Here is a 112,426-nt window from a genome sequence, read left to right as displayed (position 1 = left end):
GTCACCCCTTCGGTGGCGAGTCCGCGTCGGCCGTCGTGGAACCGTCGCCGGCTTGTCCGGGTGTTGTCACGTCTGCCGCCCGGGTCTTGGCGACGACTTCCCGGCGGGCGCACCGTCTGTACATGCGACGGTCCCGAGGACGGGACGGTCTCCCGACGTGGAGGTGCGCCATGTGTACCCACCGGTCTTCCTGCCCCGCGGCCGACTCCCCCGAGGCGCGCGTCGTCACCGCGCGCCTCGCCACCGCGCACGTCGTCGCCGCCCACCCGGAGCAGGGGTGGAACCTGCTGTGCGACGGCACGATCGTCTTCGACGACACCGGCGAGCTGCTCCCCGACGGCCGTGTGGTCGCCCCGTGCCGGGTGCCCGCCGGGAGTCTGGTGATGGCCGCCTGAAACCGTCCGGTACCGACTCAGTTCTTCTCGGCGACGAACTCCCGCAGCAGGGAGGCGAGCAGCTCCGGCTGGTCCTCGGGGATCAGCGTCCGGGTGTCCTCGACCTCCACCAGCCGCCCCCGCGGGAGGAGTTCGGCCAGGCGTCGGCCGTGGGCGCGGGGCATCATCAGGTCCTCGGTGGCCCAGACGACGAGGGCGGGCCGGTCGAACCTCCGCAGGCCCTGGGCGGCTTCGAGCAGTTCGTCGCGGCGGACGTGCGTGCCGTAGTGGCGGAAGTCGCGCCGGATCGCCGGGTCGGTGCGCAGCGGGCGCAGCCAGCCGTCGACGACCGCGTCCGGCACGGGCCGCTTGGTGAGGGCGCCGATGCCGACCGGGAGGCGGCGCAGCGGCTTGAGGCCGAGGGTGCGCACCAGCAGGGACACGCCGCCGGGGGCCCGGCAGGCGATGCCGATCAGCTTCCCGGGCAGACCCGGCGGGTAGTTGTCGAACGCCTCGCACGCGACGAGCGCGAGCCGCGCGAGCCGCTCCGGGTGCCGGGCGGCCACCGTCTGGGCCCGTCCGCAGTCGTTCTCGACGAGGGTGACGTCGGTCAGGTCGAGGCGGTCGAGGAACTCGGCGATCAGCTCGTTGACCAGGTCGGGGGTGGGTGGCCGGCGCATCGGGCGGCGGTGGGCGCCGTAGGGCAGGGTCGGCGCGATCACCCGGTGGTCGGTGCGGAGGTCGGCGAGGACCCCGCGCCAGACGGTGGAGTCGTGGACGAGGCCGTGGAGGAGGACGACGACCGGGCCGTCGCCGCCGGTGTCCTCGTACTCGATGGTTCCCGCGCTCAGTTCGATGTCCGGCATGCCGGAATGGTAGGGGCCGCGGGCGGCTTACGGCAGTACGGCGAACCCGTCCAGTTCCACCAACGCCCTTTCGTCCCAGAGCCGTACGACCTCCACGACCGCCATCGCCGGGTAGTCGCGGCCGGCCAGCTCGCGCCAGGTGCGGCCGAGTTCGGCGGCGTGGGCGCGGTAGGCGGCGACGTCGGTGGCGTAGACGGTGACGCGGGCGAGGTCGGCGGGCGTGCCCCCGGCCGCGCGCAGGGCGGTGAGGAGGTTGGTGAGGGCCTGCTCGAACTGGGCGGGGAGGGTGTCGCCGGTGACCTTGCCGCCGGGGTCGAGGGCGGTCTGCCCGGCCAGGAACACGACGCGGGTGCCGGTGGCGACGACGGCGTGGGAGAAACCGGTGGGCGGGGAGAGTTCGGGCGGGTTGACCCGTTCGGCGGTCATGCTCCGGCCTCCTTCGTCGTCGCGTCCGGCGTGCGGTACAGCTCCTTGGCGATGATGCCGCGCTGCACCTCGCTCGCGCCCTCGTAGATGCGCGGGGCGCGCACCTCGCGGTAGAGGTGTTCGAGGAGGTGGCCGCGGCGCAGGGCGCGGGCGCCGTGCAGTTGGACGGCCTTGTCGACGACGTACTGGGCGGTCTCGGTGGCGAGGAGTTTCGCCATGGCGGCGCGCCGGGGGACGTCCGGCGCGCCCGCGTCGTACGCCGTCGCCGCCGCGTACACCATCAGCCGGGCCGCCTCGGTGCGCAGGGCCATCTCGGCGACCTGGTGGGAGACGGCCTGGAGGTCGCGCAGCTTGCCGCCGAAGGCGTCGCGGGCGGTGGTGTGCGCGAGGGTCGCGTCCAGGGCGGCCTGTGCCATGCCGACGGCGAAGGCGCCGACGCTGGGGCGGAACAGGTTGAGGGTGTCCATGGCGACGCGGAAACCGCGGTCCGGTTCGCCGAGCACGTCGTCCGCGGTGACGGGCACGGCGTCGAGGGCGAGGGCGCCGATGGGGTGCGGCGAGAGCATGTCGAGCGGGGTGCCGCTGAGGCCGGGGCGGTCGGCGGGCACGAGGAAGGCGGTGACGCCCCGGGCTCCGGCGCCGGGGGTGGTGCGGGCGAAGACGGTGTAGAAGTCGGCCTCGGGGGCGTTGGAGATCCAGCACTTCTCGCCGGTCAGCCGCCAGGCGGAGGGCCCGTCGGCGTCGGCGGCCAGGGCTGCGGGGACCGCCGCGGCCCGCCCCGCGTCGGCGCGGCCCGCTTCCGGTGCGGAGGCCCCGCCCCCGGCACCTCGCCCGGCGTCGCGCGCCCCGGCAGCTCCGGCGGACGGCCCGCCGTGGCGGGCGGCGGCAGCTCCGGCGTCCGGTGCCGCGCCGTCCGGGCGGTGGGACTGGCGGGCGTTGGACCACCCGGCGTCCCGGGCCCCGGCCTCCCCGGCGGAGGCGCGCTCGCGGCCGCGGTCCCCGGGCCGCGCGGCGGCGGGTCGTAGGCCGTCGTCGGCTGCGGCCCGGCCGTCGGCCGGCCGCGCGGTGTCACGGGCGCCGGACCGCTGGGCACCGTTCCGCCCGTCGTCGCGGAGGTCGGTCCGCCCGGCGTCCGGGGCCGCTCCGGCCTCCGGTTCCGCCCGCAGGGAGAGTGCCGCCGCGTCCGAGCCCGCGTCGGGCTCGCTGAGGGCGAAGGCGGCCACCGCGGTGCCTTCGCTCACGCGGGGGAGCCAGCGGGCGCGCTGGGCCTCGGTGCCGTGGGCGTGCACGGGGTGGGCGCCCAGGCCCTGGAGGGCGAGGGCGGTCTCGGCCTCCGTGCAGGCGTGGGCGAGGGACTCGCGCATCAGGCACAGGTCGAGCGCGCCCGAGGTGAACAGGCGGGGCAGCAGGCCGAGGGCGCCCAGTTCGGCGACCAGGGCGCGGTTGACGCGGCCCGGTTCGCCCTTCTCCGCGAGCGGGCGCAGCCGTTCGGCGGCGAGGGCGCGCAGCTCGTCGCACCAGGTGAGTTGTGCCGGTTCGAGCGAGAATGCGGTCATCGCCGATCCCTTCCCCCGACTGCCGCCGGGCCACGATCGAGGTTATCGCGCCCCGTTGACTGCCGTCACCAACACGATACGCTCGTTGCGCGAGCCCACCACGACAAAGGGGGCGAACCGCCATGGCCGATGCGCGCCGCGCGGACCCGCACCGCTCCGCCCACGTCGACACCTTCGCGCGCGACCACCTGCCGCCCCCCGAGCAGTGGCCCGAGCTCCTCTTCGACCTGCCCGGGCTGCGCTACCCGGCGCGGCTGAACTGCGCGGCCGAGCTGCTCACCGGCCCGCCCGACGACCGCCCGGTCTTCCGCACCGCGTCCGGGGAGACCTGGACGTACGGCGACCTGCGGGACCGCGTCGACCGGATCGCCCATGTGCTCACCGGGGACCTCGGTGTCGTCCCGGGCAACCGGGTGCTGCTGCGCGGCCCCACCACCCCGTGGCTGGCGGCCTGCTGGCTGGCGGTGCTGAAGGCGGGCGCGGTGGCGGTCACGGTGCTGGCCCAGCAGCGTCCGCACGAACTGCGGGCGATCTGCGAGATCGCGCGGGTGCGGCACGCCCTGTGCGACGTCCGGGCCGTCGACGACCTCGCCAAGGCGGAGATCGCCGGTCTGGCCGTCACCACGTACGGCGGGGACTCGCCGGACGACCTGGGACCCCGTACGACGTCCGGCGGGGCGCCCGGTACGCCGTACCGGGCCGTCGACACCGCCGCGGACGACGTGGCGCTGATCGCGTTCACCTCCGGCACCACCGGGCGGCCCAAGGGCTGCATGCACTTCCACCGCGATGTGCTGGCGATCGCCGACACCTTCTCCGAGCACGTGCTCGGGCCGCGCCCGGACGACCTCTTCGCGGGCAGCCCGCCGCTCGGCTTCACCTTCGGGCTCGGCGGCCTCGTGGTCTTCCCGATGCGGGCCGGGGCGAGCGCCCTGCTGCTGGAACAGGCGGGCCCCGGGCAGCTGTTGCCGGCCGTCGCCGAACACCGGGTGTCGGTGCTGTTCACCGCGCCGACGGCGTACCGCGCGATGCTCGACGAGCTGGACGGGTACGACGTGAGCAGCCTCCGCCGCTGCGTCTCGGCGGGCGAGAACCTGCCCGCGGCCACCTGGCGGGCCTGGCACGAGCGCACCGGGCTGCGGATCATCAACGGCATCGGCGCCACCGAGCTGCTGCACATCTTCGTGTCCGCGGCGGACGGCGACATCAGGCCCGGTACGACGGGCGTCCCGGTGCCGGGGTGGCACGCGCGCGTGCAGGACGAGAACGGCGCGCCCGTCCCCGACGGGGAGCCCGGGCTGCTGGCGGTGCGCGGGCCGGTGGGCTGCCGGTACCTGGCCGATCCGCGCCAGCGGGAGTACGTGCGCGACGGCTGGAACATCACCGGGGACACCTACGTCCGCGAGCCCGACGGGTACTTCCGTTACGTGGCACGCGCCGACGACATGATCATCTCCGCCGGGTACAACATCGCCGGTCCCGAGGTGGAGGACGCGCTGCTGCGGCATCCGGACGTGGTGGAGGCGGCGGTGGTGGGCCGTCCCGACCCGCGCCGGGGGCAGGTCGTGGTGGCGCACGCGGTGCTGCGGGAGGGTGCCGTGCGGGACGCGGACGCGCTGCGCGCGTTCCTGCGGTCGGAGCTGGCGCCGTACAAGTGCCCGCGGGAGATCGTCTTCCTGGACGCGCTGCCGCGCACGGCGACCGGCAAGCTCCAGCGCTACCGCCTCCTCGACCCGTCCGGACCGCGCTCCGCCGCCGGTCCCGGTGCTCGTCCGGATCCCCTGGGCGGCCGGGCCTGACGCCGAAGACATAAGATGATCAACGTGTCCGACCAGCACGTACAGCACGCACCGAGGTCCCTCATCGTCACGCTCTACGGCGCGTACGGCCGTTTCGCGCCGGGCCCGGTGCCCGTCGCCGAGCTGATCCGGCTGCTGGCGGCCGTCGGTGTGGACGCGCCCTCCGTGCGCTCGTCGGTGTCCCGGCTGAAGCGGCGCGGGCTGCTGCGGCCGGCCCGTACGACCGAGGGCGCGGCCGGTTACGAACTCTCCGCCGAGGCCCGTCAGTTGCTGGACGACGGAGACCGGCGCGTCTACGCCACCGCACCCCACGGCGACGAGGGCTGGGTGCTCGCCGTGTTCTCCGTGCCCGAGTCGGAGCGCCAGAAGCGGCACGTCCTGCGCTCGCGCCTGGCCGGTCTCGGCTTCGGCACCGCGGCCCCCGGCGTGTGGATCGCCCCGGCCCGCCTGTACGCGGAGACCCGGCACACCCTGGGCCGCCTCGGCCTGGACACCTACGTGGACTTCTTCCGCGGTGAGCACCTGGGCTTCGCCCCGACCGCCGAGGCGGTGACCCGCTGGTGGGACCTGGCCGCGATCGCCAAGGAGCACGAGGCGTTCCTCGACCGCCACGCGCGCGTGCTGCACGACTGGGAGCGCCGCACGGACACGCCGCCCGAGGAGGCCTACCGCGACTACCTCCTCGCCCTGGACTCCTGGCGCCACCTGCCCTACACGGACCCCGGGCTGCCCGCCCGGCTGCTGCCCGACGGCTGGCCCGGCACGCGCTCGGCGGCCGTCTTCCTGGCGCTGCACGAGCGGCTGCGGGACGCGGGCGCGCAGTTCGCGGCGATGGGACCGGTCACACCCACTGGAAAGTGAGTCACGCCACACTCCGGCGGGATCAGTGAACCCTCAGGCTCCTCAGACCCTCTTCTCAGGTTTCCCACCTACCGTGCGGACGCATGAGTCTCGCACGCAACTTGAACCGGGCCCTCACCGTGACCACCGGCCTCCAGGTACGCAGAGCACCCCAGGCGGCGAAGGGGAGTCCGAAGGGGAAGCCGGGGAAGAGGTCCGCCGCCGTGCGGCCCGCGGCGCGGCAGGCGGCCGCGTACCGATGTCCGCCGGCCGAGGAGCTGCCGACCGAACGGCTGCTGCGACGGCCCGTCTTCATCATCTCGTCCATCCGGTCCGGCTCCACCCTGCTGCGCATGATGCTGGGCGCCCACCCGCGGCTGCACGCCCCGCACGAGCTGCACATCGGCCGGCTGGAGGTCACCTGCGCCAACTGGTTCTCCGAGCGCGCGATGGACGCCCTCGGCCTGCGCCGCGGCGACCTGGAGCACCTGCTGTGGGACCGCGTCCTGCACCGCGAACTCACCAGGTCCGGCAAGGACTTCGTGGTCGAGAAGACACCGGCCAACGTGTACATGTACCAGCGCCTCAAGGACTGCTGGCCCGACGCGCGCTTCGTCTTCCTGCTGCGCCATCCCGTGTCGACAGCCCGCTCCTGGCACGAGACCGACCCCGTCAGGCGGCCGCTCGGCACGGCCGTCACGGACGTGCTGCGCTATCTGACGGCCGTCGAGGAGGCCCGGACGGCGGACGCCGACGGCTTCACCGTGCGCTACGAGGACATCACCGACGACCCCGGGCGCGAGATGCGCCGGCTGTGCGCGTACCTCGACGTCGACTACGCGCCGGACATGCTGAACTACGGCCGGAAGAGCGACGCCGAGCTGGTCCGGGGGCTGGGCGACTGGCGCGAGAACATCCGCACCGGCACCGTGCAGCCGGGACGCGCGCTGCCCGGTCGGGACGAGATCCCCGAGCGACTGCGGCCGATGTGCGCGGCCTGGGGCTACACGTCCTGACGCGGACCGTGCAGCGTGAGCCTCGGCTTGGGGGCGTCGGTGCGCCCGGTGCGCGGTGGGCGGCTGCCCGCCCGGTACGGCGCGGGCCAGCGGGCGCCCGGCCCGTCGTACCCCTGCTCGGCGGCGGCGTGCAGGGTCCAGTGCGGGTCGTAGAGGTGGGGGCGGGCGAGGGCGCACAGGTCGGTGCGTCCGGCCAGGATCAGCGAGTTGACGTCGTCCCAGGAGGAGATCGCGCCGACCGCGATCACCGGGACGCCCGCCTCGTGCCGGATGCGGTCCGCGTACGGCGTCTGGTACGACCGCCCGAACTCCGGCCGTTCACCGGCGACGACCTGGCCCGTGGACACGTCGATGGCGTCGGCGCCGTGCGCGGCGAAGGCACGGGCGATCTCCACCGCCTCCTCGGCGCTCGTGCCGCCCTCGGCCCAGTCGGTGGCGGAGATCCGTACGGTCATGGGCCGCTCACTGGGCCACACCTCGCGTACGGCGTCGAAGACCTCCAGCGGGAAGCGCAGCCGCCGCTCCGGTGAGCCGCCGTAGGCGTCGGTGCGGCGGTTGGTGAGCGGGGAGAGGAAGCCGGAGAGCAGGTAGCCGTGGGCGCAGTGCAGTTCGAGCAGGTCGAACCCGGCCCCGGCGGCCCTGACGGCGGCGGACCTGAACTGCTCGCGTACGTCCGTCAGTTGCGCCCGGGACAGCTCGCGCGGGACCTGGCCGCCGGGCCGGTACGGCAGCGGGGACGGCGCCACGAGGGGCCAGTTGCCGTCGGGCAGCGGTTCGTCCATGCCCTCCCACATCAGCCGGGTCGAGCCCTTGCGGCCGCTGTGGCCCAACTGCACGCCGATCGCGGTGCCGGGCGCGCTGTCGTGCACGAAGTCGGTGATCCGCCGCCACGCCTCACCCTGGCGGCCGGTGTAGAGGCCCGCGCAGCCGGGGGTGATGCGGCCCTCCGCGCTGACGCACACCATCTCGGTCATCACCAGGGCTGCGCCGCCCAGGGCCCGGGCGCCGAGGTGGACCAGGTGGAAGTCGCCGGGGACGCCGTCGGCGGCGGAGTACATGTCCATCGGGGAGACGACGACGCGGTTGCGCAAGGTCAGCCCGCGCAGCCGGAACGGGGTGAACATCGGGGGCGTGCCGGGCGGGCAGCCGAACTCGCGCTCCACCGCGCCGGTGAAGTCCCCGTCGCGCAGCCGCAGGTTCTCGTGGGTGACCCGGCGGCTGCGGGTGAGCAGGTTGAAGGCGAACTGGCGGGGCGGTTGGTCGAGGTACCGGTCCAGGTCCTCGAACCATTCCAGGCTGGCCCTGGCCGCCCGCTGGGTGGAGGCGACGACGGGACGCCGCTCTTCCTCGTAGGCGCCGAGCGCCGCCTGGAGGGTGGGCTGCTCCTCCAGGCAGGCGGCGAGCGCGAGGGCGTCCTCGACGGCGAGCTTGGTGCCGGAGCCGATGGAGAAGTGGGCGGTGTGGGCGGCGTCGCCGAGGAGGACGACGTTGCCGTGCGACCAGCGTTCGTTGACGACCGTGCGGAAGGTGATCCACGCCGACTTGTTGGAGCGCAGCGGCCGGCCGCCGAGCGCGTCGGCGAAGATCTTGGCGCAGCGGGCGGTGGACTCCTTCTCGTCGAGTTCGTCGAAACCGGCCGCTCGCCAGACCTCCTCGCGCATCTCGACGATGACGGTGGACGCGTCCGGCGCGTAGGGGTAGCCGTGCAGTTGCATCACGCCGTGCTCGGTCTCGGCGATCTCGAAGCGGAACGCGTCGAAGGCGAAGTCGGCGGCGAGCCAGATGTAACGGCAGCGGTGCGGGGTGAGGCGCGGCCGGAAGGCGTCGCGGTACGCCTCGCGGGTGGTGCTGTGCACTCCGTCGGCGGCGACGACGAGGTCGTGGGTCCGCGCGAGCCGGTCCGGGGGTGGTGCCTCGGTGCGGAAGCGGAGGTCCACGCCGAGGTCGCGGCAGCGCTCGTGCAGGATTTCCAGGAGGCGGCGGCGGCCGAGGGCGGCGAAGCGGTGTCCTCCGGAGGTGTGGCGGGTGCCTCGGTGGACGATGTCGATGTCGTCCCAGCGGACGAAGTGCGTTTTGAGGGCCTCGTAGACGAGCGGGTCGGCGTGTTCGATGCCGCCGAGGGTTTCGTCGGAGAGGACTACGCCGAAGCCGAAGGTGTCGTCGGGGGCGGCTCGTTCGTAGACGGTGATGTCGCGGGTGGGGGCGAGGCGTTTGAGGAGGGCGGCGGTGTAGAGGCCGCCGGGGCCTCCGCCGAGGATCGCTACGCGGTGGGGGCGGTCCGGGTTGTCGCGCGACTGCGGGTGCGTCGTGGCTGGTCGCGCAGTTCCCCGCGCCCCTGGGTCGGCTGCACTTCCCCGGGACTGAAACATCCCGCTACCTCCCTTGCCACTTCGGGGGGCGCTTCTCCGTGAAGGATGCGTGGAATTCGGCGTAGTCCTCGCCGGTCATCAGCAGGGCCTGGGTCGAGGCGTCCAGTTCCACCGCTGCGGCGAGCGGCATGTCCAGTTCGGCGGTGAGGAGGGCCTTGGTCTGGGCGTACGCCAGGGCAGGTCCGTCGGCCAGGTGGTGGGCCAGGGTGTGGGCGGCCTCGTCGGCGCGGCCCTCCTCGGTCAGTTCGCTGATCAGGCCGATGCGCTCGGCCTCGGGCGCCCGGACCGCGTCGCCCAGCATCAGGAGGCGGGTCGCGTGGCCGAGGCCGACGACGCGGGGCAGCAGGTAGGCGGCGCCCATGTCGCCGCCGGAGAGGCCGACGCGGGTGAAGAGGAAGGCGAAGCGGGCGGACGGGTCGGCGACGCGGAAGTCGGCGGCCAGGGCGAGGACCGCGCCCGCCCCGGCGGCGACCCCGTGCAGCGCGGCGATGACCGGGAACGGGCACTCCCGTACCGCCCGCACCACCTGGCCCGTCATCCGGTTGAAGTCGAGCAGCCGGGCGGTGTCCATGGACAGGGTGGCGCCGATGATCTCGTCCACGTCGCCGCCGGAGCAGAAGCCGCGCCCCTCGCCGGCCAGCACCAGGGCCCGTACGGACCGCGTGCGGGACAGTTCGGCGAGCAGGTCGCGCAGGTCGGCGTAGGCCTCGAAGGTGAGCGCGTTGAGCTTGTCGGGGCGGGCGAGGGTGACGGTGGCGACGCCGTCGGTGATCTCGACCCGCAGGTGCCGCCAGTCGGGGGTGGGGGCGGCGGAGCCGGTGAAGGGACTCATGACACTCGAAGTTATCACCCATCTGTGACTGTCGTCACGGGTGCGCGATAAGACGCGACGAGCGGGGGCCGAAGGTCCCGGGGGCGCCCGTCGAAGGGCTCTGCCGGGCGGCGCCGTACCATTCATAAGGTTGAAAGCAGGACAGGACGCCCCTGCTCCACGAAACGGACCCGCCGTGCACGATCACTCCCCCGCTCCCGCCTCCTGGCGCATCGCACTGCCGCACTCCGCCGCGGCCGTGCCGGTGGCGCGTGCCCTGGTGCGCAACGCCCTGGCCGAGCTGGAGCACACGGCCGACTGCGACACCGCGGAGCTGCTCACGGCCGAGCTGGTCGCCAACGCGGTGGAGCACACGCCGGTCGGCCCGACGCCGATCGAGCTGGTGGTGGAGCTGCGGCCGACCGGCTGCCAGGTGGAGGTGCATGACCCGGACCCGTCGCCGCCTGCCGACCTCACCCGGCCGGACGTGGAGCCGCCCGACCCGTGGCGCGAGGACGGGCGCGGCCTGCTCCTGATCCGCGCCCTCAGCTCGTCCTGCGGTCACCGGCCCACCGGGGCGGGCAAGGCGGTCTGGTTCAGGCTTCCTCCTGCGGTACCCGCTCAGCGTCGTCCCGCGGAGTGACGGGGGCGCCCCCGGCCCCGGCCAGGCGGGAGTGCCGGCGCCCGTAGGCGGTGTAGACCAGCAGGCCCACCGCGAGGAACACCGCGAACTGGAGCCAGGTGGCGCCGCCCGTCTCGTACATCAGGTAGAGGCAGAAGCCGACCCCGAGCAGGGGTGTCGCCGGGTACAGCGGGACGCGGAAGGTGCGGGCGAGGCCCGGTTCGCGGCGGCGCAGGGCGATCACCGAGATGTTGACGGCGGCCATCGTGGCGAGGGTGCCGATGGTGCACAGGTTGACCACCGCGTCCAGCGGGGCGAAGGCGGCCGGGAGGGCGAAGACCACGCCGACGATCAGGGTGCCGGCGACGGGGGTGGCGGTGCGCGGGGAGACCTTCTCGAAGACCCGGGGGATCAGTCCGTCCCGGGACATCGACATCAGGATACGGGTCTGGCCGTACATCACGGCGAGCACCACCGAGGCGATGGCGACGACCGCGCCGAAGGCGACCACGCCGCCGCCGATCGCGGAGCCGGTGACCTCGTCGACGACGTAGGAGAGCGCGGCGGGCCGGTCGCCGACCTGGTCGCCGCCGACGGCGCCGATCGCGGCGACGGCGACCGCGCAGTACAGCAGGGTGACCAGGCCGATGCAGACCAGGATCGCGACGGGGATGTCCCGGCGCGGGTTCTTGGCCTCCTCGCCTGCCGTGGTGATGGCGTCGAAGCCGATGTAGGAGAAGAAGGCGGCGGTGGTGCCGGCGCCGATGCCGCCGAGACCGGCCGGGGAGAACGGGGTGAGGTTGCCGTCCTGGAAGGCGTAGAAGCCGATGGCGCAGAAGGCGAGCAGGACGGCCAGCTTGAGGACGGCCATGGCGGCCGTGGCGCGGGCGCTCTCCCGCACCCCGCGCACCAGCAGGACGCAGGCCAGGGCGATGACGATGACCGCGGGCAGGTTGACGGCGCCGCCGTCGCCGGGGCCCGCGGACAGGGCGTGCGGGAGCTGGACGCCCAGGACGCTGTCGAGCAGTTCGTTGACGTACTGGCTCCAGCCGACCGCGACCGCGGAGACCGACACGCCGTACTCCAGGAGCAGGCACCAGCCGACGAGGAACGCGGTCCGCTCCCCGAGCCCGGCGTAGGCGAAGGAGTACGAGGAGCCGGAGACCGGGATCGCGCCGCCCAGCTCGGCGAAGGCGAACGCGGTGAACACGCAGGTGATCGCGGCGAGGACGAAGGAGACGACGACGGCCGGACCGGCCTCGGCGACGGAGTCGGACAGGCCGACGAAGATGCCGGTGCCGACGATCGCGCCGACGCCGAAGCAGACGAGCTGGAACAGCCCCATCGTGCGCTTCAGGCCGTGGCCTTCGCGGTCGGCGCCGGATTCGGCGACCAGGAGGTGGGGGGATTTGACGCGGGAAGCGGGCATTGCGGGTGGTGCTCGTTTCTGGTGGTGCGGGGCGCGGGGGTGGTCGCGCGGGCGGCGCCGGAAGGGGTGGGCCCGTAGCCGCCGGTCAGGATAACGGCCCTGCTCAGGCCAGCGTGGCCACGAGGACGGCCTTGATGGTGTGCAGGCGGTTCTCCGCCTCGTCGAAGACGACCGAGTGCTCCGACTCGAAGACCTCGTCCGTGACCTCCAGGGAGTCGAGCCCGTGGGCCTCGAAGATCTCCTGGCCGACCTTGGTGCCCAGGTCGTGGAAGGCGGGCAGGCAGTGCAGGAACTTGACGTCCGGGTTGCCGGTGGCGCGCAGCACGTCCATGGTCACGGCGTACGGCGCGAGGGCCTTGATCCGCTCGGCCCAGACCTCCTTGGGCTCGCCCATGGAAACCCAGACGTCGGTGACGACGAACCCGGCGCCGCGCACCCCCTCGGCCACGTCCTCGGTGAGGGTGATGCGCGCCCCGCTGGCCTCGGCGAGCCGGTGCGCCCGGTCGACGACCTCCTGGGCGGGCCAGTAGGCCTTCGGCGCGACGATGCGCACGTCCATGCCGAGGAGGGCGCCGGTGACCAGGTAGGAGTTGCCCATGTTGAAGCGGGCGTCGCCGAGGTAGGCGAAGCCGATCTCCCGCAGGGGGCGGTCGCTGTGCTCGGTCATGGTGAGCACGTCGGCGAGCATCTGGGTGGGGTGCCAGTCGTCGGTCAGACCGTTGTAGACGGGGACTTTGGCGAAGGCCGCCAGCTCCTCGACCTTGGTCTGGCTGTCGCCGCGGTACTCGATGCCGTCGAACATCCGGCCGAGCACCCGCGCGGTGTCCTTGACGGACTCCTTGTGCCCGATCTGGGAGCCGGCCGGGTCGAGGTACGTGGTAGAGGCGCCCTGGTCGGCGGCGGCGACCTCGAACGCGCAGCGGGTGCGCGTCGAGGTCTTCTCGAAGATCAGCGCGATGTTCTTGCCGGTGAGGTACCGCGTCTCGGTCCCGGCCCGCTTGGCGGCCTTCAGCTCGGCGGCCAGCTCGACCAGGCCGCGGAACTCCTCCTCGGTGAAATCCAGCTCCTTGAGGAAGTGGCGGCCGGCGAGGGCGGTCGGGACTGTCGCCATGAGGGCGCTCCAGAGGTACGGGACGGGAACGGGGACTTCTGGAACTATATACGAGATCCCGAATTCTTATACGGCAGCGCGTTCGACCGGGCAGCTCATGCAGCGCGGCCCTCCCCTGCCCCGGCCAAGTTCGCTGCCCGGGATCTCGATCACCTCGATGCCCTGTTTGCGCAGATGGGTGTTGGTGGTGGCGTTGCGTTCGTAGGCGACGACGACGCCCGGTTCGACGGCCAGGACGTTGCAGCCGTCGTCCCACTGCTCGCGCTCGGCCGCGTGCACGTCCTGGGTGGCGGTCAGGACCCGGATCTCGCCGAGGCCGAGGGCGGCGGCCATCGCGCGGTGCATGTGCTCCGGCGGGTGGTCGGTGACCTTCAGGTCCTTCTCCCCGGCGCCCGGCTCGATCGTGTAGGAGCGGAGCATGCCGAGCCCGGCGTACTGGGTGAAGGTGTCGCCGTCGACCATCGTCATCACCGTGTCCAGGTGCATGAAGGCGCGTCGCTTCGGCATGTCGAGGGCCACGATGGTCCGGGCGGACCCGGCGGCGAACAGCTTGTGGGCGAGCATCTCGACGGCCTGGGGCGTGGTGCGCTCGCTCATGCCGATGAGCACGGCGCCGTTGCCGATGACCAGGACGTCGCCCCCCTCGATGGTGGAGGGGTAGTCGGCCTGCCCCTCGGACCAGAGGCGGAAGGTCTCGTCGCGGAACAGCGGGTGGTGCCGGTAGATCGCCTCGAAGTGGACCGTCTCGCGCTGCCGGGCGGGCCAGCGCATGGCGTTGATGGAGACGCCGTCGTAGATCCAGGCCGAGGTGTCCCGGGTGAAGAGGTGGTTGGGCAGCGGGCCGAGCAGGAAGTCGTCCAGCTCCATGGCGTGGAAGCGCACGGAGGTCGGCTCCGGGTGCGCCTGAAGGAACTCCCGCTTGGTCATGCCGCCGACCAGCCACTCGGCCAGCTCGTGGGCGGGCAGGGTCTCGAAGGCGGCCCGGAGGTGGTCCGTGGCCAGCACTCCGTACTCCTTCTCGTCGAAGACCCGGTCCAGGACGAGCCGCCGGGCGGCCGGGACGTCCAGGGTCTCGGTGAGCAGGTCGCCGAAGAGGTGCACCGCCACCCCGCGGTCGCGGAGCACGTCGGCGAACCCGTCGTGCTCGGCGCGCGCCCGGCGCACCCACAGCACGTCGTCGAAGAGGAGGGCGTCCTTGTTGCTGGGGGTGAGCCTTTTGAGCTCGAGATCCGGCCGGTGCAGGATGACGCGGGTGAGCCGCCCGGCTTCGGAGTCGACTTGGAATCCCATGCCTCCATCCTGACCACTCGGGCGCCCGTTCACCCCCCGCTTTCGCGGACCCGTGCGCTCCGGGCCCCTACGCGCCGACCGGGGCGCGCCCCTCGGGCGCAGCGAGGCCCCACGGCGCGGGCGCCGGTGCGCCGGACGCGGACGACCGCCCTGCGTGCTTCCCGTGCTCCGGACGGGGCCGGTGTACGACCTGCGATGCGACGCCGGAGCACGCCCATCCTGTGGTGGTTGGCAGTGCCGGCCGACTCCGGACGAGGCCGGCATCGGACACCGGAGCGTGCGGAGACACCTTGAGTTCTGACGCGTTGATCGCCCACCTGGTGGGCGCATCGGCTCTGATCCTGGTCGCCGCGCATGCGGGCGGCGGGCTGGCCCGGCGGCTCGGGCAGCCCTACATCGTGGGACAGCTGGCGGCGGGCATCGCCCTCGGCCCCTCCCTCCTCGGCAGCCTCGCCCCCGACGCGTACGACGCCCTCTTCCCGGCGGCCATCGGTCCGGCGCTGACCGGGTTCTCCCAGTTCTCCCTGGTGGTGTTCCTGTTCGCGGTGGGGTACGAGCTGGACCTGAAGATCCTCGGCGACCGGGCGCGCGTCTCGGTGACCGTGGCGCTGGCCGCGTTCGTGGTGCCGATGGCGGTGGGGTGCGGCGCCGCGCTGCTGTTCCGGGACACCTTGCGCGACCTCGGCGGCGGGCGGGAGCTGTCGCCCGCCGCGGTGGTGTTCGCGGGGATCGCCCTGTCGATAACGGCGGTGCCCGTGCTGACCGCGATCGTGCGGGAGAACGGCCTCACCCGCACCGTGCCCGGGGTGGTGGCGGTCTCGGCGGCCGGGGTGCTCGACGCGGTGTGCTGGACGGTGCTGGCGGGCGCGATGCTCGACAGCGGGGCGGGCGAGGCGGCGCTGGACTGGCCGTGGCGTGCGGCGCTCGCCGTCGGCTTCGTCACCGTGATGGCGCTGGCGGCCCGGCCGGTGCTGCGCACACTGCTGTGGCGGACGCGCCTGGAGCCGTCGCTGCGGCTGGCGCTGCTCATCGGCTTCGCCCTCGGGTCGGCCTGGGTGACGCACTGGCTGGGGCTGCACGTGATCTTCGGGGCGCTGCTCGCCGGTCTGGTGACACCCCGGGAGGAGGACGGCACGCTCGACCCGGATCTGCTGCGGCCGCTGCACGAGATCAGTTCCCTGCTGCTGCCGTTCTTCTTCGTGCTCTCGGGGCAGTCCGTGGCCCTGAACAGCATGACCGGCACCGGCTGGACGGTGCTGCTGGTGGTGACGGTGCTGGCGGTCACCACGAAGGTCGGCAGCGGGCTGGCAGCGGCCCGGCTCGGCGGTCTCGACCGGCACGACGCCCGCACCGTCGGGGTGCTGCTCAGCGCCCGGGGCCTGACCGAGCTGATCGCGCTCAACGCCGGCCTGGAGGCGGGGCTGGTCAGTGCGCCGCTCTACACGGTCCTGGTGTTCATGGCGCTCGCCACGACCCTGCTGACCCAGCCGCTCCTCGTGCTGACCCGCCACCTGGCGGCACGCGACCGCCCCGCACCACCGGCCCCCGGCACCACCTCCGTGCAGCCGTACGCGACGGCCGAGGGGGGTGCCGAGGGACCGGGACGAGGCGAGTGAGGGTCACAGCCGCGGGTCCACCGGCTCCGACTCCAGGGCCAGCACCCCGAACACCGCCTCGTGCACGCGCCACAGCGGCTCGCCGTCGGCGAGGCGGTCCAGGGCCTCCAGGCCGAGGGCGTACTCGCGGAGCGCCAGGGACCGCTTGTGGTTCAGGAACCGGTGCCTGAGCCGGGCGAGGTGGTCGGGGCGGGTGTACTCGGGGCCGTAGATGATCCGCAGGTACTCCCGGCCCCGGCACTTGATGCCGGGCTGGACCAGACGGCCCTTCTCGTCGCGGACCAGGGCGCCGACCGGCTTGACCACCATGCCCTCGCCGCCGCGGCCGGTCATCTCCAGCCACCAGTCGGTCCCGGCCGCCACCGACTCGGGGTCGCCGGTGTCGACGTACAGGCGGCGGGTGGTCTGCAGCAGGCCGCTGCCGTCGTGTTCGACGAGCCGGTCGATGAGGGCGAGCTGCTCGTCGTGCGGCAGCGCGGCCAGGCTGCGGCCCTGGACGGCGAGGATCTGGAACGGGGCCAGGCGGACGCCGTCCAGGCCGTCGGTGGGCCAGCAGTAGCGGCGGTAGGCGTCGGTGAAGGCGGCCGCGTCGGCGGACCGGTCGCGCTGGCGGTCGAGCAGGTCCCGCACCTCGACGCCGCGCGCCGCGGCGCCCTCCAGTGCGGCCAGGGCGCCCGGGAACACCGCGCGGGAGGCGGCGCCCACGGCGGCGTACTGGGAGCGCAGCAGGCCGGTGGCCTTGAGGGACCAGGGCATCAGCTCGGTGTCCAGGAGCAGCCAGTCGGTGGCCAGTTCGTCCCACAGGCCGGCCTCGCCGATCGCCGTGCGCAGCCGGTCGAGGATCTCCTCGGTGAGCGACGCGTCGTCGAGGAAGGGGCGGCCGGTGCGGGTGTAGAGGGAGCCGGTGGGGCCCTCCACACCGAAGCGGGCGCGGGCCGCCACCGCGTCGCGGCAGACCAGGACCACCGCCCGCGAGCCCATGTGCTTCTCCTCGCACACCACCCGCGCGACGCCGTCCGCCGCGTACTGCGCGAAGGCCTCCTTCGGGTGCTCCAGGTATCCGTCCACCCCGGAGGTGGCGGTCGGTGCCATGGTCGGCGGGAGGTACGGCAGCAGGCGCGGGTCGGTGGCGAAGCGGCTCATGACCTCCAGAGCCGCCGCCCCGTTCTCCTCCCGCACGGTGATCCGCCCGGCGTGCCGGGTCTCCACCGTCCGGCGGCCCTGGACGTCGGCCAGGTCCAGCGGGCGGCCGTCGTGTCCGCCGGGCGCCTCGGTCCGCAGCGGCCTGGCCGGCTCGTACCAGACCCGCTCGGCGGGTACGTCGACCAGCTCGCGCTCCGGCCAGCGCAGCGCGGTGAGCTTGCCGCCGAAGACGGCGCCGGTGTCCAGGCAGATGGTGTTGTTCAGCCAGGTGGCCTCCGGGACGGGGGTGTGGCCGTAGACCACCGCCGCGCGGCCCCGGTAGTCCTCGGCCCACGGGTAGCGCACCGGCAGGCCGAACTCGTCGGTCTCGCCGGTGGTGTCGCCGTACAGGGCGTGCGAGCGGACCCGGCCGGAGGTGCGGCCGTGGTACTTCTCGGGCAGACCGGCGTGGCAGACCACGAGCCTGCCGCCGTCGAGGACGTAGTGGCTGACCAGGCCGTCGATGAACTCCCGTACCTCGGCGCGGAACTCCTCGCTCTCGCCGTCCATCTGCTCGATCGTCTCGGCGAGTCCGTGGGTGTGCTGGACCTTGCGGCCCTTGAGGAAGCGGCCGTACTTGTTCTCGTGGTTGCCCGGCACGCACAGCGCGTTGCCCGACGTGACCATGGACATCACACGGCGCAGCACGCCGGGGCTGTCCGGGCCGCGGTCGACCAGGTCGCCGACGAAGACGGCGGTGCGGCCCTCGGGGTGGACGCCGTCGGTGTAGCCGAGCTTGCCGAGCAGGGCCTCCAGTTCGGCGGCGCAGCCGTGGATGTCGCCGACGATGTCGAAGGGGCCGGTGAGGTGGGTGAGGTCGTTGAAGCGCTTCTCGGTGACGACGGTGGCGTGCTCGGCCTCCTCGGCGCCGCGCAGCACGTGCACCTTGCGGAAGCCCTCGCGCTCCAGGTGGCGCAGGGAGCGGCGGAGTTCGCGGGTGTGGCGCTGGATGACCCGGCGGGGCAGGTCGGCGCGGTCGGCGCGGGTGGCGTTGCGCTCGGCGCAGACCTGCTCGGGCACGTCGAGGACGATGGCGATGGGCAGCACGTCGTGCTTCCTGGCCAGGTCGATCAGCTGGCGCCGGGCGTCCTGCTGCACGTTGGTCGCGTCGACGACGGTGCGGCGGCCCGCGGCGAGCCGCTTGCCCGCGATGTAGTGCAGGACGTCGAAGGCGTCGCGGCTGGCGCTCTGGTCGTTCTCGTCGTCGGCGACCAGGCCCCGGCAGAAGTCGGAGGAGATGACCTCGGTCGGCTTGAAGTGGCGCCGGGCGAAGGTGGACTTGCCGGAGCCGGAGGCGCCGATCAGCACGACGAGGGAGAGGTCGGTGACGGGCAGGGCGCGGGCCCGCACGGTGGTGTCGGTGGTGCTCATGCGGCCTTCGCCTCCTTCTCGGTCGGGGCCTCGGTCCTGCCGAGGGTGAACAGGGCCAGCTGGGTGGGCGGGCCCACCTCGGGGTCGTCGGGGCCGACGGGGCGGAACTCCACGGCGTAGCCGTGCCGTTCGGCGACCGCCCGGGCCCAGGTACGGAACTCCTCGCGGGTCCACTCGAAGCGGTGGTCGCGGTGGCGGACGTGACCGGCGGGCAGGGTCTCCCAGCGCACGTTGTACTCGACGTTGGGGGTGGTGACGACGACGGTGCGGGGGCGGGCCGAGCCGAAGACGGCGTACTCCAGGGCGGGCAGCCGCGGCAGGTCGAGGTGCTCGATCACCTCGCTGAGCACGGCGGCGTCGTAGCCCCCCAGCCGCTTGTCGGTGTAGGCGAGCGAGCCCTGCAGGAGCTGGACGCGCGCGGCCTGCCGCTCGCCCATGCGGTCCAGTTTGAGCCGCCGGGAGGCGATGGTGAGCGCGCGCACCGACACGTCCACGCCGACGATCTCGGTGAAGCGCGGCTCCTTGAGCAGCTCGCGCACCAGGTGCCCCTCGCCGCAGCCGAGGTCGAGGACGCGGGCGGCGGCGTGGTCGCGCAGGGCGGTGAGGATCGCCTCGCGGCGGTGCACGGCGAGCGGGGTGGGCCTGGCCTCCTGCTCGGCGTCCGCCTCGACCGCGTTGTCGATCTCCTCGACCTCGCTGTCGTCGGTCTCGGCCAGCCGGATCAGCTCCAGCCGGTCCATCGCCTCGCGGGTCAGGGACCAGCGGCGGGACAGATAGCGGCTGGTGATCAGCTTCTGCTCCGGGTGGCCGGACAGCCAGCCCTCACCGGCCCGCATCAGCTTGTCGACCTCGTCCGGGGAGACCCAGTAGTGCTTGGCGTCGTCGAGCACCGGGAGCAGGACGTACAGGTGGCGCAGGGCGTTCGAGAGGGTGAGGGTCTCGGACTCCAGCACCAGCCGGACGTAGCGCGAGTCGCCCCACTCGGGGAACTCGGTGTCCAGCGGCACGGCCTCGACGGCGGCCGTCCAGCCGAGCGGCTCGAACAGGCGCCGTACCAGGTCGGGGCCGCCGCGGGCGGGCAGCGCCGGGATCTCGACGCGCAGCGGCAGCGACCGGGCGGCACGCTCGGGACGGGCCTTGCACACGCCGCGCATCGCGCTGGAGAAGACGTTGCTCAGCGCGACGGCGAGGAGGGACGAGGCCGCGTACGGACGGTCGTTGACGTACTGCGCGAGGGCCGCGTCGGGGGCGCCGCCGCGGCCCTTGCCCTTGCCCCGCCTGACCAGCGCCACCGCGTCGACCTCCAGCAGCAGCGCCGCCGTGCAGCGCTGCTCCGCCGCCTCCGGGTAGAGCACGTGGGCCGTGCCGAAGGAGGTGGAGAACGCCTGCGCCTTGTCCGGATGCTTGTGCAGCAGGAAACCGAGGTCGGTCGCGGGGTGCTCGGGGGTACCGGTGGTGGTGATGGTCAGGAACATGGGCCTCTCCGGCCGGGTCGGCGGTGCAACGGACGACTGCGTGGGTGCCGCGCGCACGAGAGCCCCCGGGGGGGGGGTGATCCCCGGGGGCTCCGGCAGGACGACCGTCACACCATCGCACAGGGCGGGTGACCGGCGCCTTCGGTTATCCGGCCGTGCGAGGGGCGGGCGGTCTCAGGCCAGTTGCGACTGGACCTGGGAGGAGATCAGCTCCAGGTGGTCCAGGTCGTCGAGGTCGAGGATCTGGAGGTAGATCCGCTGGGCGCCGGCCTCGGCGTAGCGGCCGATCTTCTCGACGACCTCGGCCGGGGAGCCCGCGAGGCCGTTGGCCTTCAGCTCCTCGACCTCGCGGCCGATGACGGCGGCGCGCCGGGCGACCTCGGCGTCGTCCTTGCCGACGCAGGCGACGAGGGCGTTGGAGTAGGTGAGGGCGTCCGCCGGGCGGCCGGCCGCCTCGGCGGCGGCCCGCACCCGGCCGAACTGGCGCTGGGTGTCCTCGATCGAGGCGAACGGCATGTTGAACTCGTCGGCGTACTGACCGGCCAGCCGCGGGGTGCGGGTGGCGCCGTGGCCGCCGATGAGCACGGGCACCTTGGCCTGCGCGGGCTTGGGCAGCGCGGGCGAGTCGGTGAGGTCGTAGAACCTGCCGTGGAAGTCGAAGGTCTTGCCGGTCTCGGTGGCCCACAGGCCGGTGACGATCGCCAGCTGCTCCTCCAGGCGGCCGATCTTCTCCTTCGGGAAGGGGATGCCGTACGCCTTGTGCTCCTCCTCGAACCAGCCGGCGCCCAGGCCCAGCTCGATGCGGCCGCCCGACATCTGGTCGACCTGGGCGACCTGGATGGCGAGGACGCCGGGCAGCCGGAAGGTGCCCGCGGTCATGAGGGTGCCGAGCCGGATGCGCTTCGTCTCCCGGGCGAGACCGGCCAGGGTGATCCAGGCGTCGGTGGGGCCGGGGAGGCCGTCCGAGGCGCCCATGCGGAGGTAGTGGTCGCTGCGGAAGAAGGCGTCGAAGCCGAGGTCCTCGGTGGCCTTGGCCACGGTGAGCAAGGTGTCGTAGGTGGCCCCCTGCTGGGGCTCGGTGAAGATACGGAGATCCATGTCTCCCATCCTGCCTGCTCGGCACGGGTGTCCGGCACAGGCGCCGTCGCGGCGCGCGGGAAGCGGGTCCTAGCCCGCCTCCCGCGCCGGTAAGTGCGCGTCGCGGTCCGCCAGTTTGCGCAGCATCTCCAGGACCCGGTCCCGTGACTCGTCGGCCGCGTCGATGGCCTCCATGCACTGCCAGTACGTCGCCTCGTCGTCCGCGGCGCAGGCCGCGCCCACCAGCGCGATGCCGGTCTCGCCGAGCAGGGTGCCCAGGCGCATCAGGGCCTGCCGGGCGTCGCCCAGTTCGGTGAGCTGGGCGGCGCGCAGCTCACCCGGGGCCAGCTCCGGGGTGCGCAGCACTCCGCAGCCGCGGCCCGCCAGCTCGGTCAAGCCGATGGCCTCGCCGCGCAGTTCGGGCGGGCCGTGGACCGCCAGCCGGCTGCCGATCGCCTGGGCCAGGGCCTGCACCTGCCACACCTCCGTCAGGATCTTGGGCACCTCGCCACCGGCGGCCAGGGCACGCCCACTCGTCACGATGAGCCGCACAGCGTCCATGCGCTGCCCCCGTCTGTTCCGACGCGCTCGCGGCGCGTCCGCCCGAACTCCGTTGTTCACTACCCAGAGTGAAGGTGTGTGGGGCGAAAAGCCAGAGGAAGGCGGAAATCTTCGGACACGATATTGATTTCTGGCCGGATTTTGACTGCGGAGAGTGATAACGGAGCGGTTGGCTCCCCCGGGTTCAGTCTTCCGGCGCGCCCGCCACGGGGAACCGGGACTCGTTGCGCTCGATCTTCGCCTCCAGCGCGGCCAGCGGGTCGACGCCGAGCACCTCGCAGAACTGGAGGAGGTACGCCAGCACGTCGGCGACCTCGTCCCGCACCCGGTGCGCGGTGTCCGGGTCGGTCATGACGCGGGCCGACTGCTCGGGCGTCAGCCACTGGAAGATCTCAAGGAGTTCGGAAGCCTCGACGCTCAGCGCGGCGGCCAGGTTCTTGGGGGTGTGGTACGGCTGCCAGTCGCGCGCGGCGGCGAACTCGGCCAGCCTGCGCCGCAGTGCCGCGAGGTCGCGGGGATGATCGGTCACGGGTTCAGGTGTACCACCGTGACGCCGCCCGCCCCGTCGGCCCCCGCCTCCCCGGCCGCCCCCGCCACCCACGACGCGTCGGCGACCGCGCCGACGAAGCGGATGTGCCCCCGGTCGCACATCCGCGCCGCCAGCCGGAGCAGTTCGGCGCGCTGGCGCACGTCCAGGCCGCGGTCGAAGCCGTCGGCGAGGACGGTGAGGGTCTGCAGCGCGGCGGGCACCTCTCCGGCCGGGTCGACCTCCAGCACCCCGGGCCCGGTGAACAGCACGAGGGCCAGGGCGAGATAGCGCAGCTCGCCGTAGCCCAGGCGGGCGAGGCCGGTGCGCAGGCCGTCGCCCCGGTCGAGGAGCGCGCGGACCACGCCGCCGACGACCGGTTCGGCCAGGACGTCCTCGACGGGGCCCGGGCATCCGGCGCGTACCGCGGCGACGAACTGCGCGTGCCGCCGGCCGCACTCGGCGCGGGTGCGCCACAGCACGTCGGCGAGGTTGTCGCAGCCGCCGAGGAGGCGTCCGGAGCCGGTGGGCACGGGCTCCCGCATCCGGCCCGGCCGCGGATCGCAGGCGAAGACGGAGCGCAGGGCGACCACCATCTGCTCGGCCGCCGCGAGCACCCTGCGCTGCCCGTCCGTCTTGCCGGCCACCCGCAGCGGCAGCAGCGGGGTGCCGAGCCGGTCGTCCGGCAGCGGGGCGCGGGTCACGGGTGCCGACCCGGCCGTGTGCCAGGCCGCCTGCACGGCGCGGCGGCCGGGGTCGCGCAGCGCCGTCTCCAGGAGCACCACGCCGTCCGCCGTCAGCCGCTCCCCCACGATGCGCAGCTCCGGCTCGGCCTGCACGGCGACGTCCAGGTGCACCGGCCCCTCGGCCCCGTCGGCCGTGCAGCCGATGCGGAAGCCCCGGCGGCGCTGCGCGTCGGGCCGGGCCCGTTCGGGCACGCAGGCGGCCGGGTCCGGGAACACCGCGCCGAGTACCGCGCCGCCGCCGAGCCGGGCCAGGGCGTCGTAGGCCCTCAGCGCACTGGTCTTGCCGCTGCCGCTGGGCCCGGCGAGCACGGTGAGCGGCCCGAGCCGCAGCACGGCGCGCCGGTGCCCGGCGAAGGCGGACAGCCGCAGCTGGGTGACGCGGGGGCGGCCGGGGAGCGGCGGGACGGACTCCGGTGACGCCGGTGACGCGGATGACGCTGCCATATGCGGACCGTAGGACCGCGCCGGACGGCGAACCGTTTTGCCCGGACGGCTTTCCTACGATCGGGGGACCGCGCGGCCGGGGCCGCCTCCGTCACACTCCCGGGACCCCCACCGCGCTCTCCATCAGCCCGTTCACCTCGGTGCCCGCCGGGGTCAGCAGGAAGACGTTGCGGTCCACCCGGTGCATCCCGCTGGCCAGACCGAAGACGACGCCGGTGCTGAAGTCCAGGACCCGCTTGGCGACATCGCCCTCCGCACTGGTGAGGTCCAGGAGCACCGGGATCCCCGCCATCAGCGTCTCGGCGACCTCGCGGGCGTCCGCGAACACATTGACCCGGAGGACGACGAAACGCCGACGGCGCTCCGTCTCCGCCTCGGGCATCGCCCGGTGGCCGACCGCCGACGGCCAGGCGTCGCGCCCGCGCAACGGCACGACCTGGGCGAGCCCTTCCCACTGTTCATCGGTGACGTCGTGGCTGTTCACCGGCTCCCCCGTTCCACTCGCCTTCATTGCCTGCACCAGCCAATTCTTACGCCAAGTCACCCGTTCGGCCCAACAGCGACACGGTTGGCGACGCTCCGTGTCCGTGATTGTCGGGCACCGGGCCGGGTACTCAGCGACGGCCGTCGCGCCCGCGCGGGACGCCGCTGTCGCGCCGACGGACGTACGCCGACCCACGAAGGAGTGCCCATGGGTGTGCTGGATCTGCCCGAACCCGTCACGCGCGTGGGGGCACCGCCGCCGGTCGACACCGCCGCGCTCCGGGCGGCACTGCGCGAGCGGGTAGACGGCGAGGTCCGCTTCGACGCCGGGAGCCGGGCCGCCTACTCCACGGACGCGTCGAACTTCCGCCGGACACCCCTCGGCGTGGTCGTCCCGCGCACCCCGGAGGCCGGGGCCGAGGCGGTGGCCGTGGCGCGGGAGTTCGGTGCGCCCGTGCTGTCGCGCGGCGGCGGGACGAGTCTGGCCGGGCAGTGCACCAACGCGGGCGTGGTCCTCGACTGGTCGAAGTACTGCACCCGGATCGAGTCGGTGGACCCCGGCGCCCGCACCTGCGTCGTCCAGCCCGGGATCGTGCTCGACGACCTGAACCGGCAACTCGCGCCGCACGGGCTGCGCTACGGTCCCGAGCCCGCCACCCACGCCAACTGCACCCTCGGCGGCATGATCGGCAACAACTCCTGCGGTGCCACCGCGCAGGCGCACGGCAAGGTCGTCGACAACATCGCCCGGCTGGAGGTGCTGCTCTACGACGGCACCCGCTTCTGGTGCGGGAAGACGGACGACGAGGAGTACGCCGAGATCGAGCGGCAGGGCGATCTGCGGGCTACCGTCTACCGGCGGCTGCGGGCGCTGCGCGACACCTACGGGGACGAGATCCGCCGCCGGTTCCCGGACGTTCCGCGCCGCGTCTCCGGCTACAACCTGGACTCCCTGCTGCCGGAGCACGGTTTCGACGTGGCCGGTCTGCTGGTCGGCAGCGAGTCGACGCTGGTCACGGTGGTGCGGGCGGAGCTGGAACTGGTACCGGTGGTGAAGGAACGCTCCCTGCTGGTCCTGGGGTTCGACACCATCGACCAGGCCGCCGACGCCGTGCCCGACATCCTGCCGCACGACCCGATCGCGCTGGAGGGCGTCGACGCCCGGCTGGTCCGCGACGAGCGGATCAAGCACCTGAACCCGAAGGCGCTGGCCCAAATGCCGGAGGGCGACGCCTATCTGATGGTGCAGTTCGGCGGCGACACGGTCGAGGAGGCCGGCGCGCGGGCGCACCGGATGCTGGAGGCCGTGCACCGCTCCGCGCACGACGCCGACTGCGCGTTCCTGGACGACCCCTCGCACGAGGAGGCCCTGTGGCAGGTGCGCGAGGCCGGGCTGGGCGCCACCGCGCACATCCCGGGCAGGCCCGACACCTTCGAGGGCTGGGAGGACTCGGCGGTCTCGCCGGAGAAACTGGGCGACTACCTGCGTCGGCTGCGCGCGCTGTTCGAGGAGTTCGGGTACCTGAGCGACACCGGCCCGAGCCTGTACGGCCACTTCGGGCAGGGGTGCGTGCACACCCGGATCCCGTTCGACCTGTACACCGCGGACGGGGTGGCGGCGTACCGGAGGTTCATGGAGCGGGCGGCCGACCTCGTCGTCGAGTTCGGCGGCTCGCTCTCCGGCGAGCACGGGGACGGGCAGAGCCGGGGCGAGTTGCTGTCCCGGATGTTCGGGGACCGGCTCGTCGAGGCGTTCGGGCGGCTGAAGGCCGTCTTCGACCCGCTGGACCGGATGAACCCGGGGAAGGTCGTCGCGCCGTACGGACTGGACGAGAACCTGCGGCTCGGCGGTGACTGGGCCCCGTTCGAGCCGCGCGACCTGCACTTCCGCTTCCCGCACGACGGGGGTTCGTTCTCCCAGGCCGCCAACCGCTGCGTCGGGGTCGGCAAGTGCCGGCAGCACACCAGCGACGGCACGGTGATGTGCCCGTCGTACCAGGTGACGCGGGAGGAGGAGCACTCGACGCGGGGCCGGGCCCGGCTGTTGTTCGAGATGCTCGACGGGCACGGGGACGGCGCGATCCGGGACGGCTGGCGCTCGGCGGAGGTCAAGGACGCCCTCGATCTGTGCCTGGCCTGCAAGGGCTGCAAGAAGGACTGTCCGGCGGACGTGGACATGGCCACGTACAAGGCGGAGTTCCTCTCCCACCACTACGCGGGCCGGCCGTGGCGCAGGCCGCGCTCGGACTGGTCGATGGGCTGGCTGCCCGCGCTCGCGCGGGTGGTGGGCCGCACCCGGCTGGGGCCGGTCGTCAACGCGCTCACGCACGCGCCGCTGCTGTCGAAGGCCGCGGTGCTGGTGGCGGGGGTGGCGGACCGGGAGGTGCCGCTGTTCGCGGAGCGGACCTTCGCGCAGTGGTTCGCGGACCACGAGCCGGAGGGCGACGGGCACCGCGGGTCCGTGCTGCTGTGGCCGGACACCTTCACCAACCACTTCCACCCGCACGTCGGACGGGCGGCGGTACGGGTCCTGGAGCACGCCGGGTGGCGGGTGGAGCTGCCGCACGAGCCGCTGTGCTGCGGGCTGACCTGGATCTCCACCGGGCAGCTGGGCACGGCCGAGAAGGTCCTCACCCGCACCGTGCGCGCCCTGGCCCCCCAGGTGCGGTCGGGCGGCCTCGTCGTGGCGCTGGAGCCGAGCTGTGCGGCCGTCTTCCGGGCCGACGCGGCGGAGCTGTTCCCCGGCGACCAGGACGTGCGGCGGCTGGCCGAGCAGACGGTGACGCTGTCGGAGCTGCTCACCGAGCACTCCCCCGGTTACCGGCCGCCGCGGGTGCCCGACCGGTCGGCGCGTGCGCTGGCCCAGGTGCACTGCCACCAGCACGCGGTGCTCGGCTGGGAGGCCGACCGGGAGCTGCTGCGCCGGGCCGGGGTGGACGCGGAGCGACTGGACTCCGGCTGCTGCGGGCTGGCCGGCAACTTCGGCTTCGAGCGCGGTCACCTGGACGTCAGCGAGGCGTGCGCGGAGCGGGTGCTGCTGCCGCGGCTGCGGGAGGAGGACGAGTCGACCGTCGTCCTCGCGGACGGGTTCAGCTGCCGCACCCAGATCCACGAGTTCGACAGCGGCGGCCACGAGGGCGTGCACCTGGCGGAACTGCTGGCCTCGGCCCTGCCACCCGGCCCCGCGACCGGTCCGGGTACTCCGGGCAGCGCCTACGGCACCGCGCCGGGCGCCCGTCCGGCCGCTCCCGGCCCCCGGGCGAGGGCCCTGGCCCTCGCGGTCACGGCGGCGGCCGCCGTGGGCACCGCTGCGGCGGCGACGGCACTGGCCCGGGGCCTGCGCCGCCGCTGAGCACGCCCACGAAGGACGGTCACCCCCCCCGCGCGGGGGGGTGACCGTCCTTCGTGGGCGTGGAGTCTCAGGCTCGGGACGGGGCGTCCTGGCGGCTGGCCAGGGCCCAGATCACGAACACGTCGATCGCCATCATGATCACGGACCAGACGGGCGCGTACGGCAGGAACAGGAACTGGGCGATCAGGCTCAGCGAGGCGATGACGATGCCCGCCACCCGCGCCCACGCCATGTCCTTGAGCAGTCCGTACCCGGTGACGAGCACGAGGGCGCCCAGGATGACGTGGACGATGCCCCAGCCGGTCAGGCTCATCTCGTAGACGTAGGTGCCGATACGGGCGTACACGTCGTCCTCGGCGATGGCCGCGATGCCCTGGAGGACGGCGAGCGCGCCGTTCAGCAGCAGCAGTACGCCCGCGAAGACGACACCGCCCGTCACCCAGCCGCTGGTGCGGTCGCCCGGGCGCTGGGCCCAGGAGGCGTCACCGCCGCGCGGCTGCCTGCCGGGAGTGGGTTCGGCGTGCTGGCTCATGAGCGGAGTCCTTTCTGTGTCCCCCGTACGGGGCAGCTGCCCACCGGCACCGACGGCACCGACAGGTCGTTTCGAGCCTGCGGGCGGCCGTGCTCCGCGGCCACGCGGGTCCGCCGTACGGGTGAACCGCGGGCCGGGCGTGCGCGTGCGGGCGGCGGCGGCCTCGCGTTAACTGAGCGGCACCGCGGCCCCCGGTGACCGACGGACCGCGGGGCGCGAGAAGGAGGGCGTGTGACGAGTCGGCCGCTGCCCCGGCGAGAACCGCTGTTCCGGTGCGGACCGCTGCCCCGGCGGGAACCGCGCGGACGGCTTCCGTGACCGCGCCGGCGAACGCCGCCCCGGCCCGGGCCGAGGAGTCCTTGCGGCAGACCCTGCTCAGCCCGGGCTACCGGCGGCTGTTGCTGCTGTGCGTGCTGCTCGGCGTGCCCATCGCGCTGGCCTGCTTCTTCTTCGTCGGCCTCCAGCACGAGGCGCAGCACTGGGTGTGGACCACGCTGCCCGAGGCGGCCGGTTACGCCACCCCGCCCTGGTGGTGGCCGCTGCCCGCGCTGCTGCTCGCCGGGCTGCTCCTGGCGCCGATCGTGACCCGGATGCCGGGCGGCGGCGGCCACCTCCCGGTGAACGGCCTGGGCGGAGCGCCCGTCGGCCCGCGCGCCCTGCCCGGCGCGGTGCTGGCCGCGCTGGCCACCCTGCCGCTCGGCGTGGTGCTGGGTCCCGAGGCCCCGCTCATGGCCGTCGGCAGCGGGCTCGCCCTGCTGGCGGTGCGGCGGGCGGGCGCGGGCGGAGACCAGCGGGCCGGCGCGATCCTCGCCACGGCCGGTTCCACCGCCGCGATCTCCACCATCCTCGGCGGTCCGGTCGCTGCGGCGGTCCTGCTCATCGAGGGGGCGGGGCTGGCCGGCGCCCGGCTGGTCGCGCTGCTGCTGCCCTGTCTGCTGGCCAGCGCGACGGGTGCCCTGGTCTTCACCGGCTTCGGTCGGTGGACGGGGCTCGAGATCGGCGCGCTGGCCCTGCCCGACCTGCCGCCCCAGGCCGGTCCGGACGCGGGCGACTTCCTGTGGGGCCTGCCCGTCGCCGCCCTGATCGCCGTACTCGTCACGCTGGGCCGCGAACTGGGCCGCCGCACCGTCACCTGGACGCGGCGTCACACGGCCGCGCGCACCGTCGCCTGCGCCACGGCGGTCGGCGTCTGTGTCGCCGCCTACGCGCTGATCACCGGCCGCTCCCCGGCGGAGGCGGCGCTGTCCGGCCAGGCCACCCTCGCCCAGCTCGCCGCGCACCCGCACGCCTGGTCGGTGGGGGCGCTGGTGGCGCTGGTCGCGTGCAAGGGGCTGGCCTGGGGCATCGCGCTGGGCGCGCTGCGCGGCGGCCCGATCTTCCCGGCCGTCCTGCTGGGCGCGGCGACGGCGCTGGCCTGCTCCGGGCTGCCCGGCTTCGGCGCGACCCCGGCCCTCGCCCTCGGCATCGCCGCCGCGGCGGCCGCGGTGACCGGGTTGCCGCTGGCCAGCTCGGTCCTGGCGGTGCTGCTGATGGGCCGCGACGCCCACGACCAGACGCCGCTGATCGTCATGGCGTCGGTCGTCGCGTTCGTCGTCGCCCAGCTGGTGCGGCGCACGGAGCCGGGGGAGGACCGGGCGTCCGGCGGGGCGCCGACAACGGGAGCGGCACGGTGAGGGACCGCCGGACCGCGCCCTCGGGCCCGCGCCCCCGCGTCGGCTGGGACGCCGTACGGCCCTGGCTCGTGCGGGCCGGGATCGCGGCCGCCGTGGTCGTGGCCTACTTCCTGCTCCCCCTCGACCACCTGGGGCCGCAGCGGCCGGCACTGAGCTGGACGCTGTTCGCGGCACTGCTGACCGTCGTGGCCGTGCTGCTGCTGCGGCAGATCCGGCACGTCCTCCTCGACCACCCGGACAGCCGGCCCGGGGTGGTCATCTCCCTGCTGATCGTCCTGTCCGTGCACGTCTTCTCCGCCACGTACTACGCGCTGGCCAAGTCGCCGGGCGAGTTCCACGGCCTGCACACCAGGATCGACGCGCTGTACTTCACCGTGGTGACGCTCGCCACCGTCGGGTACGGGGACATCACCCCGCGGGGCCAGGCCGCGCGGGTGGTGACCGTCCTGCAGATCACGTACAGCTTCGTCTTCCTCACCGCCGCCGCCACCGCGCTGACCACCCGGATGCGGGACAGGGTGGTCCGGGGGCCCCAGCGGGGCCGCTCGCGCTGACGGCGGTGCGGCCCCCGCACCCGGCACCGGGCGTTTCCGCAGTACCGAGGCCCGCTTGTGCCCGCCCCCGTGGGAGCACTACTGTCGCCACGCCTTGGTGAACGGGAAATCCGGTGTGATGCCGGTGCGGCCCTCGCCACTGTGAATCGGGAAGTCCGGCTCCGGCCCTCGCGGGCAGCCACTGGATCGCTTGCGATCCGGGAAGGCGGAGCACGGGCGGTGGTACCCGTAAGCCAGGAGACCGGCCAAGGCGCGTCGTCCATCCACGAGGTGCTGGAGAGGGTCTGCTGAGCCATGCACATAGCCGAGGGCTTTCTGCCACCGGCGCACGCGATCGCCTGGGGTGTCGCGTCCGCGCCGTTCGTCGTCCACGGAGTCCGGTCACTCACCCGTGAGGTCAGGGAGCATCCGGAGAGCACGCTGCTCCTCGGCGCCTCCGGCGCCTTCACGTTCGTTCTCTCGGCCCTGAAACTGCCGTCCGTCACCGGAAGTTGCTCGCACCCGACCGGCACCGGCCTGGGTGCCATCCTGTTCCGGCCGCCGATCATGGCGGTCCTGGGCACCATCACCCTGCTCTTCCAGGCGCTGCTGCTCGCCCACGGCGGGCTGACCACGCTCGGCGCCAACGTCTTCTCGATGGCGATCGCCGGCCCCTGGGCCGGGTACGGCGTCTACCGGCTGCTGCGCCGCTTCGACGTGCCGCTGATGGTCACCGTGTTCTTCGGGGCGTTCGTCGCCGACCTGTCCACGTACTGCGTGACCAGCGTGCAGCTGGCGCTGGCCTTCCCGGACCCGAGCAGCGGATTCACGGGCGCGCTCGGCAAGTTCGGGTCCATCTTCGCGGTGACCCAGATCCCGCTCGCGGTGAGCGAGGGCCTGCTCACGGTGATCGTGATGCGGCTGCTGGTGCAGTCCAGCAAGGGCGAACTGACCCGGCTGGGCGTGCTGCTGACCCGGACCGGCGAGCGGAAGCGGGAGGCGGTGGCCCGATGAGCCGCAACGCGAGGATCAACGCCCTGCTGCTGCTCGCCGTGGCCGCGCTGGCGGTGCTGCCGCTGGTGCTGGGGCTCGGCGACCACAAGGAGGAGCCGTTCGCCGGGGCCGACGCGGAGGCGGAGACGGCGATCACCGAGATCGAACCGGACTACGAGCCGTGGTTCTCCCCGCTGTACGAACCGCCGTCCGGGGAGGTCGAGTCGGCGCTGTTCGCCCTGCAGGCCGCGCTCGGCGCGGGCGTGCTGGCGTACTACTTCGGGCTGCGCCGGGGACGGCGGCAGGGCGAGGAGCGGGCGTCGGCGGCTTCCAGGGCCACGGCGGTACCGCGGGACATCCCCGAAGGGGACTGAGTGCTGCCGATCGACGCGGCGGCGCACGCCAGTCGCTGGCGGCGCCGCCATCCCGTGGACAAGGCCGTGCTCGGTCTCGGCCTCACCGGGCTCGCGATCTCGCTGCCGCCCTGGCCGGGTGCGGCGCTGGTGCTGGTGGCGGCGCTCACGGTGCTGCTCGGCCCGGCGGGTGTGCCTGGGCGCCGGCTGTGGCGGGCGTACCGGGTGCCGCTGGGCTTCTGTGTGACGGGGGCGCTGCCGCTGCTCGTGCAGGTCGGCGGCCCGGACGGGTTCCTGTCGGCGGCCGACGGCGGTGCGGCGCGCGCGGGCGGGCTGCTGCTGCGCACCTCGGCGGCCTCGCTGGGGGTGCTGCTGTTCGCGTTCACCACGCCGATGTCCGACCTGTTGCCGCGCCTGGTGCGGGCCGGGGTGCCCGCGCCGGTCGTGGACGTGGCACTGGTGACGTACCGGATGAGTTTCCTGCTGCTGGACTCGGTGCGCCGCGTCCGGGAGGCGCAGGCCGCGCGGCTCGGGCACACCAGCCGGGCGGCGGCCTGGCGTTCCCTCGGCGGGCTCGGCGCCACCGCGTTCGTGCGGGCCTTCGACCGGGCGGCGCGGCTCCAGTCGGGGCTCGCCGGGCGCGGTTACGACGGCACCCTGCGCGTGCTGGTGCCCGAGGCCCGCGTCTCGCTGCCGTTCACGGCGGCGAGCCTTGCCCTGCTGGCGGGGCTGACCGGCCTCACCCTCGTACTGGAAGGACCCCTGTCGTGAACGGACCGGTGCGGTCGGCGGAACCGGCCCTGGTGGCCCTGCGGGGCGCGTCGTTCGGGTACGAGGAGGGCCCGGACGTGCTGACGGGCCTGGACTTCGCGGTGTGCGAGGGGCGGGCGCTGGCGCTGCTCGGCCGCAACGGCAGCGGCAAGACGACGCTGATGCGGCTGCTCAGCGGCGGACTGCGGCCGCGTGCGGGCACGTTGACGCTCGGCGGGGAGCCGGTGACGTACGACCGCAAGGGGCTGACCCGGCTGCGGACCACGGTGCAGTTGGTGGTGCAGGACCCGGACGACCAGCTCTTCGCGGCCTCGGTCGGCCAGGACGTGTCCTTCGGTCCGCTGAACCTGGGGCTGTCCGACGCGGAGGTCAGGTCGCGGGTCGGGGAGGCGCTCGCCGCACTGGACATCGCGGCGCTGGCCGACCGGCCCACGCACCTGCTGTCGTACGGGCAGCGCAAGCGCACCGCGATCGCCGGGGCGGTCGCGATGCGGCCCCGGGTGCTGATCCTCGACGAACCGACCGCCGGTCTCGACCCGGACGGGCAGGAACGGCTGCTCGCCACCCTGGACGGACTGCGTGCGGGCGGCACCACCGTGGTGATGGCCACCCACGACGTCGACCTCGCCCTGCGCTGGTCCGACGACGCCGCCCTGCTCACCCCGGACGGTGTGCGCACCGGCCCGACCGCCCCGACGCTGGCCCGCACCGACCTGCTGCGGCAGGCCGGGCTGCGGCTCCCCTGGGGCGTCGCGGCGGCCGGACTCCTGCGGGCACGGGGGCTGTTGCCCGACTCCGCCGCCGGTCCGCGTACGGCGGAGGAGCTGGCGGCGCTGGCCGCGCCGACCGAGTGACGGGGCGGCTCAGCCCTGGGAGCGGCTCAGCTCGGCCTCCCGGTCCTGAGCCGCGCTCTCCGTCGCCTCCTCCTCGGCCTTCCGGCGGGCGCGACGGCCGGGCAGGACGGCGAGCACGATCAGGGTGCCGGCCGCCATGATGATGCCGCCGACGAGGCTGGTCGTCGAGACGCCGTGGGCGAAGGCCTTGTTCACGGCGTCGGCGAGGGCCTGCGCCTGCTGGGGTCCGGCGGCCGGGTCGGTGGCGAGCCGCTCGGCGACGGCCAGTCCGCCGCCCACCGAGTCCTGGGCGGTGTCCAGCGCGGCGGCCGGGAGCCGGTCGCCCACCAGGCCGGAGAGTTCGTCCCGGTAGGAGGTGCCGAGCAGGGAGCCCAGGACGGCGATGCCGAGGGAGCCGCCGAGTTCCAGCGCGGTGTCGTTGGCGCCGCCGCCGACGCCCAGTTCGTTCTCCGGGAAGGAGCCCATGATGGTGTCGGTGGCCGGGGAGACGCTGAGGCCGATGGCGAGGCCGAGCAGCAGCATGGGGGCGAGGAAGTCGGCGTAGGTGGAGCCCTGGTCGATCAGGACCAGCAGGAAGACGCCGACGGTGCCGATGGCCATGCCGGAGCCGACCATGGCCCGCACGCCGAGCTGCGGGGTGAGCCGCCCGGTCACCGCGGCGCCTACGAACACGGCGCCGGCCAGCGGCAGCAGCCGTACGCCGGTCTCCAGCGCGCCGTAGCCGAGCACGAACTGCAGGAACTGGGTGGCGTAGTAGATGGCGCCGTAGGTGCCGAAGAAGAAGAACAGCACCGCGAGCATCGAGCCGCTGAAGGGCCGCAGCAGGAACCTGCGCACGTCCAGCATGGGATGCGGGTGGCGCAGCTCCCAGGCCACGAAGGCGATCAGGCCGACCCCGGCGACGACGGCCGCGGCGACCGGTCCCGCGCCCCAGCCGAAGTGCGGGCCCTCGATGGTCGCGTAGACCAGGCTGCCGACGGAGACGATGGAGAGCAGCCCGCCGACGTAGTCGATGCGGCCCATGCCGGCCGCCCTGGACGGCGGTACGAGGACCAGCGCGCCGACGACGGCGAGGACCGCGACGGGGACGTTGACCAGGAAGGTCGAGCCCCAGGCGTGGTCCTCCAGGAGCCAGCCGGCGACCAGCGGCCCGACCGCGATGGCGAGTCCGGAGGTGGCGGTCCAGGCCGTGATGGCGCGGGCCCGCTCCCCCTTCGGGAAGACCGCGACCAGCAGGGACAGCGTGGCCGGCATGACGACGGCGGCGCCGACGCCCATGACCGCCCGGGCCGCGATGACCAGCCCCGTCTCGTGGACCAGGCTGCCCATCACCGAACCGCCCGCGAAGATCACCAGTCCGGTGACCAGGGCGCCGCGACGGCTGTACTTGTCGCCGATCGCGCCGAGCACCAGCATCAGCGCGGCGTACGGGACGGTGTAGCCGTCGATGACCCACTGCAGGTCGCTGCTGCTCAGGCCGAGGTCGGTGGTCATGTCCGGGGCGGCCACGATCAGGGACGTGTTGGCCATGACGACGATCAGCAGGCTCAGGCAGAGCACCAGGAGAGCCCACCAGCGCCGGGGGTAGGGCCCGGGCATCTTCTCGACGGGGGTGGTGGCCAGTAGGGGCATGGGGAGGCTCCCGGAGACAAGCGACGGCAAGTTAATTGCCCATAGATGAGCAGACAAGAGCAGAGTAGTTTGTTGCACACGGGCGTGCAAATAAGGCGCCCGCCAAATGGGGGGCGCCTGCTGAATCCGGGGGAGTGACTACTCGGCTGAACCGGGGGGTGGCTACTCGACTGAACGGAGGGGGGTGGCTACTCGGCCGGGACGGACGTCGCGAGCGCCGCCGGACCCACGCTCTCGACCACGGTCCGCGCGGGCCGCTCCGGCACCCCGGCCGCGATGAGGATGGCTGCGGCGGCCCGGGTGCCGTCGTCCTCCAGGGCACCGGTGTTGACCTGCTCGAGCAGCGCCACGACCATCGCCTCGAGTCCCGCGCTCAGCACGGCGGGGGGCAGGTGGGCGGGGAAGACCCCGTCCCGCTGGCCGCGCTCCAGGATGGCGGCGACCTCGGCGCGGGCCGGGGCCAGGATCTGGGCCACGCGCTCCATGCCCAGATCGTGCCGGGCCAGCGCCAGCAGCATGCGGTAGCGGTCGCCCACGGGCCACATCAGCAGCGTGAAGTGCGCGAGCGCCCGGTCGGCCGGTTCGCCCGGCCCGGCCGCGTCGGCCATCGCGGCCCGCAGTACCTCGGACGCCTCCTCGGCGAGGGCCTCCAGGAGCGCCGCGCGCCCCGGGAAGTGGCCGAAGAGGGTACGCCGTACGACACCGGCGGCACGGGCCAGCTCCTCCAGGGTGGTGTCCGGGTTCCGCCCCAGCTCCCGCCGGGCGGTGGCCAGGATGCGCGCCCGGTTCGACCGCGCGTTGCGGCGCTGCGGCTCACGGGCGACGGACTTGGTCACGGGAACCTCGGGCGGGACGATGCGGGGGGGTTGAGCGTGGTCGTCCATTCTGGCACGGGGCGCGACGAGGAGGGCACCGAGAAGGTCTAGCCCCGCCCGGCCGGGTCCGCGGCCCTGTTCCGCCGTACGGCCGCGACCGCGGCCAGGACCATCCCGACGGCCACGATCAGCAGGCCGCGCAGCCACACCTCGGCCTCGATCTGCGTGGCGAGCGCGACGCAGGACGCGATGCCCAGGACGGGGAGCACGGTCGGGGCGCGGAAGTGGTCCGCCTCGCCCGCGTCGCGACGCAGGACGAGTACGGCCGTGTTGACCATGAGGAAGACGACGAGCAGCAGCAGGACCAAGGTGGACGCCAGGGTGGCGACACTGCCGGTGAGCGCGAGGAGCATCGCCAGCAGGGTCGTGGCGGCGATCGCGACCCACGGGGTACGGCGGCCGGGCAGCACCCTGCTCAGCGCGGCGGGCAGCAGCCCGTCCCGGGCCATCCCGTAGGCCAGGCGGGAGGACATGATGCCGGTGAGCAGCGCCCCGTTGGCCACGGCGACGAGGGCGATCGCGCTGAACAGCCGGGTCGGAACGCCACCGGCCTCCTCGACGACCTCGAGCAGCGGGCCGCTCGACTCCGCCAGCCGGGCCGTCGGCACCGCGGCGGACGCGGCGAGGCCCACCAGCACGTACACGGCGCCCGCGGTGGCGAGGGCCCCGAACAGGGCACGCGGGTAGGAGCGCCGCGGGTCGCGGGTCTCCTCGGCGACGTTCACCGACGTCTCGAAGCCGACGAAGGAGTAGTACGCCAGTACGGAGCCGCTCAGCACGGCCGCCGCCGCACCCTTCTCCGGCGTGCCGAGCTGCCCGAGCCGGCCCACGTCGCCGTCACCGCGCAGCAGCAGCCAGGCGCCGAGGACGACGATGACGAGGAGGCCGCCGACCTCCACGACGGTGGCGACGACGTTGGCACGGGTGGACTCCTTGATACCGCGGGCGTTGACCAGGGCGAGCAGCGCGAGGAACAGCACGGCGACGAGCCCGACCGGCAGCGTCACGAAGGCGGACAGGTAGTCGCCCCCGAAGCCGCGGGCCAGCGCGGCCACCGAGACGATGCCGGCGGCAAGCATGCAGAAACCGGCGACGAACCCGGCGAACGGTCCGAAGGCGCGGGTGGCGTAGTGGGAGGCGCCGCCCGCCCGCGGGTACTTCGTGGCCAGCTCGGCGTAGGAGGCGGCGGTCAGCATCGCCAGCAGCAGCGCGACGGCCAGCGGCACCCACACCGCTCCCCCGGCGTCGGCGGCCACTTGGCCGACCAGCACGTAGACGCCCGCGCCGAGCACGTCGCCCAGGATGAAGAAGTACAGCAGCGGGGTGGTCAGGGCCCGCTTGAGCGCCGGGGTGTCCGCCGACTGTGGTGTTCCGAGTCTCGCCATGCCGCCTCAGGTTTCCCGCCAGGCGGAAATCACGCCCTGACCTTGATCTCCGCGCGCACGGGGGACTCGTCGGTCACCCCGCCGCCCACACGCCCGCGCGCGCGGCGGTGCCCACCGCGCGTGCCGCCCGGTCGGCGTCGGCCTCGGTGAGGGGCCGACCGGTGTTGAGCAGCGCGTAGTAGAGCGGGGCGGAGACGGCCGCCACGACGCCGTGCGGATCGGTGCCGTCCGGGACTTCGCCCCGCGCGACGGCGTCGCGCACGCAGCCGGCCCATTCGTCGACGCGTACGGCGTAGAAGCGGTGCAGGGCCTCGGCGGCCTGCTCGTTGCAGAGGGAGGCCGCGATCAGGGCCTTGAAGAGGCGCCCTTGCCGCGGGTCGGTGAGCGTCTTGACGACGAGGCGCGCGTTGGCCCGGAGGTCCTCCTCCAGCGTGCCGGTGTCGGCACGGGGCAGCGACTGGTCCGCCATGTCGGCCAGGAGGTCGGCGGCGAGGCCCCCGGGACTCCCCCAGCGGCGGTAGACCGTCGTCTTGCCGACACCCGCGCGGCGCGCGATCTCCCCGAGGTCCAGCGCCTCGAAGCCGTCGGCGGCGAGCGTGTCGCCCGCCGCGCGGAGGACGGCCTCGCGGATACGGGCGGTGCGGCCTCCGGGGCGCTGGGTCCCGGGGGCGGCTGTGTCCGGCATGACGGCTCCCTCTTGTCGGTCGCGACAACGGAGACCCACCTTATCGGAACCGTAGTTCCCTTACCGCCTTCACCGTGCTACCTTCCGAGCCGTAACGGAACCACAGACCCATTAACGATTCCGAGAGGAACGCCATGTCCATCGCCGAAGACGCGCCGCGGTCGACCGCACGTCCGGGCCCGGCCTCCGGGCCGCCCACCGCCGGGACCGGTCCGCAGCGGCTGACCGGCCGTTCGAAACTGGTCCTCACGGTCCTGCTGGTCGCCCAGTTCATGCTGGCCGTCGACTTCTCGATCTTGAACGTCGCGCTGCCCGCGATCGGCGACGGACTCGGTTTCTCCCTCGCCGACCTGCAATGGGTGGCCACCTCGTTCGCCCTGTCGGCCGCGGGCTTCACCCTCTTCTTCGGCCGCATCGGCGACCTGATCGGCCGCAAGAGGATCTTCATCGGCAGTCTCGCCCTGCTGGGCCTGGCCTCCCTGCTCGGCGGCCTCGCCACCAGCCCCGAGGTCCTGCTCGCCGCCCGGGTCGCCCAGGGCCTGGCCACCGCCGCCGCCACCCCGGCGGGTCTGTCCCTGCTGACGACCTCGTTCCCCGAAGGCCCGCTGCGGCAGAAGGCGCTCGGCATCAACGGTGCGCTGATGTCGGCCGGTTTCACGACCGGCGCGATCCTCGGCGGCGTCCTGGCCGACCTGCTCTCCTGGCGCTGGGCGTTCTTCGTCAACGTGCCCGTCGCGCTCGCCGTCGTGCTCGTCGGCCCGGCCGTCATCAAGGAGTCCCGGCCCGCCACCCGCCCCCGCCTCGACCTGCCCGGCGCGCTCACCGTCACCCTCGGTCTGCTCGGTCTCGTCTACGGCATGACCCAGGCCGGGGAGCACGGCTGGACCCACCCGCACGCACTGGGCGGGCTGGCCGCAGGCGTGCTCCTCCTGACCGCGTTCGTCCTGATCGAGCGGACAGTGGCCGCTCCGCTGGTCCCGCTCGCCACGCTCCGACGCCGCAACGTGGCCTGGGGCAACCTGCTGGGCCTGCTCGCCTTCCTCACCGAGACCTCGCTGGTCTATCTGCTCACCCTGTACCTCCAGAAGACCCTGGGCTTCTCCCCCCTGGCGGCGGGCGTCTCCTTCGGCGTCCTCGGCGCGGGCACGGTCGTCGGCGGCCTGCTCGCCCCCCGCCTGCTCGCCAGGACGTCCACCGCGACCGTGCTCGTCGGGGGCGGTCTCGTCCAGGCGGCCTTCACCGCGGCGCTGCTCTTCCTCGGCACGACCACCGGGGCGTCCCTCGCCCTGCTGCTGCCCGCCACCTTCATCGGCGGGGTCGGCAACATGCTCGTCATCGTCGGCTTCATGGTCACGGCCACCAGCGGGCTGCCGGACGCGGAACAGGGACTGGCCACCGGCCTGGCCTCGATGTCCCAGCAGGTCGGCATCACCATGGGAACGCCCGTCATGTCCGCCGTGGTCACCGCCGGCACCGCGGGCGCCACCACGGCCGGCGCCGTCCACCACGGGGTCACGACGGCCATCGCGGTCAACGCGGCCCTGGTCCTCCTCGGAGTCGCGGTCGCCGCGCTCTTTCTGCGCACGCGCTCCGACCGGGCCTAAAGCCTGTCTTGGCCGATTGACGCGCACTCCGCCCACACCGTCTTGCCCGGCCCTCCGGACCGCGGGTGCCATCCCCAGCGCTCGGCGAGCGCGGCGACCAGCAGCAGCCCCCGGCCGCCGGTCTCCTCGTCGCCGGGCGCACGCAGCTCCTCCGGCTCCGGCGGCGTGCTCTCGCCACGGCTGTCGGTGACCTCGATCCGCACGGTGCCGCAGGGCGCGGTCATGTGCAGGAGCAGGTGGAAGTCCCGGCCGGGGACGTGACCGTGCCGCACGGCGTTCGCGGTCAACTCGCCGAGCACGAGCACCATCTCCTCGTGTGGACGGGCGCCGCACGGGAGCCCCCAGGCGTCCAGCCGGTGCGCGGCCAGTCGGCGCGCGAGGCGGGCGCCGCGCGGGGTGGAGGTGAAGCGCATCTCGAAGGAGCGCGCCAAGGCGCCGTCCGCGAGGGCGGGTTGCTTCGTCATGCCGACAACCGTGGCGCCGGTCGCGTAGCGTGACCAGAGGTGACGCACCGACGCGGCCCGCTGTACGCGCGGTGTCGGTACGGGTACGAGTCGCGCGGCGTGACGGGCCCGCGGGGGCGGCGTTGGGGCAGGGAGGCGGTGCCGATGAGCGAGAGTGCGGACACGTCCGGGCAGACGGTGGTCGTCGCGTTCGGCCAGACGATGAAGACGCTGCGGGTGCGGGCGGGCCTGGAACGCGAGGAGTTCGGGCGGCGGATCGGCTATTCGGCGGCCACGGTCGCGTCGTACGAGCAGGGGCGGCGGATCCCGTCGCCCAGGACCATCGAGCGGGCGGACGAGGTCCTGGACGCGGGCGGGTTGCTGACGGTGTGGAAGGAGCAGGTGGAGCGGGCGCAGTATCCGGTGTTCTTCCAGGGGATGGCGACGCTGGAGAAGGAGGCCATCGAGCTGCTCGCTTACGACGCCCTCGTGGTCAAGGGCTTGCTTCAGACCGAGGAGTACATGCGAGCGCTGCTGGCCATGCGGCGCCCTGTCCTGGACCACGAGACCATCGAACAACGCGTGGCCGCCCGGTTGGCCCGGCAGGACATCTTCGACCGACGTCCCTCACCACTGCTGAGCTTCGTCATGGACGAGTCGGTACTCCGGCACCGATACGGCGGCAGGGGCGTGTTGCAAGGGCAGTTGGAACACCTGCTCCTCATGGGTCAGAAGCGCAACGTCGAGATCCAGGTGATGCCGACAGACTGCGAGGACAACGCCGGGGTGAACGGACCGTTCACGATCGTCACGCGCAAGGACGGCAAGAAGTTCGTGTACATCGAGGCGCAGTCGACCAGCACCCTTCAGACCGACCCAGAACAGGCGGCACTGGCCGCCGCCCGTTATGGGATCATCCGATCACAGGCTCTCACTCCACGAGAGTCCCTGGAGTTCATCGAGAGGTTGCTGGGAGAGCTATGAACACCGCTGAGTCCTCGGCCGTCATGTCCGACCTCATCTGGTTCAAGAGCAGCTACAGCGGAACCGAGGGCGGCGACTGCGTCGAGGTGGCCTGGGTCAAGAGCAGCTACAGCGGAACCGAAGGCGGCCAGTGCGTCGAGATAGCCGCGGGCACGCAAGCCGTACTCGTCCGGGACTCCAAGGCCGTGACCGGCCCCGTCATCCGCGTGTCGCGCGAGGCGTGGGCGGGATTCCTCGGGCGCTGAGGCCGCGCAGCCGTTCGTTGCGCTGCTCCAGGGCCCCGGCCGTGGTCGGGAACAGGGTGCCGCCGCCCTCGCCGATCCGGTCCTGGGTCAGGGTCACGAAGTCCCGCGTGGCGTGCTCGTAGGCGGCGAAGCCCTCGGCGTGGTCCCGGTCGGCCAGGGCACCGGCGAGGTGGTACGCGCCGATGAGGGCGAGGCTGGTGCCCTGGCCGGTGAGGAACGAGGGCGCGTGCGCGGCGTCGCCCAGCAGGGCGACCCGGCCCTTGGACCAGCGCGGCATGCGGATCTGGCCGACCGCGTCGAAGAACACGTCGTCCGCGTCGTGGAGGGCGGCCAGGATGGCCGGGACCTCCCATCCGGCGTCGGCGAAGACCTGGACGATCAGGTCCCGTTGGGCCTGCGGGTCCCCGAACGCGTCGAAGGGCGGCTCGGGCCGGGCGAAGGTGAGGAAGGCGTGCACCTCGTCCTCGTCCCCCACGGCGTAGAGGGCGGCCGCCCTCCCGGGGGTGTTCCACATGACGGTCTCGTGGGAGAGGCCGAGGGTGTTGCGCATGGGGAACACGGCGAAGCAGTAGCCGAGATAGCGATGGAACTGCTCCTCGGGGCCGAACAGCATCTCCCGGGTGCGCGAGTGCATGCCGTCCGCGCCGAAGACCAGGTCGAACCGGCGACTGCCGCCGCCGCGGAAGGTGACGTCGACGCCGTGCTCGGACTGGTCGAGGGTGTCGACGGAGTCGTTGAAGAGGAACTCCACGTCGTCCCGGACGGCCGTGTACAGCGCGTCGGTCAGGTCGCCGCGCCGTACCTCCAGGTCCCGGCCCGTGGCACCGCCGGTGACGGCGTGCGGGTGGAGCGAGGCCACCTCGCTGCCGTCCCCGTGCAGGAAGGTGAGGCGGCGTAGGTCGATGTGCGCGTCCCGCAGCCGCGGCAGGAGCCCCATCTTCTCCACCACGTCGAGCGCGGCGCCGCGTACGTCGATGGGGTAGCCGCCGCTGCGAAGGGTGCCGGCCTTCTCCACCACGGTGACCTCGTACCCGTGGCGGTTGAGCCAGAAGGCCAGGGCGGGACCGGCGATGCTGGCCCCGGAGATCAGGACGGTGGGCCTGGGTGCGGTGCGGGTCATGCCTTGACTCCCTTGGTCATGGTGCGGGTGACGAACAGGGCCAGCGACACGACGACGCCGGCCAGGACGAAGCCGGTGACGTAGGCCGATTCGGCCGCGACCTCCGACCCGGAAGGGGTACCTGCGGTGAGGAGCGCACCGCCGAGCTGCCCGCCGACGGCGGAGCCGAGCACACGGCTCACCAGGATCAGGCTGGTGGCGATGCCGGTGTCGTTCTGGTCGACGGCGGTGGCGGTGCTGGTCATCATGGCCGTGACGCACAGGCCGTTGGCCAGCGCGATCAGCACCTTGCCGACGACGATGTGCCAGACCTCGGTGTGGAGGGCCGCCACGGCGAGCAGGCCGACGGTCATCAGGACGACACCGGTGGTGACCACGGCACGCGAGCCGAAGCGCCGGTCTCCGATCCCGCCGAGCGGCCCGGCCAGCGTCGCGGCGAGGGCGCCGGGCAGCAGGAAGAAGCCGATCTCGGTGGCGCTGGCCCCAAATCCGTAACCGTCGCCCCGCTCGTCGAGCAGCTGCGGGACCAGATAGACCGCCATCGTGCTGCCGAGGCAGATCACGAAGGTCAGCACGCACGCCTTCCAGATCGCGGGCCGGGCCAGCATGCGCAGGTCGATCATCGGCGCGGCCGCGCGCCGTTCGACCCGCACCCATCCGATGACGAGGACGGCCAGCAGCGCGACGAGGGCGGCGAGGGCGAGTGGCTGCGAAGCGACTTCGGGCGCCAGCGCGAGGACGAGCATGAGGGTGGTCAGCATCCCGCTCAGGAGCAGCAGTCCGGGCCAGTCGATCCCGGCGCCGTCCGTCCGGCCGGGCGGATCGCCGGGCATCAGCCTGTTCACGAGCAGGGTGGACCCGGCGACCGCGATCGTCGGCAGCGCGAACATCCAGTGCCGGGAGAGCTGTTCCGCCACCGGACCGGCCGACAGCATGCCGACCATCGACCCGCCGACGAAGAGTCCGCTCACCACGCCGATGGCCACCTTGGACTCACCGGCGGGGAGGTGTTTGCGGACCACGATGAACGACAGGGGCAGCGCGCCGATCATCGCGCCCTGCAACACCTGACCGAGCAGCAGCACGGGCAGGTTCGGCGCCAGCGCGGACACCGTGCCGCCGACCGAGACCACGGCCATCAGCCGGATCAGCACCTTCTTCCCGCCGTAGCGGTCCCCGAACTTGCCCGCCAACGGGGTGATGAGGGCGCCGGTGATGAGGAGGACGATGCTGAGCAGCGCCCCCTCGGACTGGCTCATGTCCAGTTCGCGTTCCAGGAGCGGGATGGTCGGTGACACCACCGATTCCAGGGCACCGGTGGACAGCGCCAGTAAGCCGAGCGCCCCGACAGCGGCCTTCCCGGTGGAGACCGGTGGAGCCGTGATTGTGGTCATGAACGTCCCTCACTTCATGGGCCGCCTCTGGGAAGGCACCGACGCGGTTTCGGTGGTGCCTGGCGGCGAAGTGCAGAGTGAGGGGACGGCCATGGGCCGGGCGTCATACCCGGGAGCCAACGTGCGGTGATACCGGGGTAGGGGGTGGGGCGCCCGGCCCGGACCACCGTCGGTCTACTGCTCGTCGGTGAACTTCGGGTCCTCGGCCTGGTTGTAGATCTCCTTGCCCGCCGCGTCGTAGGCGTGGACGTAGGGGCTCGGGCCCATGTAGCGCGGGCCGGGAGGCGTGTCCGGGGAGAGCGCGGCCCCGTAGACGAACGCGCCGCCCGCCATGCGGGCCGGGTACTGCTTCGGATCGTCGCCGAAGCTGACGGTGATCTTGGAGACCTCGGACGAGTAGTGCCCGGCGCCCAGCATGAGGTACTTGCCCTTGCCGACGGGCTCCATCATCGAGTCGAAGTACTCGACGACCCGACCGGTGCCCCACAGCCGGTCGTTGATGAAGGTGGGCGGGGAGTCCGGGCTGGTGCCCTTGTCGCCCTTCGACTGGCACTGCACGTACTGGTCGGCGGAGTTCACGGCGACGACCACACCGTCCGAGTCCGCCGAGGCCACCGGCGTACGGACCGCGACGACGGGCTGGTACTGCGACGCGTCCGGCCCCAGGCAGGAGGAGAGGATCCTGGTGACGGTCCCGGCGTCGATGGGGGTCGTGGTCGCGTCGGTGATGGTGAAGCCCTCCTCGTCCGAGGTCCCGCCGGACGGGGACGACGCGCTCGGACTCGCCGCCGCGGTGGAGCCGGCCGGGCTTGTGCCGCCGCGCGCCGGGTCGGCGACGCCCGGCCCGGCGTCCCCCGTCTCCCCGAGGACGACGACGGCCGCGAGGCTCACCGCCGTCACACCGGTCGCGACGCCCAGCGGCACTCCCCACCTGCGCCGCAGCGAAGCCCCGTTGCCCTGTGGACCGATCTTCATCAGTAGTTCCTCTCGGGTCCGCCGGTGGTTCGGCAGATCACGATCGGAAGGAGCCGCGGGAACGCCCTGCGTGTCCTTCATCGTGCGACCTCCTTCGCGTTGACGGGATTCCCGGAACTGAACGGCGGTGGAGCCGCGGCTCCACCGAGGTCGGCGCCCAGCCGCCGCCGTGCCCGGTGCAGTCGGGACTTCACGGTCCCGACCGCCACCTTCAGCACCGCGGCGGCCGCCTGCTGGTCCAGGCCCGACCAGACGCAGAGCTCCACGACCTCGCGTTCGTGCCGCGGCAGCCGGGCCAGCGCCCGGTGGATCTCCGACATCCGGCGCTCGTCGTCGACCAGCCCGGCGACACGGTCCGCGTGGTCGCCCACCGACTCCTCGTGCGAGACGAGCCGGTGCAGCAACGCCTCGGCCCGCCTCAGCCTCCGCCTGGTGTTCGACAACAGGCCGTTGGCGATGCCCAGCAGCCACGGCAGAGCCGAGTCGCGGTCGAGCACCGTCTCCGACCGCCGTCGCCAGGCGTGCAGGAAGACCGTCGACGTGAGGTCCTCGGCCTCGGCCCAGTCGGCCGTCCGCCGGAACAGGTGGTTGTAGACGGCCTTCCCGTGCCGGTCGAAGATCCGGCCGAACGCCTCGCGATCGCCGTCGACGGCCCTCGCCCACAGCTCCCGGTCGGACGTCCCGCCGACCGGTTCGTCGGGACCAGCGTCGTTCAGTTCCATACCCCGTCCGTGTCCGGCACCCGGACGAAGGTTCCCACGGAATCAGCGCCGCAGCGTGAGCACCCCCGGCCGCCACGGCAGCTGGTCGTAGGGGCCGCCCGCGGTGGGGGACTTGCCCTGGTACAGGAGCTGCAGGTTGCAGGGGTCGATGGTCATGGTCTGGTCGGGGTTGTCGCGGACCAGGTCACCGTGGCTGATGTCGTTGGTCCAGGTGGCACCGCTGTTGGCCTTGCCCGCGAAGGGGTTGCCCTCGCTCGCGGCCTGCGGGGTCCACGAGCCGCTCAGGCTGGAGGCCGTGAAGGAGCGGAAGTAACGCCCGTTCGCGCCCATCGCCTCGACGATCATGAGGTACTGGTTCTGGCCCTGGACCTTGTAGACCTGTACGCCCTCGAACAGGTTGGCCTTCGTGTCGCTCATGACGGTCGTGTACGACGAGCCGAAGTTGCCCGGGAAGTTCCCGATCGGCATGCTCGCCCGGTAGATCTTGCCGTTGTCACCGGCGAAGAACAGGTACATGTTCTGGCCGTCGGCGATCAGGGTCTGGTCGATCGGTCCGGTGTCGGAGCCGGAGATGCTCCCGGTGAACAGCGGCTGCGGAGCGGACCAGCCGTTGGGGTTGGTGGGGTCGCTGGAGGTGCGGTAGATGAAGGGCCACGCACCCCACTGGTACGCCAGCACCCAGATGTTCTTGGGCGCGAAGTAGAACAGCGTGGGCGCCACCGCGGCCTGGCTCATCCCGGTCTGACCGGCCGACGCCATGTCCGACCAGTTCGTGAAGGGGCTGAACATCATCGAGCCGTAGGAGGACCCCGACACGTTCGAGGCGTAGACCAGGTGCTTGCCGTTGTGCGTGACGGTGGTGAAGTCCTTCACCGCGGCCCACCCGTTCGCCGGCTGCGCGAGCACGCCCGACGACGTCCACCGGTACGTCGACGGGAGGGAGCACGGTCCGTCCGTCGGCGGCGTCCCGGTCAGGCCGGTCCACTTCTGGTTGCCGCCGCCGTTGCACGTGCCGATCCGCACCTCCGTGCCGTTGGCCGTACCGGCGCCCGCGGCCTCCAGGCACAGCCCGGACTCCACTCCGACGACCGTGCCGTCGGAGTTCACCCGCCACTGCTGGTTCGCACCGCCGGAGCAGGACCAGATCTGCACCCGCGTACCGGGCGTGGTGGCGTGCCCCGGAACGTCCAGGCACTTGTTGCCGTACACGGTCAACTGGTTGGCGTCCGTCGACGTCCACTGCTGGTTGGTCCCGCCCCAGCAGTCGTACATCTGCAGGAGCGCGCCGTCGGTCTGGCTGCCGCCCACCACGTCGAGACACCGGTTGGAGGCGACGCCGCGCAGGGCGCCACTGCTGGCTGCCTGCGCCGGGGTGACGACGAGCATCGCCGCCAACGCGGCCAGAGCCGCGACGACGGCGGCGAGCACCGCGGACGTATGCCGGCGACGGAAACTTCGTCTGTGCATGGGAACTCCCTTGTTCGCAATATCGAACATTGGTCGGAGCGTCGAGCGCTCCGCATCCTAGGGACCCGGTGAAGACCGTCAATACCTCCCGCACGGATCGGCCGAAACTTCGAAACTTTGCCTGAACCTGCGGAGGCGAGGCCGGGCACGGATGGGACACACCCTCCTCCCGCGACCTAGCCACGCCCAGCGGCAGCACCGACTGAAGGCTTCTCGAAACTTTCGAAAAAGGAACAGAAACTTTTCTTGTCCCGAAGTATTGACCGAGCATCGTCAACAACCAATCATCCGTGTCGGGGAAACCGCTCACCGACTTTGGAGGCACCACCATGGGCTCATACGCCCTTCCCAGACCCGACATCCGCCGGAAGGCGCGCGGCCTGCTGCTGGCGCTGGTCGTCGGCGTCCTCGGGACGGCCACCGCACTGGTGGCGCCGCCACCCGCCCACGCCGCCGAGAGCACGCTCGGTGCCGCGGCGGCGCAGAGCGGCCGCTACTTCGGCACCGCCATCGCCTCGGGCAAACTCGGCGACTCGGCGTACACGTCGATCGCGGCCCGCGAGTTCAACATGGTGACGGCCGAGAACGAGATGAAGATCGACGCCACCGAACCGCAGCGGGGCCAGTTCAACTTCTCCGCGGCCGACCGCGTCTACAACTGGGCGGTCCAGAACGGCAAGCAGGTACGCGGCCACACCCTGGCCTGGCACTCCCAGCAGCCGGGCTGGATGCAGAGCCTCAGCGGCAGCGCACTGCGCCAGGCGATGGTCGACCACATCAACGGCGTGATGGCCCACTACAAGGGCAAGATCGTGCAGTGGGACGTGGTGAACGAGGCCTTCGCCGACGGCAGTTCGGGAGCCCGGCGGGACTCCAACCTGCAACGCACCGGCAACGACTGGATCGAGGTCGCCTTCCGCGCCGCACGCGCCGCCGACCCGTCCGCCAAGCTCTGCTACAACGACTACAACGTCGAGGACTGGACCTGGGCCAAGACCCAGGCCATGTACTCCATGGTCCGCGACTTCAAGCAGCGCGGCGTGCCCATCGACTGCGTCGGCTTCCAGGCGCACTTCAACAGCGGCAGCCCGTACAACAGCAACTTCCGCACCACCCTGCAGAACTTCGCCGCCCTCGGCGTCGACGTGGCCGTCACCGAACTCGACATCCAGGGTGCCTCGCCGACGACGTACGCGGCCGTGACCAACGACTGCCTGGCGGTCTCGCGCTGCCTCGGCATCACCGTCTGGGGCGTGCGCGACAGCGACTCCTGGCGCTCGGAGCAGACGCCGCTGCTGTTCAACAACGACGGCAGCAAGAAGGCGGCGTACACCGCCGTGCTGAACGCCCTCAACGGCGGCGACGGCGGCAACCCGGACCCGGAGGAGCCCGGCGACGGCACCGCGGTGAAGGGCGTCGGCTCGGGCCGCTGCCTGGACGTGCCCAACGCGAGCACGACCGACGGCACGCAGGTCCAGCTGTACGACTGCAACGGCCGCACCAACCAGCAGTGGACGCAGACCGACGCCGGTGAGCTGCGGGTCTACGGCGACAAGTGCCTGGACGCCGCCGGCACCGGCAACGGCGCCAAGGTCCAGATCTACAGCTGCTGGGGCGGCGACAACCAGAAGTGGCGCCTCAACTCCGACGGGTCCGTCGTCGGCGTCCAGTCCGGCCTCTGCCTCGACGCCGTCGGGACCGGCACGGCCAACGGCACCCTGATCCAGCTCTACACCTGCTCGAACGGCAGCAACCAACGCTGGACCCGCGCCTGACGGGACAGCCCCGACAGGTTGCTGCCCCCGAACCGGACCGTCCCGGTCGGGGGCAGCAGCCGTGCTGGGCGGACGATGCCCAGGCGCCCTTCCGGCGCATGCCCGGCTAGGACGCGGGACGCGTCGCGGTCACCGCGACAGCGGTGTACTTCATGTCGAAGCTGCCGCCCATGGCGTCGATCACGGCGCCGACCTCCGTCAGCACCCTCTCCAGCTTCTCGGGATCGAACTGGCCGTGGTCCCCCTGGGTGGGCAGCTGGTCGAGCCACTCGTCCTTGCTGTAGACGTACTCCCACTCGAACTGCCACTGCTCGGGCTCACCGAACCCGCCGGCCTTGCGGATGCCCTCGATGGTCTTGGTGAGCAGCGGTGAGCTGCTGACCGGCGGCGCCGGCATGCTGTAGGCCCGCGTGGCCAGCGCGTCCGGCACCACCTCGACGTAGATTTTCCGGAAGGCCTCGCGGACCTCCGCCGGGGGCTCCGCGACGTTCCAGAACGCGGCGAAGCGCCCCGCCGGGCGCAGCACCGACGCCGCCTTGGCCGCACCCGCCTCGGGGTCCACCCAGTGCCATGCCTGGCCCGAGATGATGCCGTCGAAGCGCCGGCCCGCCGAATCCCAATCCTCGAACCGCGCGATTTCGATTTCCGTTCCGTGAGCCCGCGCGAAATCCGCCATCCGGGCATCCGGTTCCACTCCGACAACCGTGCATCCGGCCGCCTGGAATTGACGCGCCTCAATACCCGTGCCCGCACCTACGTTCAGTAGCTCATTACCCGGGCACGACCGTGCGATACGGTCCACCAAGTCATCCGGATAACGGGGTCGAGTTCGATCGTAGCGTTCTGCGTCCAGGCCGTAGTTTTCGGCTGTTCCGCGCTGCTGATGGAGTTCTCCGCCGAGCTTCGAATTCGCCATGGACCGACCATAGTGGGCACTCGCCCACTGCGTCAACCCGAGGTTGCTCCCTCGCCTTGACCAGCACCTGTCCCGCACTCACCAAAGGACCGGAAGAGAGCGCAGACCCCTGATGAGCGCGGTGTGCGTGTAGGTGATCTCGTCGGCGGGGACGGCGAGCCGCAGTCCGGGGATCGCCGGGAAGAGGGCGGCGAACGCGACCTCCAGTTCGATCTGGGCGAGCTGCGCACCCACACAGCGGTGCATCCCGTGTCCGAACGTCAGATGCGCGGTGGCGTCCTCGCGGGTGACGTCGAAGCGATCCGGGTCCTGGAACGCCGCCGGGTCGAAGTTGGCGGCCGTGTTGCACGCGACGACCACGCTGTGGGCGGGGATGGTGGTGCCGCCCAGGTCCACGTCGGCCGTGGTGGCGCGGATCAGTCCGTTGTGCGGGTCGACGCCGGGGGTGACGTGGCGCAGCACCTCGGAGACCGCGGCGGGCACGGCCCGCGGGTCACGGCGCACGACGGCCAGCTGGTCCAGGTTGTCCAGCAGCGCCAGCAGCCCCTTGCCGAGCATGGTCGCGGTCGTCTCGTAGCCGGCCAACAGAAGACCGCAGCCGAGCGTGACCAGCTCCTCGTTGTCGAGGCGGCCCTGCTCGTCGCGGGCGGCGACAAGGCCGTGGAGCAGACTGCCGTCCGGGTGGGCGCGCTTGTCGTCGACCAGCTCGCCCATGTAGTCGAAGAGGGAGCGCAGCGCCGCCATCGCCTCCTGCGGCTGCGTCCCGGGGGCGCTGACGCGGTCGGCCCAGGCGCGGAAGCGTTCCCGGTCCGCGTAGGGGACGCCGAGGATCTCGCAGATCACGGCGATCGGTAAGGGGTAGGAGAGGCCCTCCGCCAGGTCCGCGGGCGGCCCGGCCGCCTTCATCGCCCCGATCAGTTCGTCCGCGATCCGCTGGATGCGGGGACGAAGACCGCGCATCCGGCGGGCGCTGAACTCCCCGGCGACCAGACGGCGCAGCCGGGTGTGGTCCGGCGGGTCCATGTCGAGGATGCCGGGCTTGGTGAAGATCACGGCCGGACTCATCACGGCGCCGAGCCGCCGCGCCTCGACGCGGCTGAACCGCGGATCGGCGAGGACGGTGCGCACCTCGGCCATTCCGGTCACCAGCCAGGCTTCGCGGCCGTCCCGCATCGTGATTCTGCGTACAGGCTTTTCCCGCCACATCTCATTGACCTGCTTCGGCACCGTATACCCCGGGGTGGCGCCGGTATCGGAATTCCCGTGCCGAGCCAGGTCGGGCGAAGTCGTTCCCAGGATCTCAGCCATGATCGTGACGCTAACAAGCGTATGCCCGCCTGATCAACACACCAACCGAGGTAAAGGCGGATGACCGTGGCGGATGGTTGCAGCCGACCGCCGATCGATGCTTTCACCGTACACGTTTCCCCTGGTCACGAATGAGCCCGGAAAACCAGTCGCGAAACCATTCGAAAATACAACCCAAATAAATAGGGGGATGACGTCGGGTCACTCTTCCAACAGAATATTGGAGAACGTATGACCAGTATTTTACTTTCTCAATGCAATGACGCGTGCAGGCGTCTGGGGACCGGAGGTGGTCGACCGTTGGAGATCAAGGAAATGGCTATTTCGGGTGCATTCCGCATCATCCCGGACAAGTACCATGACCGCCGAGGGTGCTTCTTCGAGGCCTTCCGGACCGAGGAGCTCCAGCGCGCGACCGGCTTCCCCTTCCAGGTCCGCCAGGGCAACGTCTCGGTCAGCAGGCGCTCGACGATCCGTGGCGTCCACGGCACCGGAGGCGATTCCGGCGAGGCCAAGCTGATCAGCTGCGCGCGCGGCGCGGTGCTCGACGTCGTGGTCGATCTGCGGGTGGGCTCGCCGGCCTTCGGCACGTTCGAGGCCGCTCCCCTGACCGAGGAATCCGGCGAACTGGTCTTCCTCGTCCCCGGTCTCGGCCACGCCTACCAGGCGCTCACCGACGACACCCGGATCACCTACCTGTGCGCGGAGCAGTTCGTCCCGGGCTCCCAGATCGACGTCAACCCGCTGGACCCCGAACTCGCCCTGCCCTGGGACCTTTCCGAGGAACCGGTCATCTCCGACAAGGACCGGGCCGCGCCAGGTCTGCGACAGGCGGCGGCGTCCGGGATGCTCCCCCGCTGCACCGGCCCCGCTTGACGGGCAGAGAGGAGTAACCGTGCTGCCCTCGTCCAGGAACCGACCGCTCGTCGCCGTACTCGGCGCATCCGGTTTTCTCGGCGCCGCGGTCACCGCCGAACTCGTCGACGCCCCGGTACGCCTTCGACTCGTCTCCCGCGAACGGAAACTCCCGCTGCCCGCTTCCTCGGCCGAGACGCACCTCGCGGACCTCACCGATCCACGTGCGGTACGGGACGCCGTCGACGGGGCGGACGCCGTCATCCACCTGGCGGCCCATCTCCCCGACGGGCGCTCGTGGCGTGCGCCGGGCAGCGACTCCGAGCGGCTGGGCACCGGTCTGCTCGACACGCTCATCCGCTCCGTGCGCGGCAAGCCGCCCATCGTCGTGTTCGCCAGCACCATCCAGGCGGCGGCCCCCGAGGGAGCCCCGCTCAACGACTACGTACGGGAGAAGATCGCGGCCGAGAACGTGCTCCGGGAGGCGACCCGCAACGGCGCGGTACGCGGGATCGTGCTCCGTCCCGCCACCGTCTACGGGAGTACCCCGCTGACCGGGGCGACGGGCCGCGGCGTGATCGCCGCGATGGCTCGCAAAGCCTTCGCCGACGAGCCCATCACGATGTGGCACGACGGCACCGTCGAGCGGGACCTGGTGCACGTCACGGACGCGGCGCGCGCCTTCGTCGCCGCGATGCGCGCGCCCGAGGCGCTCAGTGGCGCGAGCTGGCCGGTGGGCAGCGGGCGGTCCGCGCGGCTCGGGGAGGTGTTCGGCACGCTCGCCGAACTCGTCGCCGCGCGGACCGGGCGCCCACCCGTGCCCGTCGTCACCGTGGCGCCGCCGGACTGGGCGGACACCACCGACTTCGGGAACGTGCGCACCGATCCGTCTTCCTTCTCCGCGGCCACGGGCTGGCAGCCACGCGTCCGGCTGCACGACGGCCTCGCCGGCGTGGCGGACGCGCTCTCTTCGTGACCCCGCGGAGGGGCGCGAGCCCCTCCGCGCGGTCTTCGGCTACTGGGAAGAGCCGGCGGCGAGGACGGCGAGACGGTCGGTCACCTCGGCGGGACTCGGCTGGGCGAGGACCTCGCCGCGCAGCGCCGCGGCGGCGGTTGCGATCCGATCACTGGTCAGGAGGGAGGAGACCGCGCTCGCGAGCGCGTCCACGGTCGCGTCCTCCCTGTTGACCGCGATACCGGCGCCCGTCGCGGCGAGCCGGGCGCAGCAGGTCTGCACGTCACGTGTGGCCGCGACGCCGAGCTGCGGGACCCCGTAGTACGCGGCCGTCATGATCGTGCCCGCTCCGCCGTGGTGCACGACCGCGTCGCAGGTCGGCATGATCGCGTTGAGGGGGACGTTCTCCACCACGGTCGCCCCCGAGGGCAGGTCGGGGACCAGGCCGCGGTCGGCTCCCCTGACCGCGAGAACGATCTCGACGTCGTGCTCGTGGAGCGTCTTGACGACGTCGGCGACCGGGAACGCCTCGATACCGTCCCGGATCACCAGCATCGAGCCCCAAGTGAGAAGCACCCGCCGCTTCTTCGCGGGCGCGAGGACCGAGGGCGGCAGCACATGGGTCCCGTTGTAGGGGACGAACCGCAGCGGGATCCGCGACGGGATCTCGCAGATCTGCATGCTCTCCAGCCATGGATCGACCGCCGTGACGGCGTTCTCGGTGCGCGGCTCGCAGCCATGGCGCGCGTACAGCTCGAGCAGGGGTTCGGGCCAGTCGTCCGGCGCCATACCGCATCCCGGGTAGCCGTACCCCGAGCCGCGCAGCAGGTCCGGGCCCCAGAGGTGGTGGACCAGCGGTGCGTCCGCCGCCGCTGCCGCCAGGGGCGCGGCGAGCACGAGCGGGTCGGCGACGACCAGGTCGGGACGCCAGTCGCGGGCCAGGGACACGACGTCGTCCGCGGCCTCCATGGCGAAGCGGACCTGGGCGTCGACCAGCGTCTGATACAGCGCGGGCGGGGCGCCCGGCGCGGTCTCGACCGGTCCCCTCCGCCGGTGCCGCGCCAGTTCCTCGGTCATGTCGAAGGACTTGGCGATGGTGACCATCGACAACCCGGAACTCACGACGGCCGATTCGCCCCAAGGCTGCGCGGCGACACAGACATCGTGACCGGCGGTACGACAGGCCCACATCAGCGGCACCATCGGGAAATAGTGCGACGGCGCGGAAGCCGGAATGAACAGTATGCGCATCCGATACCCGACCATTCTCGTCAGCAGATGTGGCGGTGGGCCCCCAGCGTTGCCTCTCCGTGGCCGTCGCGACAAGCCTTGCTGATCGGGGTACCGCCGCGCGGACATATCTGGTACGGGAAGCTGCGCGCTATTGACAAGGTGAACTCAAGGCCCATAGTGGGCTGGTGCCCACTCCGGTCTCCGGCTCGGACCCCAAGGCCGCCGGAACTCCCCGTGCCATTCGTTCACTTCGGTTGCGGAGCAGTGATCCTGTGTCAGTCAGACATGCATCCTGGAAATACCTACTCATAGCGGCGCTCATGACGGTGACCGGCCTCGTCGCCACGTCCACGCCCGCCACGGCGGCGGACGAGGCGTCGCGGGCCGTGAGTTGCACGTCGTACTCGCTGCCGGTCCGTCTCTCCGATTCGGGCGAGGCGACCGAAACCATGTGGGGCGAGCTGTGCCGGCCCGCCGACAGCCACCCCACCACCGTGCAGTTCCTCGTGCACGGCGGGTTCTACAATCACGCCTATTGGGATTTCCCGGTCGGCAACGGCTACTACTCCTACGTGCGCCACGCCGTCGCGGCCGGGTACGCCACCTTCAACGTGGACCCGATCGGCTCGGGCAAGAGCTCCCACCCGCAGAGCAGCGTGGTCACCGGAGACGCCGGGACCGTCGCGCTGCACGACGCCATCACCGCCCTGCGCAACGGAACGGTCGGCGGGCAGGCGTTCAAGAAGGTGCTCTGGGTGGGACACGCGCTCGGCTCGTTCTACGCGTGGCGCGAGATACCGCGGTACGGCGACGTGGACGGGGCGATCCTCACCAGCGCGCTGAACAGCCACAATCCGGATCACGCCGCGATCGTGAGCGCCAACATGTACCCGGCGGTGCAGGACCCCAAGTTCGCGGACAGCGGCTACGACAACGGGTACTTCACCACCAGGCCGGGCACGCGCGGCTCCATGTTCTACTACCCGGCCACGACCGACCCGGCGGTGGTGGCGAAGGACGAGGAGACCAAGGACGTCCAGCCGGTCGCGGTGACCCAGCCGGCGGCTCCGCCGTACGGGATCAAGGTGCCGGTGCTCGTCGTCGCGGGCGCGCAGGACTGGCTGGAGTGCCAGGGGGTGACCGCGTACGACTGCGACGACCCGGACAGCGTCCTCGCCCACGAGTCGCGGTTCTACCTGCCGGAGGCGAAGCTCAAGGTGGCGATGATCCCGCAGACGGGGCACGATCTGGCGCTGGCGACGACCGCGCCGGTCACGAGCGCGCTCATGCTGCAGTGGGCCAAGGGGATCGCGGCTCCGTAGGCGGCCTGTCCCGCTGCCCGGCCGACGCGTTCGACGCGTCGGCCGGGCACGTCCGACACGGCCCGGCAGGCGCGGCTCAGGACGTGTACGCGTACTCGGACCCTTCGCGGATGGCATCGACGAGCTCGGCCTGGCGGAGCGAGTCGGCGTTCTGGGCGGCCAGGTCGCGTGCGACGTCGCCGTCGCCGGACAGTACGGCGGCGGCGAAGGCGGCGACGATGTTCGCGAACTGGTCCCCCGCGGGGAGGGTGACCTCCTCGGCCCCGTCCTGCCGCTCGACCCACAAGGTGGGGCGGTGGTCCGGCGGCGGCGTGAAGGCCCGGTCGAGCCGGAGGCGCCCGGACGAGCCCCGCACCTCGTAGGCGCTGCAATAGGAGTGCTCCATGCCGAAGTGGAGCTGTGCCGTGACACCGGCCGGGTCGGACAGCAGCACACTGCCGCCCACCACGGCGCCCCGCGCCCGCTCGACGCGGAGCACCCCGCCCACGAGACGGAGGCGCCCCCCGAGAAAGCGCAGTGCGGCACGGAGGGGATAGACCCCGATGTCCACCAGGGAGCCGCCCCCGACGTCGGGCAGGTAGCGGGGGTCCTCCGGTGGCCTCGGCGGAATGGTGAACGTGCTCTCGAAGGAACGGAGGTCACCGATGGCTCCGCCTGAGACTAGTCCGTCGACGTGGCGATGCTGCGGATGGTGCAGGAACATCATGTTCTCCAGCAGCAGGCACCCGCGTTCGCTCGCGAGGTCGAAAAGGCGTGCGGTCTCCGGCGACCGGGTGGTGAGCGGCTTTTCGGCGAGGACGTGTTTGCCCGCCAGGAGCGCACGCTCCACCCACTCGGTGTGCAATGCGGCAGGCAGCGGAACATAGACGGCGTCCACGTCGTCCCTTTTCAACAGTTCCGCGTAGCCTTTCACGGCCGCTCCGCCGAAACTGCCGGTGAACCGCTCGGCCTTCGTCAGATCACGGCTCGCCACGGCGCGTATCTCGACGGAGGGATCGGCCCGCATCGCCGGCAGTGTCCGCCGCCACGCGATGTCGGCGCAACCGAGCACGCCGAATCTCAGCGGCCCCGGCCGCTGTTCCAGAAACATGGTGGATGTTAACGCCGGGGCCGCCAGCGGGGGAACCCCCGCAAAATCGGGGATTGTTCGGCCCCGACAGCCTTCGGAAAGGTGACCTCCGGTGCTTACAGGAAGAGGTAATCAGGTATGGCCGCCCAGATTCAACTTCCGCTCGACCCACCGCATCCGGCCCGACCGCAGCGCAACCTGCGGGCGCTGCAGAAACTGGCTCCGGTACACCGGGTCAGCACGGCCGTGGGGGACCCCGCCTGGCTCGTGACCGGATATCAGGAGATCAAACAGCTGCTCGCCGATCCGCGTCTCGGCCGCAGCCATCACGATCCCGAGAACGCCGCGCGCAGTGGCGCGTCGGAGCTGCTCGACGGTCCGCGCGGCGACTACGAGACCGAGCAGAAGTGGATCGCGACGATGCGCTCGCGGCTCCAGCCGTTCTTCTCGGCAGGGCATGTGAAGGCGATGCGCCCCCGGGTCGAGGCGCTGACCGGCGAACTCCTGGACCGTCTTGAGAAGCAGGGTCCGCCGGCGGATCTGGCCGAGGCCCTCGCGCTGCTCCTGCCACGGGAGGTGATCGGCGAGCTCCTGGGTGTCCCGGTGGAGGAGAGAGAGCTCCTGGACGAGTGGACGACGGCGGTGAGCGACGCCCGCGACCGGGAGCGCTCGGCGGCGGGCCTGGCCGCCCTGCACCGCTACGGCCACGAACTGGCCGCCCGCAAGCGCGCGCACCCGACGCAGGACGTCGTCTCCTGGCTGTGCGAGGACGGCACCCTCTCCGACGACCAGATCGCCCAGCTCGCGATGGGTGTGCTGTTCGCCGGCTACGAGACCACCGCGACGGCGCTCTGCGTCGGCACGGCGCTCCTGCTGGACTCACCGGAGCAGTGGCGGGCGTTGCGCGAGAACCCCGCACTCGCGCCCACCGCGGCGGAGGAGAGCGTGCGGGTCGTCAGCCGGCTGCTGCCCCCGGTCATCCGGTACACGCGTGAGGACCTGGAGATCGCCGGGACCGAGGTGCGGCGCGGCGAGCTCGTGATGCTCGACATCTACGCCGCGACCCATGACGAGAACATCTTCCCCGACCCCGACCGGTTCGACATCACCCGCGAGGACAACCCGCACCTGTGCTTCGGTTTCGGACTGCGGTACTGCATCGGGGCTCCCCTGGCCCGGCTCGAACTACAGGCCGCCCTCACTCAGTTGACCGCGCGTTTCCCACGGATGCGCCTGACGGTTCCGGTCGAGGACCTGACGGTCCGCCCGGGTTCTTTCGCCGCCATTCCCACGTCCCTCCCTGTCACTTGGTAGGTCCGCCCCCCGGCGGGCCGATGGACGAAGATCGAGAGGAAGCCATGAGCCTGACGCCGGAAGCGCTGCGAGCGGCCGTCGACCGGGTCGCTCCCCCGGTGCTGGAGGTCACCAGCACCCCCGGCGCCCTCATCAGCGTCGGCTTCGCGGACGAGACCCCGCTGACCATGCCGTACGGCCTCGCGGACGTGGAGAGCGGCGCTCCGGTGACCGCGTCGCACACCATGCGCGTGGGCAGCCTCGGCAAACTCCTGGTGGCCACCGCGATCGCGCGCCTGGCCGACTCCGGCGCGCTCGACCTGGACGCGCCCATCGACGCGCATCTGCCCTTCCCGGTCGTCAATCCGCTCGGTGGCACGATCACGCTGGCCAAGGCGCTGTCCATGCTGAGCGGCGCCGCCACGGACGGGTACGACTGGGTCGAGCGGCCCGAGCCGGCGATGCGTTACATCGAGCGCGTGGTCAAGCGCGGTGTCGTCCACGAGTACGGCACGGACGCGCCCCGCTTCGTGAGTTCGGCGGACGCGAGCGGCTGGCAGTCGTCCTCGTTCATGTACCAGGTGGCCGCGTTGACGGCCGAGGCGGTGACCGGGGTGCCGTTGGGCGAGTACGTGAAGGCCGAGATCCTCGCCCCGCTCGACATGCGCTCCACCGCCTGGCTCGACAGCCCCGACTGGGACGAGGTACGGAGCCGCTGCACGACGGGGCACATGGTGTTCGGCGACCGCGCCGTCCCGCTGCCGTGGCACGAGTGCGGTACCTACCACGCGGTCGGAGCGGTCATGTCCTGCGCCGACTACACGCGGCTGATGCTGGCGCTGACCGGCCGCGAGGGTCTGTTCGGCGGCGATGTCGCGAGGGAGATCCTGCGGCCGCGCACGACGGCACGGGACGGGAGCCAGGTGGGGTTCGGCGTCCATCTCTCCGGAGATCCGAAGGCCGCTGACCACTGCGTCCGCTCGGTGGGCCACTACGCGTTCGGATGGTGGTCCGTCTCGCTCGCCTACCCGAACGCGGCGAAGCCGTTCTGCGTCACCGTGAGCACGAACCTCGCGGACCAGCGTGATGTCTTCAACCCTCCCGACCAGTACTCCTTCGGCATCCTCGCCCAGGAGATCGCGGGCTGGATCCGCGACGGGGAGGCCGACACGCGCAGCCTGCCCAGCCGCGCCGAGTGGGACGCGTACGCGATGGGGCTCGTGGCCGCCGACAGGTTCGCCGGGCTGCTGGGGGCGGAACTCGACAAGGGGCAGATCTCCCGGATGGCCAAGGGGTCGCGGGGGGTCGGAGCGTCCTCCACCGCGGCGTTCGACGAGGCGCGCTTCGTCGAGGGCTACCTGGACATGCAGGCCGCGGTGCGCGAACAGCGCATCGACGCGTACCTGGACACGGACTGCCCGGTCAGCGGCCTGTTCCGCAAGCTCGCGCGCAGGGGATGGGGGAGCAAGGGGTTCGAGGAGCCATCGCCGGTGCGCTTCTGGTCCGACAGGCGGGCGTGACCTGTCCCCGGCCGGCCAACGGCCCCGTCCGGGGCACCGCCTCTGTCCCGGCCACCGGCGCTGTCGTCGTCAGACGGCGACCCGGCCTCCGTCGACCGGCAGGATCGCCCCGTGCACGAAACTGGACTGATCCGATGCGAGGAAGACGATGGCATCGGCGATCTCCTCCGCCGTGCCCGGCCGCCGCGCGGGCCCGGCCAGCGCCGCCCGGTCGAGGGCGGCGCCCCGGGGGGCGGTTCCCTCCGTGCGCGTCGGGCCGGGGCCGACCGCGTTGACCCGGACCCCGCGCGGACCGTACTCGGCGGCCCACGCCTTCGTCAGCAGCACCAGGGCCGCCTTGCTGGCGCCGTACAGGCCCAGGCCGGCGGCGCCGTAGGCGGCCGCCGCGGTGGTGACGTTGACGATCGCGCCGTGCCCGCGCGCGGCCATCGCGGGCGCGAGCTCCGCGACGAGGAAGTACGGCGCCCTGACGTTGAGGCCGAACACCGCGTCGAAGTCCGCCTCCGTCGTCCGCTCGGTCGGGCCGAACGGAAAGACGCCCGCGTTGTTGACCAGTACGTCGATCCGACCGAACCGGGCCACCGCGGCCTGCGCGAGTCGCCTCGCGGAGGTCTCTCCGTGCAGTTCGGCGGCGATGAAGTCCGCCACGCCGCCGGTCTCGGCGATGGCCTTGGCGACCTGCCGCCCACGCTGATCGTCCCGCCCGGTGACGGCGACTTCCGCACCGCGCCGGGCGAACGCCATCGCGGTCGCCAGGCCGATCCCGCTGGTCGCTCCGGTCACCAGGGCCTTGACGCCTGCCATGTCCCGCGCGCCGGGCGGTGTGCGCGTGGTGTCGGTCATGCGCCTTCCTCCGTGCCGGTGGTCGCGGTCGTCCAGGCGAGAACCCGCTCCGCGATCCCCGGTGCCGACAGACCGTGAGCGTGCAGCAACGCGTCCCGGCCGCCGGGTCCGAGGAAGTCCGTCGGCAGGGCGAGGCAGGCCACGCGCGTGCCGGCACCGGTCTCGGCGACCGACCGGCCGAGGCGCTCGCCGAACCCCCCGCGGCCGATGTTGTCCTCGACGGTCACGGTCAGCGGATACGTGCTCGCCAACGCCACCAGCGCGTCGGGAACGGGCGCCGCCCAGCGCGGGTCGACCACGGTCGCTTCCACGCCCTGATCGGCCAGCAGCGCGGCCGCCTCCATGCAGGCGCTCGCCAGCGGGCCGACGGCGGCCAGCAGCACGTCCGGACTCCGCGGCGCGCGCAGGACGTCCAGGCCGTCGATCCGCTCGACAGCCTCAATGCCGGCCCCTGCCTGCCCTTTCGGGAACCGCAGCACCGTCGGGCCGACGTCCCCGTCGAGCGCGTCGCGCAGCAGAAGGCCCAGCTGTGCCGTGTCGCGGGGAGCGGCCACCCGCAGCCCGGGCACGAGCGACAGCCAGGACAGGTCCCAGATGCCGTGGTGGCTCGGTCCGTCGGGCCCGGTAACACCGGCCCGGTCCAGCACGAACACGACCGGCAGACGGTGCAGGGCCACATCCATCAACACCTGGTCGAACGCCCGGGCCAGGAAGGTCGAGTAGATCGCCACCACCGGCCGCAGCCCGACGGTGGCGAGCCCGGCGGCGGAGGCGACCGCGTGCTGTTCGCTGATGCCGACGTCGTGCACCCGGTCGGGGAACTTGGCGGCGAACTTGTGCAGGCCGACCGGGACGGTCATGGCGGCGGTGATCCCGACCACCTCCGGGCGTTCGGCCGCCAGGGTGAGCATCTCGTCGGCGAAGACGTCGGTCCATGAAGGTGCGCCCGGCGTCGCGACGGCGCCGGTGGCCGCGTCGAAGCGTCCCACCGCGTGCCAGCAGTCCACCTCGTCGCGGGCGGCCGGCGGGTAGCCGCGCCCCTTGTCGGTCAGGCAGTGGACGACCACGGGGCGCCGCATCCGCACCGCGGTCCGCAGGGCCTCCTCCACCGCGGCGCAGTCGTGGCCGTCGACGGCTCCCAGATAGGCGATCCCCAGACTCTCGAAGAAGTCCGAGCGGTCCTCGCGCTGTCTGCCGAGCGCGTCCAGATGCCGTGCGAGCGCCCCGGTCGTGGGCCGGTAGGACCGACCGTTGTCGTTCAGGACCATGACCAGGGGCCGCTCGGGGGCGGCCCCGATGTTGTTGAGCGCCTCCCAGGCCAGTCCGCCGGTGAGCGCGCCGTCGCCGACGACGGCGACCACTTTGCGGTCATGGTCCCCGCGCAGCGCGAACGCCTTGGCCATGCCGTCCGCGTACGAGAGTGCGGTGGAGGCGTGGGAGTTCTCGATGACGTCGTGGTCGGACTCCGCCCGCGAGGGGTAGCCCGACAGCCCGCCGGCCGAGCGCAGGCCGCCGAACCGCTCTGCCCGCCCGGTCAGCAGTTTGTGCACGTACGCCTGATGGCCGACGTCGAAGAGGAGCACGTCTCGCGGGGACTCGAAGACGCGGTGAAGCGCGACGGTCAGTTCGACCATGCCGAGGTTCGGACCGAGGTGGCCACCCGTCCTGGACACGGCGTGGACGAGGAACTCGCGTATCTCCGCGCACAGTTCGGCGTCGCGGGACCGGTCGAGCCTTCTGAGGTCGGCGGGTGAGGTGATGTCCTGGAGCAAGCTCATGACCGCGTCTCGCCCTCCCCGCCCTCGTACCCCGGTTCCTGCCCCTGTTCCTCCGCGATCCGCAGCGCCTCCTCGATCAGCGTCTCGACGATGCGGCTCTCCGGTACCGTCCGCACGACCTCGCCGCGGACGAAGATCTGGCCCTTGCCGTTCCCGGAGGCGACTCCGAGGTCGGCCTCGCGCGCTTCCCCGGGGCCGTTGACCACGCATCCCATGACGGCGACCCGCAACGGCACGGGCAGCCCCTCGAGCCCGGCGGAGACCTCCTCCGCCAACCGGTACACGTCCACCTGGGCCCGTCCGCAGGAGGGACAGGAGACGATCTCCAACTGCCGCGGGCGCAGCCCCAGCGACCGCAGGATCTCGACCCCGACCTTCACCTCCTCGACCGGCGGCGCCGAGAGCGAGACCCGGATGGTGTCCCCGATGCCCTGCCGGAGCAGGCAGCCGAAGGCGGTCGCCGACTTCACCGTGCCCTGCTGGATCGGACCGGCCTCGGTGACGCCCAGGTGGAGCGGCTGCTCGCACTGCTGGGCCAGCAGTTCGTACGCCTCGATCGTCACCATCGGGTCGTGGTGCTTCACGGAGATCTTGAAATCGTGGAAGTCGTGCTCGGTGAAGAGTTCGGCTTCCCGCATCGCCGATTCGACCAGTGCCTCCGCGGTCGCCGAGCCGTGGCGTGCCAGGACGCGGGGGTCGAGCGACCCGGCGTTGACGCCGATGCGCAGCGGCACGCCGTGGTCGCTCGCGGCGCGGGTGATGTCCTTGATCTGGTCGTCGAAGCGCTTGATGTTGCCCGGGTTGACCCGCACCGCCGCGCAGCCCGCCTCGATCGCCGCGAAGACGTAGCGGGGCTGGAAGTGGATGTCGGCGACGACGGGGAGCGACGACTTGGCGGTGATGGCGGGCAGGGCCTCGCAGTCGTCGCGCGAGGGGACCGCGACCCGGACGATGTCGCAGCCCGCGGCCGTCAGTTCGGCGATCTGCTGGAGCGTCTCGTCCACGTGCGCGGTCACGGTCGTCGTCATCGACTGTACGGAGACGGGGTGGTCGCTGCCGACGCCGACGGAGCCGACCATCATCTGTCGTGTCTTACGGCGCCGGGGCGTGGGCCGCCCGAGCGGGACGCGCGCGACGGTACTCATGCGAGGCCTCCGATTCCGGCTCGTGCGGGGTGCCGGCCCATCAATGGTTCCGGTTGGACAGGTAGTTGGTGAGCGACAGCAGGGCGGCCACGCGGTCCACCGGCAGTCCCGGTACGGAGCTGAGCTCCTCGCGGGCCAGCATCTCGAAGCGCTCGATCTCCCGCACCGCCCTCGTCCAACCGCCGGCCCGGGTGACCAGGTCGGTGGCGCGGCGTGCCTCGTCCTCCTCGACCGGACCCTCGCCGGCGTAGAAGCGCGCCAGTTCGGCGGCTTCCGGGGTGTCGGAGGCGAGGGCGGCCGTCACGGGGAAGCTGCCCTTTCTGCTGCGCAGGTCCGAGCCGACGGGCTTGCCGGTGCGCCGGGGGTCGCCCCAGATGCCCAGGATGTCGTCGGCGATCTGGAAGGCGAGACCGAGCCGGAGGCCGAACCGGCTGAACCGTCGTGTCGCCTCCTCTGAGGCGCCGGCCAGCAGGGCGCCCAGCTCACAGGCGCAGGCCAGGAGCGCCCCGGTCTTGTCCGCGGCGACCGCGAGCGCCTCGTCCGGGCTGGCCTCGGCCCGGCCCTCCAGCGAGAGGTCGGCCATCTGCCCGGCGGCGAGCCGGGTCACGGCCTCGGCCAGCAGCCGCGCCGCGCGAGGGTCGGCGGCCCAGGGCCCGTCCAGCATCAACGGGGCCTGCGCAAGCAGCAGATCACCCGTGAGGATGGCGGCCGGTATCCCGTACTCGTGCCAGACGGCCGGGCGGCCGCGGCGTTCCTTGTCACCGTCCATGACGTCGTCGTGGATGAGGGAGAAGTTGTGGATCATCTCCACGGCGGCGCCCGCGGCCGCGACGCGGGAGATCGCCTCGGCGTCGCTGGTGAAACACTCGCCGGTCAGCACGGTGAGGGTCGCGCGGACCATCTTGCCGCTGGTGGTCGCCGTCGGCAGATCACTCGACGGCCACCCGAAGTGGTGGGCGACCATGGGCCGGAGCCGGTCGTCGAACCGGGTGACCGCCTGATGGAGGATCGGGGTCACCATCCGGTTCACGCGCTCGATCTCCGGCGGGGTCGCCCTCGGCGCGGTGTCCGGGGGGACGGGGTTGCGTAGGTCTTGGGTTGCTGCCGTCTCGGCATGCACAGCTCACCTCGGAAGTCTCGTGCGCAGGAACGGAAATCCGTCGGGCCGGGCAGGTGGGTCTCACACGGGGTGGCTCACCACCCGGGCGTTCGGGCCCGACACCTCGCTGATCAGTTCGGCGGGCACCGTCACGTCGTCGAACCAGCGCCCGCCGAAGGGTCGCGGCATGGGCAGGATCTGATCGCTGGAGTAGGCGAGGATCTTGCGGTTGTACGCGCGCATCTCGTCCCGGAGGGCAGCGGGCAGCTCACCGTCCAGCGTGAGGGCGCGTTCCATCTCCCCGAGCAGTCGCCGGGTCTGGTCGATGGTCTCCAGCACGGCCTCGCAGAATTCGGCGCGCAGCACGCCGTATTCGCCCTTGATGCTGACGAGCCGTGCGATCGCCTCATAGGAGACGTCCTGAAGATCGCGTCGGCTGAGCCACTGCGTCTCGTAGTTGAGACGGCGGTACCAGATCGGTTCGATCATGGCCTGCCGGTGTTCTTCGAGCGTGCGGTGGAAGATCCGGTAGCCGTGCTTGTCGGGTTCCTCGAAGAAGCGGCACCCGGGGTCGAGGAAGGGCACCATCGGGCAGATGAGCGGCAGTGCGGGCCATCCGTCGAACTTGCGGATCAGGCGCTCGGAGTAGGCGACGGTGTCCATCACCGACTGGCGGTCCTGGTACGGCATGCCGATGAAGAACCACACCATGACGCCCTTGATCCCGGCGTCCAGCGCGCGGGGGATCCACCGCTCCATCTCCTCCATGGTGAACGTGCCGCGCCCCGCCGCCTTGCTGATCCTGGGATCGTGGGACTCGGGCGAGAGCAGGACGTAGGCGTCGGTGGATTCGCCCATCTTCTTCAGGGTGTCGTCCGGCGTCAGGTGGAACTGCTCGAAATAGACGCTCCGATAACCGAAGTCGTGCACGGCGTCGAGGTAGCTGTGCATGCGGGTCTTGTTCTCGGAGTAGCACTGCAGGGCGTAGATGGAGGTGTGTTTGGCCGCCTCCCCCATCGTCCTGAGCTCCTCGATGATCAGGTCGTTGTCCTTCTGCACGAGGGTTTTGCGGACGTCCATGATGTTGCGGTAGGCGAAGCGGGAGCCTCCGCACCAGCCGCAGTCGTGGGCGCATCCGGTGTTCGGCAGCGTCATGATGAGTTTGCTGGAGAGCGGCGTCACCGGTGTTTTCTTGTAGTACGACCAACTGTTGGCGACGTTGTTGTAATTGGTCTGTGGCTTGTGGTCGAACCCCGTGGACTCGACCTCGTCGCCGGAGGTGTAGAGAAGGTTCGGGACCGAGCTGAAGTCCCGGTCTCCCCTCAGCACCTTCTCGGTGAGGAGGCGGACGGGTTCGAGGGTGTCGTAGCCCCGCACGACGACGTCCACGGCGTCGTACCGGGCCAGTTCCTCGGCGTAGTAGGTCGCCGAGATGCCGCCGAAGACGGTCAGCGCGTCCGGATGGACCCGCTTGACGAGCTTCGCCAGCTCGATCGCGCCGTAGCACTGCGTCATCCAGTGCAGGTCGAAACCGAAGATGGGTGCTTCGAGCCGGCCTATCAGCGCTTCGACGTCGAGTTCGGGGTGCATCAGCATCAGCGAGGCGACATTGACGATGTCGCATTGCACGTCGTGCTCGGCCAGATGCTGTTTGATCGAGAACCAGCCGATCGGATACATCTCGTAGACAGAGGTCACGTTGACGCTGTCGCTGTCGCTCAGATAGGCGAAGAGGAGATCGTCCCGCTCACGAAAGTCGAAGACGCTGGGCGCGTGCAGGAGGAACATGTCGGACTTCAGCTCATGCATGGGCGGACGACCGCCTCTCGTACACCATCGCGCTGAGATTGTCGACGTTCTTGAAGCTTTCCGGAGTGACATCACTCCAGGGCAGCTTGACATCGAACTCGTCGAGTATGTGGGCGATCAGGATCGTGGTGTTCAGCGAGTTGAGAATGCCCAGTTCGAGGAGTGGTGTGTCACCCGCGAGCTCTCCTTGCGGGTCTCCGGACAGGAAGCTCTCCCGGATGAACGCGAGCAGCTTCGTTGCGATCTCTTCTCGTTCCTGCCTGGCTGTCACTGACACCCCTCGTATGTTGTGTGCGGAGACCAGGGCCGTGAGGTCGAGCTTCCCCCGGTCGTTGCGGGGCAGCGCGTCGACGAAACGCACGTCGTCGGGGATCATCTGCGGGGGCAGCCGCCGTGCCAGATGGCGTCTGAGCCCGATGTTCCCCAGGGTGCTCGCCGGGGTCCTGGCCACGAACGCGGCCAGCTGCCGTTCAAGCCCGTCCCCCACGGCGGCGACCGCGGCCTCGGCGACCTCCGGATGCGTGTGCAGTGCCACCGACACCTCGCTCAACTCGATGCGGTGGCCCCGGACCTTGACCTGTCCGTCGGCGCGCCCGAGATAGTCGAAGGAGCCGTCGGGCCGGACCCTGACCCGGTCTCCCGTGCCGTAGGGGCCGTGCTGGGCCGGCCGCCCCCAGTACCCGAGGAAGACGGTCGGGCCGTCGACCATCAGCTCGCCCTCCTCACCGGGTCCGGCCGCCCGGCCGTCGGGACCGGCCGCCCAGACGCGGTCGCCGCTGCAGGCCGCGCCGATCGGGACCGGGAGGTCGCTCTCCAGGTCCTCGGGCCGGACCTCGTGGTACGTGCACACGTTGGTCTCGGTCGGGCCGTAGAGGTTGAGCAGCCGGGCGTCGGTCCACTCGGCGAACTCGCGGACCTGGTGGACGGGGAAGGGTTCGCCCGCGAAGAGCACCGCACGCAGCGACTCAGGGGCCGGCCGGTCGAGCAGGCCGCCGTCGCGCCGCATGAGGGTGAGCACGGAAGGAACGGAGTACCAGACGGTGATGTGCTCCCGGTACAGGAACTCGACCAGGCGTTCGGGGGCGTACGCGAATTCGGTGGGGACGGGGCAGACCGTCGCGCCCACCGCGAACCCGGCGTAGATGTCGAGGACCGACAGGTCGAAGGAGAACGAGGCATGGTTGGCGAATCTGTCCCCGGGTCCGGCCGACAGCTCCTCGACGGCCCATTCCACGAACGCGAGGGCGTTGCGGTGGCTGATGGTGACGCCTTTCGGCGTGCCTGTCGAACCCGAGGTGAAGAGGATGTAGGCGGGTTCGTCCTCGTCGACGACGACATGCGGCGCCTCGCGCGCGTCCCCGTTCGTCCCGGCGACGCCGTTCGGCATGTCGATGTCGACGCAGGCCAGAGCGGTGCGCAGGGTGTCGGGAACGCGTGGGAGCAGTTCGGCCGGGGCGCACAGCGCGCGTGCCGTGCACTCGTCGGCGAGGGTCTGGACCCGCTCCGCAGGGCTCTGGGGGTCGACGGGGACGTAGACGGCGCCGAGCCGCAGGACGGCCTGCATGGCGGCGAGCACGTCCGCCGATTTCGGACCCCAGACGAGGACGCGGTCACCGCGGCCGACGCCCTGGCCGGCCAGGACACGGGCCACGGCGTCGGCGCGGGCGTCTAGCTCCGCGTAGGTCACCGTGCCGCAGGGGCCGGCCACGGCCGGGGCCCGGGGGGTGCGCACCGCGGCGGCGGCGAGCAGCGCGTGAAGGTTGGCGGGCTTGCTCACAGGCCCATCCCCTTGACGATGATCTCCCGCTGGATGTCCGTCGTCCCCGAGAAGATGTGCAGGGGGACGAGGTCGCTCAGCCGGCCGCCGACGCCCTCCGCGGTCAGGTATCCCTTCGCCCCGAAGACCTGCGCGGCGTCGACGCCGTTGGCGACCGCGCTCTCCGCGACGGCGACCTTGGCGAGGGCCGCCGCCTGTCCGGCGTCCCGACTGCCCTGGTCGACCTGCCAGCACGCCCGGTACAGCAACAGGCGGCTGCTCTCCAGGCGCTGTTTCATGGTGGCCAGCCGGTGCGAGACCGCCTGGAAGTCCGCGATGCGCCGGCCGAACTGCCGCCGTTGCCCGGCGTGCGTGACGCAGCGCCGCAGCTGGGCCTCCATCGTGCCCAGGTAGATCGCGGGCAGACACGCCCGTTCCCAGGTCATGGATGTCTGGAAGATGGCGCTGCCCTGGCCTTCCGCACCCATCAGGTACGCGCCGGGGACGCGGCACCCGGAGAACTCCACCCGGGCGGCGGCGCAGCCGTCCAGTCCCGCCTTGGCCAGGGGCGGGCCGATCCGCAGTCCCGGCAGGTCCGTGGGGACGGCGAACGCGGACAGTCCGAGGAACCCGGCGGCGGGCGCGGTGACCGCGTAGGTGACGAGGATGTCGGCCAGGGGGCCGTTGCTGACGAAGGACTTCACCCCGTCGAGCACGTACGCGTCGCCGTCGCGCACCGCGGTCGTCGCGAGCCTGCTCACGTCCGAACCGGCCCCGTCCTCGGTCATCGCGTTGGCGGCGATCGTCCGGCCGGAGCCGAGGCCGCGCAGCAGGTCTGCCCGGACCGGCTCGCCGGCGTGCTCCGCGAGGGCGGTGCCGCAGGCCAGCAGGTGCGCCGCGATCGCGAAGGCGAGCCCGGTGTCGGCGCCGCCCGCGCAGAACGCCTCCAGGCCGAGAGCCGTGTCGAGCGCGCCGAGCCCGCCGCCTCCGTGCTCCTCGGGCAGGCACAGGCCGGTGATCCCGGACTCCCCCGCGGCCTGCCACACGTCCCGTCCGGCGGCCTCCCCCGGCTCGGGGCGGGGCAGGCGGCCGGCGGCGTCGCGCATGCGCCGGATCCGTTGCTGCTGTTCCTCGGTGAGGTCAAACTCCACTGGCCTGGGCCTCACGTTTCCGGGTCGGGTCGGTGCCGAGGACGCGGACGACCGCCGCCTTGTACGTCACTCCTGGGGAGAAGCCGCACAGCAGCACGTGGTCCCCGGCGTGGAGTCGCTCCGTCGCCAGCAGGTGGTGCAGCGCCGCCATGTGGTCGCTCGCGCCGAGGTGTCCGACGGTCCTGCTGAAGTCCCACGTCGACCGTTCGAGGGGGAAACCGAGGATCTTGAGGTAGGAGGCGGCCGCCCGGCGCGGCATGCCGTGGATGAGGACGTGCTTGATGTCGTCCGCCGTCACGCCGGCCTCCTCCAGCGCCTGCTCGGTGCAGACGACGTTGTGCCTCTGGTGGCCGAGGAGCAGCCGCACCCACGAGCCGTCCTCCTCGGCCGCGCGCTGGAAGGCGGCGCCTCTGGCCCCGTAGTCCAGCGCGGTGGCGGTGGTGGCGCCGGGCGGGAAGAGCGGCTCACCGCCCCGGTGGGCCTCCTCCATCGCCGAGAACGTCGCCGAGCACAGGGAACGCAGCTCCGCGAAGCCCGGCGTGGTGCTCACCACGACGGCGCTGGCGCCGTCCCCCAGGTAGGCCACTCCGTCACCGGGGTTCCACCTGTCGATCAGCGGGGTGCCGAAGTTGTCGCTCGCGGTGACCAGCGCCGCCGGGACATGGGGGAAGGCCTTGAGGTACCCGGCGGCGAGTTCCAGCGCGCCGAAGGTTCCGTTGCAGCCGTTCCTGACCTCGATCGCGAGCAGGTCGTCGCCGAGCAGGTGCCGTTGCAGATACGCCTGGGGGCCCCAGCCGTCGGGGCCCTGGTGCCAGACGCCCGTGTAGAGGAGCAGTCCGATGTCCTCGGCGCTCGCCCCGCTGCTCTTGAGCGCCTCCTGTGCGGCGGCCAGGGCCATCTCCGGCGCCGCGGTGCGTCCCGCGACCGCGACCCCCGACAATCCGTACTCCGCCGCCGTGCCGGCCGGGACGAGTCCCTGTTCCACCGCCGATCCGATGCTCTGCGCCGTGGGCAGGAACACGCCGATTCCGGCGAGGTAGATGTCCCGGATACGCACAAGTCCCCCCTGTCAAGCGGCGTTGTCGGAGCGCCTTCGCACGACCAGATCCGAGATCGAGCGCAGCGAACTGGCGGCACCCGGTGACACCTCGGTCTCCCAGTCGATGCCGAATTCCGCCCCTACTTTGTCGAGCAGCAGAACCAGCGTCAGGGAATCGACGCCGAGACTGAGGAACGAAGCGTCGCGATCCACCGGTACGTCGGCGGGCAAGTCGTCCCAGACTTCCCTGAGGAGCGAGTCGATTCGGGCGAGAACGCGTACGGAATCGACTGGCTCTGAATTCTCCGTGACCATGTCCACAGAACCACCCCTGTTCGCCGGGCAATACCCTCACTTCTGGGGGCCGTCAGGCCCAGCGCAGACGCAGTGGAAGCTTCTTGGCTCCTACGATGCCGCGCGCGTCGTGGTACTCGACGCCGTCCGCGACCGTTATCCCGCTCCAGCGGCCGAGCATCTTCTCCACGGCGATCCGCACCTCGAGGCGGGCGAGCGGTGCTCCCAGGCAGAAGTGGATCCCGTGGCCGAGACTCAGGTGCGGATTGGGTGCGCGATGGATGTCGAAGGTGTCCGGCGCCGTGAACTGCCGCTCGTCCCGATTGGCCGAGGCCAGCCAGGCGAGCACGATCCTGCCCGCCGGTACGGTGTGTTCGCCGACCCGGACCTCTCGCGTCGTCCTGCGCATGCTCGGAGCCAAGGGGGTACGGAAGCGCAGTACCTCCTCGATGGCGCCGGGCAGGGCGCCCGGGTCCGCGCGCAGTGCCGCGGCGACGTCCGGGAACTCGTCCAGACACAGGATGACGTTGGTCAGCAGCGCGGTGGTCGTGATGTGTCCGGCGAGCAGCAGCAGCCCCACGAATCCGATGATCTCGTCGTCATCCAGGCGCTGGCCGTCCACCTCCGCCGCCACGAGCTTGCTGACCAGGTCCTGGCTCGGCGAGGCCCGCCGTCGGCGGATGTGCTCCAGGCAGTAGGCGTTCATCTCCCGCATGACGACCGCCATGGCCTTCGTGCGGTCCTCGTTCGGTATGAAGGACGTCTGGCTCTCCGGGGCGACCAGGGAGTCGGCCCAGCGTCCGAACATCGGGCGGTCCTCGGCGGGGATGCCCAGCAGTTCGGCGATCACAGTGACGGGGAGGGGGGACGCCAGGTCCGCGACCAGTTCCAGCTGGTCGGCGCCGGCCTTCGCATCCAGCAGTTCGTCGGCGATCACCTCGATGCGCGGGGCGAGTCGCGCGACCACTCCCGGGGTGAAGGCCTTGCTCACCAGGGTGCGCAGCTTGCGGTGCTGGGGCGGGTCCTTGCGCAGGAGATTGCCCTTGATGAAGCGGTCGACGTCTTCCTGCGCCGGCATGAACGAGCTGAAGTCGGAGGAGAAGGTGCCTGGGTCGGCGAGGACGCGCTCCACGTCGGCGTGGCGGAAGACGTGCCACACACCGGCTTCCTCGTCATGGCTGACGGGTTCGCTCTCCCGCATCCGCCGGAACCAGGCGAGCATCGTCGCGGCATCGGCGGACTGGTCGGCCAGCCGGGTCCCTTGTTCGGTCGCCGTCATCTCGGTCGTCCCTTCCTGCGCGCTCACGCGGGGGTCAGCGCCGCGTTCACCGCGACCGTGGTGTAGCCCATGGTGAAGCCGCCGCCCATGGCGTCGATGACGGCGCCGATGCCTTCCTGCACCTGCGCCACCTGGTCCGGGGAGTGCTGGCCGAGGTCGCCGTGGGTGGGCATCTGGTCCAGCCACTCGTCCCGGGTGTAGGACTTCTCCCAGTGGAAGCGCCACTCCTGCGCCGCGTCGAAGACACCGGCCTGCCGCATCCCGTCGGCCGCCTTGCCGCTCAGCATCGTGTATCCGTCGAGGGTGCTGGCCGTCCACTGGCGTGCGACGAGCGAGTCGGGCACCACCCGCCGGTAGATCTCACCGAAGGACCGCAGCACCTCGGGCGGCGGGACCTCCGCGTTCCAGAAGACCGTCAACCGCCCACCGGGCCGCAGTGCCTGACTCGCTCTCACCGCGCCGACCGCCGGGTCCAGCCAGTGCCAGGTCTGCCCGGCGACGACCGCGTCGAAGGACCGGCCCGCCGGTTTCCAGTCCTCGAACGTCGACTCCTCGACCTCCAGCCCACGTCCCCGGGCGAACCCGGCCATCCGCGGGTCCGGTTCCACTCCGAGCACCGTGCAGCCGGCCGCCTGGAACTGCCGCGCCGCGATACCCGTACCGCAGCCGACGTCGAGCACGTCGAGCCCGGTGCGGGCCCCGACGATGCGGTGGAACAGGGCTTCCGGATAGCTGGGCCGGGTCCGGTCGTACCGCGCGGGGTCCGCGCCGAAACCCTCTGCCACCCGGCGCTGCCGGGGAAGCTGGTCCTCGGAGAAAGAGACTCGCTCGGGCACAGGCTGCACCGCCTTTCCATAATCGAGTGGTCACGATGTCGGACGGCCCGGGCATCGACAATGGGGAAAAGTCGGGGATGGCCACGCCGCGATCGCTCGTGCTACGTCGCCGGCGAACTCCCCCACTAATCAGGGATTGTCGGCACCGAGGGCGGCTGCCAGGGTGATGCCACGTTACGAGGGCCGCCCGAGCCGCCCTCGCGAAGTCATGAGGGCTCCCTTTCACGCGGATCACCCAGATCGGATTTCCGACGATGGACCGTGTTCTTGATTTTCTCAGCTCCGCGGACTCCGCGGGCGAACTGCATCCGCGCCTGGTCGAACTGCGCCACCGGGAAACGCTTCCGCGGGTGCTGCTGGCAGATGGGCAAGAGGCGTGGCTGGTGACCCGTAACGAAGACGTCCGGACCGTGCTGAGCGACCGGAGCTTCACCCGGGACGTCATGGGCGAGCGCGCCCGGCAGGCCGGCGAAACACCGGGCGGCGCACGGTCGGTGAACATGGACGGCCGCGCCCACAACGAACTGCGCGCCCTGGTGTCCAAGGCGTTCACCGTCCGGCGGATCGAGGCCATGACGCCCCGCATCCAGGCGTGGACCGACGAACTGATCGACGCCATGGAGGAGACGGGGCCGCCGGCGGACCTCGTGGCGCATCTGGCCGTTCCGCTGCCCGCCCTCGCCATCTGCGAGCTGCTCGGTTTCCCCGTCGAGGACCGCCAGGTGCTGAGCGGCTGGTGCGAGCGCATCACCAGGCTCGGCGCGGACGGCCCCGACCAGCAGGCGTGGCGGGAACTGAGTGCCTACATCGCCCGCCGGGTGCCGGTCGACCGCGCGGCGCTGCGCGGCGGTCTCGCACCGGAGGCGTCCATCCTGACCAGGTTGGTCCACGCCCACGACAGCGATGACGCGCTGTCCATGGAGGAGCTGCTGTCGCTGACCGTCGTCGTCCTCGCGGGCGGCCTGGAGACGACCCAGACGGCGATCGGCGCCGGGATGGTGCGGCTGTTCCGCAACCCGGACCAGCTGGACAAGGTGCGTGCCGACCCGGACCTCGTCGGCCCCGCCGTCGAGGAAATCCTGCGCTGTCAGCCCGTCATCGACGTCAACCGCGTCCAGGTGGCCACCCGGACGGTGCGGCTGGGCGGGCAGGAGATCCGCGCGGGGGATCTGGTCCAGGTGTCGGTCAACGCGGCCAACCGCGACGAGTCGGTCTTCCCCGACAGCGAACGCTGCGACGTCACGCGCGGGCCGAACCCGCATCTCGCGTTCGGCTACGGCGCGCACCACTGCCTGGGGGCGGCCCTGGCACGGCTCGAAATCAAGACGGCCTTCTCGACGCTGCTGCGGCGTTTGCCGGACCTGCGGCCGGCCGTGCCGCTGGAGAGCCTCGGCTGGCGGGGCGGGCACGTGACGCTGGGCCTCGAGGAGCTGCCGGTCGCCTGGTAAGTCCCCCCGTCTGCGCTGGTGAACAGGGAGCCACAGGTGTTGATCTGCAGATACGCCGACCACGGCCGGCGCGGGTACGGGCGCGTCGTACACGAGGAGAACGGTGATCTCCTCGCGCCCGTACGGTACGACGACCGGGCCCGGCGCTGGGTCGACGGCACCGGTCCGGCGCGTCCGCTCGGCGAGGTCACGCTGCTGCCGCCCGCCGAGCCGAGCAAGATCGCCTGCGTCGCGCTCAACTACGCCCCGCAGGGGTCGGCGGCCGGCCCCGGGCGCCCCGCGGACCCCGCGTCCTGCGCCGTCGTACTGAAGCCGCCGTCGACGCTGGCCGGGCACGGAGCCGTGGTCGGCCACCCGGGAGATCCCTGGGAGCTGCGGCACGAGGCCGAGTTGGCGGTGGTGATCGGGACGGCCTGCAAGGGTGTCCCCGCGGAGCGCGCGGCGGAGGTCGTGGCCGGATACACCTGCGCCGACGACCTCACCGCGTACGTGCGCGGCGCCCCGGAGGGACCGGGCGGGCACCCGCCGGTCTGGGCGAAGCACTTCGACACCTTCACGCCGCTGGGGCCGTGGCTGGCCACCGGCCTCGACCCGGCGGACGTACCGATCACCTGCCGGGTCAACGGCGAGGTCCGCCAGGACGGCGGCACCCGCGGCCTGCTCACCCCGGTGCACGAAATCGTCGCGGTGGTCAGCCGGCACATGTCGCTGCTTCCCGGCGACGTGATCCTCACCGGGACCCCGGCCGGCTCGGGCCCCCTGTCGGTGGGCGACCGGGTCGAGGTGTCCCTGGCGGGTATCGGCACCCTGTGCCACACCGTCGGCGCGGCGTCCGACCAGCCGTGGACGCCCGACCCGACGGTGAACGGCGGCGTGCCGGCCGGCAGCGCCACCGAACGTCCTGCCACGAGGAGCACCTGAGGTGGGCGGGCACGGACTCGGGCTCGGCGCCACGCTCATGGCCCATGTGCGCACCTGGCGGCCGTACACGCTCTGGTACGTGGGCCTGGTCGGCCTTGCCGGACACGCCATCACCAGCGACCGGCACGACGACGCGCGGATGGTGGCGGCCTGGGCCGTACCCACCTTGATCTGGGTCGCGGCGCACTATCTCGGTGACTACCTCGACCGCGAGCTCGACGGGGTCAGCAAACCGCAACGGCCCATTCCCTCGGGCCTGATCCGCCCCCGCACGGCGGTCTGCTGCGGCAGCGCCCTGGCCGCGGCCGCCGTCGTCACGGCGGCCGCCGTCAACTACCGCACCCTCATCGTGACCGCGGCCGGTATCGGCGGGGCGCTGGCCTACAACGGCTTCTTCAAGGCCAGGGGGCTGCTGGGCAACCTGGTGCGCGGATCGCTGACCGGCGGGGCGCTCGTCTTCGGGGCGATGACGGCCTCGGACCTCCCTCCGGTGCGGATCCTCCTGTTCGTCCCGGTGTTCTGGGCGCACGACGCCGCGTCCAATCTCGTCGGCACGCTGCGGGACGTCGCCGGTGACCGCGCCGGCGGATACGCCACCTTCCCGGTCCGTCGCGGGCCCCGGGCGGCCGTCCGCACGGCGGCGGGGCTCTACGCGCTGGCCGTCTCCGTGGCCGCGGCCGGCCTGCTCACCATGACGGGCGACCGGGAGGGCGGCCTCGTGACACTCCTGGTCGCGGCGGGACTCGGCGGCGGTGCCTTCGGCATGCTGTACGCGTCCGGACCCGAGCCCGCGGCCCGTCTCGCCCTGCGGTCGCACGAGGTCCTGGTCGTCGAACGGATGGTGCTGGCGGCCGTTTTCCTGGTGCCCGGCCTCGGCGGTCTCGTCGCGATCGGGATTCTCGCTCCGATGCTCGCCGTCACGCTCGGCACCCAGCAGGCCATGCGTGCCCGGCACGAGTTCCCGCACGGCACCCCCGCCCGCCCCGACGGGGACGCGGCGGCGGCACCGGCCCGCTTTTCCTGAGGAGGACGGTTCGTTTTGTGCTCAGATGTGGACAGCCGGGTGGAGAGTTCGGTCGCGCGCGCCGCGCAGGCGCTGTTCGCGATCCAGCGCCCCCAGGGTTCCTGGCCGAACCGCCGCCCCACCGCGGTCCTGGGGACCGCCGGCGCCGTGGTCGCCCTGCACCTCGCCGACCCGGAGCGCTCACGCGACCTGGTCGAGCGCGGGGCACAGTGGCTGGTGGCCGTCCAGAACGCGGACGGTGGCTGGGGCGGAGTGCCCGGCGCGGCCTCGCAGTTGGTGCCCACCGTGGTGACGGCGTCGGCCCTCACGCTGACGGCTCCGCGGACGGCCGGGGAGCCTGCGCGGCGTGCGCTGGACCTGATCAGGTCGCTCGGCGGTGTGGAGTCGCTCGCCGACCCCGGGATGGTCCACATGGCGACGACGTTCCTCGCCCTGGCCGGGCTGCGGAGCCTGCGCGGATCGCGGCGCATCCCTCTGGAGTTGCTGCTGCTGCCCCGGCGGCTGTGGCGGCCCCGGCTCTCCTTCCGGGCCGCGCCCTTCGTGGCCATGGCGTTCATCCAGGCTCACGACGCAGCCCCGAAGGGCGTCGGAGGGCTGCTGCACCGGCTGGCCCGGCCGACCGCGCTGCGCCTGCTGCGGGAGATGGAGCGCGGGGAGAACGATCGTGGAGGATACGGCGGGGACAACTGGCTCGCCGCCGTGGTCTGTATCGGCCTGTGCCGTACCGGGGCCCCCGAGCCCATGATCTCCGCCACCGTCGACTACCTGCGGTCGAACGTACGGCCCGACGGCTCCTGGCACATCATGCAGGGGCTCGACCTGATCGGCGGGTCCTATGTCGCCCGCGGCCTGGCGGACGCCGGTTACCGGGACGATCCGCGGCTGGCCCGGGCCCGGCAGTGGCTGCGCGGATGCCAGCAGGACCAGGCGTTCCCCCTCTACGACGCGCCGCCGGGCGGCTGGGGCTGGGAAGGCCCCCACGGGTGGCCGAACTTCCTGGACAGCGCCAACGTGCTGTCCGCGCTCACCCCCGCCGGCGGCGAGGAGCCCGCGGAACACCTGCGGACCGGACTCGACTGGCTCGTCTCGCGGCAGGACGGCCGGGGCTCGTGGGGGACCTTCGTCCCGGACACCACACTCGCCAACGACGGCCCTTGCCCCTACACGACGGCCCAGTGCGTCGAGTCCCTGCTCGACGGCGGTCTGTCCCGCGACGACCCCAGGATCGCCAAGGCGCTGGACTGGCTGCTCGCCGCCCAACGGCCCGACGGCACCTACGAGGGCCTGTGGTACCGGGGCCTCACCGCGGCGACGGCCACGGCGCTCGTGGCCTTCGCCCGCGGCGGAGTGGGCGACCGCCCCTCGGCGCGGCGCGCCCGCGAGGCCCTCCTGGCAGGGCAGTTGGCCGACGGTTCCTGGGGTCCGGGCGATACCGGCACGCCCGGCGACGATCCGTCGCGGGGCACCGTCGAGGAGACCGCCTGGGCCCTGCGCGGCCTGCTCGCCGCCGGTCTGCCCGCCCAGGACGACCGGTTGCGGCGGGCGGCGGAATGGATCGTCTCGGCGCAGGGCGACGACGGGCTCTGGGACGCGAACCCGGTCTGTCTGCACATCCGGCGTCTGGCCTACTACGCGGACGGCCTGATCGGGAACGGGCTTGCCCTGCGGGCGTTGGGCGCCTACCGCAGCGCCCTCGCCGCCGGCCCGGTGGCGCAGCGGGAGGCGTCGTGACGAACGGACACGGCACCGGCCGCCCGCCGGACACCGCCTTCGACACCGACGTGCTGATCTGCGGTTCCGGGGTCGCCGGGACGGCGGCGGCCTGCGCCCTCGGCCAACTGGGTCTGCGGGTCACGCTGGTGGACAAGCGGCGGACCCAGCCCTCGCTCTGGAAGGGCGAGGTGCTCCAGCCCGGGTCCCTGGACTCCCTGCACACGTGGGGCTCGCTCGGGCACCTCGAAGCCAGGAGGGCGGTCCGGCTGAGTCGCCTCGTCGCCCGTACGGCCGACGGGGAGGAGCTGATGGCCATGGACTTCGCGATGCTCGGCGGCGCACGGCCCTGGATGCTCGCCCACGGCTACTCGACGATTCTGGAGTGCATGGCCGCCTCGCTCGGCCCGACGGTACGCGTGCGCCGCGGTGTCCTGGTCAAGGAGCTGGCCACGGACGGCGGGGGCCGTGTCTCGGGGGTGCGCGCCATGGTGGACGGCGCGGCCGTCGACATCCGGGCCCGCCTGGTCGTGGCGGCCGACGGCATGTCCTCGCGCCTGCGGGGGCTCGCGGGCATCGACGCCGAACCCGTCGCGTACGACCACCGGTTGCTCTCCTTCGAGCTGCCCGGCACGCTGCCGGTGGACGACGAGGTGTCGGCCCACGTCACGGACCGCGGCCTGGTCATGCTCTATCCGCTGCCGGACGCGCGGATCCGGGTCTACGTCCAGGTGGGGGCGGACGAGCTCCGCGGGGCCGGACCGGCCGAGCTGCGGCGCTGGTGTGCGGGGCTCGTTGATCAGGTGCCCGCGCTGCGCCCGATCGAGGGGCTGCTCGAAGCGCACCTGGAACACCGCCAGTTGATGCCGGTCTGGCACTACCGGGCCCCGGCGCTCGTCCGGCCCGGCATCGTCCTGCTCGGGGAGGCGGCGCACGTCGTCCACCCCCTGGCGGCTCAGGGGATGAACACCTCGATCGACGAGGCCGAGGGGCTGGCGGCCCGGCTCGCGGACGTCGACCTCGCCGACGGCGCCGCCGTCGACCGGGCGCTGCGCGGCTACGAGGACGACCGGATGAGCAGGATCGAGGCCGTGCACGCCATGAGTCACAACGCGGCGCGCATGATGACCAGCACCTCCCGCGGTGGCCGGATCATGGGCCGGCGTCTCATGCGCGGCACCGCCAGGAGCCGCCGCCTGAGCTATCTCGTCACGTACAACATGTCGGGCCTCGGCATGCGCCCGCTCACCAGGTTCGACCGGCTCGTGCAGTTGGGGGTCGTACCCGATCTGCGAGCGCGGTCGTTCACGCCCCCGCGATCTGCCGGGCATCGGGCCGGCAGTGGAACCCCGGCAGGCCGAGACAACGGACAGAGGGATTGACGTGTCAGACATCATCACCACGGCCTTCGAGGTCAGGCCGCTCACCAGTGCGCTGGGCGCCGAGATCCACGGCGTACGCCTCGAGGACATCACCGACGCGGACTTCGCCGAGCTGCGGCGGCTGCTGCTGAAACACCTGGTGATCTTCATTCCGGACCAGGGGGGCTGGTCGGCCGAGTCGCGCATCGCCTTCGGCCGCAGGTTCGGCGAGCTGGAGGAGCACGCCTACCTGCCGCACCTGGACGGGTATCCGCAGATCCAGATCATCGACTCGGAGCAGAACGGCAAGATCCCGATCTGGCACACCGACATGACCTACGCCCCGAACCCGCCCATCGGCTCCGTCCTGCAGATCGTCGACGGCCCCGCACAGGGCGGCGACACGATGTGGTCGAACCAGTATCTGGCGTACGAGGGGCTGTCCGCGCCCCTGCGCGATCTGCTCGACGGGCTCACCGCCGTCCACTCCATCCACATTCCGGGCCTGGACAGCCAGGCCGAGCACCCCGTCGTGCGGGTCCACCCGGAGACGGGCCGCCGGGCCCTGTTCGTCAACCGGGCCCACACCTCGCACATCGCGCAACTGAACCGGAACGAGAGCGACGCGCTCCTGCAGTACCTGTACCGCTTCTCCACCTCCCCCGAGTTCACCTGCCGCTACCAGTGGCGGCCTGGCTCGGTGGCGATCTGGGACAACAGGGTCACGCAGCACTACGCGGTCGACGACTACTCCGAGCACCGCCGGGGCCTGCGCGTGGTGGTGCTCGGCGACACCCCCTCGGGCGACGAGCCCCGCTGGGACCACTACCGCCCGGTGCCGGGGCAGCGCTACGTACCGGACTGGGTCAACGCCAAGGAAGCGTACTGATGGACGCGGCGACGGACGGCGCCCGGCAGGGCGCCGACGAGGACGGCCCCGCCCACGTCACCACCACGACCCGCACCCTGGACGTGCCGGGGGCGCGGCTGTGCTACGACGTGAGGGGTCACGGCCCCCTGCTCCTGATGATCGGTTCGCCCATGGGCAGCAGGGGGTTCACGGCCCTCGCGACCCTGCTCGCCGCGGACTTCACCGTCGTGTCCTACGATCCCCGCGGCATCCTGCGCAGCACCCTCAGCGACCCGGACCAGCCGGCCCCGCCCGAGCTGGTCGCGGACGACGTGCGCCGGCTGATAGCGGAGCTGGACGCCGGACCGGCGCACGTGTTCGGCAACAGCGGCGGAGCCACCACCGGTCTGGCCCTGCTCGCCCGGCACCCGGACGCGGTGCGCAGTCTGGTGGCGCACGAACCCCCGGTGACCGAGCTGCTGCCCGACGCGCGGCAGGTGCGGGCCGCCATCGACGATCTCTGCGAGGACTACGCCGCAGGGCGCCGGGACGTGGCCCTGCGCAAGTACTCGGCCCTGTCCGGTGTCGGCTTCGCCTCGCCGCCTCCGGCCGGGCAGGCGTCGACCCGTGCGCTGTACACGCCGCCGAAGGACGTCCGGGCGATCCTCGACCGCTTCTTCGGCCGCATTCTCCAGCCCACCACGCGCTACCGGCCCGACCTCGACGCGCTGCGGACCGCGTCCGTCCCCGTGGTCGTGGCGGGTGGCACGACGTCCCGGGGGCAGCTCTACCACCGGACCGCGGCGGCCCTCGCCGAGCTGCTCGACACCCCGCTGGCCGCCTTCCCCGCGGGACACACCGGTTTCCAGGAACACCCGGAGCCCTTCGCCGATCTGCTCCGCGAGGCGTTCGCACCGCATCGTCAGACCAGGATGGAGCGAAATGGAACACAACTTCCAGGCCAGCCGCCAGTGGGAGCGCATACAGAACCGCTGGATCACTGAGGACGCCGGCGCCGATCTGACGCGGCTGAAGTCCGACCCGAGGAACTTCAAGCTCTCCCTCTGGGACCCGTCGACGAACGGGGTCCGCTACCTCAAGACGCTGGCCTACAACCTGGGGATGGCGCTGACCCCGCAGGAGCTGGCTCGGATCAGCAGGACCCCCAACCGGGAGGTCGGCGGCCCGACCACGGTGCGGTGTCAGGGCGAGACGCTCTGCCTGGACTATCTGCAGGCGACGTTCGAGGTCGGTTTCATCGAGAGCGGGATCGACCTGGACGGCGCCAGGGTCCTGGAGATCGGCGCCGGCTACGGACGCACGTGCCACATGATCATGTCCAATCACGATCTCTCCGGCTACTGCGTCGTCGACCTGAAGAACACGCTGGAGCTGAGCAGGGCCTATCTGCGCGAGGTCCTGGACGAGCCCCGCTTCAAGCTGATCGATTTCATCGAGGTCGAGAGTCTGACGGACACCTCCCTGCGCTCGGAGCGCTTCGACCTGTGCATCAACATCCACTCGATGACCGAGATGGCTCCGGAGACGGTCCGGTCCTATCTCGACCTGATCGACGCGACCTGCTCGGCCTTCTACGTGAAGAACCCGGTCGGCAAGTACATCGACAAGAGCCTGGACGGCTATCTGCAGGGCGAGGAGGCCGTACAGATGGCGCTGGAGAACGGGCCCCTGCGACAGCTGCTGGACATCCACGACAGCGAGGCGGTGCAGGCCGCGGTCCCCGCCTTCGTCGACGGATACCGGCCGGGCCCCGCCTGGACCTGCGTCGGTGACGGCCGCGCCCTTCCGTGGAGCTATCTCTGGCAGGCCCTCTACAAGAATCCGCGCCGGTGAAGGGCATCATCCTGGCGGGCGGCAACGGGACCCGGCTTCAGCCCCTCACCCTCGTGGGTTCCAAGCAGCTCGCTCCGGTCTACGACAAGCCCATGGTGTACTACCCGTTGTCCGTGCTGATGCTCACCGGCATCGACGACGTGCTCATCATCGCCCGGCCCGCGGAACTCGTGCTGTTCCGCAAGCTGTTCGGCGACGGCAGCAGGCTGGGCATGCGCATCGACTACGCGGCCCAGGAGGAACCGCGGGGCATCGCCGACGCCTTCCTCGTCGGTGCCCCGCACATCGCGGGCGAGGAGTGCGCCCTGATCCTCGGCGACAACCTCTTCCACGGCGCCAAGCTGCCCTCCATGCTGCGCAGAACGGTGCGCAGGTTGCGCGGCTGTGTCCTCTTCGGGCATCAGGTCGCCGAGCCCCAGCACTTCGGCGTCGCCGAGATCGACGCGAAGGGCCGGCTTGTCTCCATCGAGGAGAAACCGGAGCGGCCGCGCTCCAACCTCGCGATCCCGGGCCTGTACTTCTTCGACGACACGGTGACGGACATCGCCCGCGGGCTGCGCCCCTCCAGCCGCGGCGAGCTGGAGATCACGGACGTCCTGCGCGCGTACCTGGCCGAGGGCCGCGCAGACCTGGTGTGGCTCGGCCGGGGCGTCACCTGGCTGGACGCCGGAACCCACGAATCGCTGCTCGACGCGGGCCGGTTCGTCCGGGACATACAGCATCACCAGGGCATCAGTCTGGGCTGCGTCGAAGAGATCGCCATGTACATGGGCTTCATCGGCGCGGACGACTGCTACCGCCTCGGCGCCGAGATGGACGGCTCGCCCTACGGCCAGTACGTCATGCGCAGCGCCCTCGCCCACCAGCTCAACCCGACGCCCGCCGAGCTCATGGAGGAGTGATGCGTCTGCTGGTCACCGGCGCGGCCGGCTTCATCGGTTCCGCGTACGTCCGGATGCTGCTCGCGCCCGGCCCCGTAGAGGTCTCCCACGTGACCGTGCTCGACAAACTGACCTACGCGGGCCGGATCGACAACCTGGACGTCACGCACCCGCGGCTGAGCTTCGTCCAGGGAGACATCTGCGACGCCGCGCTCGTGGACCGCCTCATGTCCCGGACCGACCAGGTGGTGCACTTCGCGGCCGAGTCCCACGTCGACCGGTCCATCGCGGGCGCGGGCGCGTTCGTACGCACCAACGTGACCGGCACCCAGACGCTCCTCGACGCGGCACTGCGCCGGGGGGTCGGCCGCTTCGTGCACGTGTCCACCGACGAGGTCTACGGGTCCGTCGCGGCCGGCCGCTTCACCGAGGAGGACGCCCTCGGCCCCAACTCCCCGTACGCGGCTTCCAAGGCGGGCTCCGATCTGATCGCTCTCTCCTACCACCGCACCCACGGCCTGGACGTCCGGGTGACCCGGTGCAGCAACAACTACGGGCCGCGGCAGTTCCCGGAGAAGATCATCCCCCTCTTCGTCTGCAGGCTGCTGACGGGCCACGATGTACCGCTGTACGGCGACGGCGAGCACGTACGGGAATGGCTGCACGTCGAGGACCACTGCCTCGGGGTGGATCTCGTACGCACCGGCGGACGTCCGGGCGAGGTCTACAACCTCGGCGGCGGCACCGAGCTGACCAACCGCGAACTGACGGAGCTGCTGCTCAAGCTCTGTGGCGGCACCTGGGACCAGGTGCGTCACGTGGCGGATCGCAAGGGGCACGACCGGCGGTACTCGATCCTCGACCTCAAGGCTCGCGGCGAACTGGGCTACCTTCCTCGACGGGACTTCGCGTCCGGGCTCGCCGAGACGGTCGCCTGGTACCGGGACCACCGCTCCTGGTGGGAACCGCTCGCGGGTGGCCCCTGGCGGTGAGCGGGCGCCGGCTCAGGCGTCTTCGTCCAGCGAGTTCAGGCACAACAGCAGGGTCCGCGCCTGGACGTTGACGTAGTGGCTGTACCGGGTGAGCGCGGCGAGCTGGTCTCGCGAGACCCAGCAGAACCCGGGCGGCTCGTCGAGCGGCGCGTCGCCCTCGTCGGCCGTCACGACGAGGTAGCGGCTCACCGAGTTCAGGAAACGGCCGCCTTCCTCGGAGTGCAGGGCGCGGTAGCGGACCCGCGACGGGGGCGCCGTCGTGACCAGGTCGAGGAAGAGCGGTCGCTGAGCGACGGGCAGATGGGCATGGCTGCTGGGCTGGCACTGGACCGTGGGTCCCAGCTCCACCTCGGTGGAGCCGCCTTCGGCGCGGGCCCGGGCCAGCACGTGCGGCACGCCCGCGATCGTGCGGGTGACGAAGGCGACCACGCCTTCGCCGCGAGGCTCGATCAACGGCTGTGTCCAGTGGCCGACCTCGCGGTTGCTCGCCCGTACCGACACGGCCACCGTGCGGAAGTAGCGGTCGTCGTCGTGGTCGATCGAGGAGACGCCGCGCGTCCAGCCCGCTACGCCGGCGAGCGGGATGCGTTCGCTGCGGATCGGGGTCGCGGCCCGGCGCAGGGCCAGCCAGGACAGCAGCTCCGTGTCCGAGTGCAACGCGTGCGGCGTGCAGCGCCCCGGCAGGGCGGCGAGAACCGAACGGGCGTCCATGTTCACGGTGTTGTCGTGCCGAAGAAGCTGGTGGATCTGGCGCAGGGTGAGCCAGCGGAAGTCCTCGTGCTCGGGTACCGGGTCGCTCGTCTCGACGATCATGTTGCGGTTGCGCTTGCGGTGGAACCAGGCACCGTGCTCGGACTGCAGTACGTCCGTGAGGACGCGCCCCCTGGAGGGGTCGGTGAAGTACTCCAGGTAGCGGACGGCCGCGCCCTTGTGGACCTTGGTGTAGTTGCTGTACGTGGCCTGCACGGTGGGCGAGAGCTGGAGCAGTCCGGGGTTGCCCGGCTCCATCTTGGCCTGCATCAAGAAGTGCAGCACTCCGTCGAACTCCCGGGCGAGGATGCCCAGGATTCCGACCTCGGACTGGACGATGACGGGCTGGTGCCACTCGGTCCGCTCGGGATGCTCACCGATCACGGCGTGCAGCCCTTCCACGGTGAAGAACCGGCCGCTGCGGTGGGCGAGGTTTCCGGTCTCCGGGGCAAACGACCAGTCCTCCAGCGCTTCGAAAGGAATGCGGTCGACCGCGAACGAAGCCTGCGCGCGGCGCCGCCCGAGCCATTGGCGGACCTCGGCCGCGCTGTCGCCGGCCGGCGCGGCCGCGGACCGGGCGATCCGGTCGCGCAGCCCGGTGGCCCGCCGGGCCTTGAGCCGCGGCGCGGCCCGGACGGAGTCGGGCACGGTCACCTGTGGGCCCCCGCGAACTCGGTGACCGAGGCGATGACGTAGTCGATCATCTCCTCGGTGAGACCGGGGTAGACACCGATCCAGAAGGTGTGTTCGGTGACGATGTCGCTGTTGGTCAGCTCGCCGCAGACGCGGAACTCGCGGCCGAGGTAGGCGGGGTGACGGGTCAGGTTGCCCGCGAAGAGCCGGCGCGTGCCGATCTTGCGGCTCTCCAGGAAGTCGACGAGCTCCGCGCGCTTGAAGGGCGCTTCGGGATCGACGGTGATGGCGAATCCGAACCAGCTCGGGTCGCTGCCGGGCGCGGGCTCCGGCAGCAGCAGCCAGGGCACCTCGGCGAGACCCGAGCGCAGCCGCCCCCAGTTGCGCCGCCGCGCGGCGCAGAAGTCGTCCAGCTTGTCCAACTGGGACAGGCCGAGCGCGGCCTGAAGATCGGTCGTCTTCAGGTTGTAGCCCACGTGGGAGAAGATGTACTTGTGGTCGTAGCCGGCCGGGAGCGTCCCCATCTGGTAACCGAACCGCTTGCGGCAGGTGTCGCTCTCTCCCGGTTCGCACCAGCAGTCCCGGCCCCAGTCCCGCAGCGACTCCACGATCCGGGCCAGGGCCAGGTTCGAGGTGAGCACGCAGCCACCCTCGCCCATCGTCAGGTGATGGGCCGGATAGAAGCTGACGGTGGCGAGGTCGCCGAAGGTGCCCACGAGCTGTCCCTTGTAGGTGCTGCCGACCGCGTCGCAGGTGTCCTCGATCAGCAGCAGGTCGTGTTCCTCGGCGAGTTGGGCCACCTCCGCCACCTCGAAGGGGTTGCCGAGGGCGTGCGCGATCATGATGGCCCGGGTGCGGGGCCCGATGGCCCTCTCGACGCGCTCCGCGGTCGTGTTGTACGTGCGCAGGTCGATGTCGACGAAGACCGGCACGAGTCCGTTCTGCAGGATGGGGTTGACGGTCGTGGGGAAGCCCGCCGCCACCGTGATCACCTCGTCGCCCGGCACGAGCCTGCGCTGTTCGAGCTGGGGTGAGGTGAGGGCGGTGAGGGCAAGGAGGTTCGCCGAGGAACCGGAGTTGGTGAGATGCGCCTTCCGGCGGCCCATGCGCCGGGCGAAGGCCGATTCGAACTTGCGGGCCGATCGGCCCGCCGCGATCCGCAGGGTCAGCGCCGCCTCGACCAGGGCCGCCCTGTCCGCGTCGTCGAGCACGGCCCCGGACGGCCAGATCTCCGTGACGCCGGCGACGAATTCCCTGTTGTCACTGGTCTCTCGGTGGTACTGGCGTACCTCGTCGAGGATGTGCGTGAGCCGGTCACTCATGGGTTCTCCTCGCCGTCGCCGTGGGCGTTGCGGGGGCAGGCGGTAGTCGGCCGGCACGCGATGCACGGGCGGGCGGCCCGGCACAGTGTGGCCCGGGCGGCTAAAGCCGGCCTAGCCCCGGTCTTGCGCGGAGCTGCCCGCCGCGCTGAAGACCCCGGCCCGGGGGGGGCGATGCGGCGGCCGGCCGGCGCAAGACTCGTGCAAGAACAGTTTTAGGGGGGCCCTTCAGGATGGTCGCAAAACGCGCAGCCCCCGGGACATGACGCACAGTTACGTCCCGGAAGCACAGAGCACTTCCGGGACACGTCGAGCCCGCCCCAGAGCCTGAGCACGAGAGAGGACCGGAATGACCATCCTCGAACCGGACATCTCAGATGTCGCCCACGCGCTCACGCCGAGACAGACCGAGGTGGTGCGGCTCGCGGCACTGGGTCTGACGGCGAAGGAGACCGCCCGGCGGCTCGGCATCTCGAAGACCACCGTCGACGAACACCTCACCGAGGCGCGGCGCCGTGTCGGGGCCAGCACGAAATCCCATCTGGTCGGTCTGGCAGTCGCCGCCGGGATCGTCGCCGGGTAAATCCCGACGTGCCGCGGCGGGCGCGCCCCCTTTCGGACGGCTGTCGGCTTCTGCACGCCCTGACCGAAGGCGTTGTTGTGGCCCCACGGTAAGATGACCATGCGCCCACCTTTATGAGCGTACGCTCAGTGGGCAACGCCCGGGCGGGGCGACTGGAGAAGGAGGCGGGCGCGCTGCGCGAGTCGGCCGGGGCCGGCGCCGTGGCGGAGAACCTCACCAGCGCGCTGCTCACCCTGTCCGGGTCGGTGCCAGTGCCGGTCATCCCGCTCCTGACGTTCCGGGCCCCGGCTGCGGCGACCCGGAGACGACGGCCGGTTCAGGGCGTTCCGCACTGCGCGTGGCAGAAAACAACAAGACACAATCGTGGCGCCGATGAATCCGGCTCCGACGACTCTCCGAGGACAGAGCGTTTCCTGTCGCCGCCGAAGCCATAATGATCTCCCAGGTCAGCGACGTCCCGCCATATTCAACCAAGGGGAGGTAATGATCCTCTCCCGAATTCCCCACCATTGGCGTCCGAAATTCGCGCGACACAGAATACGGAATGTCTCATTCCGCCCCGGTGTCGACGTCTCTATATTGCCGTTCAATCTTTGAGGTGTGCATGATCGGGACTGGCTGCGCAATGTGGCGAGAACGTTGTCATCGTTCCTGGCGAAGGGATAGACCGTGCCTGCCTCTCCCCCACCCCTTGTGCCGGACCGCCCCCGCTCCGGCGTATCGGTCGGCGGTCACCGTCCCGTGACACTGACGACAGCGGGGGAGGGTGCCCGGTGAGGTACGAGATACTGGGCCCGCTCCGCGTCCGGAACGAGGACACGTACTTCACACTTCAGGCGCAGAAAGTGGAGATCGTCCTCACGGTGCTGCTCGTCCGGGCGGACCATCTGGTCTCCCCGGAGCAGCTGATGCGGGAGATCTGGGGTGAGAATCTGCCACGGCGCGCCGCCGCGGGCCTGCACGTGTACGTTTCCCGGCTCCGCAAGTTCCTGAAGCTGCCCGGCGCGAGTGGCGACCCCGTGGAGACCCGGGCACCGGGCTACGTGCTGCACAAGGGCGACGACCAGATAGACGCCCAGATCTTCCCCGAACTCGTCGACGTGGGGCGGTCGTTGCTCCGCGAGCAGCGCACGGACGAGGCCGCTTCCTGTTTCAGCCAGGCGCTCGCACTGTGGCGCGGCCCGATCCTCGGCAACAGCGGCGACGGAACGGGCGTCAAGGGCCCGATCATCGGCGGCTTCTCGACCTGGCTCACCGAGATCCGCCGGGAGTGCCAGGAGATGCTCGTCGAGTGCCAGCTCCAACTCGGTCGGCACCGCCAGGCGGTGAGCATGCTCTACTCCCTCACCGCCGAGAACCCCATGTGTGAGGCGTTCTACCGCCAGCTCATGCTGGCGCTCTACCGTTCGGAGCGGCAGGCGGACGCGCTGAAGGTGTACCAGTCGGTACGCAAGACGCTCAACGACGAGTTGGGGCTCGAGCCCGGACGCCCGCTGCAGGATCTGCAGCGGGCCATCCTCTCGGGCGACATGCACCTGATGTCGTCACCGCCGGTGATGTCCGACCGCTGACCACCGGCAGGCGGCGCCGACCGGGCCGGCGTGCGTCGTCGGCGTACAGGCTCGCGCCGGTCACGTTCGCCAGGTCGTGGTCGACGGCGCGCAAACGGTGCCCCGCGCTCGGCGATGACCGGTACCTCGATCTCGTCCCGCGCGACGTCCTCGACGAACGGGCCGGCCCAATTCGGCCCCGAACACATTCGTCCGGGGCGCCGCTCGATCGCCGACAGCGGAAGAGCCAGGTCACGCGTTACCGATGGGGCGCGTTCAGACAGTGAACCAGAAACCTGCAGCTCAGACACCCTTGCCCGCGGAGGGCGCGGCTGAAGAACCCGAGGCACGCGGGTCCGGAAGGTTCTCGCCGATGAAGCATCGAAGAACGCTCCGCGTGGAAGGTGGTGCTCACGAGGCAGGAGAGGAGTGAAGTGGTGACCTGGACACTGAACGAGGGATTCGAGACACCCGGAGGGGTGGTGCGGTGGGGGGTCCTGGGCAGCGGAGACCCACTCGTGCTGGTGCACGGCACGCCGTACTCCTCCTTCCTGTGGCGGGACATCGCTCCCGCGCTCGCCCGTAGCCGCACGGTCTACTTCTTCGACCACCTCGGCTTCGGCCAGTCCGAGCAGCGCGAGGGCCAGGACCTGAGCCTCGCGGCCCACTCGAGGAACTTCGCTCAGCTCCTCGACCACTGGGGACTGTCCCGCCCCAGCGTCGTGGCTCACGACATCGGCGGGGCGGTGGCGCTGCGTACCCTGCTGCTGGAGGAGAGGAACTACCGGGACCTCACCCTCTTCGACGCGGTGAGCGGCGGCGAGTGGGAGCGAGGTCTCTTCCAGCTCTTCCTGGAGCACGAGGAGGTCTTCCGCAAGCTTCCGGACTACGCCCACGAAGCACTGGTCGCCAGTCACCTGCGGCACGCCACCCACGCGGGCTTCCGGCCGGGCATCCTCGACGCGTTCCTCGCACCGTGGCGGGGGGAGGCCGGGCAGGCGGCGTTCTACCGCCAGTACAGCCAGATCAGGCAGGCGGACACGGTCGCGTACGAGCATCTGCTGGGCGGTGTGTCGATTCCGGTACGGCTCGTCTGGGGCCGCGAAGACCGCATCCTCCCGCCGCAGTACGCCGAGTGGCTGCACGAACGCGTTCCGCACGCCGAACTGCACTGGATCGAGGGCGCCGGTCACCTCCTCCAGGAAGACGCACCCGGTCAGTTGTTGGCCTGCCTGGCGCCTGGACTCGCGTCAGCCCGAGCGGCCGAACGGCCGAACGGCTGATCCGACCGGATCTCACTGCCCGGCGGAACGGGACGGGGCCCGCCTACCGCCGGCGTACAGGGAGCCGAGAAGGGCCAGGGCCTGTGCAGAGGAACTGCCCGGTTCGGCGTGATAGATGACGAGTTGCTGACCCGGGGCGTCCCGGACGTCGAAGGACTGGTAGGTCAGGGAGAGAGGGCCGACGTCCGGGTGGAGAAGTTGCTTGGCGTCCTGGGTCTTTCCGCGCACGGTGTGCTGCGCCCACAGCCGCCGGAACGCGGCACTGTGTTCGGTCAGTGTGCCGACCAGGTCTCGCAGACGCGGGTGCTCGGGGTCGAAGCCGCTCGCCTGGCGCAGGTTGGCGACGGCGGCCTGGGCCGCCCGGTCCCAGTCTTGGTAGAACTCCCGTCCGGCCGGATCGAGGAAGGTCATGCGGGCCAGGTTGTCCGCGGGGGTGAAGGGGGCGTAGAGCGCGTCGGCCAGGGCGTTGGCGGCCAGGAGGTCGAGGGTGCGGCTCATCACGAACGCCGGGGTGTGCGGGTAGCCGTCCATCAGCTGACGCAGCGCGGGACCTACCTGCTCGGTGGTGTGGAGGGAGCCTTGGCCGTCCGCTGACACTCCGGCCAGGCGGCGCAGGTGGCCGCGGGCGTCCCTGTCGAGCAGGAGGGCACGGCTGAGCGCGTCCAGGACCTGGGGCGAGGGATGGCGCTCGCGGCCCTGCTCCAGCCGGGTGTAGTAGTCGGCGTTCACGCCGGCCAGGACGGCTACCTCCTCGCGGCGCAGTCCGGCGACCCTGCGTACGCCGTGACTCGCCATGTTGACGTCCTGTGGCCGCAGGTGGGCACGGCGCGCGCGGAGGAATTCCCCGAGATGGTTGTCGTCCATGGCCTCCAGGCTAGGCAGTGGCTCCGCGCTCTGCCTGGGTGTGCCGCACCCAGGCAGAGCGCACCCTGGTACACCCGCGATGACCTGCGCAGACTCGGTCGGGCACGACACCCGCACCCACCGAGGAAGGCAATGTGATGACAAGCGATGCGCGGAGCGGCCGCGATTGCGGGCATGCCGACGTGGTCGGCATGTGGATGACCGCGGACGGTCAGATCCGCCAGGAGCTGTTGCCGAACGGGCGCTACGACGAGGCCCGAGGAGACCGGCGCAGCGCGTACACCGGCCGGTACACGGTGACGGGCGACCACATCGACTACGTCGACGACACCGGTTTCACCGCCACGGGCGACATCAGGGACGGCGTGCTCCACCACGAACACCTCGTGCTCTACCGCGAGGACCGGATGGAGAAGCCCTCGTGAGAAGGCGCGCCGACGTCCTCGCCTCTCACCAGGAAGGCAGGGCAATGAAGCAGACCGACGAGATCGCCACGGGCGCCGACGGAACCGGGGCCATTGCGGAGGTCTCCCCGCCACCCGGCATCCCGGCCCTGCTGGTGCTGTGCGCGGCCCATTTCATGGACGCCGTGGACCTTTCGGACGTGGGCGTGGCCCTGCCCGCGATCCAGCGTGACCTGGGCATGACTTCGGGCTCCCTGCAGTGGGTCGTGTCCGCCTACGCCCTCGGCTACGGCGGGTTCCTCCTCCTGGGCGGCCGGGTCGCCGATCTGTTCGGCCGGCGACGCGCCTTCCTGACCGCGGTCGCCGTCTTCGGCGTGGTGAGCGTGCTGGGAGCGCTCGCTCCGACCGGGGGCGTGCTGGTCGTGGCGCGGCTGGTGAAGGGGGTCGCCGCGGGCTTCCTGGCCCCGGCGGCTCTTTCTCTGATCACCACCAACTGGCCGGAGGGTCCGCGGCGCGGCCGTGCCCTCGGCTGGTACGCCAGCGCCGGGGCCTGCGGCTTCATCGGCGGACTCGTTCTCGGCGGCGTGCTGACCGAACTGTCGTGGCGGCTGGTCTTCGCGCTCCCCGTGCCCATCGCTGTGATCGCGCTGCTCGCGGGGCTGCGCCTGCTCCCGGCGGACCCCCGGGGCAGCGTTCGCGAGAAGATGGACGTTCCTGGCGCGCTGACGGCCACCGGAGCACTGGTGCTCTTGGTCTACGCCCTCACCCAGGCTCCGTCGCACGGCTGGCTGTCCGCCCGCACCCTCGTTCTCTTCTTCGCCGCGGCCGGTCTGCTCGGCCTGTTCGTGCGGGTCGAGTCCCGCACCCGCAGGCCCTTGGTCCCGCTGTCCTTCCTCACCCGGCGCACGACCGCCGGCGCCAACCTGACGATCTTCGCCATGTGGGGCGCCTACACATCGTTCGCGTTCCTCGCCACGCTCCACCTGCAGAACACGCTGGACTGGACGCCGTTGCAGACCGCCGGCGCCTTCGTCCCGCTGGGCCTCGCCAACGGCGCGCTGGCGCCGTTCGCGGGGCGGCTCGCAGCCCGGTTCGGAACGCACAGGATGATCGTCGCCGGAATGCTGCTCCTCGCGCTGTCCTACGCGCTGTTCTTCCGGATCGGCCCCGACAGTTCCTTCCTCACCGTGATCCTGCCCGTCATGGTCGTCAACGGGATCGGCACCGCGGCCACCTTTCCCGCGCTGAACATGAGCGCCGTGACCGGGGTGCCGGACCGTGACCAAGGGCTGGCGGGAGCCCTGCTCAACACCTTCATGCAGATCGGCGGTGCCGTCGTCCTCGCCCTCGTCACCGCGGTCGTCGAAGCCGGACAGCGCACGAACCGGGGTGACCCCCTGGCGGGCTACGGCCTCGGTACCGGCGTCATCGTCGCCACTGTGCTCGTCGGCCTGGGCGCCGCGCTCCTCGTCCGGCACCGGCCCGACAGCCGGGACCACTGACGACGGCCCCTCTTTCGGCCACGAAGCCGTCCGTGGCCACGCACGGACCCACCCGACCCCACCCCACGAGGGAGCACCCGAATGCTGTCCACGAACCCGCCCACCGGAGCCGCCGAGTTCGCCGGGAAGACGGCCCTCGTCACCGGCGCCGCACGCGGTATCGGCAAGGAGACCGCATCCCTCCTCCGCACCCGCGGCGCTCACGTCGTCGCCCTCGACACACGTCCCGAACTCGCCCTTCTCTCGGAAGAGCTGCCCGGGGTCGTGACCGTGACCGGCGACGTCACCGCGGAAGAGACCGCCACCCGCGCGGTAGGTGCCGCCGTCGACGCCTTCGGCGGACTGGACATCCTGGTCAACAACGCCGGACGCGCCCTGAACAAGCCCGTCACGCACACCACCGCACGGGACTGGGACAGCGTGATGGACGTCAACGCCCGCGGCGCCTTCCTCTTCGCCCGCGAAGCCTTCCGGGCCATGGTGGAGCGCGGCGGCGGCGCCATCGTCAGCACCGGTTCGTACGCGTCCACCGTCGGCCTGCCCGAAGGGGTCGCCTACAGCGCATCGAAGGGGGCTCTCGCCCAGCTGACCAAGGTGCTGGCACTGGAGGGCGGCCCCCTGGGCATCCGCGCGAACCTCGTCGCCGCAGGCGTGGTCGAGACCGACTTCCTCGACACCTTCCGCCCCGACAGCCGCGCCTACCTCGCGTCCTTCGCGGACGTCCACCCCCTGGGCAGGGTGGCGCAGCCCCGCGAGATCGCGGAAGTCCTGTGCTTCCTGGTCTCCCCGCGGTCCGCCTTCGTCACGGGCGCCGTACTCCCCGCGGACGGCGGCTTCACCGCCGCCTGATCCGTCGTCCGCGGCCCGGCTCCCTACGGGGTCGACGCCCAGCGGCGGCTGAAGCGGATCGGAGCGCCCAGGACGGGCCGCGTACCGGGTCGCACCGGTCCGTGCGGGTGGCGTCCCGGGCTTCCGCGACCGGGCGGCCGTCAGGCGTACGAACCCCGCCACACCCCGTAACCGCCGGTCAGCTGACCCGGACCACAAAACCGCAGGTCAGGCACCCTTGTCCGCAGGCTCCAGACTCGCCACGCACTCCACATGATGCGTCATCGAAATGATGTCGGCTTGAGCGGCCCCCCGAAAGGACCAGGTCAGAGCCCGTTTTGTGGCTGACTGGCCTGGGCGCGGGCGCCGGGAGCGTCATCAGCAGCGTCCCCCGCTTCCTCCCGGTGTGACCCCGTCGGGTGCGGCCTCCTTCCGGCCCCGGGGTCTGTTGAACGGAACGCGAAAGCCGCATGCGTGCCGCGCCGGGCTCATCATGGCTCCCCCATCGCTCCGACCTCTCAGGAGATCCCGTGCGACCCATTGTCCGACGGGGACTCGCCTGCCTGGCGAGCCTGTTGTTCCTACTGAGCCTCACAGCGGCTGTACCCGCGACGGCCGCCCCGCGTTCCCTGACGATTCCCACCGACAAGGGTCCGGTCGCGGGAGCCTCGGCAGACCAGGTCGACCGCTTCCTCGGCATCCCGTACGCGGCTCCGCCCGTAGGTGCCGGACGCTGGCAGCCTCCGGCACCCGCCGCTGCCTGGACAGGCACTCGGTCGGCCACGTCTCCCGGCTCTCGCTGCCTGCAGTTCGGCGGCGGCACAGGCAGCCCGGGAATGAGTGAGGACTGCCTGTACCTGAACGTCTACACCCCGGCCCAGCGCACGAACCGTCCGCTGCCGGTGATGTTCTGGATCCACGGCGGCGGCTTCTCCTTCGGTTCGGGGGACGGGGAAGACGGCTCGCTGATCGCCAGGACCAACAACGTCGTGGTCGTCACCGTCAACTACCGCCTCGGCGTCTTCGGCTTCCTCGACCTGCCCGGGCTGAGCCGGCACGGTGCGGGCAACTACGGCCTGCTCGACCAACAGGCGGCGCTGCGCTGGACTCAACGCAACATCGGTGCGTTCGGCGGAGACGCGAGCCGGGTCACCATCGCCGGTGAGTCGGCCGGAGGCCATTCCGTCTGCGCACTCATGGCATCGCCCCCGGCACGAGGGCTCTTCTCCGGCGCGATCATCCAGAGTGGCGGGTGCCCGAGTCACACCGTCGGGCAGGCCGTCGACCGCGGGAAGAGGTACGCGGCGGCCGCGGGCTGTTCCACCACCTCGGCCGGCCTGTCCTGTCTGCGGGCCAAGCCCGCCGGTGCACTGCAGGCCGCTGCGGGGGGCTTCGTCGGCGGCGTCCTGAGCGGTCCGCTGCCCGTGTCCGGTGTCCCCGAACTGCCCGTCCCGCCGATCGAGGCCGTACGCACCGGCGGGACCGCCAACGTCCCCCTCCTGATCGGCCACACCCGTGACGAGGTGCGCGCGTGGGCACTGCCGTTCGCGCAGGCGACGAAGGAGCAGTACGAGCGAGCGGTCCGGACAGAGTTCGGGGACGAGGCCGATGCCGTACTCGCGCACTATCCGTTCGACGCCTATGGCGACTCGTACACCGGGGCTTACGCCTTCGGCGCGCTGTGGGGGGACAGCAGCGTCTTCTACGGACTCGGAGGCTGCCAATATCAGAACCTCACGGCCCGGTTCGCGACGCGGCAACCGCGGACGTACTTCTACGAGTTCAACGACCCGCACCCACCCACCGGCCGGCCCTCGACCGGCTTCGACGCGGGTGCCTCGCATGCCAGCGAGATGGCATACCTGTTTCCCTCGGCGGTCTCGGAGCTGCTGTCTCCCGAGCAGCGGCAGCTGTCCGCGGAGATGGTGCGCCACTGGGGCTCGTTCGTGAAGCACGGGAACCCCGCTGCCCCTGGACTCGCCGCCTGGCCTTCGTACCGGGCGGGCACGTTCATGTCCCTGCTGCCGGGCGGTGAGAGCCGTGCCCTGAAGACCGGGGTGTACGAGGCGCGCCGCCAGTGCGACTTCTGGAACTCCATCGACTACGACTGGCTGCCTGTCGACCCGGACCGGCTCGCCGCACAGGCAGGCGTTCCCCAGTCCTGATCCGGTACGTCGAACGGGCCCTCTCCTGCGAGAGAGGGCCCGTTCGACGTGTTCCGCCGGGGGAGGGCGTCAGTCGCCGGTGTCCCCCAGGTCGAGCACGATCTTGCCGACCGCCGTCCCGGTCCCCAGCCGCTCCACCGCTTCGTCGAGCGCGTCCATCCCGTAGCGCTCGTACGGCAGCGACAGCGCGCCCGAGGACAGGTCCGGCAGCAGGCGCAGCACCTCGGGGGCGACCTCCTGGCCGCGGGAGATCATGTTGACCGGCAGGAGGGAGACGTCGGCGAGGAAGAAGTCCGCGAGGTCGAGGGTGAGCTCGCGGCCGGCCGTGTAGCCGAGGAGCGCGGCCCTGCCACGCGGGCGGACCAGGGCGAGGGCGTCGCGCAGGATCGTGCCGCCGACCGTGTCGATCAGTACGTCGACCTTGCCGCCGATCGCTTCCTCGGACAGGTCCGAGGCGAGCAGCGCCTTGGCGACGCCGGGTACGTGGGGCAGCTTCGCGGGCCGTCCGACCGCGCCGACGACCTCGGCGCCGGCGCGCGCGGCGAGCTGCACGGCCATGGCGCCGACCGCGCCGGACGCGCCGGTGACCAGTACCCGCTCTCCTGGGCGTACTTGGGCGATGGGGTGGACGGTCGCCCAGGCGGTGCCGACCGGGGAGAAGTAGATGCAGGCCAGAGCGGGGTCGGTGCCCTCGGGCATGGGCTCCGCGGCGGCGTCCGGTACGAGCACGTGCTCGGCCCAGGCGCCGTCGCGGCTGAGGCCCAGCCCTTCACCGCGCAGCCGGACCAGGGCACCTTCGGGGTGGGTGTCCGAGGCGACGACGTAGCCGCTGCCCTGGGTTCCGGGGATGAACGGCAGCTCGGGCAGGATGCCGAACTTGCCGTCGAGGATGTTCAGGTCCAGGTGGGCGACGGTGGCCGCCGCCGTCCGGACGAGGGTGTGTCCGGGCCGGGGCTCGGGCAGGGCCCGCTCCTCAAGGCGCGGCAGGGTGCCAAACTCCTCGAGGACAAGGGCGCGCGATGTGGACGAGGAAGTGCTCACTTGCTGTTTTTCTCCGTTCTTCCCCCGTTGGTCACTGCCCTCCCCCGTTGATCTCCACGGCTCCGTTTACACCTTAACTCCATACTTGTGCAGTACACGCATCGCGATCAGGCGCAGTATCCGGTCATAGACGAGGCCCAGGAGGCCGAGGGTGATGATGCCGACGAAGACCCAGTCGATGCGGCCGTAGTTGCGGGAGGTCCAGATGAGGGAGCCGAGGCCCACCTGGGCGGCGACGATCTCGGCGGAGACGATCGTCAGAAAGCTGTTGCCCATGGCCAGGCGGGCGCCCGTGAGGATGTAGGGGACCGTCGACGGCAGCACGACGCGCTGCAGAATCTGGCGGCGCCCGGCTCCGAGGCTGGCGGCCGCCCGCAGCTTGGACTCGTTGACGGCCATCACACCAGCGCTGGTGTTGAGCGTGACGATGAAGACGGCCGTGTAGAAGATCAACACCACCTTCGACGACTCGCCGATGCCCAGCCACACCACCGCCAGGGTCACGAAGGCAACGGGCGGGATGAAGCGGAAGAACTCGATGTACGGCTCCAGGAGCTGGCGGACGATTCTGATCTGCCCGATGAGCAGTCCGACCGGGGCGCCCACCACGACGCCGAGGCCCCAGCCGATGAGGATGCGCCGGCTGGAGGCGATGACCGAGTTGCCCAGGGTGCCGTCGGACGCCAGTTCACGGGCGGCCGACAGGGTCTGCCTCGGCGAGGCGACCAGGGAAGGGCCGTACTTCATGGCCACGAGTTGCCAGACACCCAGGCCGACCAGGACGGCGAACGCGTACAGGCTGAAGGTGCGCAGTGCCTGTCCGCCGCCCGCTCCGCCGGGGCGGCGTGTGCGTGGGCGGGTCGGGGCCGGGGCCTCGGTGGTGGTGATCGTCATGCGCCGTTCGCCTCTCGGTCGAGCTGGTCGTCGAGTCCTTGATCACGCATGGCCTTGCGGACCTCTTCTCCAATGTCCTCGCGCAGCTGGTTGCGCAGGCGCAGGGCGGCGGGGTCGGACTCGTCGCGAGGGCGCGGCAGGTCGACCGTGTACAGGGATTTGATCGAGGCCGCCGGGCCTGCCGTCATGACGGCGATCCGGTCGGCGAGGAGGATCGCCTCGTCGATGTCGTGCGTGACGAAGACGACGGTGCAGCCGGACGCGCTCCAGATGCGGGCCGTCTCCTGTTGCAGCACCTGCCGGGTCTGCGCGTCGAGCGCGCCGAAGGGTTCGTCCATGAGGACGACGCCCGGTTCGTTGGCCAGGACTCGGGCGATCTGGACGCGCTGGCGCATGCCGCCGCTGAGCTGGCCGGGGTAGCGGTCCGCGCAGTGACGCAGGCCGACCAGGCCGAGGAACTCGTCGGCCACCCGGTTCTGTTCGGTGCGGCTGCGGCCGCGCATGCGGGGCCCGAAGGTGACGTTCTGGTGCACCGTCATCCAGTCGAAAAGGGCCTCGCTGCTCTGGAAGACCATGCCGAGCTCGGGGTCGGGGCCGCTGACCGGGACGCCGTCCGCGGTGAGAGACCCCTCGCTGACCTGGACGAAGCCGGCCATGGCCGACAGCAGCGTGGACTTGCCGCAGCCGCTCGGACCGAGCAGGCAGAGGAACTCGCCGGCCGGGATGTCCAGGTCGATTCCCTGAACGGCCCGGAAGTCACCGAAGGAGATGCCGGCCCCGTCGACGCGCAGGGCCGCGCCACGTCCGGGCGTTGCTTCCGTACGCGGGGCTGTCACGGTGGCCGCGGCTCCGACGCCCTTCGCTGGTGCCGTCTTCTCCTCGGTCCCCTTGGTCACCTCGGTCATCAGGACCCCTTCGTGTCGTCGGAGAACCAGCCGCGCTGGACGGTGCGGGACACGTCGGGGCGGGCCTTGACCTTGCCGGTGTCCAGGTAGAAACGAGCCGTGTCCTCGTAGCCCTTCAGGTCCTCGGCCGTGAAGTCGCGAACGGCGAAGTCGATGTCCTTCACCGCGTTCACGGTCTGCGCGGAGGGAATCTTCGCGGCGTCCTTGGTGGCCTGTGCCGCAGCCTGCGGATCGCTCTCGGTCTTCTCGGCCGCTTCCGCGAGGGCAGCGGCCACCTTGGCGGCGGTGTCCTTGTTCTCCTTGAGCCAGGGTGAGGTCGACAGAAGCCAGTGCTGGTAGCTGAGGCCGTAGTCGCCCGTGGTCTCCAGAACCCGCGCGCCCACTTCCTCCCCCTTGGCCGGCCACGGCTCCCACAGGACGTATGCGTCCACGTCGCCCTTCTTGGTGAGCGCCGGAATCTCGGCGGGGTCGGCCGTGACGAATTCGACCGCGTCGGGCTCGATGTCTTTCGATTCGAGGAACCGGGTGGCGGCCAGTTCGGACAGGCCCGGGACGACGGCCATCTTGCGGATCTCGGCCGGGGACTTCACATGAGGGCCCAGGACGACCTTGAGGTACTGCCCGGAGTCCTCGTAGACGAGGAGCGAGCGCAGGTCCGGGTTCTGTCCGAGCAGGCCGATGGTGGTGGCGTCGGAATTGCCTGCCATCTGGACCTGTCCGGCGTTGAGGGCGTCGACTCCCTCCCCTCCCTTGGCGAACTGGACCAGGTCGACATCAACCCCGTGCTTGGCCCACAGCCCCTCGGCGCCGGCCACGAAGAACGGCGCGTACGAGGCGTCGACACCGACCGCGACGCGGATGTGGGGTCCGCCCGCCCCGCCGGAGCCGGGACCGGCCCCCGCGTCGGTGGTGCCCGCGCCGCACGCGGTCGCCGTGAGCAGTGTGGCAGTGAGGAGGGCAGAGCGGGTGATGTGTGGTTTCGAGTGGATTTTCGGGCGGGACGCAGTCTTCATGGCCACCTCGGATCGGGACGCTTTTCGGCAGGTCATCGGGGGGTGGGCTCGCGAGTTGGCGCACGCTACTGCCGGTCGGCGGGCAAGTGCATGCGCGGCGGTCCGCTCAGTGGGACGGTCTGGGAATGTTCGTCCCAGCCGGTCATCCGGCGTACTGGTCGTACCAGCCGCGCAGCAGGACCGTGTCGAGGTCGGGGGCGCTCTTGACGAGGTGCTGCTCCATGAGGAAGTCCACGATCCGACGTGAGGACGTGACATCGGCCGAGGTCAGGGCTCGGGACTCGAACGAGATCTCACCGATGGCCTTCTCCGTGCCCGCCACCGGCAGCTGGGCCTGCTCGTGCGCCGCGAGGGCTGCCGCGTGCGGGTCCTCGGTCACCGCCCGGCCCGCCTCGGCCACCACCTTGAACACTTTCCCGGCGAGTTCCTGGTTGTTCTCCAGCCACTTCCGGTCGGCGATGAGCCACTGCACGTAGGTGACCCCGAAGTCACCGATCGACCCCGCGAGGTGACCGCCCGCTTCGACGCCCTTGCTCACCCAGGGGTCGAAGAGGATGTAGGCGTCGATGTCGCCTCGCTGGAGCATCGTGGGGATTTCCTGGGGCCCGCTCTGCTGGATCTTCACCGACTGCGGGTCGATGCCGTGGTGCCGCAGGTACTCGTGTGTCGCGTACAGGCCGATGCCCTGGATCGAGCCCATCGTCTTGATCTGGCGCGGCGAGGTGATGCCTTCCCGCAGGACGACCTTGAGGTAGCGGCCTGAGGACTGGAAGGCGCCCAGGGCTCGCAGCCGCGGGTTGTTCACCATCTGTGGCAGCGCGGTGGAGTCGGCGTTGGCGGAGATCTGTGCCGTGCCGGCCGTGACCGCCTGGGCCGCGGCCGGTCCACCCTCCACCTTCATCAGCTGCACGTCGAGGCCGGCCTCTGCGAACATGTCGCGCTCGGCGGCGAGGTAGAGCGGGGCGTACGAGGCATCCACGCCGAGGGCGATCCGCACGGTCGGGTGCTTGCCGCCCCCGGATCCGGCCGAGTCGGTGGTGCCGGCCCCGCAGGCGGTGGCGAGAAGGAGCGCGAGCAGCGCGGCGAGGGCGACCGCCTGGCGCCCTTGCGTGCCGTGATGGCGGAACATCGGATGCGGCCTCCGGGTCGGAGTGAGGTCGAGGTGGCGGCACGCTGGCACTCCGGGTGCACCGGCGGAAGTGTGGTGTCCCGCCTGGCGGACCGGCCCGATTGAGGCGGCATGGTGCCGTTCGTACGCTCCACCGATCTCACGCTCGAACGGCAAGGAGCACACATGCCCCGCAAGAGCACGACCGAGGGCGCGTCCACGACGCGGCGCGTGGTCATCGCGTCCGTCGCCGGCAACATGATGGAGTGGTACGACTTCTTCCTCTACACCACCGCTGCCGCGCTGGTCCTCGGCACGGTCTTCTTCCCCTCCGGCGGGCATCCGCTGCTCGGCACCATCGCGGCCCTGGCCGGTCATGCCGTGGGATTCGCCGCCCGGCCCATCGGGGGCTTGATCTTCGGGCACATCGGTGACCGGCGGGGGCGCAAGGCCGCGCTCATGGGGACGCTCTCGCTGATGGGCGGCGCCACCTTCTGCATGGGGTTGCTGCCCTCGTACTCCACGGCCGGTCTGCTCTCCCCACTGCTCCTGGTCCTGCTGCGGGTTCTCCAGGGAGCGGCGGCCGGCGGCGAATGGGGCGGCGGCGTCCTCATCATCACCGAGAACGTCCCGGCCGAGCGCCGTGGGTTCCTCGCCTCGTTCAGCTCCTGCGGCATGGGCCTGGGCTTCGTGCTGTCATCGCTGGCGCTGTGGCTGGCCGAGCAGGTGTCCGGGGACGGCTTCCTGGCTTGGGGCTGGCGGCTGCCGTTCCTGGCCAGCGCGGTGATCTTCGTGGTGGGGATCTACATCCGCCGGAATCTCGGCGAGACGGACGGCTTCGAGGCCGAGTCCGCCAAGGCCGCGAGCGCACCTCACTCTCCGTTGCGGGAAGTACTGCGGCGGCATCCGCACGAGGTGCTGTTCGCGATGGCGCTGCGCTTCGCCGACAGCGGCGCCAGTTACATCTTCATGTCCTTCTCCCTCGTGTACGGGGCGTACGTGGGCATCTCCTCGACCGTGCTGCTGTGGGCCGGCATCGTCGGGATGCTGGTGGACTCGGCGATGATGGTCGTCTTCGGCCGGCTCTCCGACAAGGTGGGCAGGCGTCCCGTCTACCTGGGCGGGGCGATCGGGATGCTGGTGTGGGCGGCGCCCTTCTTCCTCCTCATGGACACGGGGCACCCCGCAGCGGTGTGGGCGGCGTTCATCGTCGGCCACATCGCCATCGCCGCGATGATCGGGGTGCAGCCCTCGTACTTCTCCGAGCTCTTCAGCACCAGCACCCGGTACTCCGGGATGGCACTCGGCCACGAGCTGTCGTCGGCAATCGCCGGGGGCCTGTCGCCGGTCGTGGCCACCGCTCTGCTGGCCGCCACCGGGCACTTCCTGCCGGTCGCGCTGCTGACCATGGGAATGGCCGTGGTCACGCTGGTGGCACTGGTGTTCTTCGCACACGTACCTCAGGCAGAGGGGGCGGCGGAGCCCGAATCAGCGGACACCAAAACAGAAAAAAAGGAAATAGACGCGTCTGTTGCCTGAAATTAACCTTCCCGCCCCTCTAGGCAACATGGCGTTGTTGCACTTCAAATGGCCTTGGCCGCCATGCGACGAAGTGAGGACGCCGATGCAGTCGAACGCCGACGACGATGTGCTCCTGCCCAATTCGGTACTGGGCAAGGCTCAGCTGCTGCTCGCCGCGTTCGAGTCGGGGGCGGACCGGTTGCGCCTGAGCGAACTGAGCCGCCGGTCGGGCGTGCCGAAGGCATCGGCGTACCGGCTCGCCCAGGAACTGGTGCGATGGGGCCTGCTGGACCGGCACGGGGAGACCTACGAACTCGGCATCAGGCTCTTCCACCTGGGACAGCGGGTCCCCGCTTCCGCCGTGCTGCGCTCGGTCGCGCGCCCGCTGATGACCGACCTGTACACCCGGACCCGCGCCGCCGTGCACCTCGCTGTCCTCGACGGCACCCACGTCCTGTTCCTGGAGAAGATCGCCGGTGAGGCGAACGTGCTCACCCACTCGTACGTCGGCGGCTGCCTCCCCGCCTCCTGCACGGCGACCGGCCAGCTGCTGCTCGCCCTGGCCCCGGACGGGCCCGAGCGGGTCGCGGCCCTCGTCCGCACCGGGCTTCCCGTGCTGACCCCCCGTTCCGTGACCGATCCCGGAGTACTGGCCCAGCGGCTGTCCAGAGCTCGGCGTCAGGGCTACGCGCTGGAGGTCGAGGGGGTCAGGGCCGGGTACGCCAGCCTCGCCGTGCCGGTGTCCATGGGCGGGCAGGAGTACGGGGCGCTCTCGGTCACCGGGCCCGTGGCGCAGGTGTCGGTGGACCGGTGGCTGGCGGCTCTGCGGGCCACGGCGGAGAGCATCGAGCGCGGCGTGGCGCAGAAGACCGCACGCAGGGCGCCGTGCGAGACGATCCGTCCGGCGCGCGTACGCGAAGCACCCGTGGCGCGCAGCGCGCCGGCCGTGAGCTGATCCGCGCGGCGGGGACTGCCGGTCCGGTCGGTTCAGTCAGCAGAACACCCGGGTGGTCCCGCCTCCCCTCCCCCAGTGATCGTGACATTCCGCAAAGGCTGCGGACACGTATGGGGAGGAGCCGTGGTGCGACCAGACACGGACCCGCCGGCACTGCGCGTGCTGGACCTGACCGATGAACTCGCCTTCCAGGGTGCCAGGCTGCTTGTGGGAGTCGGCGCCGACGTCGTGCGGACCGAACCGGGCACCGGACTCGGCCCGGCGGCCCGTACGCACTGGCACGCGGGCAAGCGGTGGGTGCCGGTGGACGACCCGGCCGGCCTCGACACCCTTGCGGCGGGCGCCGACGTCGTCCTGGAGAGCGGGCCCGTGGCGCGGCTGCGCGGCCTGCGGGAAGACGGTTCGTCCCGTTGGCCGCACGCCGTGCACGTGGTGGTGACACCCTTCGGGCTGACCGGGCCGCGCCGCGACTGGGTCGGTGACGATCTGGTCTTGGCGTCGGCGGGTGGCATGACGTGGCTCGGCGGGCGTCCCGACGGTCAGCCCAAACCTCCCCCGCGGGAGCAGGCACTGCAGACCGCCGGGGCGCACGCGGCGATCGGGGCGCTGTTGGCCGTCGTGTCGGGCACCCCCCAGCTGGTCGACGTCTCCGTGCAGGAGGCCGTCGCGGCGACCCTGGAGACCGGCGCCCTCGCCTGGATCCACGCCGGACGTTTCCCTGTGCGCAACGGGGGCGTGTACGAGCACGTGGCGCACCGGATCCTCGAGGCGGCTGACGGCCATGTAGCCGGGGGCTACTCCGGCAGCAACCGGATGTGGACGGACCTGCTGGCATGGATGGCCGAGCGGGGCGAGGCCGGTGACCTCGTCGACGAGCGCTGGCAGGATCCCGCGTTCCGGTGGCGGCAGCGCGCCCACGTGGACGCTCTCGTGCAGCGGTTCGCGGCGCGGCAACCCGCCGCCGAGCTGGCCACCGAGGCACGGGCGCGGTCCCTGCCGTGGGCGGAGGTCGTACCGGCCGGACGTCTGACGGACAACCCGCAGCTGCGCGACCGCGATTTCCTCGTCACGATCACCGGTGCGGGGCTGCCGGACGGCGGCGCCGAGGACGTCGGTTTCCCCTGGGCGGCGCTCCCCCGCCCGGTTTCCCTGCCGTCGCTCCACGAGGCGGCGCCGGGCGAGGCGCCGTGGCGCGGTTCCGGACCGAGCCGGGTGCGCGGCGATGGTGCGACGCCCAAGTCCCGAGCGCTTGAGGGGATTCGCGTCCTGGACCTGACCTGGGTCCTCGCCGGCCCGTATGTGACCAAGCAGCTCGGAGAACACGGCGCGGACATCGTCAAGATCGAGTCGCGGCACCGCCAGGACCCCACGCGTTTCGCACCCTCGATGCATCTGCGGCCGGGCTCCGACCCCGACGACAGCGGCTACTTCCTCAACTTCAACCGCAACAAGCGCGGCGTCGCCCTGAACCTGCGGACCGAGGAGGGCCGGCGGTTGCTGCGGGCGCTGGTCCCGCACTGCGACGTCGTCGTGGAGAACTTCAGCCCGGGTGTGCTGGCCCGGTGGGGCATGGACCACGCGTCGCTGCGTGAACTGAACCCGGACGTGATCCTGGTGTCGATGGCGGGGGTCGGGCAGACCGGGCCCTGGCGCAACGCCGTGACGTTCGCCGACACGCTCGCCGCCATGTCGGGCCTGTCCGACGAGACCCGCGACCCGGGCGGCCCGCCGCAGGGACTGACCTTCGGACTCGGTGACATGGTCGCGGCCAATGCCGCGGTACTCGCCACGCTCGACCTGCTGGCGCGGGGACGTGGCGGCCACGTGGACCTGTCCCAGCTGGAGGCGATGGCCGCGACGATGGGCCCCGCGGCCCTGGAACCCGTTCTCGGCACGGACGCGCCCGATCCCCGGACCGCTGACCACCCGAACCGGTCACCGCGTGCCGTGCCGCACGGGGTGTATCCGACGGCCGGGGACGACCGGTGGGTGGCGGTGTCGGTGACCGGCGAGGCGCAGTGGCACGCCCTGACACGTCTCGTCGACCTTCCGTGCGCCGACGGCGACCTTGATACCCGACGGGCGAACGAGGACGAGATCGACGCCGCCCTCACCGCCTGGACGAGTCGGCAGGACGGTCACAAGCTGGCCGAACTGCTCCAGAGCGAGGGCGTGGCGGCGGCGGTCGTGGCGACCGGGCAGGACCTGGTGGAGGCCGACGAACACCTGGCGGCCCGCGCCTTCTATCCCGTACTGGACCATCCCCTGACCGGGCCGGTCCGGCACGAAGGCATCGTCGCGCGGCTGGCCGCGACACCCGGAGAACTCGACAGGCCCGCTCCTCTCCTCGGCCAGCACACGCAGGAGGTACTGCGCGAACTGCTCGGCCTGAGCGACGAACAGCTGGCGGCGCTGGCCGCCCAGGGAGTGACGGAATGAGGGAAGCGAAGATGACCCAGGAGAAGCGCTCCGTTCTGCACGTGACACACGACGGTGCCCTGGCCACGGTCCGCGTCGACCGGCCCAAGGCGAACGCCGTCGACCCGGCGATGATCGAGGAGTTCCTCACCGTCCTGACCCCGCTGGCCGCCGACCCGGAGGTGCGGTGCGTCGTCATCACCGGAACCGGCCGGTTCTTCATCGCGGGCGCCGACATCGCGGTCATGCGGGACCTGTCCGCGGACAACCAGGCGAAGATGCGCCGCTGGATCGACGTACAGCGGTTGATCGAGCAAGCCCCCAAGCCGGTCGTCGCGGCGATGAACGGCCACGCGCTGGGCGGGGGCGCCGAGTTGTCCCTCGCCTGCGATCTGCGGATCATCTCGGCCGAGGCCACGTTCGGCTTCCCGGAGATCAGGCTCGGACTGTTCCCGGGAGCCGGCGGCAGCCAGCGTCTGCCCCGGCTCGTCGGTCCGCACGTGGCGAAGCGCCTGATGATGGAAGGGGAAGGGCTGACGCCACAGCGCGCCCTGGAGTTCGGACTCGTGGATCTCGTGGTGGAGCAGGACGAGTTCGACGCGGTGGTGTCCGAGCGGGCCCGCCGTCTCGCCGCGCAGCCGACTGCCGCCATCGGTCTGCTCAAGCGGGTCGTCGACGAAGGGTACGGGCTGCCCGTCGAGCAGGCCCTGCGACGCGAGGAGAAAGGCGTCGCCGACCTGACCCGGACCGCCGACGCGGCGGAGGGACTTCAGGCTTTCCTCGACAAGCGCTCCCCGACGTTCACGGGTCGGTGAGGGCAGGCATGCAGCACACCGAAGAATCCGTACAGAGCGGCCCGGTGCTCGTCACGGGCGGCACCAGCGGGATCGGACTCGCGATCGCCGAGGCCGTGGCCCGCGACGGACGGCCGGTGGTGGTAACCGGGCGTTCCACGGAACGGTGCCGATCGGCGGGGCAACGGCTCCACCCGGTGTGCGGCGAGAGGCAGCTGGCGCTCGTCGCGGACACCACCGACCCGGGCGCGCTGGCCGAGGCCGTGGGCCGGGCGACTGACCGGTGGGGTCCGGTCACCGGCCTGGTGACGGCCGCCGGCCGCCTGGCCCGCGGCTCGGTGCTCGCCCTGCCGCCCGACGACTTCCGTGCCGCCCTCGACACCAACGTCATCGGCACCTGGCTGGCGATCCGCGCCGTCCTGCCCGGCATGACCGGCGCCGGTCACGGGCGCATCGTCACGATCGGCTCCGTGCTCGGCTCGACCGGCGCCCCCGAGCGGTCCGGCTACGCGGCCACCAAGGCCGCGGTCGCCGCGCTCACCAGGTCGGTGGCGCTGGAAGTCGCCGGGACCGGCGTCACCGTGAACTGCGTCGCTCCCGGCCCGGTGCGCACCCCCATGAACGAGGGCGACGCCGATACCGACGCCGCCGCCCAGGCCGCCTTCACGGCAAAGGTGCCGATGGGCCGCTGGGGCAGACCCGAGGACGTCGCGCACGCGGTGCTCCCCCTCCTCGCCGCCGGTTCGTCCTTCACGACCGGTGCGGTGGTGCACGTGGACGGCGGCTACACCGCGCAGTGAACGCGCCATGAGCCGCCCAGCGGAAGGGGTTCGCTCAGCGGACCGCGGAGCTGGGCCCACGCCCGGCGCGGTGATGGGCTCGACTCCGGCCCCCCATTCGTACGAAAGGAACCGCATGTCACCAGCACCGGAGAGCCGTTACGCGGACGGCTCGGGCATCCGCTACCACTACCACGACCTCGGCTCGGGTCCCGACACCGTGTTCCTGCACGGCGGCGGCCCCGGCTGTACGGCGTGGAGCGACTTCGGGCCCGTCGCACCGCTGTTCGCGGCCGACCGGCGCTGTCTGCTCGTCGACATCCACCAGTACGGCAAGTCGGAGAAGTCCCGCATCGAGGGCCCGATGTGGGACCACCACGCGGCTAAGACGGTCGGTCTGCTCGACACGCTCGGCGTCGACCGCGCCGACTTCGTGTGCAACTCGTGGGGCGGCACCATCGCGCTCAACCTCGCCGCGAAGTACCCGGAGCGCGTCCGGTCCCTCGTCATCACCGGCAGCATGCCCGTCTTCTACGGGCCGCTCGCCCCGCTGCCCGAGAACGGTCACCGCGGCCGCACGGCCCGGGACGTCTATTACGGCGGTGAGGGCCCGACCCGCGAGAAGATGCGGCAGCTCATCACGAAACTGGAGTGGTACGACGGCGCGAAGCTCCCCGAGGAGACGCTGACGCTGCGCTACGAGCAGAGCCTCGACGCGGGCGAGCGCGCGCTCGCGGCGATGTCCGACTCGCCGCGCGGCGACTGGCAGGACCTCACCGAGGAACTGGGCCGGATCCAGGCTCCGACGCTGTTCATGTGGGGCATGCAGGACGCGTTCCTCACCCCTGACTACCCGCTGATGCTCGCCCGCATGGTGTCCAGCGGGAGTCTCCACGTGATGGACCACGCCTCCCACCACCTCCAGGAGGAGCGCCCGGAGGCGTACCACTCGGTGGTCAGCGGCTTCCTCGACTCCTTCAACTGAATCTCCCCCACCCCCAACCGTCCTACGGAGCAAAGCCCATGTCGATCTGGACCGAGATCAGCCCCACCCCCTTCCGCGTCGAGTACGTGGACGCCGCCGGCGTTCCCACGCGCACCCTGCGCGCCGGCGACCCGCACGCCCAGGCCGTCGTGTTCCTGCACGGCACCAGCGGCCACCTGGAGGCGTTCGCCCGCAACATCACCGCGCACGCCGCCTACGACCTGCATGCCATCGACATGCTCGGCCACGGCTACACCGGCAAGCCCGACAAGCCCTACGAGATCGCCGACTACGTGCGGCACCTCCTCGACTACCTGGACGCCGTCGGGGTCGACAGCGCCCACATCGTCGGCGAGTCCCTGGGCGGCTGGGTCGGCGCCCGCGCCGCCATCGAGCACCCCGAGCGCGTGCGCAGTCTCCAGCTCCTCTGCTCGGGCGGCACCGTGGCCAACCCGGAGGTCATGGAGCGCATCCGCACCAGCACCAAGAAGGCCGTCGCCTCCGACGACATCGACCTCACGCGCAAGCGGATGCGGCTGCTCATGGCCGACGACGCCTCCGCCACCGAGGAACTCGTCGAGGTCCGGCATGCGATCTACCACACGCCGGAGTTCGTCGCGGGCGTCGACAACCTGCTCTCCCTCCAGGACATGGAGCGACGGCAGCGCAACCTGCTGCGTCCCGAGCAGCTGGCGCGGATCACCCAGCCGACGCTGGTGGTGTGGGGCCGGCAGAACCCGTTCGGAGAGGTGCCCGAGGCGACGGCGCTGCACCAGGACATCCCCGGCTCGCGCCTGGAACTGTTCGAGGAGTGCGGGCACTGGCCGCAGCACGAGCAGGCCCAGCGCTACAACGCCCTCAGCCTCGAGTTCATCGGCAAGGCCGCCGGCTGATGCGGGCCGTACGGTTCCACGCGTGGGGCGACGCTCCGGTCCTCGACGAGGTGCCCGAGCCCGTCCGCGCGCCGGGCGAGGTCCTCGTCCAGGTGACGGCGGGCGGCGTCTCGCACCTCGACGCCACCGTCGCCACCGGCGGCTTCGAGCTCAAGCCGGTCCTGCCGTACGTCGGCGGTGTCGAGGGTGCGGGCACCGTCCTGGAGGCCGACGCCGATTCCGGGCTCACGCCGGGCACGCAGGTCGTGCTGCGCGGCGGCGGCCTGGGCCTCTTGCGGGACGGCACGTGGGCCGAGCGGGTCAGCGTGAAGCGCAAGGCCGTCACCCCGCTCGCGGCTCCGCTCGCCCCCGCTGTGGCGGCGAGTTTCTTCGTCCCCGCCACGACCGCGTACGTGGCACTGCACGACGTCGCCCGGCTCGGGCACGACGAGGACGTCGTCGTGGTGGGTGCCGCGGGGGCGGTCGGCGCGATGGTGGCCCAGCAGGCACTGGCAGCGGGCGCGCGGGTAACCGGTGTGGTGGGCCGGGAGGACCAGCTGGCCGACGTACCGAAAGGCGCGGAGGCCGTGACGCTGGACGACGCGGAAGGTCTCGCCCGGGACCGGCCGGCCTCGCTGCTCGTCGACACGCTCGGCGGTGACGGGCTGCCCGGCCGCAGCCGGTGGGTGCGGCAGGGCGGACGCGCCGTCGTCATCGGGTACGTGGCGGGCCCGCGCGTCGAGCTGGACCTGCCGAGCTGGCTGCTCGACGAGGTGGCGCTGCTGCCGGTGAACATGATCCGCCAGGAACGCCGGGCCCGCGAGGTCTCCGACGACCTGGTCCGGCGGCTCTCCGCGGGGGAGCTGACACTCGCGGTGGAGCGATTCGGTCTCTCGGAGGCCGCGGCGGCGCTGGATGCTCTGAGGGCCGGGAGAGTCCGGGGGCGGGCAGTTCTGCTGCCCGGGTGAGAGCTCGGAGCGGTGGGCCGTCGGCCGGGTGCGGGTCGTGTACGGCTGGTCGCGCAGTTCCCCGCGCCCCTGAAGGCAGGCGGCTTCGCCGCCGCCTTCATCAGGGAGATGCCGCACGAAGTGCGTGCATCTCAGGGGCGCGGGGAACTGCGCGACCAGCCACAACGTGCCGCACTTGGCCGACGGCCGAAGACACCCCCTAGCCGCACCGGTCCCACGTCACCCCGGTGACACCCCGCTCCCTCAGCACGGATTTCCGGACCTTCCCGGTTTCCGTGAGCGGCAATTCCGCGACCACGTCCACGTACCGCGGAACCGCGAAGACCGGCAGCTCGCGCGCACAGTGCCGCGCCACCTCCACCGGGTCGAGCCCACGACCGGGGCGCGGCACCACCGCCACCATCACCTCGTCCTCGGCGAGATCGGACGCCACCGGGAACGCGGCGGCCTGAGCGACGTCGGGATGGGCGCGCAGAGCGGTCTCCACCTCGTAGGACGAGATGTTCTCCCCGCGGCGCCGGATGCAGTCCTTGACCCGGTCGACGAAGCGGAACCAGCCGTCGGCGTCACGCACCACGCGGTCCCCGGTGCGGCGCCACGAACCCAGGGCCGGCTCGGCCTCGCCCACGTAGCCCGTGGCGAAGGCGTGCTCCCGGTCGGTACGGACGACGAGCTCGCCGGGCGTTCCGTCCGGCACGCACGAAAGGTCCGCGTCGACGACCCGTGCCTCGAAGCCGTCGCGCACCGTGCCCATGTAGCCGGGGCGGCAGTCCTCCGGTACGGAGCCGATGACCAGGTTGGTCTCCGTGGAGCCGAACCCGTCGACCAGCCTCACCCCGAACCGCTCACGGAACACGTCCCACAGCGCGCCGGGCGTGCCCGGGCCCAGTCCACGCCAGGCCCGGTGCGCACGGTCCCCGGGCCCGGGCGGCTGCGCGAGCAGCATCGGCACCATGGCGCCGAGCACGTACACGCAGGTGGCCCCCGCCTCGGCGGCTCGCGCCCAGTACTTCGACGCGGAGAACCGGCGGTCCACGACCACGGAGGCTCCCACGGTCATCGCCTGCGCCAGCGTGTTGAGGGCGTTGGTGTGGAACAGGGGGAGACACGTGTAGAGCGTGTCGTCGGCCGTCAGCCGCAGTGAGTCGGCCACGTTCCGGCCCCACCAGGCGAACTGGGCGTGCGGGCAGCGCACCCCGCGGGAGGGCCCGGTGGTGCCGGAGGTGAACAGGACGGCGGCCGTCTCGCCGGGACGGGACGGGTAGGGGTCGAGTGCCCGCTCCACTCCGGGGACGGGCCCTTGCGGCGAGCCCGGCCCCGTCACCCACACCTGCCCCGCGTACCCCACGTGCTCCACCCGCTCGGCCAGTTCTTCCTCCGTGTACAGGAACCGCGGCTTCGACTCGTCCAGCGCGTGCCGGAGCAGCCGTCCGTGCAGCGCCGTGTTGAGCGGGACCACGACCGCACCGAGCCAGGAGCACCCCAGCACCAGATCGACCAGCTCGACGCGGTTGGACAGCAACGCGGCGACCCGGTCGCCCGACCGGCAGCCCCGGGCCGCCAACGCGCCCGCCATCGTGGCCGCGGCAGTACGGGCCTGTGCGTAGGTGCGCCGGGTCCCGTCGATGGTGAGGAAGAGGCGCTCGCCGTGGTGTGCGGCCGCCGCGTCGACCAGGCCGGGAATCGTCATGCGGGTCATGAACGGATGCTGTGCTCCCGCCCCTGAACGATCAAGGCCGACGGTTCGCTGACCGGTCCGCCGCAGGCCACGGTCCGTTCACCGGAACAGGTTCATAGGCAGGCGCCGCACCGCGCCGGATGCTCGTGGCGCACATCCACCGGAGCAGGAGGCCACGAGCGAGATGACGACGAGCGAACGACCCCCCGCAGTGAAGAAGAGCGCCACGAAAGAGCCCGCTCAGGCTCGCCGGGGATCCGCCGACAAGATCGGCCGGCAGGACTGGTCGTCCTGGCCCCACTACGACGCGGCGGCGTCGGGCTTCCGCGGCTACTGGTACCCGGTCACCTGGGCGAGCCACATCACCGGTGATCCAAAACCGTTCACACTCTGCGGCGAGAAGATCACGCTGATCCGCGACAACGGAAAGGTGTACGCGCTGCACAATCGCTGCCCACACCGCGGCGTCCCGCTGTCCGAGGGCAACCAGCAGTTCCCCGGCACCGTCAGCTGCCCGTATCACGGCTGGACCTTCGACCTGCCCACCGGCAAGCTCTCCGCGGTCATCACCGACGGCCCCGGGTGCCGTCTCACGGGCAAGCTGGGTGTGCGCACGTACGCCGTCGAGGAGCGGCTCGGCATGGTCTGGGTGTACGTTCCGGTCGCCGACGAGCAGCCGCACCCGATCGACGAGCAGCTCCCCGAGGAACTGGTGTCGAACGCCTTCGTGATGGGCGGCCGCATCGAGCCGCGCGGCGGCAACTGGCGCTTCGCCTGCGAGAACGGCTTCGACGAGGGGCACGCCAAGTACCTCCACAGGACGGCGCTGTGGCGCCTGTTCAAGCCGATGCCCACGTGGAACATCACCCGCATCGTTCCGAAGGACCGCTGGATCTACCGCGTCCAGGACGAGGTCTACTGGGAGGCCGACTTCCCGGGCGTGGGCCGCTGGTCCAACAAGCGGTGGTGGAAGAAGCAGCCGCCCAAGGAGACGTTCAACCTCGGCAACACCGGAAAGGCCGACACGGTCGACCCGGTCATCGAGGCCCAGGAGTTCCCCGGCTTCGCCTCGCTCTCGATGCCGGGCGTGCTGCGGATCGCCTACCCCAACTTCATCCACTACGAGTTCTACGTGCCGGTCGACGCCGACAACCACCAGTACGTCGGCGTGATGGTCAACTTCAAGCAGGGCTGGGACACGCTCCGCTTCTACGCCAAGTACCTGGGCGCGGTCCGCTGGCTGTTCCACGGCCAGTTCTCCGGCCAGGACGCCTGGATGGTCGACGTGACCGACGCGCCCCCGGAGAAGCTCTACCGCCCCGACGTGTCGCTGACCTCCTGGCGCAACCTCAGCGAGGAGGAGTACGGCAAGAAACTCGCCGCCGCCAAAGTCACCGACCCTGCCACGAACCCCACGGAAACGGAATCCTGACCATGGCCCGCACCCTGTTCAAGGTCCTGCTCGGTGTCGCCCTCGCGGTGGCACTCCCCCACGCGAAGAAGCGCATCGCTCAGACGACGATGACCCAGGTCCACCGGGTCAACCAGTGAGCGCCGACGACGGACTCTCCGGACTCGACGACCGGCGGCGCACCTGGGTGGCGGAGGCTTTGCGGCACGTCACTCAGGAGAGGCTGCGCGAGCTGATCGTGGGCCTCGTCGGCATCCCCAGTCCGACCGGTGACGAGCGGCCGCTCGCCGAACACATCGCCGGAA

The 112,426-nt window shown here is 71.7% G+C and carries 99 protein-coding genes, 1 pseudogene and 1 riboswitch (1 of these 101 only partly in view); of the genes and pseudogenes, 49 read left to right on the top strand and 51 right to left on the bottom strand.

Annotation, left to right across the window (positions count from 1 at the left end):
- The first annotated feature begins 170 nt into the window (after positions 1 to 170).
- On the top strand, positions 171 to 395 hold the full coding sequence (locus ACGH52_RS29525; protein WP_076976784.1) for a DUF5999 family protein: 225 nt from the start codon (positions 171 to 173) through the stop codon (positions 393 to 395).
- A 17-nt stretch (positions 396 to 412) separates the two neighbouring features.
- On the opposite strand, the gene ACGH52_RS29520 is transcribed toward ACGH52_RS29525, so the two are convergent.
- The 4 genes and pseudogenes from ACGH52_RS29520 to ACGH52_RS29505 form a co-directional block, all read right to left on the bottom strand.
- Positions 413 to 1,240 carry an alpha/beta fold hydrolase gene (locus ACGH52_RS29520; protein ID WP_076976783.1) on the bottom strand — a complete coding sequence of 276 codons (828 nt, stop codon included), beginning with the start codon at positions 1,238 to 1,240 and terminating at the stop codon, positions 413 to 415.
- Between the two features lie 27 nt (positions 1,241 to 1,267).
- The gene (locus ACGH52_RS29515; RefSeq protein WP_121702449.1) at positions 1,268 to 1,666 is read right to left on the bottom strand and encodes a RidA family protein; all 399 of its coding nucleotides are present in this window, start codon (positions 1,664 to 1,666) and stop codon (positions 1,268 to 1,270) included.
- Positions 1,663 to 2,889 (bottom strand): acyl-CoA dehydrogenase family protein, encoded by a 1,227-nt coding sequence (locus tag ACGH52_RS29510; RefSeq protein ID WP_399946908.1) that lies wholly within the window; start codon positions 2,887 to 2,889, stop codon positions 1,663 to 1,665. The genes ACGH52_RS29515 and ACGH52_RS29510 overlap by 4 nt, the downstream gene beginning before the upstream one ends.
- Before the next feature lie 18 nt (positions 2,890 to 2,907).
- Positions 2,908 to 3,222: pseudogene (locus ACGH52_RS29505) on the bottom strand (acyl-CoA dehydrogenase family protein); the annotation flags it as partial.
- A 122-nt stretch (positions 3,223 to 3,344) separates the two neighbouring features.
- Here ACGH52_RS29505 and ACGH52_RS29500 point away from each other — a divergent pair.
- The 3 genes from ACGH52_RS29500 to ACGH52_RS29490 all read left to right on the top strand — a co-directional run bounded on the left by ACGH52_RS29500 (position 3,345) and on the right by ACGH52_RS29490 (position 6,877).
- A complete protein-coding gene (locus tag ACGH52_RS29500) occupies positions 3,345 to 5,021 on the top strand; it encodes an AMP-binding protein (protein WP_399943678.1) in 1,677 nt (558 codons plus the stop codon).
- Between the two features lie 15 nt (positions 5,022 to 5,036).
- Entirely contained in the window at positions 5,037 to 5,882 is an 846-nt protein-coding gene (locus tag ACGH52_RS29495; protein ID WP_399943675.1) for a PaaX family transcriptional regulator C-terminal domain-containing protein, read from the top strand.
- Between the two features lie 83 nt (positions 5,883 to 5,965).
- Positions 5,966 to 6,877 (top strand): sulfotransferase, encoded by a 912-nt coding sequence (locus tag ACGH52_RS29490; protein WP_121702446.1) that lies wholly within the window; start codon positions 5,966 to 5,968, stop codon positions 6,875 to 6,877.
- On the opposite strand, the gene ACGH52_RS29485 is transcribed toward ACGH52_RS29490, so the two are convergent.
- Together ACGH52_RS29485 and ACGH52_RS29480 are read right to left on the bottom strand one after the other, a co-directional pair.
- Positions 6,865 to 9,246 (bottom strand): bifunctional salicylyl-CoA 5-hydroxylase/oxidoreductase, encoded by a 2,382-nt coding sequence (locus ACGH52_RS29485; RefSeq protein ID WP_399943672.1) that lies wholly within the window; start codon positions 9,244 to 9,246, stop codon positions 6,865 to 6,867. The two genes, ACGH52_RS29490 and ACGH52_RS29485, sit on opposite strands and share 13 nt — an antisense overlap.
- Before the next feature lie 4 nt (positions 9,247 to 9,250).
- Positions 9,251 to 10,078: an enoyl-CoA hydratase family protein gene (locus ACGH52_RS29480; RefSeq protein ID WP_121702444.1), complete on the bottom strand. Its 828-nt coding sequence runs from the start codon at positions 10,076 to 10,078 to the stop codon at positions 9,251 to 9,253.
- Positions 10,079 to 10,253: 175 nt separating this feature from the next.
- Between ACGH52_RS29480 and ACGH52_RS29475 the strand changes: the two genes are divergently transcribed.
- The gene (locus ACGH52_RS29475) at positions 10,254 to 10,700 is read left to right on the top strand and encodes an ATP-binding protein (RefSeq protein ID WP_399943668.1); all 447 of its coding nucleotides are present in this window, start codon (positions 10,254 to 10,256) and stop codon (positions 10,698 to 10,700) included.
- On the opposite strand, the gene ACGH52_RS29470 is transcribed toward ACGH52_RS29475, so the two are convergent.
- The 3 genes from ACGH52_RS29470 to ACGH52_RS29460 all read right to left on the bottom strand — a co-directional run bounded on the left by ACGH52_RS29470 (position 10,654) and on the right by ACGH52_RS29460 (position 14,509).
- Positions 10,654 to 12,108, bottom strand: coding sequence for an amino acid permease (locus tag ACGH52_RS29470; protein ID WP_399943665.1), 1,455 nt, complete (start codon positions 12,106 to 12,108; stop codon positions 10,654 to 10,656). The genes ACGH52_RS29475 and ACGH52_RS29470 overlap by 47 nt on opposite strands.
- A 103-nt stretch (positions 12,109 to 12,211) precedes the next feature.
- Entirely contained in the window at positions 12,212 to 13,219 is a 1,008-nt protein-coding gene (gene argF, locus ACGH52_RS29465; RefSeq protein ID WP_399943662.1) for an ornithine carbamoyltransferase, read from the bottom strand.
- Between the two features lie 66 nt (positions 13,220 to 13,285).
- On the bottom strand, positions 13,286 to 14,509 hold the full coding sequence (locus ACGH52_RS29460) for an arginine deiminase (protein WP_076976764.1): 1,224 nt from the start codon (positions 14,507 to 14,509) through the stop codon (positions 13,286 to 13,288).
- Between the two features lie 290 nt (positions 14,510 to 14,799).
- Between ACGH52_RS29460 and ACGH52_RS29455 the strand changes: the two genes are divergently transcribed.
- The gene (locus tag ACGH52_RS29455) at positions 14,800 to 16,125 is read left to right on the top strand and encodes a cation:proton antiporter (RefSeq protein WP_399943658.1); all 1,326 of its coding nucleotides are present in this window, start codon (positions 14,800 to 14,802) and stop codon (positions 16,123 to 16,125) included.
- A gap of 3 nt (positions 16,126 to 16,128) precedes the next feature.
- Here ACGH52_RS29455 and ACGH52_RS29450 read toward each other — a convergent pair whose 3' ends face one another.
- The 7 genes from ACGH52_RS29450 to ACGH52_RS29420 form a co-directional block, all read right to left on the bottom strand.
- On the bottom strand, positions 16,129 to 18,678 hold the full coding sequence (locus ACGH52_RS29450; protein ID WP_399943655.1) for a polynucleotide kinase-phosphatase: 2,550 nt from the start codon (positions 18,676 to 18,678) through the stop codon (positions 16,129 to 16,131).
- Positions 18,675 to 20,153, bottom strand: coding sequence for a 3' terminal RNA ribose 2'-O-methyltransferase Hen1 (locus tag ACGH52_RS29445; protein WP_399943652.1), 1,479 nt, complete (start codon positions 20,151 to 20,153; stop codon positions 18,675 to 18,677). Before ACGH52_RS29445 ends, ACGH52_RS29450 begins: the two co-directional genes overlap by 4 nt.
- 174 nt (positions 20,154 to 20,327) lie before the next feature.
- The gene (locus tag ACGH52_RS29440; protein WP_059298144.1) at positions 20,328 to 21,251 is read right to left on the bottom strand and encodes an LLM class F420-dependent oxidoreductase; all 924 of its coding nucleotides are present in this window, start codon (positions 21,249 to 21,251) and stop codon (positions 20,328 to 20,330) included.
- Between the two features lie 69 nt (positions 21,252 to 21,320).
- Positions 21,321 to 21,791, bottom strand: a complete 471-nt coding sequence (locus ACGH52_RS29435) for a DUF6099 family protein (protein ID WP_059298142.1) — start codon at positions 21,789 to 21,791, stop codon at positions 21,321 to 21,323.
- Between the two features lie 184 nt (positions 21,792 to 21,975).
- Entirely contained in the window at positions 21,976 to 22,320 is a 345-nt protein-coding gene (locus ACGH52_RS29430; protein WP_059298140.1) for a nucleotide pyrophosphohydrolase, read from the bottom strand.
- On the bottom strand, positions 22,317 to 23,507 hold the full coding sequence (locus ACGH52_RS29425) for an AAA family ATPase (RefSeq protein WP_399943647.1): 1,191 nt from the start codon (positions 23,505 to 23,507) through the stop codon (positions 22,317 to 22,319). The genes ACGH52_RS29430 and ACGH52_RS29425 overlap by 4 nt, the downstream gene beginning before the upstream one ends.
- Before the next feature lie 91 nt (positions 23,508 to 23,598).
- A complete protein-coding gene (locus ACGH52_RS29420) occupies positions 23,599 to 24,018 on the bottom strand; it encodes a cell division protein SepF (RefSeq protein WP_076976759.1) in 420 nt (139 codons plus the stop codon).
- Positions 24,019 to 24,198: 180 nt separating this feature from the next.
- On the opposite strand from ACGH52_RS29420, the gene ACGH52_RS29415 reads away from it, so the two are divergent.
- Positions 24,199 to 27,342: an FAD-binding and (Fe-S)-binding domain-containing protein gene (locus tag ACGH52_RS29415; protein ID WP_399943644.1), complete on the top strand. Its 3,144-nt coding sequence runs from the start codon at positions 24,199 to 24,201 to the stop codon at positions 27,340 to 27,342.
- Positions 27,343 to 27,409: 67 nt separating this feature from the next.
- Here ACGH52_RS29415 and ACGH52_RS29410 read toward each other — a convergent pair whose 3' ends face one another.
- On the bottom strand, positions 27,410 to 27,874 hold the full coding sequence (locus tag ACGH52_RS29410) for a hypothetical protein (protein WP_210974541.1): 465 nt from the start codon (positions 27,872 to 27,874) through the stop codon (positions 27,410 to 27,412).
- Between the two features lie 314 nt (positions 27,875 to 28,188).
- Between ACGH52_RS29410 and ACGH52_RS29405 the strand changes: the two genes are divergently transcribed.
- From ACGH52_RS29405 to ACGH52_RS29380, 6 genes are all read left to right on the top strand, one after another.
- Positions 28,189 to 29,547 carry a chloride channel protein gene (locus ACGH52_RS29405; RefSeq protein WP_210974540.1) on the top strand — a complete coding sequence of 453 codons (1,359 nt, stop codon included), beginning with the start codon at positions 28,189 to 28,191 and terminating at the stop codon, positions 29,545 to 29,547.
- The gene (locus ACGH52_RS29400) at positions 29,544 to 30,101 is read left to right on the top strand and encodes a potassium channel family protein (protein ID WP_308293457.1); all 558 of its coding nucleotides are present in this window, start codon (positions 29,544 to 29,546) and stop codon (positions 30,099 to 30,101) included. The genes ACGH52_RS29405 and ACGH52_RS29400 overlap by 4 nt, the downstream gene beginning before the upstream one ends.
- 78 nt (positions 30,102 to 30,179) lie before the next feature.
- Positions 30,180 to 30,366, top strand: a riboswitch (cobalamin riboswitch).
- Between the two features lie 29 nt (positions 30,367 to 30,395).
- The gene (locus tag ACGH52_RS29395) at positions 30,396 to 31,094 is read left to right on the top strand and encodes an energy-coupling factor ABC transporter permease (RefSeq protein ID WP_399943639.1); all 699 of its coding nucleotides are present in this window, start codon (positions 30,396 to 30,398) and stop codon (positions 31,092 to 31,094) included.
- On the top strand, positions 31,091 to 31,447 hold the full coding sequence (locus tag ACGH52_RS29390) for an energy-coupling factor ABC transporter substrate-binding protein (RefSeq protein WP_059298128.1): 357 nt from the start codon (positions 31,091 to 31,093) through the stop codon (positions 31,445 to 31,447). Before ACGH52_RS29395 ends, ACGH52_RS29390 begins: the two co-directional genes overlap by 4 nt.
- Complete coding sequence (gene cbiQ, locus ACGH52_RS29385) at positions 31,448 to 32,197, top strand: cobalt ECF transporter T component CbiQ (RefSeq protein WP_059298127.1); 750 nt, start codon at positions 31,448 to 31,450, stop codon at positions 32,195 to 32,197. It begins immediately after the preceding gene.
- Positions 32,194 to 33,051: an ATP-binding cassette domain-containing protein gene (locus ACGH52_RS29380; RefSeq protein ID WP_076976752.1), complete on the top strand. Its 858-nt coding sequence runs from the start codon at positions 32,194 to 32,196 to the stop codon at positions 33,049 to 33,051. The genes cbiQ and ACGH52_RS29380 overlap by 4 nt, the downstream gene beginning before the upstream one ends.
- Positions 33,052 to 33,060: 9 nt before the next feature.
- Here the strand turns inward: ACGH52_RS29380 and ACGH52_RS29375 are convergent, their stop codons facing one another.
- The 4 genes from ACGH52_RS29375 to ACGH52_RS29360 form a co-directional block, all read right to left on the bottom strand.
- Positions 33,061 to 34,683, bottom strand: a complete 1,623-nt coding sequence (locus ACGH52_RS29375) for an MFS transporter (protein ID WP_059298123.1) — start codon at positions 34,681 to 34,683, stop codon at positions 33,061 to 33,063.
- 188 nt (positions 34,684 to 34,871) lie between these two features.
- Complete coding sequence (locus tag ACGH52_RS29370; protein ID WP_210974535.1) at positions 34,872 to 35,519, bottom strand: TetR/AcrR family transcriptional regulator; 648 nt, start codon at positions 35,517 to 35,519, stop codon at positions 34,872 to 34,874.
- A gap of 86 nt (positions 35,520 to 35,605) precedes the next feature.
- On the bottom strand, positions 35,606 to 36,943 hold the full coding sequence (locus ACGH52_RS29365; protein ID WP_399943632.1) for an APC family permease: 1,338 nt from the start codon (positions 36,941 to 36,943) through the stop codon (positions 35,606 to 35,608).
- A 73-nt stretch (positions 36,944 to 37,016) separates the two neighbouring features.
- A complete protein-coding gene (locus ACGH52_RS29360; RefSeq protein ID WP_059298120.1) occupies positions 37,017 to 37,628 on the bottom strand; it encodes a TetR/AcrR family transcriptional regulator in 612 nt (203 codons plus the stop codon).
- 134 nt (positions 37,629 to 37,762) lie between these two features.
- On the opposite strand from ACGH52_RS29360, the gene ACGH52_RS29355 reads away from it, so the two are divergent.
- On the top strand, positions 37,763 to 39,232 hold the full coding sequence (locus ACGH52_RS29355) for an MFS transporter (protein WP_399943629.1): 1,470 nt from the start codon (positions 37,763 to 37,765) through the stop codon (positions 39,230 to 39,232).
- On the opposite strand, the gene ACGH52_RS29350 is transcribed toward ACGH52_RS29355, so the two are convergent.
- The gene (locus ACGH52_RS29350; RefSeq protein ID WP_399943626.1) at positions 39,229 to 39,696 is read right to left on the bottom strand and encodes an ATP-binding protein; all 468 of its coding nucleotides are present in this window, start codon (positions 39,694 to 39,696) and stop codon (positions 39,229 to 39,231) included. The two genes, ACGH52_RS29355 and ACGH52_RS29350, sit on opposite strands and share 4 nt — an antisense overlap.
- A gap of 144 nt (positions 39,697 to 39,840) precedes the next feature.
- Here ACGH52_RS29350 and ACGH52_RS29345 point away from each other — a divergent pair, with 144 nt between their 5' ends.
- Positions 39,841 to 40,659, top strand: coding sequence for a helix-turn-helix transcriptional regulator (locus tag ACGH52_RS29345; RefSeq protein ID WP_079032788.1), 819 nt, complete (start codon positions 39,841 to 39,843; stop codon positions 40,657 to 40,659).
- Positions 40,656 to 40,904 (top strand): DUF397 domain-containing protein, encoded by a 249-nt coding sequence (locus tag ACGH52_RS29340; protein ID WP_399943623.1) that lies wholly within the window; start codon positions 40,656 to 40,658, stop codon positions 40,902 to 40,904. The genes ACGH52_RS29345 and ACGH52_RS29340 overlap by 4 nt, the downstream gene beginning before the upstream one ends.
- Here ACGH52_RS29340 and ACGH52_RS29335 read toward each other — a convergent pair.
- From ACGH52_RS29335 to ACGH52_RS29315, 5 genes are all read right to left on the bottom strand, one after another.
- Entirely contained in the window at positions 40,858 to 42,024 is a 1,167-nt protein-coding gene (locus tag ACGH52_RS29335; protein WP_399943620.1) for an FAD-dependent monooxygenase, read from the bottom strand. The genes ACGH52_RS29340 and ACGH52_RS29335 overlap by 47 nt on opposite strands.
- A complete protein-coding gene (locus ACGH52_RS29330; protein ID WP_210974530.1) occupies positions 42,021 to 43,418 on the bottom strand; it encodes an MFS transporter in 1,398 nt (465 codons plus the stop codon). Before ACGH52_RS29330 ends, ACGH52_RS29335 begins: the two co-directional genes overlap by 4 nt.
- A 174-nt stretch (positions 43,419 to 43,592) precedes the next feature.
- Positions 43,593 to 44,393: a hypothetical protein gene (locus ACGH52_RS29325; protein ID WP_193777866.1), complete on the bottom strand. Its 801-nt coding sequence runs from the start codon at positions 44,391 to 44,393 to the stop codon at positions 43,593 to 43,595.
- A gap of 77 nt (positions 44,394 to 44,470) precedes the next feature.
- Positions 44,471 to 45,115, bottom strand: a complete 645-nt coding sequence (locus ACGH52_RS29320; protein ID WP_059298108.1) for an RNA polymerase sigma factor — start codon at positions 45,113 to 45,115, stop codon at positions 44,471 to 44,473.
- A 42-nt stretch (positions 45,116 to 45,157) separates the two neighbouring features.
- Complete coding sequence (locus ACGH52_RS29315) at positions 45,158 to 46,582, bottom strand: non-reducing end alpha-L-arabinofuranosidase family hydrolase (RefSeq protein ID WP_399943615.1); 1,425 nt, start codon at positions 46,580 to 46,582, stop codon at positions 45,158 to 45,160.
- Positions 46,583 to 46,911: 329 nt separating this feature from the next.
- On the opposite strand from ACGH52_RS29315, the gene ACGH52_RS29310 reads away from it, so the two are divergent.
- The gene (locus ACGH52_RS29310; protein ID WP_076976741.1) at positions 46,912 to 48,357 is read left to right on the top strand and encodes an endo-1,4-beta-xylanase; all 1,446 of its coding nucleotides are present in this window, start codon (positions 46,912 to 46,914) and stop codon (positions 48,355 to 48,357) included.
- Between the two features lie 106 nt (positions 48,358 to 48,463).
- Here the strand turns inward: ACGH52_RS29310 and ACGH52_RS29305 are convergent, their stop codons facing one another.
- Both ACGH52_RS29305 and ACGH52_RS29300 read right to left on the bottom strand, forming a co-directional pair.
- A complete protein-coding gene (locus ACGH52_RS29305; RefSeq protein WP_076976780.1) occupies positions 48,464 to 49,273 on the bottom strand; it encodes a class I SAM-dependent methyltransferase in 810 nt (269 codons plus the stop codon).
- 78 nt (positions 49,274 to 49,351) lie between these two features.
- Positions 49,352 to 50,446, bottom strand: coding sequence for a cytochrome P450 (locus ACGH52_RS29300; protein WP_399943610.1), 1,095 nt, complete (start codon positions 50,444 to 50,446; stop codon positions 49,352 to 49,354).
- Between the two features lie 450 nt (positions 50,447 to 50,896).
- Here ACGH52_RS29300 and ACGH52_RS29295 point away from each other — a divergent pair, with 450 nt between their 5' ends.
- Complete coding sequence (locus tag ACGH52_RS29295) at positions 50,897 to 51,457, top strand: dTDP-4-dehydrorhamnose 3,5-epimerase family protein (protein WP_399943606.1); 561 nt, start codon at positions 50,897 to 50,899, stop codon at positions 51,455 to 51,457.
- A gap of 19 nt (positions 51,458 to 51,476) precedes the next feature.
- Positions 51,477 to 52,412, top strand: coding sequence for an NAD(P)-dependent oxidoreductase (locus tag ACGH52_RS29290; protein ID WP_121704215.1), 936 nt, complete (start codon positions 51,477 to 51,479; stop codon positions 52,410 to 52,412).
- A gap of 39 nt (positions 52,413 to 52,451) precedes the next feature.
- Here ACGH52_RS29290 and ACGH52_RS29285 read toward each other — a convergent pair whose 3' ends face one another.
- Positions 52,452 to 53,582 carry a nucleotide disphospho-sugar-binding domain-containing protein gene (locus ACGH52_RS29285; protein ID WP_374103170.1) on the bottom strand — a complete coding sequence of 377 codons (1,131 nt, stop codon included), beginning with the start codon at positions 53,580 to 53,582 and terminating at the stop codon, positions 52,452 to 52,454.
- Between the two features lie 362 nt (positions 53,583 to 53,944).
- Between ACGH52_RS29285 and ACGH52_RS29280 the strand changes: the two genes are divergently transcribed.
- Entirely contained in the window at positions 53,945 to 54,946 is a 1,002-nt protein-coding gene (locus tag ACGH52_RS29280; protein WP_076976737.1) for an alpha/beta fold hydrolase, read from the top strand.
- Positions 54,947 to 55,022: 76 nt separating this feature from the next.
- Here the strand turns inward: ACGH52_RS29280 and ACGH52_RS29275 are convergent, their stop codons facing one another.
- Positions 55,023 to 56,036, bottom strand: a complete 1,014-nt coding sequence (locus ACGH52_RS29275; RefSeq protein ID WP_399943603.1) for a Gfo/Idh/MocA family protein — start codon at positions 56,034 to 56,036, stop codon at positions 55,023 to 55,025.
- A gap of 117 nt (positions 56,037 to 56,153) precedes the next feature.
- On the opposite strand from ACGH52_RS29275, the gene ACGH52_RS29270 reads away from it, so the two are divergent.
- Both ACGH52_RS29270 and ACGH52_RS29265 read left to right on the top strand, forming a co-directional pair.
- Positions 56,154 to 57,329: a cytochrome P450 gene (locus tag ACGH52_RS29270; protein WP_121704213.1), complete on the top strand. Its 1,176-nt coding sequence runs from the start codon at positions 56,154 to 56,156 to the stop codon at positions 57,327 to 57,329.
- Positions 57,330 to 57,373: 44 nt separating this feature from the next.
- Positions 57,374 to 58,828, top strand: coding sequence for a serine hydrolase domain-containing protein (locus ACGH52_RS29265; protein WP_399943599.1), 1,455 nt, complete (start codon positions 57,374 to 57,376; stop codon positions 58,826 to 58,828).
- Between the two features lie 69 nt (positions 58,829 to 58,897).
- On the opposite strand, the gene ACGH52_RS29260 is transcribed toward ACGH52_RS29265, so the two are convergent.
- From ACGH52_RS29260 to ACGH52_RS29210, 11 genes are all read right to left on the bottom strand, one after another.
- Complete coding sequence (locus tag ACGH52_RS29260; RefSeq protein ID WP_399943596.1) at positions 58,898 to 59,671, bottom strand: SDR family NAD(P)-dependent oxidoreductase; 774 nt, start codon at positions 59,669 to 59,671, stop codon at positions 58,898 to 58,900.
- Positions 59,668 to 61,449 (bottom strand): 1-deoxy-D-xylulose-5-phosphate synthase, encoded by a 1,782-nt coding sequence (locus tag ACGH52_RS29255; RefSeq protein WP_121704211.1) that lies wholly within the window; start codon positions 61,447 to 61,449, stop codon positions 59,668 to 59,670. The genes ACGH52_RS29260 and ACGH52_RS29255 overlap by 4 nt, the downstream gene beginning before the upstream one ends.
- A complete protein-coding gene (gene ispG, locus ACGH52_RS29250) occupies positions 61,446 to 62,594 on the bottom strand; it encodes a flavodoxin-dependent (E)-4-hydroxy-3-methylbut-2-enyl-diphosphate synthase (protein WP_076976732.1) in 1,149 nt (382 codons plus the stop codon). The genes ACGH52_RS29255 and ispG overlap by 4 nt, the downstream gene beginning before the upstream one ends.
- Positions 62,595 to 62,634: 40 nt before the next feature.
- Positions 62,635 to 63,615, bottom strand: coding sequence for a polyprenyl synthetase family protein (locus ACGH52_RS29245; protein WP_238696964.1), 981 nt, complete (start codon positions 63,613 to 63,615; stop codon positions 62,635 to 62,637).
- A gap of 159 nt (positions 63,616 to 63,774) precedes the next feature.
- Positions 63,775 to 65,502 (bottom strand): B12-binding domain-containing radical SAM protein, encoded by a 1,728-nt coding sequence (locus ACGH52_RS29240; protein ID WP_238696961.1) that lies wholly within the window; start codon positions 65,500 to 65,502, stop codon positions 63,775 to 63,777.
- Positions 65,495 to 67,279 carry a non-ribosomal peptide synthetase gene (locus ACGH52_RS29235; RefSeq protein ID WP_121704210.1) on the bottom strand — a complete coding sequence of 595 codons (1,785 nt, stop codon included), beginning with the start codon at positions 67,277 to 67,279 and terminating at the stop codon, positions 65,495 to 65,497. Before ACGH52_RS29235 ends, ACGH52_RS29240 begins: the two co-directional genes overlap by 8 nt.
- The gene (locus ACGH52_RS29230; protein WP_121704209.1) at positions 67,276 to 68,409 is read right to left on the bottom strand and encodes an acyl-CoA dehydrogenase family protein; all 1,134 of its coding nucleotides are present in this window, start codon (positions 68,407 to 68,409) and stop codon (positions 67,276 to 67,278) included. The genes ACGH52_RS29235 and ACGH52_RS29230 overlap by 4 nt, the downstream gene beginning before the upstream one ends.
- Positions 68,399 to 69,466, bottom strand: coding sequence for a ketoacyl-ACP synthase III family protein (locus ACGH52_RS29225; protein ID WP_399943591.1), 1,068 nt, complete (start codon positions 69,464 to 69,466; stop codon positions 68,399 to 68,401). Before ACGH52_RS29225 ends, ACGH52_RS29230 begins: the two co-directional genes overlap by 11 nt.
- Before the next feature lie 12 nt (positions 69,467 to 69,478).
- A complete protein-coding gene (locus ACGH52_RS29220; RefSeq protein WP_238696959.1) occupies positions 69,479 to 69,763 on the bottom strand; it encodes an acyl carrier protein in 285 nt (94 codons plus the stop codon).
- 52 nt (positions 69,764 to 69,815) lie between these two features.
- Positions 69,816 to 71,021 carry a cytochrome P450 gene (locus ACGH52_RS29215; protein WP_076976726.1) on the bottom strand — a complete coding sequence of 402 codons (1,206 nt, stop codon included), beginning with the start codon at positions 71,019 to 71,021 and terminating at the stop codon, positions 69,816 to 69,818.
- A gap of 23 nt (positions 71,022 to 71,044) precedes the next feature.
- Positions 71,045 to 71,857, bottom strand: a complete 813-nt coding sequence (locus ACGH52_RS29210) for a class I SAM-dependent methyltransferase (RefSeq protein WP_399943587.1) — start codon at positions 71,855 to 71,857, stop codon at positions 71,045 to 71,047.
- 383 nt (positions 71,858 to 72,240) lie between these two features.
- Between ACGH52_RS29210 and ACGH52_RS29205 the strand changes: the two genes are divergently transcribed.
- Genes ACGH52_RS29205 through rfbB form a run of 10 tightly spaced genes read left to right on the top strand, consistent with a single transcriptional unit; the run spans position 72,241 to position 82,898 of the window.
- Positions 72,241 to 73,305 carry a cytochrome P450 gene (locus ACGH52_RS29205; RefSeq protein ID WP_399943584.1) on the top strand — a complete coding sequence of 355 codons (1,065 nt, stop codon included), beginning with the start codon at positions 72,241 to 72,243 and terminating at the stop codon, positions 73,303 to 73,305.
- Between the two features lie 36 nt (positions 73,306 to 73,341).
- Positions 73,342 to 74,226 carry a fumarylacetoacetate hydrolase family protein gene (locus ACGH52_RS29200; protein WP_210974522.1) on the top strand — a complete coding sequence of 295 codons (885 nt, stop codon included), beginning with the start codon at positions 73,342 to 73,344 and terminating at the stop codon, positions 74,224 to 74,226.
- A gap of 1 nt (position 74,227) precedes the next feature.
- Positions 74,228 to 75,250 carry a UbiA family prenyltransferase gene (locus ACGH52_RS29195; RefSeq protein ID WP_121704205.1) on the top strand — a complete coding sequence of 341 codons (1,023 nt, stop codon included), beginning with the start codon at positions 74,228 to 74,230 and terminating at the stop codon, positions 75,248 to 75,250.
- Between the two features lie 39 nt (positions 75,251 to 75,289).
- Positions 75,290 to 76,981, top strand: coding sequence for a prenyltransferase/squalene oxidase repeat-containing protein (locus ACGH52_RS29190; RefSeq protein WP_399943580.1), 1,692 nt, complete (start codon positions 75,290 to 75,292; stop codon positions 76,979 to 76,981).
- Positions 76,978 to 78,342: an NAD(P)/FAD-dependent oxidoreductase gene (locus ACGH52_RS29185; RefSeq protein ID WP_210974519.1), complete on the top strand. Its 1,365-nt coding sequence runs from the start codon at positions 76,978 to 76,980 to the stop codon at positions 78,340 to 78,342. Before ACGH52_RS29190 ends, ACGH52_RS29185 begins: the two co-directional genes overlap by 4 nt.
- A 1-nt stretch (position 78,343) precedes the next feature.
- Complete coding sequence (locus ACGH52_RS29180) at positions 78,344 to 79,210, top strand: TauD/TfdA family dioxygenase (protein WP_202977698.1); 867 nt, start codon at positions 78,344 to 78,346, stop codon at positions 79,208 to 79,210.
- The gene (locus ACGH52_RS29175) at positions 79,210 to 80,175 is read left to right on the top strand and encodes an alpha/beta fold hydrolase (protein WP_121704202.1); all 966 of its coding nucleotides are present in this window, start codon (positions 79,210 to 79,212) and stop codon (positions 80,173 to 80,175) included. The genes ACGH52_RS29180 and ACGH52_RS29175 overlap by 1 nt, the downstream gene beginning before the upstream one ends.
- Entirely contained in the window at positions 80,114 to 81,025 is a 912-nt protein-coding gene (locus ACGH52_RS29170) for a putative sugar O-methyltransferase (protein WP_076976720.1), read from the top strand. Before ACGH52_RS29175 ends, ACGH52_RS29170 begins: the two co-directional genes overlap by 62 nt.
- Complete coding sequence (rfbA, locus tag ACGH52_RS29165) at positions 81,022 to 81,927, top strand: glucose-1-phosphate thymidylyltransferase RfbA (protein ID WP_121704201.1); 906 nt, start codon at positions 81,022 to 81,024, stop codon at positions 81,925 to 81,927. The genes ACGH52_RS29170 and rfbA overlap by 4 nt, the downstream gene beginning before the upstream one ends.
- Entirely contained in the window at positions 81,927 to 82,898 is a 972-nt protein-coding gene (gene rfbB / locus ACGH52_RS29160) for a dTDP-glucose 4,6-dehydratase (RefSeq protein ID WP_121704200.1), read from the top strand. Before rfbA ends, rfbB begins: the two co-directional genes overlap by 1 nt.
- 12 nt (positions 82,899 to 82,910) lie before the next feature.
- On the opposite strand, the gene ACGH52_RS29155 is transcribed toward rfbB, so the two are convergent.
- Both ACGH52_RS29155 and rfbH read right to left on the bottom strand, forming a co-directional pair.
- Positions 82,911 to 84,296, bottom strand: a complete 1,386-nt coding sequence (locus tag ACGH52_RS29155; RefSeq protein WP_399943573.1) for an NDP-hexose 2,3-dehydratase family protein — start codon at positions 84,294 to 84,296, stop codon at positions 82,911 to 82,913.
- 2 nt (positions 84,297 to 84,298) lie between these two features.
- Complete coding sequence (rfbH, locus tag ACGH52_RS29150; RefSeq protein ID WP_076976716.1) at positions 84,299 to 85,603, bottom strand: lipopolysaccharide biosynthesis protein RfbH; 1,305 nt, start codon at positions 85,601 to 85,603, stop codon at positions 84,299 to 84,301.
- Positions 85,604 to 85,949: 346 nt separating this feature from the next.
- On the opposite strand from rfbH, the gene ACGH52_RS29145 reads away from it, so the two are divergent.
- The 3 genes from ACGH52_RS29145 (at position 85,950) to ACGH52_RS29135 (ending at position 89,016) form a co-directional block, all read left to right on the top strand.
- Positions 85,950 to 86,183 (top strand): helix-turn-helix transcriptional regulator, encoded by a 234-nt coding sequence (locus ACGH52_RS29145; RefSeq protein ID WP_076976715.1) that lies wholly within the window; start codon positions 85,950 to 85,952, stop codon positions 86,181 to 86,183.
- A 773-nt stretch (positions 86,184 to 86,956) separates the two neighbouring features.
- A complete protein-coding gene (locus tag ACGH52_RS29140) occupies positions 86,957 to 87,754 on the top strand; it encodes an AfsR/SARP family transcriptional regulator (protein WP_121704198.1) in 798 nt (265 codons plus the stop codon).
- A 416-nt stretch (positions 87,755 to 88,170) separates the two neighbouring features.
- Positions 88,171 to 89,016, top strand: a complete 846-nt coding sequence (locus ACGH52_RS29135; protein WP_399943569.1) for an alpha/beta fold hydrolase — start codon at positions 88,171 to 88,173, stop codon at positions 89,014 to 89,016.
- A gap of 12 nt (positions 89,017 to 89,028) precedes the next feature.
- Here the strand turns inward: ACGH52_RS29135 and ACGH52_RS29130 are convergent, their stop codons facing one another.
- Entirely contained in the window at positions 89,029 to 89,880 is an 852-nt protein-coding gene (locus ACGH52_RS29130) for a helix-turn-helix transcriptional regulator (RefSeq protein ID WP_399943566.1), read from the bottom strand.
- A gap of 137 nt (positions 89,881 to 90,017) precedes the next feature.
- On the opposite strand from ACGH52_RS29130, the gene ACGH52_RS29125 reads away from it, so the two are divergent.
- The 4 genes from ACGH52_RS29125 (at position 90,018) to ACGH52_RS29110 (ending at position 94,779) form a co-directional block, all read left to right on the top strand.
- Positions 90,018 to 90,305: an Atu4866 domain-containing protein gene (locus tag ACGH52_RS29125; protein ID WP_121704194.1), complete on the top strand. Its 288-nt coding sequence runs from the start codon at positions 90,018 to 90,020 to the stop codon at positions 90,303 to 90,305.
- Positions 90,306 to 90,349: 44 nt separating this feature from the next.
- Positions 90,350 to 91,786 (top strand): MFS transporter, encoded by a 1,437-nt coding sequence (locus tag ACGH52_RS29120; protein WP_399943562.1) that lies wholly within the window; start codon positions 90,350 to 90,352, stop codon positions 91,784 to 91,786.
- An 81-nt stretch (positions 91,787 to 91,867) separates the two neighbouring features.
- Positions 91,868 to 92,635, top strand: coding sequence for an SDR family NAD(P)-dependent oxidoreductase (locus tag ACGH52_RS29115; RefSeq protein ID WP_399943559.1), 768 nt, complete (start codon positions 91,868 to 91,870; stop codon positions 92,633 to 92,635).
- 449 nt (positions 92,636 to 93,084) lie between these two features.
- Entirely contained in the window at positions 93,085 to 94,779 is a 1,695-nt protein-coding gene (locus ACGH52_RS29110; protein WP_079032786.1) for a carboxylesterase family protein, read from the top strand.
- Between the two features lie 69 nt (positions 94,780 to 94,848).
- On the opposite strand, the gene ACGH52_RS29105 is transcribed toward ACGH52_RS29110, so the two are convergent.
- The 5 genes from ACGH52_RS29105 to ACGH52_RS29085 all read right to left on the bottom strand — a co-directional run bounded on the left by ACGH52_RS29105 (position 94,849) and on the right by ACGH52_RS29085 (position 99,761).
- Positions 94,849 to 95,820: a zinc-binding alcohol dehydrogenase family protein gene (locus ACGH52_RS29105; protein WP_059298083.1), complete on the bottom strand. Its 972-nt coding sequence runs from the start codon at positions 95,818 to 95,820 to the stop codon at positions 94,849 to 94,851.
- 66 nt (positions 95,821 to 95,886) lie between these two features.
- Positions 95,887 to 96,714, bottom strand: a complete 828-nt coding sequence (locus tag ACGH52_RS29100; protein WP_059298081.1) for an ABC transporter permease — start codon at positions 96,712 to 96,714, stop codon at positions 95,887 to 95,889.
- Positions 96,711 to 97,619, bottom strand: coding sequence for an ABC transporter ATP-binding protein (locus tag ACGH52_RS29095; RefSeq protein WP_210974508.1), 909 nt, complete (start codon positions 97,617 to 97,619; stop codon positions 96,711 to 96,713). The genes ACGH52_RS29100 and ACGH52_RS29095 overlap by 4 nt, the downstream gene beginning before the upstream one ends.
- Positions 97,619 to 98,632 (bottom strand): ABC transporter substrate-binding protein, encoded by a 1,014-nt coding sequence (locus ACGH52_RS29090; protein ID WP_399943555.1) that lies wholly within the window; start codon positions 98,630 to 98,632, stop codon positions 97,619 to 97,621. Before ACGH52_RS29090 ends, ACGH52_RS29095 begins: the two co-directional genes overlap by 1 nt.
- Positions 98,633 to 98,774: 142 nt before the next feature.
- Positions 98,775 to 99,761, bottom strand: coding sequence for an ABC transporter substrate-binding protein (locus tag ACGH52_RS29085; protein WP_399943552.1), 987 nt, complete (start codon positions 99,759 to 99,761; stop codon positions 98,775 to 98,777).
- Positions 99,762 to 99,926: 165 nt separating this feature from the next.
- On the opposite strand from ACGH52_RS29085, the gene ACGH52_RS29080 reads away from it, so the two are divergent.
- From ACGH52_RS29080 to ACGH52_RS29045, 8 genes are all read left to right on the top strand, one after another.
- Positions 99,927 to 101,279 (top strand): MFS transporter, encoded by a 1,353-nt coding sequence (locus tag ACGH52_RS29080; protein WP_121700804.1) that lies wholly within the window; start codon positions 99,927 to 99,929, stop codon positions 101,277 to 101,279.
- 85 nt (positions 101,280 to 101,364) lie between these two features.
- Entirely contained in the window at positions 101,365 to 102,216 is an 852-nt protein-coding gene (locus ACGH52_RS29075) for an IclR family transcriptional regulator (RefSeq protein WP_399943549.1), read from the top strand.
- Between the two features lie 126 nt (positions 102,217 to 102,342).
- A complete protein-coding gene (locus ACGH52_RS29070) occupies positions 102,343 to 104,655 on the top strand; it encodes a CoA transferase (protein ID WP_399943546.1) in 2,313 nt (770 codons plus the stop codon).
- Complete coding sequence (locus tag ACGH52_RS29065) at positions 104,652 to 105,449, top strand: enoyl-CoA hydratase/isomerase family protein (RefSeq protein ID WP_224219777.1); 798 nt, start codon at positions 104,652 to 104,654, stop codon at positions 105,447 to 105,449. The genes ACGH52_RS29070 and ACGH52_RS29065 overlap by 4 nt, the downstream gene beginning before the upstream one ends.
- Positions 105,450 to 105,457: 8 nt before the next feature.
- Positions 105,458 to 106,228, top strand: coding sequence for an SDR family NAD(P)-dependent oxidoreductase (locus tag ACGH52_RS29060; RefSeq protein ID WP_399943543.1), 771 nt, complete (start codon positions 105,458 to 105,460; stop codon positions 106,226 to 106,228).
- 115 nt (positions 106,229 to 106,343) lie between these two features.
- Positions 106,344 to 107,192, top strand: a complete 849-nt coding sequence (locus ACGH52_RS29055) for an alpha/beta fold hydrolase (protein WP_059298066.1) — start codon at positions 106,344 to 106,346, stop codon at positions 107,190 to 107,192.
- A 38-nt stretch (positions 107,193 to 107,230) separates the two neighbouring features.
- The gene (locus tag ACGH52_RS29050; protein WP_059298064.1) at positions 107,231 to 108,085 is read left to right on the top strand and encodes an alpha/beta fold hydrolase; all 855 of its coding nucleotides are present in this window, start codon (positions 107,231 to 107,233) and stop codon (positions 108,083 to 108,085) included.
- Positions 108,085 to 109,032 carry an alcohol dehydrogenase catalytic domain-containing protein gene (locus ACGH52_RS29045; RefSeq protein WP_059298063.1) on the top strand — a complete coding sequence of 316 codons (948 nt, stop codon included), beginning with the start codon at positions 108,085 to 108,087 and terminating at the stop codon, positions 109,030 to 109,032. Before ACGH52_RS29050 ends, ACGH52_RS29045 begins: the two co-directional genes overlap by 1 nt.
- 199 nt (positions 109,033 to 109,231) lie before the next feature.
- On the opposite strand, the gene ACGH52_RS29040 is transcribed toward ACGH52_RS29045, so the two are convergent.
- Positions 109,232 to 110,731, bottom strand: coding sequence for an AMP-binding protein (locus ACGH52_RS29040; RefSeq protein ID WP_210975807.1), 1,500 nt, complete (start codon positions 110,729 to 110,731; stop codon positions 109,232 to 109,234).
- A gap of 163 nt (positions 110,732 to 110,894) precedes the next feature.
- Between ACGH52_RS29040 and ACGH52_RS29035 the strand changes: the two genes are divergently transcribed.
- Both ACGH52_RS29035 and ACGH52_RS29030 read left to right on the top strand, forming a co-directional pair.
- Positions 110,895 to 112,142 (top strand): Rieske 2Fe-2S domain-containing protein, encoded by a 1,248-nt coding sequence (locus ACGH52_RS29035; protein WP_059298060.1) that lies wholly within the window; start codon positions 110,895 to 110,897, stop codon positions 112,140 to 112,142.
- 115 nt (positions 112,143 to 112,257) lie between these two features.
- Positions 112,258 to 112,426: the start of a M20 family metallopeptidase gene (locus tag ACGH52_RS29030; RefSeq protein WP_059298058.1), read on the top strand. It continues 1,190 nt past the right edge of the window; only the first 169 of its 1,359 coding nucleotides appear in the window; the start codon lies at positions 112,258 to 112,260; its stop codon lies off the right edge, out of view.

Source organism: Streptomyces sp. BBFR25, assembly GCF_044590125.1.
GTDB classification, from domain to species: Bacteria; Actinomycetota; Actinomycetes; order Streptomycetales; family Streptomycetaceae; genus Streptomyces; species Streptomyces canus_D.
The sequence above is the reverse complement of the archived record's forward strand: the minus strand, read 5'-3'. Positions and strand labels throughout refer to the sequence as shown.

Excerpts from the sequence above, each read along its gene's own strand:
- ACGH52_RS29310 (WP_076976741.1), top strand. The coding sequence starts at position 46,912 with ATGGGCTCATACGCCCTTCCCAGACCCGACATCCGCCGGAAGGCGCGC.
- ACGH52_RS29280 (WP_076976737.1), top strand. The coding sequence starts at position 53,945 with ATGACGGTGACCGGCCTCGTCGCCACGTCCACGCCCGCCACGGCGGCG.
- ACGH52_RS29295 (WP_399943606.1), top strand. The coding sequence starts at position 50,897 with ATGGCTATTTCGGGTGCATTCCGCATCATCCCGGACAAGTACCATGAC.
- ACGH52_RS29500 (WP_399943678.1), top strand. The coding sequence starts at position 3,345 with ATGGCCGATGCGCGCCGCGCGGACCCGCACCGCTCCGCCCACGTCGAC.
- ACGH52_RS29520 (WP_076976783.1), bottom strand. The coding sequence starts at position 1,240 with ATGCCGGACATCGAACTGAGCGCGGGAACCATCGAGTACGAGGACACC.
- ACGH52_RS29360 (WP_059298120.1), bottom strand. The coding sequence starts at position 37,628 with ATGCCGGACACAGCCGCCCCCGGGACCCAGCGCCCCGGAGGCCGCACC.
- ACGH52_RS29410 (WP_210974541.1), bottom strand. The coding sequence starts at position 27,874 with ATGAGCCAGCACGCCGAACCCACTCCCGGCAGGCAGCCGCGCGGCGGT.
- ACGH52_RS29340 (WP_399943623.1), top strand. The coding sequence starts at position 40,656 with ATGAACACCGCTGAGTCCTCGGCCGTCATGTCCGACCTCATCTGGTTC.
- ACGH52_RS29080 (WP_121700804.1), top strand. The coding sequence starts at position 99,927 with ATGCCCCGCAAGAGCACGACCGAGGGCGCGTCCACGACGCGGCGCGTG.
- ACGH52_RS29285 (WP_374103170.1), bottom strand. The coding sequence starts at position 53,582 with ATGTGGGCCTGTCGTACCGCCGGTCACGATGTCTGTGTCGCCGCGCAG.
- ACGH52_RS29375 (WP_059298123.1), bottom strand. The coding sequence starts at position 34,683 with ATGCCCCTACTGGCCACCACCCCCGTCGAGAAGATGCCCGGGCCCTAC.
- ACGH52_RS29395 (WP_399943639.1), top strand. The coding sequence starts at position 30,396 with ATGCACATAGCCGAGGGCTTTCTGCCACCGGCGCACGCGATCGCCTGG.
- ACGH52_RS29320 (WP_059298108.1), bottom strand. The coding sequence starts at position 45,115 with ATGGAACTGAACGACGCTGGTCCCGACGAACCGGTCGGCGGGACGTCC.
- ACGH52_RS29345 (WP_079032788.1), top strand. The coding sequence starts at position 39,841 with ATGAGCGAGAGTGCGGACACGTCCGGGCAGACGGTGGTCGTCGCGTTC.
- ACGH52_RS29420 (WP_076976759.1), bottom strand. The coding sequence starts at position 24,018 with ATGAAGGCGAGTGGAACGGGGGAGCCGGTGAACAGCCACGACGTCACC.
- ACGH52_RS29065 (WP_224219777.1), top strand. The coding sequence starts at position 104,652 with ATGAGGGAAGCGAAGATGACCCAGGAGAAGCGCTCCGTTCTGCACGTG.
- ACGH52_RS29085 (WP_399943552.1), bottom strand. The coding sequence starts at position 99,761 with ATGTTCCGCCATCACGGCACGCAAGGGCGCCAGGCGGTCGCCCTCGCC.
- ACGH52_RS29265 (WP_399943599.1), top strand. The coding sequence starts at position 57,374 with ATGAGCCTGACGCCGGAAGCGCTGCGAGCGGCCGTCGACCGGGTCGCT.
- ACGH52_RS29390 (WP_059298128.1), top strand. The coding sequence starts at position 31,091 with ATGAGCCGCAACGCGAGGATCAACGCCCTGCTGCTGCTCGCCGTGGCC.
- ACGH52_RS29120 (WP_399943562.1), top strand. The coding sequence starts at position 90,350 with ATGAAGCAGACCGACGAGATCGCCACGGGCGCCGACGGAACCGGGGCC.
- rfbB (WP_121704200.1), top strand. The coding sequence starts at position 81,927 with ATGCGTCTGCTGGTCACCGGCGCGGCCGGCTTCATCGGTTCCGCGTAC.
- ACGH52_RS29115 (WP_399943559.1), top strand. The coding sequence starts at position 91,868 with ATGCTGTCCACGAACCCGCCCACCGGAGCCGCCGAGTTCGCCGGGAAG.
- ACGH52_RS29450 (WP_399943655.1), bottom strand. The coding sequence starts at position 18,678 with ATGAGCACCACCGACACCACCGTGCGGGCCCGCGCCCTGCCCGTCACC.
- ACGH52_RS29490 (WP_121702446.1), top strand. The coding sequence starts at position 5,966 with ATGAGTCTCGCACGCAACTTGAACCGGGCCCTCACCGTGACCACCGGC.
- ACGH52_RS29035 (WP_059298060.1), top strand. The coding sequence starts at position 110,895 with ATGACGACGAGCGAACGACCCCCCGCAGTGAAGAAGAGCGCCACGAAA.
- ACGH52_RS29055 (WP_059298066.1), top strand. The coding sequence starts at position 106,344 with ATGTCACCAGCACCGGAGAGCCGTTACGCGGACGGCTCGGGCATCCGC.
- argF (WP_399943662.1), bottom strand. The coding sequence starts at position 13,219 with ATGGCGACAGTCCCGACCGCCCTCGCCGGCCGCCACTTCCTCAAGGAG.
- ACGH52_RS29515 (WP_121702449.1), bottom strand. The coding sequence starts at position 1,666 with ATGACCGCCGAACGGGTCAACCCGCCCGAACTCTCCCCGCCCACCGGT.
- ACGH52_RS29480 (WP_121702444.1), bottom strand. The coding sequence starts at position 10,078 with ATGAGTCCCTTCACCGGCTCCGCCGCCCCCACCCCCGACTGGCGGCAC.
- ACGH52_RS29060 (WP_399943543.1), top strand. The coding sequence starts at position 105,458 with ATGCAGCACACCGAAGAATCCGTACAGAGCGGCCCGGTGCTCGTCACG.
- ACGH52_RS29435 (WP_059298142.1), bottom strand. The coding sequence starts at position 21,791 with ATGGACGCTGTGCGGCTCATCGTGACGAGTGGGCGTGCCCTGGCCGCC.
- ACGH52_RS29485 (WP_399943672.1), bottom strand. The coding sequence starts at position 9,246 with ATGTTTCAGTCCCGGGGAAGTGCAGCCGACCCAGGGGCGCGGGGAACT.
- ACGH52_RS29090 (WP_399943555.1), bottom strand. The coding sequence starts at position 98,632 with ATGAAGACTGCGTCCCGCCCGAAAATCCACTCGAAACCACACATCACC.
- ACGH52_RS29260 (WP_399943596.1), bottom strand. The coding sequence starts at position 59,671 with ATGACCGACACCACGCGCACACCGCCCGGCGCGCGGGACATGGCAGGC.
- ACGH52_RS29300 (WP_399943610.1), bottom strand. The coding sequence starts at position 50,446 with ATGCGGGACGGCCGCGAAGCCTGGCTGGTGACCGGAATGGCCGAGGTG.
- ACGH52_RS29415 (WP_399943644.1), top strand. The coding sequence starts at position 24,199 with ATGGGTGTGCTGGATCTGCCCGAACCCGTCACGCGCGTGGGGGCACCG.
- ACGH52_RS29440 (WP_059298144.1), bottom strand. The coding sequence starts at position 21,251 with ATGGATCTCCGTATCTTCACCGAGCCCCAGCAGGGGGCCACCTACGAC.
- ACGH52_RS29470 (WP_399943665.1), bottom strand. The coding sequence starts at position 12,108 with ATGCCCGCTTCCCGCGTCAAATCCCCCCACCTCCTGGTCGCCGAATCC.
- ACGH52_RS29305 (WP_076976780.1), bottom strand. The coding sequence starts at position 49,273 with ATGGCGAATTCGAAGCTCGGCGGAGAACTCCATCAGCAGCGCGGAACA.
- ACGH52_RS29315 (WP_399943615.1), bottom strand. The coding sequence starts at position 46,582 with ATGCACAGACGAAGTTTCCGTCGCCGGCATACGTCCGCGGTGCTCGCC.
- ACGH52_RS29330 (WP_210974530.1), bottom strand. The coding sequence starts at position 43,418 with ATGACCACAATCACGGCTCCACCGGTCTCCACCGGGAAGGCCGCTGTC.
- ACGH52_RS29110 (WP_079032786.1), top strand. The coding sequence starts at position 93,085 with ATGCGTGCCGCGCCGGGCTCATCATGGCTCCCCCATCGCTCCGACCTC.
- ACGH52_RS29525 (WP_076976784.1), top strand. The coding sequence starts at position 171 with ATGTGTACCCACCGGTCTTCCTGCCCCGCGGCCGACTCCCCCGAGGCG.
- ACGH52_RS29445 (WP_399943652.1), bottom strand. The coding sequence starts at position 20,153 with ATGTTCCTGACCATCACCACCACCGGTACCCCCGAGCACCCCGCGACC.
- ACGH52_RS29495 (WP_399943675.1), top strand. The coding sequence starts at position 5,037 with ATGATCAACGTGTCCGACCAGCACGTACAGCACGCACCGAGGTCCCTC.
- ispG (WP_076976732.1), bottom strand. The coding sequence starts at position 62,594 with ATGAGTACCGTCGCGCGCGTCCCGCTCGGGCGGCCCACGCCCCGGCGC.
- ACGH52_RS29460 (WP_076976764.1), bottom strand. The coding sequence starts at position 14,509 with ATGGGATTCCAAGTCGACTCCGAAGCCGGGCGGCTCACCCGCGTCATC.
- ACGH52_RS29255 (WP_121704211.1), bottom strand. The coding sequence starts at position 61,449 with ATGAGCTTGCTCCAGGACATCACCTCACCCGCCGACCTCAGAAGGCTC.
- ACGH52_RS29175 (WP_121704202.1), top strand. The coding sequence starts at position 79,210 with ATGGACGCGGCGACGGACGGCGCCCGGCAGGGCGCCGACGAGGACGGC.
- ACGH52_RS29170 (WP_076976720.1), top strand. The coding sequence starts at position 80,114 with ATGGAACACAACTTCCAGGCCAGCCGCCAGTGGGAGCGCATACAGAAC.
- ACGH52_RS29220 (WP_238696959.1), bottom strand. The coding sequence starts at position 69,763 with ATGGTCACGGAGAATTCAGAGCCAGTCGATTCCGTACGCGTTCTCGCC.
- ACGH52_RS29325 (WP_193777866.1), bottom strand. The coding sequence starts at position 44,393 with ATGAAGATCGGTCCACAGGGCAACGGGGCTTCGCTGCGGCGCAGGTGG.
- ACGH52_RS29365 (WP_399943632.1), bottom strand. The coding sequence starts at position 36,943 with ATGGCGAGACTCGGAACACCACAGTCGGCGGACACCCCGGCGCTCAAG.
- ACGH52_RS29350 (WP_399943626.1), bottom strand. The coding sequence starts at position 39,696 with ATGACGAAGCAACCCGCCCTCGCGGACGGCGCCTTGGCGCGCTCCTTC.
- ACGH52_RS29270 (WP_121704213.1), top strand. The coding sequence starts at position 56,154 with ATGGCCGCCCAGATTCAACTTCCGCTCGACCCACCGCATCCGGCCCGA.
- ACGH52_RS29355 (WP_399943629.1), top strand. The coding sequence starts at position 37,763 with ATGTCCATCGCCGAAGACGCGCCGCGGTCGACCGCACGTCCGGGCCCG.
- ACGH52_RS29145 (WP_076976715.1), top strand. The coding sequence starts at position 85,950 with ATGACCATCCTCGAACCGGACATCTCAGATGTCGCCCACGCGCTCACG.
- ACGH52_RS29075 (WP_399943549.1), top strand. The coding sequence starts at position 101,365 with ATGCAGTCGAACGCCGACGACGATGTGCTCCTGCCCAATTCGGTACTG.
- ACGH52_RS29215 (WP_076976726.1), bottom strand. The coding sequence starts at position 71,021 with ATGACGGCGACCGAACAAGGGACCCGGCTGGCCGACCAGTCCGCCGAT.
- ACGH52_RS29095 (WP_210974508.1), bottom strand. The coding sequence starts at position 97,619 with ATGACCGAGGTGACCAAGGGGACCGAGGAGAAGACGGCACCAGCGAAG.
- ACGH52_RS29045 (WP_059298063.1), top strand. The coding sequence starts at position 108,085 with ATGCGGGCCGTACGGTTCCACGCGTGGGGCGACGCTCCGGTCCTCGAC.
- ACGH52_RS29335 (WP_399943620.1), bottom strand. The coding sequence starts at position 42,024 with ATGACCCGCACCGCACCCAGGCCCACCGTCCTGATCTCCGGGGCCAGC.
- rfbH (WP_076976716.1), bottom strand. The coding sequence starts at position 85,603 with ATGAGTGACCGGCTCACGCACATCCTCGACGAGGTACGCCAGTACCAC.
- ACGH52_RS29275 (WP_399943603.1), bottom strand. The coding sequence starts at position 56,036 with ATGTTTCTGGAACAGCGGCCGGGGCCGCTGAGATTCGGCGTGCTCGGT.
- ACGH52_RS29100 (WP_059298081.1), bottom strand. The coding sequence starts at position 96,714 with ATGACGATCACCACCACCGAGGCCCCGGCCCCGACCCGCCCACGCACA.
- ACGH52_RS29130 (WP_399943566.1), bottom strand. The coding sequence starts at position 89,880 with ATGGACGACAACCATCTCGGGGAATTCCTCCGCGCGCGCCGTGCCCAC.
- ACGH52_RS29425 (WP_399943647.1), bottom strand. The coding sequence starts at position 23,507 with ATGGCAGCGTCATCCGCGTCACCGGCGTCACCGGAGTCCGTCCCGCCG.
- ACGH52_RS29240 (WP_238696961.1), bottom strand. The coding sequence starts at position 65,502 with ATGCATGAGCTGAAGTCCGACATGTTCCTCCTGCACGCGCCCAGCGTC.
- ACGH52_RS29125 (WP_121704194.1), top strand. The coding sequence starts at position 90,018 with ATGACAAGCGATGCGCGGAGCGGCCGCGATTGCGGGCATGCCGACGTG.
- ACGH52_RS29245 (WP_238696964.1), bottom strand. The coding sequence starts at position 63,615 with ATGGTGACCCCGATCCTCCATCAGGCGGTCACCCGGTTCGACGACCGG.
- ACGH52_RS29040 (WP_210975807.1), bottom strand. The coding sequence starts at position 110,731 with ATGACCCGCATGACGATTCCCGGCCTGGTCGACGCGGCGGCCGCACAC.
- ACGH52_RS29050 (WP_059298064.1), top strand. The coding sequence starts at position 107,231 with ATGTCGATCTGGACCGAGATCAGCCCCACCCCCTTCCGCGTCGAGTAC.